Origin of the sequence: Vibrio sp. K4, from assembly GCF_051122595.1 — a bacterium.
Taxonomy (GTDB): domain Bacteria; phylum Pseudomonadota; class Gammaproteobacteria; order Enterobacterales; family Vibrionaceae; genus Vibrio; species Vibrio owensii.
In genome coordinates this window covers 2242240-2357582 of record NZ_CP178578.1, presented here as the reverse complement: position 1 = coordinate 2357582, position 115343 = coordinate 2242240, and the positions used below count along the sequence as shown (strand labels likewise).

Annotated in this window: 105 protein-coding genes (2 of these 105 only partly in view); 46 read left to right on the top strand and 59 right to left on the bottom strand. The window is 45.5% G+C overall.

All coding sequences use genetic code 11. The features are described from left to right. The 6 genes from ACLIIY_RS28035 to ACLIIY_RS28010 all read left to right on the top strand — a co-directional run. On the top strand, positions 1-5526 hold the end of the coding sequence (locus ACLIIY_RS28035; protein WP_434528975.1) for a hypothetical protein. The gene continues 5796 nt to the left of window position 1, outside the view; only the last 5526 of its 11322 coding nucleotides appear in the window; the start codon falls outside the window, past its left edge; the stop codon is at positions 5524-5526. Between the two features lie 68 nt (positions 5527-5594). Further along, positions 5595-9110 carry a hypothetical protein gene (locus tag ACLIIY_RS28030; RefSeq protein WP_434528974.1) on the top strand — a complete coding sequence of 1172 codons (3516 nt, stop codon included), beginning with the start codon at positions 5595-5597 and terminating at the stop codon, positions 9108-9110. 9 nt (positions 9111-9119) lie between these two features. After that, positions 9120-10025 carry an OmpA family protein gene (locus tag ACLIIY_RS28025; RefSeq protein WP_041053786.1) on the top strand — a complete coding sequence of 302 codons (906 nt, stop codon included), beginning with the start codon at positions 9120-9122 and terminating at the stop codon, positions 10023-10025. A gap of 97 nt (positions 10026-10122) precedes the next feature. Further along, entirely contained in the window at positions 10123-10971 is an 849-nt protein-coding gene (locus tag ACLIIY_RS28020; RefSeq protein ID WP_005441240.1) for a mechanosensitive ion channel family protein, read from the top strand. Positions 10972-11255: 284 nt separating this feature from the next. Then, positions 11256-13346 carry an EAL domain-containing protein gene (locus ACLIIY_RS28015; RefSeq protein ID WP_434528973.1) on the top strand — a complete coding sequence of 697 codons (2091 nt, stop codon included), beginning with the start codon at positions 11256-11258 and terminating at the stop codon, positions 13344-13346. Between the two features lie 337 nt (positions 13347-13683). Next, the gene (locus ACLIIY_RS28010) at positions 13684-15750 is read left to right on the top strand and encodes an EAL domain-containing protein (RefSeq protein WP_270050363.1); all 2067 of its coding nucleotides are present in this window, start codon (positions 13684-13686) and stop codon (positions 15748-15750) included. Between the two features lie 81 nt (positions 15751-15831). On the opposite strand, the gene azu is transcribed toward ACLIIY_RS28010, so the two are convergent. After that, positions 15832-16284, bottom strand: a complete 453-nt coding sequence (gene azu, locus ACLIIY_RS28005; RefSeq protein WP_434528972.1) for an azurin — start codon at positions 16282-16284, stop codon at positions 15832-15834. A gap of 611 nt (positions 16285-16895) precedes the next feature. Here azu and ACLIIY_RS28000 point away from each other — a divergent pair. The 3 genes from ACLIIY_RS28000 (at position 16896) to ACLIIY_RS27990 (ending at position 23371) form a co-directional block, all read left to right on the top strand. Further along, positions 16896-20519 (top strand): Ig-like domain-containing protein, encoded by a 3624-nt coding sequence (locus ACLIIY_RS28000; protein ID WP_434528971.1) that lies wholly within the window; start codon positions 16896-16898, stop codon positions 20517-20519. 231 nt (positions 20520-20750) lie between these two features. After that, entirely contained in the window at positions 20751-21980 is a 1230-nt protein-coding gene (locus ACLIIY_RS27995) for an NAD(P)/FAD-dependent oxidoreductase (RefSeq protein ID WP_045417292.1), read from the top strand. A gap of 83 nt (positions 21981-22063) precedes the next feature. After that, complete coding sequence (locus ACLIIY_RS27990; RefSeq protein WP_045417289.1) at positions 22064-23371, top strand: dicarboxylate/amino acid:cation symporter; 1308 nt, start codon at positions 22064-22066, stop codon at positions 23369-23371. Positions 23372-23422: 51 nt separating this feature from the next. Here the strand turns inward: ACLIIY_RS27990 and ACLIIY_RS27985 are convergent, their stop codons facing one another. The 3 genes from ACLIIY_RS27985 to norR all read right to left on the bottom strand — a co-directional run bounded on the left by ACLIIY_RS27985 (position 23423) and on the right by norR (position 26390). Continuing rightward, a complete protein-coding gene (locus ACLIIY_RS27985; RefSeq protein WP_005441227.1) occupies positions 23423-23956 on the bottom strand; it encodes a cytochrome b in 534 nt (177 codons plus the stop codon). A 156-nt stretch (positions 23957-24112) separates the two neighbouring features. After that, on the bottom strand, positions 24113-24760 hold the full coding sequence (locus ACLIIY_RS27980) for an HAD family hydrolase (RefSeq protein WP_199482263.1): 648 nt from the start codon (positions 24758-24760) through the stop codon (positions 24113-24115). A 97-nt stretch (positions 24761-24857) separates the two neighbouring features. Next, positions 24858-26390, bottom strand: coding sequence for a nitric oxide reductase transcriptional regulator NorR (gene norR, locus ACLIIY_RS27975; protein WP_434528970.1), 1533 nt, complete (start codon positions 26388-26390; stop codon positions 24858-24860). Between the two features lie 190 nt (positions 26391-26580). Between norR and norV the strand changes: the two genes are divergently transcribed. The 6 genes from norV to ACLIIY_RS27945 all read left to right on the top strand — a co-directional run bounded on the left by norV (position 26581) and on the right by ACLIIY_RS27945 (position 32542). Next, a complete protein-coding gene (gene norV, locus ACLIIY_RS27970; RefSeq protein ID WP_434528969.1) occupies positions 26581-28080 on the top strand; it encodes an anaerobic nitric oxide reductase flavorubredoxin in 1500 nt (499 codons plus the stop codon). Between the two features lie 10 nt (positions 28081-28090). Continuing rightward, positions 28091-29239: an NADH:flavorubredoxin reductase NorW gene (gene norW, locus ACLIIY_RS27965; protein WP_434528968.1), complete on the top strand. Its 1149-nt coding sequence runs from the start codon at positions 28091-28093 to the stop codon at positions 29237-29239. A 42-nt stretch (positions 29240-29281) separates the two neighbouring features. Next, complete coding sequence (locus ACLIIY_RS27960) at positions 29282-29620, top strand: DUF1971 domain-containing protein (protein ID WP_434528967.1); 339 nt, start codon at positions 29282-29284, stop codon at positions 29618-29620. A gap of 320 nt (positions 29621-29940) precedes the next feature. Beyond that, positions 29941-30798, top strand: coding sequence for a DUF2608 domain-containing protein (locus ACLIIY_RS27955; RefSeq protein ID WP_005441218.1), 858 nt, complete (start codon positions 29941-29943; stop codon positions 30796-30798). A 425-nt stretch (positions 30799-31223) separates the two neighbouring features. After that, entirely contained in the window at positions 31224-31547 is a 324-nt protein-coding gene (locus ACLIIY_RS27950; protein WP_020194030.1) for a DUF3302 domain-containing protein, read from the top strand. Further along, positions 31547-32542: an HlyD family secretion protein gene (locus ACLIIY_RS27945; RefSeq protein WP_434528966.1), complete on the top strand. Its 996-nt coding sequence runs from the start codon at positions 31547-31549 to the stop codon at positions 32540-32542. The genes ACLIIY_RS27950 and ACLIIY_RS27945 overlap by 1 nt, the downstream gene beginning before the upstream one ends. A gap of 65 nt (positions 32543-32607) precedes the next feature. Here ACLIIY_RS27945 and ACLIIY_RS27940 read toward each other — a convergent pair whose 3' ends face one another. The 4 genes from ACLIIY_RS27940 to ACLIIY_RS27925 form a co-directional block, all read right to left on the bottom strand. Further along, positions 32608-33513, bottom strand: a complete 906-nt coding sequence (locus tag ACLIIY_RS27940; RefSeq protein ID WP_434528965.1) for a LysR family transcriptional regulator — start codon at positions 33511-33513, stop codon at positions 32608-32610. 144 nt (positions 33514-33657) lie between these two features. Continuing rightward, entirely contained in the window at positions 33658-34593 is a 936-nt protein-coding gene (locus ACLIIY_RS27935; protein WP_434528964.1) for an ADP-ribosylglycohydrolase family protein, read from the bottom strand. Positions 34594-34794: 201 nt separating this feature from the next. After that, on the bottom strand, positions 34795-36027 hold the full coding sequence (gene manA, locus ACLIIY_RS27930) for a mannose-6-phosphate isomerase, class I (protein ID WP_434528963.1): 1233 nt from the start codon (positions 36025-36027) through the stop codon (positions 34795-34797). A gap of 77 nt (positions 36028-36104) precedes the next feature. Beyond that, positions 36105-38012, bottom strand: coding sequence for a PTS fructose transporter subunit IIABC (locus ACLIIY_RS27925; protein ID WP_039975052.1), 1908 nt, complete (start codon positions 38010-38012; stop codon positions 36105-36107). 382 nt (positions 38013-38394) lie between these two features. On the opposite strand from ACLIIY_RS27925, the gene ACLIIY_RS27920 reads away from it, so the two are divergent. After that, positions 38395-39237, top strand: a complete 843-nt coding sequence (locus tag ACLIIY_RS27920) for a helix-turn-helix transcriptional regulator (protein ID WP_005451367.1) — start codon at positions 38395-38397, stop codon at positions 39235-39237. A 12-nt stretch (positions 39238-39249) separates the two neighbouring features. Here ACLIIY_RS27920 and ACLIIY_RS27915 read toward each other — a convergent pair whose 3' ends face one another. Together ACLIIY_RS27915 and ACLIIY_RS27910 are read right to left on the bottom strand one after the other, a co-directional pair. After that, positions 39250-40026 carry a PTS sugar transporter subunit IIA gene (locus ACLIIY_RS27915; RefSeq protein WP_005432062.1) on the bottom strand — a complete coding sequence of 259 codons (777 nt, stop codon included), beginning with the start codon at positions 40024-40026 and terminating at the stop codon, positions 39250-39252. A 12-nt stretch (positions 40027-40038) separates the two neighbouring features. Further along, positions 40039-40338, bottom strand: a complete 300-nt coding sequence (locus ACLIIY_RS27910; RefSeq protein ID WP_005441202.1) for a PTS fructose transporter subunit IIB — start codon at positions 40336-40338, stop codon at positions 40039-40041. Positions 40339-40570: 232 nt separating this feature from the next. Between ACLIIY_RS27910 and ACLIIY_RS27905 the strand changes: the two genes are divergently transcribed. Next, the gene (locus tag ACLIIY_RS27905; protein WP_038870415.1) at positions 40571-42442 is read left to right on the top strand and encodes a fructose-specific PTS transporter subunit EIIC; all 1872 of its coding nucleotides are present in this window, start codon (positions 40571-40573) and stop codon (positions 42440-42442) included. A 63-nt stretch (positions 42443-42505) separates the two neighbouring features. On the opposite strand, the gene ACLIIY_RS27900 is transcribed toward ACLIIY_RS27905, so the two are convergent. Further along, the gene (locus ACLIIY_RS27900; protein WP_434528962.1) at positions 42506-43393 is read right to left on the bottom strand and encodes a LysR family transcriptional regulator; all 888 of its coding nucleotides are present in this window, start codon (positions 43391-43393) and stop codon (positions 42506-42508) included. Between the two features lie 101 nt (positions 43394-43494). Between ACLIIY_RS27900 and ACLIIY_RS27895 the strand changes: the two genes are divergently transcribed. After that, the gene (locus ACLIIY_RS27895) at positions 43495-43863 is read left to right on the top strand and encodes a DoxX family protein (RefSeq protein WP_434529533.1); all 369 of its coding nucleotides are present in this window, start codon (positions 43495-43497) and stop codon (positions 43861-43863) included. A 116-nt stretch (positions 43864-43979) separates the two neighbouring features. Then, entirely contained in the window at positions 43980-44858 is an 879-nt protein-coding gene (locus ACLIIY_RS27890; protein ID WP_152164123.1) for an NAD(P)-dependent oxidoreductase, read from the top strand. Between the two features lie 195 nt (positions 44859-45053). On the opposite strand, the gene ACLIIY_RS27885 is transcribed toward ACLIIY_RS27890, so the two are convergent. The 18 genes from ACLIIY_RS27885 to malK form a co-directional block, all read right to left on the bottom strand. Beyond that, complete coding sequence (locus ACLIIY_RS27885; RefSeq protein ID WP_009704876.1) at positions 45054-46490, bottom strand: catalase; 1437 nt, start codon at positions 46488-46490, stop codon at positions 45054-45056. A gap of 294 nt (positions 46491-46784) precedes the next feature. Next, on the bottom strand, positions 46785-47402 hold the full coding sequence (locus ACLIIY_RS27880) for a glutathione S-transferase family protein (RefSeq protein ID WP_038893477.1): 618 nt from the start codon (positions 47400-47402) through the stop codon (positions 46785-46787). A gap of 14 nt (positions 47403-47416) precedes the next feature. Continuing rightward, positions 47417-48448: an NADP-dependent oxidoreductase gene (locus ACLIIY_RS27875; RefSeq protein ID WP_434528961.1), complete on the bottom strand. Its 1032-nt coding sequence runs from the start codon at positions 48446-48448 to the stop codon at positions 47417-47419. A 102-nt stretch (positions 48449-48550) separates the two neighbouring features. Then, positions 48551-49138: a TetR/AcrR family transcriptional regulator gene (locus ACLIIY_RS27870; RefSeq protein ID WP_434528960.1), complete on the bottom strand. Its 588-nt coding sequence runs from the start codon at positions 49136-49138 to the stop codon at positions 48551-48553. 50 nt (positions 49139-49188) lie between these two features. Further along, positions 49189-49509, bottom strand: coding sequence for a N(4)-acetylcytidine aminohydrolase (yqfB, locus tag ACLIIY_RS27865; RefSeq protein WP_005432046.1), 321 nt, complete (start codon positions 49507-49509; stop codon positions 49189-49191). Positions 49510-49607: 98 nt separating this feature from the next. Continuing rightward, a complete protein-coding gene (locus tag ACLIIY_RS27860) occupies positions 49608-51008 on the bottom strand; it encodes a serine hydrolase domain-containing protein (protein WP_434528959.1) in 1401 nt (466 codons plus the stop codon). Positions 51009-51106: 98 nt separating this feature from the next. After that, positions 51107-51496: a VanZ family protein gene (locus ACLIIY_RS27855; RefSeq protein ID WP_434528958.1), complete on the bottom strand. Its 390-nt coding sequence runs from the start codon at positions 51494-51496 to the stop codon at positions 51107-51109. A 2-nt stretch (positions 51497-51498) separates the two neighbouring features. Then, entirely contained in the window at positions 51499-52806 is a 1308-nt protein-coding gene (locus ACLIIY_RS27850) for an oligosaccharide flippase family protein (protein ID WP_434528957.1), read from the bottom strand. 8 nt (positions 52807-52814) lie between these two features. After that, positions 52815-53846: a glycosyltransferase gene (locus tag ACLIIY_RS27845; protein WP_434528956.1), complete on the bottom strand. Its 1032-nt coding sequence runs from the start codon at positions 53844-53846 to the stop codon at positions 52815-52817. Further along, the gene (locus ACLIIY_RS27840) at positions 53843-54676 is read right to left on the bottom strand and encodes a putative capsular polysaccharide synthesis family protein (RefSeq protein ID WP_009704868.1); all 834 of its coding nucleotides are present in this window, start codon (positions 54674-54676) and stop codon (positions 53843-53845) included. The genes ACLIIY_RS27845 and ACLIIY_RS27840 overlap by 4 nt, the downstream gene beginning before the upstream one ends. Before the next feature lie 43 nt (positions 54677-54719). Further along, positions 54720-55982 (bottom strand): O-antigen ligase family protein, encoded by a 1263-nt coding sequence (locus ACLIIY_RS27835; RefSeq protein WP_434528955.1) that lies wholly within the window; start codon positions 55980-55982, stop codon positions 54720-54722. Next, a complete protein-coding gene (locus tag ACLIIY_RS27830; RefSeq protein ID WP_434528954.1) occupies positions 55948-57000 on the bottom strand; it encodes a glycosyltransferase in 1053 nt (350 codons plus the stop codon). The genes ACLIIY_RS27835 and ACLIIY_RS27830 overlap by 35 nt, the downstream gene beginning before the upstream one ends. Beyond that, positions 56997-57812 (bottom strand): putative capsular polysaccharide synthesis family protein, encoded by an 816-nt coding sequence (locus ACLIIY_RS27825; RefSeq protein ID WP_434528953.1) that lies wholly within the window; start codon positions 57810-57812, stop codon positions 56997-56999. Before ACLIIY_RS27825 ends, ACLIIY_RS27830 begins: the two co-directional genes overlap by 4 nt. Next, a complete protein-coding gene (locus ACLIIY_RS27820; protein WP_434528952.1) occupies positions 57790-59985 on the bottom strand; it encodes a GumC family protein in 2196 nt (731 codons plus the stop codon). The genes ACLIIY_RS27825 and ACLIIY_RS27820 overlap by 23 nt, the downstream gene beginning before the upstream one ends. Next, entirely contained in the window at positions 59985-60518 is a 534-nt protein-coding gene (locus ACLIIY_RS27815) for a polysaccharide biosynthesis/export family protein (protein WP_005441171.1), read from the bottom strand. Before ACLIIY_RS27815 ends, ACLIIY_RS27820 begins: the two co-directional genes overlap by 1 nt. 12 nt (positions 60519-60530) lie before the next feature. Continuing rightward, entirely contained in the window at positions 60531-61757 is a 1227-nt protein-coding gene (locus ACLIIY_RS27810) for an outer membrane beta-barrel protein (protein WP_434528951.1), read from the bottom strand. Further along, positions 61747-63147 carry an undecaprenyl-phosphate glucose phosphotransferase gene (locus ACLIIY_RS27805; RefSeq protein ID WP_434528950.1) on the bottom strand — a complete coding sequence of 467 codons (1401 nt, stop codon included), beginning with the start codon at positions 63145-63147 and terminating at the stop codon, positions 61747-61749. Before ACLIIY_RS27805 ends, ACLIIY_RS27810 begins: the two co-directional genes overlap by 11 nt. Before the next feature lie 410 nt (positions 63148-63557). Continuing rightward, positions 63558-64676 carry a maltose/maltodextrin ABC transporter ATP-binding protein MalK gene (gene malK / locus ACLIIY_RS27800; RefSeq protein WP_005441167.1) on the bottom strand — a complete coding sequence of 373 codons (1119 nt, stop codon included), beginning with the start codon at positions 64674-64676 and terminating at the stop codon, positions 63558-63560. A gap of 669 nt (positions 64677-65345) precedes the next feature. Here malK and malE point away from each other — a divergent pair. The 3 genes from malE to malG all read left to right on the top strand — a co-directional run bounded on the left by malE (position 65346) and on the right by malG (position 69081). Further along, on the top strand, positions 65346-66524 hold the full coding sequence (malE, locus tag ACLIIY_RS27795; RefSeq protein ID WP_009704861.1) for a maltose/maltodextrin ABC transporter substrate-binding protein MalE: 1179 nt from the start codon (positions 65346-65348) through the stop codon (positions 66522-66524). A gap of 79 nt (positions 66525-66603) precedes the next feature. Beyond that, on the top strand, positions 66604-68178 hold the full coding sequence (gene malF, locus ACLIIY_RS27790) for a maltose ABC transporter permease MalF (RefSeq protein WP_009704860.1): 1575 nt from the start codon (positions 66604-66606) through the stop codon (positions 68176-68178). Positions 68179-68190: 12 nt separating this feature from the next. Continuing rightward, positions 68191-69081, top strand: coding sequence for a maltose ABC transporter permease MalG (gene malG, locus ACLIIY_RS27785; RefSeq protein WP_005441164.1), 891 nt, complete (start codon positions 68191-68193; stop codon positions 69079-69081). 371 nt (positions 69082-69452) lie between these two features. On the opposite strand, the gene ACLIIY_RS27780 is transcribed toward malG, so the two are convergent. From ACLIIY_RS27780 to ACLIIY_RS27770, 3 genes are all read right to left on the bottom strand, one after another. Beyond that, positions 69453-69698 carry a hypothetical protein gene (locus ACLIIY_RS27780; protein ID WP_027726536.1) on the bottom strand — a complete coding sequence of 82 codons (246 nt, stop codon included), beginning with the start codon at positions 69696-69698 and terminating at the stop codon, positions 69453-69455. A gap of 181 nt (positions 69699-69879) precedes the next feature. Then, positions 69880-70365 (bottom strand): acyl-CoA thioesterase, encoded by a 486-nt coding sequence (locus ACLIIY_RS27775; protein ID WP_005441158.1) that lies wholly within the window; start codon positions 70363-70365, stop codon positions 69880-69882. A 160-nt stretch (positions 70366-70525) separates the two neighbouring features. Then, the gene (locus ACLIIY_RS27770) at positions 70526-71431 is read right to left on the bottom strand and encodes a DMT family transporter (RefSeq protein ID WP_038893498.1); all 906 of its coding nucleotides are present in this window, start codon (positions 71429-71431) and stop codon (positions 70526-70528) included. Between the two features lie 98 nt (positions 71432-71529). Here ACLIIY_RS27770 and ACLIIY_RS27765 point away from each other — a divergent pair, with 98 nt between their 5' ends. After that, positions 71530-72318 carry an AraC family transcriptional regulator gene (locus ACLIIY_RS27765; RefSeq protein ID WP_038893499.1) on the top strand — a complete coding sequence of 263 codons (789 nt, stop codon included), beginning with the start codon at positions 71530-71532 and terminating at the stop codon, positions 72316-72318. Here ACLIIY_RS27765 and ACLIIY_RS27760 read toward each other — a convergent pair. After that, positions 72313-73230 (bottom strand): M14 family metallopeptidase, encoded by a 918-nt coding sequence (locus ACLIIY_RS27760; RefSeq protein ID WP_434528949.1) that lies wholly within the window; start codon positions 73228-73230, stop codon positions 72313-72315. The two genes, ACLIIY_RS27765 and ACLIIY_RS27760, sit on opposite strands and share 6 nt — an antisense overlap. 173 nt (positions 73231-73403) lie before the next feature. On the opposite strand from ACLIIY_RS27760, the gene ACLIIY_RS27755 reads away from it, so the two are divergent. Further along, complete coding sequence (locus tag ACLIIY_RS27755) at positions 73404-74312, top strand: DUF808 domain-containing protein (protein WP_434528948.1); 909 nt, start codon at positions 73404-73406, stop codon at positions 74310-74312. Positions 74313-74416: 104 nt separating this feature from the next. Here the strand turns inward: ACLIIY_RS27755 and pyrC are convergent, their stop codons facing one another. Both pyrC and ACLIIY_RS27745 read right to left on the bottom strand, forming a co-directional pair. Continuing rightward, a complete protein-coding gene (pyrC, locus tag ACLIIY_RS27750) occupies positions 74417-75445 on the bottom strand; it encodes a dihydroorotase (protein WP_434528947.1) in 1029 nt (342 codons plus the stop codon). Between the two features lie 154 nt (positions 75446-75599). Continuing rightward, positions 75600-75764: a YqaE/Pmp3 family membrane protein gene (locus tag ACLIIY_RS27745; protein WP_005453437.1), complete on the bottom strand. Its 165-nt coding sequence runs from the start codon at positions 75762-75764 to the stop codon at positions 75600-75602. A 273-nt stretch (positions 75765-76037) separates the two neighbouring features. On the opposite strand from ACLIIY_RS27745, the gene ACLIIY_RS27740 reads away from it, so the two are divergent. Next, on the top strand, positions 76038-77855 hold the full coding sequence (locus tag ACLIIY_RS27740) for an MOSC N-terminal beta barrel domain-containing protein (protein ID WP_434528946.1): 1818 nt from the start codon (positions 76038-76040) through the stop codon (positions 77853-77855). A gap of 110 nt (positions 77856-77965) precedes the next feature. On the opposite strand, the gene nadE is transcribed toward ACLIIY_RS27740, so the two are convergent. Further along, positions 77966-78796, bottom strand: coding sequence for an ammonia-dependent NAD(+) synthetase (nadE, locus tag ACLIIY_RS27735; protein WP_020194062.1), 831 nt, complete (start codon positions 78794-78796; stop codon positions 77966-77968). A 210-nt stretch (positions 78797-79006) separates the two neighbouring features. Between nadE and ACLIIY_RS27730 the strand changes: the two genes are divergently transcribed. Together ACLIIY_RS27730 and ACLIIY_RS27725 are read left to right on the top strand one after the other, a co-directional pair. After that, positions 79007-79528, top strand: a complete 522-nt coding sequence (locus tag ACLIIY_RS27730) for a nicotinate-nicotinamide nucleotide adenylyltransferase (RefSeq protein ID WP_061008317.1) — start codon at positions 79007-79009, stop codon at positions 79526-79528. Between the two features lie 26 nt (positions 79529-79554). After that, on the top strand, positions 79555-80037 hold the full coding sequence (locus tag ACLIIY_RS27725) for a hypothetical protein (RefSeq protein WP_005441137.1): 483 nt from the start codon (positions 79555-79557) through the stop codon (positions 80035-80037). A 64-nt stretch (positions 80038-80101) separates the two neighbouring features. On the opposite strand, the gene ACLIIY_RS27720 is transcribed toward ACLIIY_RS27725, so the two are convergent. Next, positions 80102-80710, bottom strand: a complete 609-nt coding sequence (locus ACLIIY_RS27720; protein ID WP_041053687.1) for a hypothetical protein — start codon at positions 80708-80710, stop codon at positions 80102-80104. Between the two features lie 192 nt (positions 80711-80902). Here ACLIIY_RS27720 and ACLIIY_RS27715 point away from each other — a divergent pair, with 192 nt between their 5' ends. After that, complete coding sequence (locus tag ACLIIY_RS27715) at positions 80903-82009, top strand: 1-acyl-sn-glycerol-3-phosphate acyltransferase (protein WP_005441135.1); 1107 nt, start codon at positions 80903-80905, stop codon at positions 82007-82009. Between the two features lie 76 nt (positions 82010-82085). On the opposite strand, the gene ACLIIY_RS27710 is transcribed toward ACLIIY_RS27715, so the two are convergent. Continuing rightward, the gene (locus ACLIIY_RS27710; protein ID WP_041053686.1) at positions 82086-82685 is read right to left on the bottom strand and encodes a hypothetical protein; all 600 of its coding nucleotides are present in this window, start codon (positions 82683-82685) and stop codon (positions 82086-82088) included. Between the two features lie 147 nt (positions 82686-82832). Between ACLIIY_RS27710 and ACLIIY_RS27705 the strand changes: the two genes are divergently transcribed. After that, the gene (locus ACLIIY_RS27705) at positions 82833-83105 is read left to right on the top strand and encodes a YnjH family protein (protein ID WP_032802124.1); all 273 of its coding nucleotides are present in this window, start codon (positions 82833-82835) and stop codon (positions 83103-83105) included. A gap of 71 nt (positions 83106-83176) precedes the next feature. Here ACLIIY_RS27705 and ACLIIY_RS27700 read toward each other — a convergent pair whose 3' ends face one another. Continuing rightward, positions 83177-83476: a YfcZ/YiiS family protein gene (locus ACLIIY_RS27700; protein ID WP_434528945.1), complete on the bottom strand. Its 300-nt coding sequence runs from the start codon at positions 83474-83476 to the stop codon at positions 83177-83179. Positions 83477-84003: 527 nt separating this feature from the next. Here ACLIIY_RS27700 and ACLIIY_RS27695 point away from each other — a divergent pair. Next, positions 84004-84465, top strand: coding sequence for a TetR/AcrR family transcriptional regulator (locus ACLIIY_RS27695; protein ID WP_005441131.1), 462 nt, complete (start codon positions 84004-84006; stop codon positions 84463-84465). 87 nt (positions 84466-84552) lie between these two features. On the opposite strand, the gene ACLIIY_RS27690 is transcribed toward ACLIIY_RS27695, so the two are convergent. The 6 genes from ACLIIY_RS27690 to ACLIIY_RS27665 are packed head-to-tail and all read right to left on the bottom strand — an operon-like array spanning position 84553 to position 89132. Next, a complete protein-coding gene (locus tag ACLIIY_RS27690) occupies positions 84553-85335 on the bottom strand; it encodes a heme ABC transporter ATP-binding protein (protein WP_078609034.1) in 783 nt (260 codons plus the stop codon). After that, entirely contained in the window at positions 85335-86372 is a 1038-nt protein-coding gene (locus ACLIIY_RS27685) for a FecCD family ABC transporter permease (protein ID WP_418105345.1), read from the bottom strand. Before ACLIIY_RS27685 ends, ACLIIY_RS27690 begins: the two co-directional genes overlap by 1 nt. Before the next feature lie 9 nt (positions 86373-86381). Next, complete coding sequence (locus tag ACLIIY_RS27680) at positions 86382-87251, bottom strand: heme/hemin ABC transporter substrate-binding protein (RefSeq protein ID WP_038893512.1); 870 nt, start codon at positions 87249-87251, stop codon at positions 86382-86384. A 26-nt stretch (positions 87252-87277) separates the two neighbouring features. Continuing rightward, a complete protein-coding gene (locus ACLIIY_RS27675; protein ID WP_005441127.1) occupies positions 87278-87691 on the bottom strand; it encodes an ExbD/TolR family protein in 414 nt (137 codons plus the stop codon). Further along, positions 87688-88386: a MotA/TolQ/ExbB proton channel family protein gene (locus ACLIIY_RS27670; protein WP_005441125.1), complete on the bottom strand. Its 699-nt coding sequence runs from the start codon at positions 88384-88386 to the stop codon at positions 87688-87690. Before ACLIIY_RS27670 ends, ACLIIY_RS27675 begins: the two co-directional genes overlap by 4 nt. Then, positions 88386-89132, bottom strand: a complete 747-nt coding sequence (locus ACLIIY_RS27665) for an energy transducer TonB (protein ID WP_434528944.1) — start codon at positions 89130-89132, stop codon at positions 88386-88388. The genes ACLIIY_RS27670 and ACLIIY_RS27665 overlap by 1 nt, the downstream gene beginning before the upstream one ends. Before the next feature lie 167 nt (positions 89133-89299). On the opposite strand from ACLIIY_RS27665, the gene hutW reads away from it, so the two are divergent. From hutW to ACLIIY_RS27640, 5 genes are all read left to right on the top strand, one after another. Continuing rightward, positions 89300-90670: a heme anaerobic degradation radical SAM methyltransferase ChuW/HutW gene (gene hutW / locus ACLIIY_RS27660; RefSeq protein ID WP_418092208.1), complete on the top strand. Its 1371-nt coding sequence runs from the start codon at positions 89300-89302 to the stop codon at positions 90668-90670. Positions 90671-90692: 22 nt separating this feature from the next. After that, positions 90693-91196 carry a heme utilization cystosolic carrier protein HutX gene (hutX, locus tag ACLIIY_RS27655; RefSeq protein ID WP_020194073.1) on the top strand — a complete coding sequence of 168 codons (504 nt, stop codon included), beginning with the start codon at positions 90693-90695 and terminating at the stop codon, positions 91194-91196. A 107-nt stretch (positions 91197-91303) separates the two neighbouring features. Then, positions 91304-91834: a heme utilization protein HutZ gene (hutZ, locus tag ACLIIY_RS27650; RefSeq protein WP_005441121.1), complete on the top strand. Its 531-nt coding sequence runs from the start codon at positions 91304-91306 to the stop codon at positions 91832-91834. 104 nt (positions 91835-91938) lie between these two features. Beyond that, positions 91939-92475: an ATP:cob(I)alamin adenosyltransferase gene (locus tag ACLIIY_RS27645; RefSeq protein WP_009704839.1), complete on the top strand. Its 537-nt coding sequence runs from the start codon at positions 91939-91941 to the stop codon at positions 92473-92475. Between the two features lie 140 nt (positions 92476-92615). Further along, positions 92616-93026, top strand: coding sequence for a hypothetical protein (locus ACLIIY_RS27640; protein WP_434528943.1), 411 nt, complete (start codon positions 92616-92618; stop codon positions 93024-93026). A gap of 6 nt (positions 93027-93032) precedes the next feature. Here the strand turns inward: ACLIIY_RS27640 and ACLIIY_RS27635 are convergent, their stop codons facing one another. After that, the gene (locus tag ACLIIY_RS27635) at positions 93033-93947 is read right to left on the bottom strand and encodes a chemotaxis protein (RefSeq protein ID WP_038867269.1); all 915 of its coding nucleotides are present in this window, start codon (positions 93945-93947) and stop codon (positions 93033-93035) included. Positions 93948-94215: 268 nt separating this feature from the next. Between ACLIIY_RS27635 and ppiC the strand changes: the two genes are divergently transcribed. Next, positions 94216-94494, top strand: coding sequence for a peptidylprolyl isomerase PpiC (gene ppiC / locus ACLIIY_RS27630; protein ID WP_005433507.1), 279 nt, complete (start codon positions 94216-94218; stop codon positions 94492-94494). Between the two features lie 487 nt (positions 94495-94981). After that, the gene (locus ACLIIY_RS27625) at positions 94982-96331 is read left to right on the top strand and encodes an alpha-amylase family protein (RefSeq protein WP_434528942.1); all 1350 of its coding nucleotides are present in this window, start codon (positions 94982-94984) and stop codon (positions 96329-96331) included. Positions 96332-96397: 66 nt separating this feature from the next. Here the strand turns inward: ACLIIY_RS27625 and ACLIIY_RS27620 are convergent, their stop codons facing one another. Continuing rightward, positions 96398-97387, bottom strand: coding sequence for a zinc-binding dehydrogenase (locus ACLIIY_RS27620; protein ID WP_171371174.1), 990 nt, complete (start codon positions 97385-97387; stop codon positions 96398-96400). Positions 97388-97461: 74 nt separating this feature from the next. Beyond that, positions 97462-97965 (bottom strand): lactoylglutathione lyase family protein, encoded by a 504-nt coding sequence (locus ACLIIY_RS27615; RefSeq protein WP_005441115.1) that lies wholly within the window; start codon positions 97963-97965, stop codon positions 97462-97464. Positions 97966-98200: 235 nt separating this feature from the next. Between ACLIIY_RS27615 and ACLIIY_RS27610 the strand changes: the two genes are divergently transcribed. Together ACLIIY_RS27610 and ACLIIY_RS27605 are read left to right on the top strand one after the other, a co-directional pair. Then, positions 98201-98980 carry an SDR family NAD(P)-dependent oxidoreductase gene (locus ACLIIY_RS27610; protein WP_285336610.1) on the top strand — a complete coding sequence of 260 codons (780 nt, stop codon included), beginning with the start codon at positions 98201-98203 and terminating at the stop codon, positions 98978-98980. A 9-nt stretch (positions 98981-98989) separates the two neighbouring features. After that, positions 98990-99988 carry an AraC family transcriptional regulator gene (locus tag ACLIIY_RS27605; protein ID WP_270050326.1) on the top strand — a complete coding sequence of 333 codons (999 nt, stop codon included), beginning with the start codon at positions 98990-98992 and terminating at the stop codon, positions 99986-99988. 102 nt (positions 99989-100090) lie between these two features. Here ACLIIY_RS27605 and ACLIIY_RS27600 read toward each other — a convergent pair whose 3' ends face one another. Then, a complete protein-coding gene (locus ACLIIY_RS27600; protein ID WP_171371171.1) occupies positions 100091-101206 on the bottom strand; it encodes a linear amide C-N hydrolase in 1116 nt (371 codons plus the stop codon). 85 nt (positions 101207-101291) lie between these two features. Between ACLIIY_RS27600 and ACLIIY_RS27595 the strand changes: the two genes are divergently transcribed. Next, positions 101292-102185, top strand: coding sequence for a LysR family transcriptional regulator (locus ACLIIY_RS27595; RefSeq protein ID WP_041053657.1), 894 nt, complete (start codon positions 101292-101294; stop codon positions 102183-102185). Between the two features lie 34 nt (positions 102186-102219). Here ACLIIY_RS27595 and ACLIIY_RS27590 read toward each other — a convergent pair whose 3' ends face one another. From ACLIIY_RS27590 to ACLIIY_RS27580, 3 genes are all read right to left on the bottom strand, one after another. Further along, entirely contained in the window at positions 102220-102663 is a 444-nt protein-coding gene (locus ACLIIY_RS27590; RefSeq protein ID WP_171371170.1) for a GNAT family N-acetyltransferase, read from the bottom strand. 175 nt (positions 102664-102838) lie between these two features. Continuing rightward, positions 102839-103399 (bottom strand): RNA polymerase sigma factor SigZ, encoded by a 561-nt coding sequence (gene sigZ / locus ACLIIY_RS27585; protein WP_005442530.1) that lies wholly within the window; start codon positions 103397-103399, stop codon positions 102839-102841. Next, positions 103386-103679: an ArsR/SmtB family transcription factor gene (locus ACLIIY_RS27580; protein ID WP_005433559.1), complete on the bottom strand. Its 294-nt coding sequence runs from the start codon at positions 103677-103679 to the stop codon at positions 103386-103388. The genes sigZ and ACLIIY_RS27580 overlap by 14 nt, the downstream gene beginning before the upstream one ends. Positions 103680-103930: 251 nt before the next feature. Here ACLIIY_RS27580 and ACLIIY_RS27575 point away from each other — a divergent pair, with 251 nt between their 5' ends. Further along, positions 103931-105067: a permease gene (locus ACLIIY_RS27575; RefSeq protein ID WP_009704827.1), complete on the top strand. Its 1137-nt coding sequence runs from the start codon at positions 103931-103933 to the stop codon at positions 105065-105067. A gap of 76 nt (positions 105068-105143) precedes the next feature. On the opposite strand, the gene ACLIIY_RS27570 is transcribed toward ACLIIY_RS27575, so the two are convergent. Beyond that, positions 105144-105515, bottom strand: a complete 372-nt coding sequence (locus ACLIIY_RS27570; protein ID WP_434528941.1) for a YybH family protein — start codon at positions 105513-105515, stop codon at positions 105144-105146. 117 nt (positions 105516-105632) lie between these two features. On the opposite strand from ACLIIY_RS27570, the gene ACLIIY_RS27565 reads away from it, so the two are divergent. Together ACLIIY_RS27565 and ACLIIY_RS27560 are read left to right on the top strand one after the other, a co-directional pair. Continuing rightward, entirely contained in the window at positions 105633-106499 is an 867-nt protein-coding gene (locus tag ACLIIY_RS27565; protein WP_434528940.1) for a LysR family transcriptional regulator, read from the top strand. A 152-nt stretch (positions 106500-106651) separates the two neighbouring features. Then, positions 106652-106945, top strand: coding sequence for a hypothetical protein (locus ACLIIY_RS27560; protein ID WP_005442525.1), 294 nt, complete (start codon positions 106652-106654; stop codon positions 106943-106945). Positions 106946-106996: 51 nt separating this feature from the next. Here ACLIIY_RS27560 and ACLIIY_RS27555 read toward each other — a convergent pair whose 3' ends face one another. Together ACLIIY_RS27555 and ACLIIY_RS27550 are read right to left on the bottom strand one after the other, a co-directional pair. Continuing rightward, on the bottom strand, positions 106997-108955 hold the full coding sequence (locus tag ACLIIY_RS27555) for a monovalent cation:proton antiporter-2 (CPA2) family protein (protein WP_009704824.1): 1959 nt from the start codon (positions 108953-108955) through the stop codon (positions 106997-106999). Next, a complete protein-coding gene (locus tag ACLIIY_RS27550) occupies positions 108952-109569 on the bottom strand; it encodes an NAD(P)H-dependent oxidoreductase (protein WP_009704823.1) in 618 nt (205 codons plus the stop codon). The genes ACLIIY_RS27555 and ACLIIY_RS27550 overlap by 4 nt, the downstream gene beginning before the upstream one ends. 662 nt (positions 109570-110231) lie before the next feature. On the opposite strand from ACLIIY_RS27550, the gene ACLIIY_RS27545 reads away from it, so the two are divergent. The 3 genes from ACLIIY_RS27545 (at position 110232) to ACLIIY_RS27535 (ending at position 113032) form a co-directional block, all read left to right on the top strand. Then, entirely contained in the window at positions 110232-111173 is a 942-nt protein-coding gene (locus tag ACLIIY_RS27545; RefSeq protein ID WP_434528939.1) for a LysR family transcriptional regulator, read from the top strand. 179 nt (positions 111174-111352) lie between these two features. Next, positions 111353-112294, top strand: a complete 942-nt coding sequence (locus ACLIIY_RS27540) for a hypothetical protein (protein ID WP_434528938.1) — start codon at positions 111353-111355, stop codon at positions 112292-112294. Between the two features lie 87 nt (positions 112295-112381). Continuing rightward, entirely contained in the window at positions 112382-113032 is a 651-nt protein-coding gene (locus ACLIIY_RS27535) for a hypothetical protein (protein ID WP_020194085.1), read from the top strand. A 113-nt stretch (positions 113033-113145) separates the two neighbouring features. Here ACLIIY_RS27535 and ACLIIY_RS27530 read toward each other — a convergent pair whose 3' ends face one another. The 4 genes from ACLIIY_RS27530 to ACLIIY_RS27515 all read right to left on the bottom strand — a co-directional run. After that, the gene (locus ACLIIY_RS27530) at positions 113146-113577 is read right to left on the bottom strand and encodes a YccF domain-containing protein (RefSeq protein WP_009704819.1); all 432 of its coding nucleotides are present in this window, start codon (positions 113575-113577) and stop codon (positions 113146-113148) included. 193 nt (positions 113578-113770) lie between these two features. After that, positions 113771-114985 (bottom strand): MFS transporter, encoded by a 1215-nt coding sequence (locus tag ACLIIY_RS27525; protein WP_434528937.1) that lies wholly within the window; start codon positions 114983-114985, stop codon positions 113771-113773. 12 nt (positions 114986-114997) lie between these two features. Beyond that, positions 114998-115150 carry a hypothetical protein gene (locus tag ACLIIY_RS27520; protein ID WP_005535284.1) on the bottom strand — a complete coding sequence of 51 codons (153 nt, stop codon included), beginning with the start codon at positions 115148-115150 and terminating at the stop codon, positions 114998-115000. A gap of 172 nt (positions 115151-115322) precedes the next feature. Next, positions 115323-115343, bottom strand: the 3' portion of a protein-coding gene (locus ACLIIY_RS27515; protein ID WP_434528936.1) for a hypothetical protein. The gene runs 702 nt beyond the window's last position; the window shows 21 of its 723 coding nt (coding positions 703-723); the start codon falls outside the window, past its right edge; its stop codon occupies positions 115323-115325.

Genomic DNA, 115343 nt, shown 5'->3' with positions numbered 1-115343 from the left:
GGCAACACGGGTAAAGCTGGCAATCAAAGTGATACAACAGATGTAATTCCACCAGTTGTGCCCGTACTGAACTTCGAGAAGTCAGTGCTGAGTACAACCGCAGACAGCGGCACATGTACTTTCCCATCAACGACGGGTACAGATTGTCACTACAACCCGAACGGCCAAGTTCAGTATCAAGTTAGTGTGACCAACGTGGGCGACAGTATTACCAATGGCGCGACTATCGTTGATGAGCTAAACACCATTAATACATCAGATGGTAAGGCTGCATTCCAAGACTACAGTGTTGCAATCGTAAGTGCGCCCGATCCAGACCGATTCTCTATTACGGGTAACTACCAAGGAACCGTGCCACTGAATGCAGCGTTCGACTTGATGCCGGGTGATACGGTTGTGTTTGAGATTGACGGCACGGTAGCGGCGGATGCGTCTGGCACAATCACAAATATTGCAAAAGTGAATGATGTTGATAGTAATGCGATTGTGTTGGATCCGGGTACTTCAAGCTTAACGGCAGAGAAGTCAACCAGCACACCAACTTACACACCGGGTTCCGAGGTTCGTTATGAAATGCGTATTCGAAATGAAACGCTACTTAACGAAGAAATTGATGTTCGAGATTTGATCTCGACGTACAAGGTTGAAGTTGCTGATGGCTCTGAACAGACAGCACTAAAAGATTGGACAGTAACAGCAAGTGTAGTGAGCGACGGTAACGCTTCTGGCTTCCGTGACATTACACCGCTTCAATCTATCGCAGCCAATACTGACATCGATGTTACCGTGAAAATGAATGGTAAAGTTGATGGCGGTGCAGAAAGTGAAATCCTAATCGAAGTCGTTGGTCATGTTCGTGATGATGCCGTTGGTGAGTTTACAAACCAACTACAAGGCAAACTGAATTCAGGAACCAAGTACTTCACCTACAACCTCAAAGAAAAAGTTATCGTCCCAGAGCCGGGAAGCCTTGCTGTGACTAAAGTCACCTCAATCACCCCAGCGATTTACCATCCGGGCGATACCATTGGTTACGACATTGAGGTGAAAAATACCGGTACAGGTTATGCGACCGATGTGTTGATTTCAGACCTTTGGAAGACGATACGCGCAGAGAAAGCAGGCGCAACATTACCTGTGCGTGCGTTTGATTCTTGGTCAGCAACATCTGTGAGTGTTGATGGTACGGATCCAACGCTGACTCAACCAGTTGCTGGCTCTGAGGTGACTGGCGACAATGGTTATCAGATTCGTTACAACATTCACCCAGATCACACAGTGAAACTTCATGTTGAAGGTGTTGTAAAAGCGGACCTTGTTGGTGATATCACCAACGTAGTGGAAGTGAGCGATTCAAGCGGCTCGCAAACTGCGGATGCGACTTACGTGGCGGCAACGGCTGATCTCACGGTCGATAAAACGGTTGATAAGAGCCAATACGAATCAGGTGACAAGCTGACTTATACCATCAAGATCGAAAACACCACAGCCAACTGGGCGAGTGATGTGGCGATCAAAGATCTGGTCAACGACATCACTTCAACCAGTATTACGGGCGCGACAGTAAAAGCGTTTGAATCTGGCACCATCTTCTTCAATGCATCTTCACAGACGGGTGATACTAAGTTCCCATCGTCCACTGGTGAGTTTTTAGATGGCAGCTTGGACATCGGTCCAAATGATGTGGTGACGATTACTGCGGAAGGGGAACTTGACCCAGAAGTGGTGGGCGATGTCACCAACCAAGTTGAAGTGACCTACAACGGTTCGACTAAAACTGCAGAAGCGACCAGCACAGCGAAGATCCCAGATTTAACCTTCACCAAAGAGCCAATGGTAGAGTTTTATAGCCCTAACCAAGCGGCAGGTTACATCCTGAAAATCGTCAACGAAGGCAACAGCTACGCGAATGACATCAACCTAAAAGATGAAATTGGTGCGCTAACCGTTAACACCATTGATGGCTCAGCGAACCAAGCCTTCCTACAATGGGCGGTTCAGTATGTTACGGGCAGCTCACTGACCACAGTCGATGCTAACTCACTCGTTGTCGATAAGGATATTGACTACAACATCGACCTCGCACCGAACGACACCATCACCCTTTACGTTATTGGTCTAGTCAATACAGAAGCGACGGGCGACATTGTTAACACCGCAACGTTGAATCACAACAGTAAAGACGTGACGGCAACGGCAACGTTGAAACCGCGTCCGGGCGATATCATTCTAGAGAAAACCACCGATGAGCGTTACTACCAGCCGGGAGAGTTCTCTACATTCCGCGTCAAAGTGACCAACAACGGTTCTGGCTTTGCGGCCGATGTAAAAGTCGAGGACATCATTTCTTCACTCGAAGTGGAAACCTCGGGTGGAGCAATGGAGCCTGCATTGAATGATTGGACCATCGTGACCACTAAAGGCGACCCACGCACCAATATCGAAACGGTACCAGGACCAAACGGTGACATTTCTACCAACCTTGATATCGCGCCTGGCGACACGGTTGAATTTGCCATCACAGGTACAGTCAACAGCAGTGCGGTGGCTAACATCGTTAACACCGCGACAGCTGAGTTCGGTGGTGCGACCACCGATGCAACAGCAACGTTAGAAACCTTACCTGAAGAAGTTTGGATTGAGAAAACAGCAGAATCACCAATTTACATTCCGGGTGAGGAAGCGGTTTTCCATGTTCGTGTTTACAACGGTACCGATGGTTTCGATAACGACATTAAATTGGATGACATTCTATCGGGTATCAAAGCGACCAACATCTACGGGGTTAATGAGCGAGCGTTTGAAAGCTGGACGATTGAAACAACCAACAGTGACAGCCGCACTACGATCACGCCAATGCCTATCGATAACCAAGACATTCGTTCAGTGATCGATATCGCGCCGCATGACATTGTTGAGTTCACCATTACTGCGAAAACCAACCCATTAGCGGCGAGTGAAATTACCAACACGGCCACCGCTGATTTGAATGGCACCACACAACAATCGAGCGCGACTATTCAGCCTCAATCGCAAGGTATCTCTATCGAGAAAACCGCTGACACTGAATTCTACATTCCGGGCAAAGAAGCGACGTTCCGAGTCAAAGTGAAGAATGAAGGTACGGTGCCAGCAACAGACGTCGAGGTGAAAGATGCCATTAGTGAGCTTGAAGTGGTTCGCTTAGATGGCACGACAGTCAAAGCGTTCGATTCGTGGCGTATCGAAGTTAACAAGGGCAGTTCCGATACTGACATTACCAATATTCCAAGCGTAAATACGGACATCGATTCAACGCTGACCATTGCAGCGAATGATGAGGTGGAGTTCGTCATTACTGGCTTGGTAAATCAATACGCAACGGGCGAGATTGAGAACACGGCAAGTGCGTTGTTCCGTGGTGAAACACAAGAAGCAACAGCGATGCTATTGGCGATGCCAGAATCGGTCAAGCTAGAGAAAACTGTCGATGATGAGTATTACCGTCCGGGTGAAAACGTCACTTACCACGTGGTGTTAAGTAATGAATCTGGATCGTTTACCGAAGAGATAGTGCTTAAGGACCTTATCTCAGAGTTGAAGGTGAATACGATTCACGACACCGAAGCGCCAGCGTTTACTAGTTGGAGTATGACAAGTTCATACAGTGACGAACGCACCATCGTGTTACCACAGATTCAAGGTGACAATTTGGATGTGAATAGCCGTGTGATTATTGCGCCAAACGATAAATTGGACATTGAAATCACAGGTGTTGTCAACGCGGATGCGATGGGAGAAATCACCAATCACGCGTATGCCTACGACAAGTCAGAAAGCGATGTTCTGGCGGATGACTTCGCAACTATCAAACCATTGCCGATCATTTTGTCGGTGACCAAGGTGGCAGATAAAGCGGAATACACCAACGACGACGATGAAATTACCTTCACGATGACGGCGACCAACCGAGGCTCTGCGGATGCAGAAAGCGTCAACCTGTTGGATGAAATCGATAAGCTCATTGGTAACAACGGCAATCCATTGTTCACCACATGGAAAGCGACCATCACTGAGCTTAAGTCTGGAGTGGTGGTTTCTGTCGATTCAGATAGCAACGTCGATTCAAACCACACTATGAAGGCGTACCAAGGTAATGAATACGAAATCGTAGTAACGGGTGAAATCAACCAAGGCATTGATGACAACTTCACGAACGTCTTTACCGCGAAAGCATCGACAGGTGAAGTCGCGTCCGCCAACGTCACGATTAAGGTTAAGAAGCAAGCTTACAACGAAGGCATGCTGAAAGTGACCAAGGTAGCGAGCAAGTCAGAGGCGAGCGTCGGTGAAGTTGTCGAGTACGAAGTCGTGATTACCAATGAAAACGACAACCCATTCACTGGTGTACGTTTGGTTGACCGCTATCCGGGCGGCTTTGCTTACATCCCAGACTCGACAGAGATGGTCAACAGTGGTCCTGATGGCGTATTTGATACCTCAGATGACATCCAAATCACCGTAGAACCAACGAAGACCAATCAATTGTTCTTCGAAGTCGGCGACATGAATATTTACGGCAAGGGCGATTCGAAAACCGCTGATGCTGTTCGTATCCGTTACCTAATGCGTGTAAGCGTCGGTGCTACCTTTGGCGTTTACACCAACACAGCATGGGCCGAAGCGCCACCGGCAGAAAGCTTCTCGGCACAAAACACCACGACCAATTACGTTGTGAAGTCGAACCTCGCCAGTGCAACGGTCGAAGTCATGCCAGATAAGGTATTCGACACCGCTTCGATCATCGGCAAGGTGTTTGAAGATCACAACGGTGACGGCTTCCAAGCGGACGCAACGGCAGATGACATTTACATCGATGTCGACCTTGCCGCGGGCGACTACGTACCGGGGTCGACCTTCATTACTCAAGATGGTGTTGAAACCCAACTGAAAGATGTGAAGGTGAAGCACAAAGGCCAAGAAGTCGTGATGTCGAGTGTAGATAAAGGTTATGAAGTCGATGAGCTGTTCGGTCTATCTCGTAACCGTACCCTCGAACACAGCAACAAAGTGGTGTTCCAGTTTAATACACGAACTCGCCAAGGTTTCCCGTTCAAGGTGACAACGGATAACGGCACGCACATCGAGTTCGATAAGCAAGGTAACGCGATTACCAAGCACAAAGGAGATAAGAAAAAAGGTCTGTCGGCAGAGAACATCGACGTGGTGAGAAACCTCTACCGAGATGGTGATATGTACTTATGGGAAATCATCGTAGAGAACAAAGGACTTTACGAAGACGGTATCCCGGGTGTTCGACTATTAACGGTCGAAGGCATCATCATCGAGACAGACCAATATGGTCGATACCACGTTCCAGATCAGTGGGTGTTGAATAAAAAAGGTAAGCAGTTCTTGGTCAAAGTCGACACAGACTCGCTACCGACAGGCATGAGGGTGGTCAGTGAGAACCCGAAAGTACGCCGGATCACACCAAACAAACTGACGAAATTTAACTTCAGTATTCAAAGCAGTGGGGATGATTAACCGTTCGCAGTACAGACGCAGGCTGGGTCAGTCCCAGCCAACCACTCAAGCGGTTAAGCAGGATTATTATGATTAGATTTAGACAATCAAAACTGACAATGTGTATCGCGGCTGCGTTGCCAATACTTTCGTACGCGAAAGACACCAGCCAATTGGAGAAACTTGACAGTGACTCACTGGGTATTGAAGTAAAAGCTCACGAACAAACGGATAACTCACGTATCTACCTAGACCAAGGTGCGATTTGGGTAAGCCGCGACATCATGCGATTTGACCCGGTACTTGACCTGAGTATTAGCAGCGATGTTGAAGTGAAAGATGGCAAGCCATTGCAAGAAATGAGCTTCGCTATCACAACCAACTTCAGCTACTACGTCGACCATTACCAATTGGAAGTCTTCCGTGGTGGTGACCGTGGCTTGGTTGACCCTTTAGCAGTGGTAGAAGGCCAGCAATTTGCGAACGATTTCAACATTGTTTGGGATGGCGTGACCGACCAAGAGTATCAATTTGAATCCAACACGCAGCTGTTGTTCCGTTTAAAGGCCTTTGATAAAGACGGCAATATGGATGTGACGACGGTTGGTGTGATTGACCTTGTCGAGCCAGATTCTGAAGTCGATATCGACAAGAACGACGGTGAAGAAGAGCAAAGCCGCAAGCTTGGTAAAGCTCAGTTGATGCGTCACAACATTCCAACCTCTGCGGGTCTGGCAAGATTCATGGGTACGGGACTAAAAGGCGTCGATAAAGTCGTGATTGGCGAAGACGAGTTTGATGTGGAAGAGGGCGAACTATACGCAGAACAATACTTGCCAGCAGATGCCTATCTGTTCCCAACTCGCGTGGTATTCGACAGTGGTGAAGAGCGTCGTTACCAACTGTACGTGCGTATTCCTGATGAGTATTGGGTACAAGCGGGTCTTGCGGATTTCTACATCGGTAAAAACAAAGTGACGGGCAACTCCGCCGCATTAGCCGTCGACGAGCAATACCAAGATGACATCTACAACCAAGGACGCTTGGCGTACTTTGGTCAGGGTAAGTTTGGCGACAAACTCAGAGTTACCACTCACTTTGATACTAAAGAGAGTGACGTTCGAGACATGTTTAAGAACCCGTTTGCTTCTGATTCCTCCAGCGTATTCGACATTCTCGAAGACGACGATGAGATGTATTACGGCAACTATGGTGACAGCTCCAACATCTACAAAGTGGTGAACACCAAAGGTAAGGTTTACCTTAACGTTGAGTACGACAAATCCAATGTTTTGTGGGGTAACTACAACACCGGCATTACTGGCACCGACAACAACGATTACAACCGTAGTTTATACGGCTTCAAAGGGGATTACCGTACGCGATCAACCACTAAGTTTGGTGAGGATCGCCTAAACATTGTTGGCTTTGCGGCTGAATCTGATTCACTCTTCGCTCACGATGAATTCCTAGGTACTGGTGGTTCGTTGTACTTCTTGCGTCATGGTGAAGTGGTACCGGGCAGTGACAAAGTAATGGTGAAAGTTGTCGACCCAGACAGCAGCATCACTGTGCAAGAAATGCCGCTGCAATCGGGGCGTGACTATGAAATCGATCCGTACCAAGGGCGCATTATTCTGACCAGACCGCTGAACAACATCATTTCGGATAACTTTGGTGATGTGATAAACGACCAACCGAGTTCAGGATATAAAAACTATCTTGCGGTGGACTATGAATACGTCCCTCAAGGCAGTGACGCGCTTGACGCAATGACTGCTGGTGGTCGTGTGAAAGGTTGGGTGAATGACTACATCGGTGTGGGGGCAAACTACCAAACCGAAGAAAAAGACAACCAAGACTACGAAGCGTACGGCACGGACTTAACCTTGCGTGCATCAGAAGGTACGTACTTGAAAGCCGAATTCGGACACAGTAAAGGTCGTCAAACCGATTCCAACTACGTATCTTTCGATGGCGGCTTAACCTTTACTCCGATTGGCAGCAATGCGGAAGATCGTGAAGGTGATATCTACCAAGTAAAAGGGGTGATGAACCTTTACGACTTAGCTCCTAACGTATTCTCTGCGGTAGGTAACGACGTCAAAGCTTGGTACAAATCCAAAGACGCAGGTTACAGTTTTGCTAGCCAAGATGATGACTTAGAGCAAGAGTCTTACGGTACCGAAATTCGTTTCCAAGCCACTGACCGAGTTGCCGTGAAGACGCGCTTTACCTCGGTTGAAGAGCGTGAATCCGATGGTGATTTGCGAACCGATACCCAGCAAGCGGAATTGGAAACCCAAGTTAAAGTTACCAAACACATTAAGATCTCGGCAGCGGGTAAACAAGTTGAAGAGCTAAACAACCAAGATGAAAAAGGCAAAGGGACGTTAGCGGGTCTACGTGCTGATTACATTTGGGACAGCGACAACAACGTGTACATCAAAGGTCAGAAAACCGTAGGTCAAACCGACGAATACGACGAGAACGACAGCGTCACGCTAGGTGGTGAAACCCGCATTCTAGAAGACTTTGTGGTTGGCGCGGAATACACCACAGGCGATCGCGGTGATGCCGCAGAAGCGAGCGTGACGTATGACGTAACTGAAGATTACAGCACGTACTTAACCTACGTAGACGACACTTACGAAGGCAAAAACAACGTGATTGTCGGTCAACGTGCAGACCTGACTTCAACGGTCGATTTCTACCAAGAAAACCAATTTGTTGATGAGAACAACGGCAAAGGTCGTATTGACTCGTTTGGTTTTGGTTACGATATGAATGATGACATCGACATGGGTATTGGCTACCAAAAAGGTGAAATCGAAGACGACCAGAAGATTACCACCGAGCGCCAAGCCGTGAGTGTGAGCACGTCGATTGATGTGGATGACGTATTGTTCAAGAACAAAGTCGAATACCGTGTCGACAAGACTGATGATTCTGCAGACCCAGATAAAAAACGTGTCGACCAGTGGGTGACGACTAACCGTTACACGCATCATCTAACGGAAGAGTACACCTTGTTTGGCAAGTTCAACTACTCACGCTCAGAGAGTAAATCGAGCGATAAAGTGTTGGCTCGCTTTATTGAGTCGACCGCAGGTTTGGCATATCGCCCAATCTACAACGACCGTTTGAACGTACTCTCTCGCTACACCTATTTGGTGGACTTCGACCAACTTAACCGCGATGTGGATTACAAAGATGAAGAAAGCCACATCATCGAAATCGAAGGTATCTACTCGTTGGATGCAAACTGGGATTTAGGCGCGAAATACGCTTATAAAGACAAGCATGAGATCTTCACTCGTCAGTCAGGCGAAGACATTCCAGTCGACAGTAAAATTTCTCTCTACGGTTTGAGTGCCTCTTACCGTGTTATGAAAGACTGGGACGTGACTGGTGAGTACCACTGGAAGACGGACAGCACCTATGACGAACTAGAGCAGGGCGCATTGGTCTCGGTTAACAAACATTTGAGCGACAACTTCAAAGTCGGTGTGGGTTACAACTTCTCAGGCTTTGATGGCAACCTAGCGAATGATGACGATTACGACGCATCAGGCGTGTTCATTAACCTAGTTGGTAAGTTATAAGAGGGCGATATGAAAACGACGATTCGTTTGTTAAGCGGCATGATCGCAGGGGCAATATTGGCAGGGTGCTCGGCGGACGCGTATGTAAGCCAAGAGAACCGAGAAAAGTTTGCCGATGTCAATGTCTCCAAGTTTCTGATCAGTGAATGTTTAGCGCCGCAACGCGAAATCCATATTGCGGTTGCCGAGCATTTCGACTTCGATAAATCCATCATTCGTGAAGCCGATGCGGCAAGCCTAGATGCGTTCATCCGTGATATTCAAGGCTTGAGCGGACGCATCACGATTGTTGGTCACACTGATTTTAAAGGCTCTGACGAATATAACGAGAAGCTGTCTATGCGCCGCGCTGAATCGGTAGAAGCGTATCTCCAGCAACAACTCGATCCAGAGCAATACGATTGGGAAGTGAAGCACTTTGGTGAGTCGCAGCCGCTAGCGTTGGGTAAATCGGATCAAGCGCGTGCTGAAAACCGTCGTGCTTACGTGATGTTTGAAGAGGCGAAGAAGTACGAAGAGATGCCTTTCTGTGAGCCGCCAAAACCAGAACGTAAGATCTACATGGCGATGACACCGCACTTTGATTTCGATAAGTCGGAATTAAAACCGGAAGACCTTTCACAATTAGATGATTTCATCGCAAAACTGCAAGGTTTAGAAGGTAGCATTATGGTGGCTGGTCATACCGACCAAGTGGGCTCGCTCTCTTATAATGAACAATTGGCGGAGCGAAGAGCGCAAACCGTAGTGGCATATCTCAAGACGAAACTCGATCCATCGCAGTTTGTGTGGGAAGTAAAAGCCTTTGGTGAGCTTCAACCTGTGATCAACGAAGAATCTCCAGAAGCCAATGCTTTAAACCGCCGTGCGTTTATCGTATTTAAAGAGAGTGAACTGGGGCAACCGACTGAATAATTTGGTAAGGTTGTCCTCTCGCAAGCTAGCTATCTGTTTTCTGAGCGATATTTAGCATGAAAGGTCAACCTATCTAAACCAAACAGGGAGTCGGGTAATGGAGAAAGTGCAGTTAGTCGTCGATTTTCTTCTCACTCACAAAATTTTATTTTCCGCATTAATCCTGCTGTTTATCATTGTTCTACGTCGTTTGATTCTGTCTCGAATTCGTGGCGACGATGCCTTCATTACGGAAGAACAACGCAGTTGGATGTCGAGAACCAAAAACGGCACATTTGCTCTCACTTTGATTCTATTGTTCATCTTATGGCAATCTGAAATCAGTGAGTTCGCCCTAAGCGTTACGGCGATTGCAGTGGCGATCGTGGTCGCATCCAAAGAGATTATTCTTTGTTTTACCGGCTCGATTCAACGCGCTAGTTCGCGTTCATTCCGCATTGGTGACTGGATTGAAGTCGGCAAGCTGTGTGGGGAGGTTATTGAGCACAACATGATGGCGACAGTGATTCAAGAAATCGACCTGCATCATGGGCAATACCACTTCACGGGGAAAACCGCGACGTTGCCCAACAGCATGTTCTTCACCTACCCAGTGAAGAACCTCAACTTCATGAAGCGTTACGTCTACCATGACTTTTCTGTCGTGGTGAAAGACTTCGTCAATCTCTACCCACTTTTGCCGTTACTGACCGATAAGATTGACGAGCATTGCAGTTACTTTGCCGATGTTGCTCACCGCTACAACGCGATGATCGAGAAGCACGCTGGTGTCGATCTACCGGGTGCAGAGCCGCACATCCATATCTCAAGCAACATCAATGGTGAGCAAATCCTGCACATCATGATTTTCTGCCCGACTGACAAGGCAAACCATTTAGAGCATCTGATTCGTAAAGACTTTATGGAGCTTTATGAGCAACGATTTCCAATGAATACTGAGCATTAAGTTCTCACTCAATAATCATCTGGCAAATGATAACCCTCGCTTTTCACAGCGAGGGTTATTTTTATGCGTTCACTTATCGTCACGACAAATAATCTTAATGGATCGAGGCGCATATAATCGCTAAATTACGCCTCGCAACCTATCCGCACAACTTACGCTTGCTGCTAAGAACTAAAAATTACTACTAACTAAGACTACATAGATGGTCACGCCTAAAAAGGCACAGGTTGCAATTACGGCTGTTCGTTTAACAGCTCACTCCCCCATTTATAATAAGATGCTCCATGCAAACTGGCTTTACACTCAAATTTGCACCTGCCCAACGTTTATTGGCAGTGGTGAGTCAATGGCGAGCGAGCTCCAAGTCCTATTTAACGGATTTGGCGTCTATTGCTTTGCTGTTACTTCCACTGACTTTGTCTAATGCGTTGGCCATATTTCTCGGACACGTTTTCAGGCTTACTGGTTTGGCTGATTTGTCGCAGTTGTTATTCCACGTCTCCGACATTTTGATCAACCTCTATCCAAGTGCGTTTTGTGTCGTGGCAGGGTACTACCTTTCCCACAAAACCAATGTTTCGAGCGCGCTGTTCATCATCTACTCGCTGATCATGTTTTATTTGGTCTCGATAGAAAACAGCAGCTTGTCTGCGACTTATATGCTGCCAAACAATCCGTTACTCGCTTTATTGAGCGCGACCATGACGTACGTGTATTGCAGCCTGTTCAAGATACGTTTGCTAGAGCCGCAAGCCCTAGATTTCTCGTCCCGCTTGCTCAAACACGTAGTGCACTTCTTCTTGTTTGTGCTGGTGGCCTTGGTCATGTCCCACTTCACCGCGATTTTTATGGCGTTGTTTGGTGGCATGGTCCAGGATCTGGGTGTCGACCCACTTACGCTCACTGGCGGATTGATGTATCAAACCGTGCTGGGTTTACTTGGCTCGATTGGTATCAACGGACACAACTTGCTGTTTGCGATTAAGCAGCAGATCTTTGCTGCTACCGAAGCCAATATGATGGCTTGGCAAGCAGGGGATGCGCCACTCAACGTTATCAGCCAAGGCTTTTATGATGCATTCATGTCGATGGGCGGCTCTGGCAACTCGATTAGCTTGCTGCTCTGCGTGCTAATGTTCGCGAGAGAGCGTAACCACTTGATGCTTGCTCTGGCCGCAATGCCACTGGTGATTTTCAACATCAACGAAGTGTTGCTGTTTGGCTTGCCGATCATCTTTAACCCGATCCTGATCGTCCCTTTCGTTCTGGTGCCTTTGGTGAGTTTTGTTATCACCTATTCGTGTATCTCGTTTGGTTTAGTGCCACCAGTAGAGAACATCGTAAACTGGATGACGCCACCCATTTTCAGTGGCTACATGGCTATGGGAAATCAAATCGAAGGTTCGATTCTGCAAGCGTTGATCATTGTGTTGGGTGTTTTCATTTACCGACCATTTTACTTGGCATACGCAGGGAAGTTTTCGGCGCAGTTTCGTGCGAACACCGCCTATACCGGTATTGAGAGCTCGATATTCAAATCATTGTTGAACAATGTAAGAGACTCCAATAACTCCAGCATTAGCAAATCAACAGCACAAAAGCGTTTAACGACGATACTGCGAGAAGGTGAGTTGGTGATGTTTTATCAAAAACTTCAGTCGACTAAGAAGGTTAACGTGTTCTCTTATGAGGCGTTACTTCGTTATATCGATAAAGACGGAAACCTTTGCCCACCGACGTTTGTGAGTGACTTCCAAATGCTCAACTCAATGCCGCTGTTGGATAAGTTAGTCATTGAAAGAGTCTTGGCAGATATGCAGCAAATGACGCTGTCGAAAGATCGCCGTATTGCCATCAACATCGCAGTAGCAACGATTGAGCAAGAAGAGTTTGTGCCGCACCTACTATCGCGCTTAGCCCACTACGGCATCTCGCCAGAGTGGTTGGAAATTGAAATTACCGAAGAAGCGATTCTTAGCAATAAGGTGTTTTTGATTAAAACTATGGAAGCGCTGCAAGCTCAAGGCATTCGTATCGCGATGGATGACTTTGGTACGGGTTATGCGTCGTTCCCGCATTTGCTGAAATACCCGTTTGATAAGATCAAGCTCGACCGTTCTCTCTTGCTCGATGCCAACGAGCAAAAGGGCAGAGACCTCTATGAGTTGGTCGCAAAGTTGGGCCACATTGCTCATTGCGAAGTGGTTGCAGAAGGGGTGGAAACCCAACAAGAGTACGATTTTGTGAAAGGCTGTGGGGTCGATAAAGTGCAAGGTTATTTCTTTGCTCGCCCGTCACCACTGGTGGACATCCTTTATGAGCAACAAGACAAGCCACTTTTATCGTCACAATCACAAAGTCGAGTGGAAATATAGACTTGCTAACGCTAATGTGCGCCTCCTTGCTTAAATAGCAGGCGAAATAACAAACGACGTTGACCCAAGAAACAACGCGTTTAACCAGACTAAAAGAGTACGAGGGTCCTAGCTTGTGCTCTTTTTGTTTGGATGATAACAACAAGTTGGCTATGGCTACCTTTGTTGAGTGACTATTCGCAACGTTGAACGATCAACGCTTTGTTACTCGAATGATACCGTCCTCGACGAGCATGTCGAAACTCTCCCTCATTGCGAAACAAACTAAACGGATTTAATTGCGGCGAACTTCCTGAACGGCTCTTTGAGTCGTACTTTGATGGATTTACTTAGCCAAATGAATAATCGATACATTAATCGGCTTTTTACTTTAATTTCTTCCAATTCATACATTAACGGTTTGTGTAATGTCCTCGTGATGTTATTGCCCGTGTCGCTTATTTCAGCATTTAGTACTTTGCTGAGTAACCTATTTATGATTGCTGGCTATGAGCAACTTGGCATCACGATAGGCACGGCAAGCGCGATCATTTGGAAGCTTTTCCCGATCTTACTGTTAGTGTATTTCTCGCAGTTTCTTTCTTCTTTGCTGAAAGTCTCTCGCGTAAATGTCATCACGCCATCGCTGATGGTTTACTTTATCGTGTGTAACGAGTGGGGCTTGCTGCAAGAAGGCACTGTCGTCCCGAGTAACTATCCATTAGCGATTCTTGTACCAACAGTGATCGCTTGGTCTGTGCGTGTGATGCAAAACCGAAAATGGTTCATGCGTTCAGAGTTGCCAAATGTGGTGGATCAGTCATACAACCTTGTGATGGCTACCGTTGTATTGGTGGTTGGATATTCTGCTCTTGGCTACGTGCTAGGCAAGGCGGTTTGCGCAGCGGATATCGCGAGTTTTCTGCTGCCAGAACTTGATCCGAACTCTTTGCTTGATGGCATTATCTATGAGTTTGTACGTAACCTGTTTTGGTCTATTGGCATCAATGGCCACATCATCTTTGCTCCTTACAAAGCAGAGCTGTATGAGACAACGCGTGTCGCGATAGAGAACCACGAAGCACTCGGCACACCATTGCCAATTTTAACCACCAACTTCTATGACTTTTATGCGGGAATGGGTGGGGCAGGAAACACCATTTCTCTGGTGCTGTGTATGCTGTTTCTGACCAAGAATCGCAGTTACAAAGCACTGGCGGCGACGGCCTTAGTACTCAGTTTGTTCAACATCAACGAACCGATCATTTATGGCTTACCAATCATGTTCAACCCAGTCATGATTGTGCCGTTTCTGATTGCGCCGATTATCGGTCTTATCATTGCGTACATTGCTACAGTGATGGGTTTAGTTGCGCCGATAACAGAAATCATGAGCTGGATGACACCGCCATTAGCCAGTGGTTACATCGGTACAGGTTACACTTGGACGGGCGCGATATTACAGCTGATCATTATTCTGGTCGGTATCGTGATTTACTATCCGTTCTTTAAGCAGATGGACAAAATTGGCAGCTCAAACGCTTTGTTTGCGAAGTCAGTCTCTGATGATTTCTTCAACTATGAGGGCTTAGACAACGGCAAAGTCGCGGGGGCGTTCTTCCCAGAGATCACCAATAAGTTTGCTGCTCAGAAACGCATCAGCGATTTGAAGAAACACGGTGAGTTCGTCCTGTTCTACCAACCGCAGGTAAACGCTCGCACTGGTGAGATTCGTTCGCTTGAGGTGTTGATTCGTCATCGCTCTGAAACGGGTGAGATCACGCCTCCAACGTTTCTAGAAGATTTCGCCAAAGTCGGTTTGATGAGTGAGTTGGACTTGTGGGTAGTAGAAACGACGCTGCGAGAAGTTGCACCGTTAGCGAACCGTCCAAGCTTTAAGGTGTCGATCAACCTGTCTCCAGAAACGTGTTTGGTGCCAGATTTCACAGAGAAAGTGTTGATGATGATTCACCAAAGCGCACTTTCTTACTCGCAAGTTGAGTTTGAAATTACCGAAGACATGTTGATTCAAGATGAGCATCGTACCCACCGTGTGTTGAGTGAGTTACGAGAAGCAGGGGTGAAGATCGCGCTTGATGATTTTGGCTCCGGCTATTCGTCGATCGGCTACTTGTCGAAATACGATTTTGATAAGGTGAAAATCGACCGTTCTTTAGTGCTCAACCTAGATAACAAGAACGGAAGAGAGTTGTTCAGACTAACAGCTAAACTGGTGAAAATCACTGGAGCTGAAACCGTTGCGGAAGGTATCGAAACGGAGCGTGAGTTAGAGTTTATGGCAGAGCAGGGGATTGATTTGATTCAGGGCTTCTATTTCTATAAACCCATGCCGTTTGATGACATTGCGAAACTCGAATACACCCAATCAGACGACAGTTCAGAGTACGATCATTTCGCGTTTTAACTCTTGAACTACAGATACAATTAAGGGAAGCCATCGTGCTTCCCTTTTCTTTTTCAGAGGCTTAAGTCCGAGCGTGAACGCTTATTTGAACTCAAACTTGCCCTGCATGATTGCCCAGTGACCAGGGAAAGAACAGAAGAACGAGTAATCGCCCCCTGGAGTCATTTTCTCTGTGCTGAACGTGATGGATGTGCTCTCGCCGCCGCCGATCACTTTAGTGAAGGCATAAACGCGATCATCGTTAGGTTTCACGTAGTTGTTATCAAGACCTGCTGACATGCCTTCTGTACCGACTGCTTGTAGGTTAGCCGTGTCTGCAATGACTACGTTGTGACCCATTGACTGCGCTGGCATCTTACCTGTGTGGTTCAGCGTCAGTTTTACTTCTTTACACGTTGCCGGAACACTTAAAGTTTTGGTCGAAAACTGCATCATATCGTTTGCATCGATAGACACTTCACACTCTTCGCTCGCTTGTGCGCCAAAGCTCATTCCTATTAGTGCAAAGGTTGCTGCTACTAAACGTAAAGACATATAACACTCTCCATATTTTATTTTGGGCTGACTTGGATTCAAACCGATCCAATGCATCTCATTATCATCGAATATTCAATCTGAAACCGTGCTTCAATCCGGATATTGACGTTTTGTTGCAAAGTTATACTTATCGTTTTCACTGGATGATCATTCATATACCTTATTTTTAGCGCTTCAATTAAGAAGTGTGAAGACGATCTTGATAACCGCTTTAGGTGCTTCATTTATGTCTTAAGAACGGCCAAGTTTTGGTGCTTTTTTCGCTAACATGTAACTAAGTATTTCAAGTGTATTTATTCTGTAACTTATTGATTTTCTGATGCATAAAGGTGCGAAAAACACAAATTCCACTATTTGTAGAAACGGATAAATTGATTTGTTTAATCTTGCGCACACTTTCAGAAAATTGAACTAGAGTCCCAGATTTATGTTTGCTTATCGATTGCGTGCGAAATGTCGTCAAATTGACGTAAAAAGACGCTTTATTTTTGGCACTTTTACATCTGTAAGTTGAGTTACATTTAGTTACATCTGTCCGCTGCGGCGCGAAAAAAGTCCCCCTCTATAATGCTGTTCCTTTTTATTGTTGTTTGTATAAGTCCTTAATTATGAGAAAGAATACGCTAGCGATCATGCCAAGTGTTTTAGCACTGGCGATCGGTATGGGGTTGCCTGCTGCACACGCAGGAGTGATCACAGACGCAACTATCGTCGGCTCAGAAAGCCAGTGGTGGAACACTTACAAAGTGATCCTAACGAACGACAGTTCAAAGCCAGTTGAACTGCGTGATGCGAAAGTGACGTTTGATTCAAACCTATCAATGTCGACACCATCTTGGTCTGCGACTGGCATCAGCTACCCGGGAATGAAGTTCACCAGCGACGCGCAAGGTAACGTGTTCAAGAACACACTTGCGCTCGCTTTTGATAGCGGTAGCTGGGTGAAATCCCAACTTCCGGCAGGTGAACGCATTGAGCTAACGCTCGGTGTGAGCGGCGTATTGGATCTGACTCTTCTTCAAAATACCATTCGTCTGATTGCTGACGATGAAGGTGAAGTTGGCGAACCAGAAATTTCTCTTCAATTGGCATCGCCAGTGAACGGCGCTGAGTTTGAAGAAGGTCAAGCGGTTGCCATGCTAGCAAACGTAACGGCGACAAATACCAGCGTTAAAGCGGTGACTTTCTTTGTCGACAACAAACAAGTAGCTCGCGTAACACAAGCTCCATTCCAAGCGAGTTGGACTTCTGTTGGCGCAGGCGCTCACACGATCAAAGCCGTAGTGGAAGACACCTCAGGTCTTACACAGCAACAAACGGTCAGCATTTCAGTAAAAGAGAAGCCAGTTGAGCCACCTGTGGAGCCAGAAGTGCATGAGCTGACGTTCGTCGCGCCTACACAAGGTCAAACATTGATGGTGGGTCAGGCTACGACGATCAAAGCACGCGTTGATGGTGAATTGATCTCGAAACTGGAGTTCTGGGCAAATGACCGCAAGCTAGGTCAACGTAACATCGCTGCAGGTCAAACGACGTATTCTCAATCTTGGACGCCAAATGAAGTGGGCAATGCGACACTTAAAGTGGTGGTTCTCGATCAGAACAACCAAATGGTTGAACAACGCAGTATCGCTGTTGCTATTGAAGCAGCTCCAAGCTTTGTTAAGCCAGAAGTGAGCTTCTCTTCGCCTTCGAACGGTTCTAAGTTTGAAAAAGGTGAAGCGGTATCGATTTCCGTTCGTGCAACGGATGCTGATGATGATTTGTCTCGCGTTATCGTGAAAGCAAACAACAAGCAAATCTGTGACTTCAACGCAGCAACCACAAACCAGTTCTCTTGTAACTGGACGGCGTCAGAAGTTGGTGCAGTTAAGCTAGAAGCGATTGCGACGGATGCTGAGAACCTAACGGCGACAACACGTGTAAACATCACAGTTGAAAAAGTAGAAACACCGACACCTCCGCCAACAGGTGGACTGTGTGCTGACTTTAATGTGTACCCAGACTGGACTCGTGGTGATCACGCAACAGGCGGCGACATTATGGTTCATAAAAACATTGCTTACTCAGCTGTGTACTGGACTCAATCTGTTCCTGGCAGCGATAGCTCATGGTCATTGCATCTAAACTGTGATGGTACTGAGCCGGGTACAGCGCCAGCGCTATCATTGCGTAACCCAATGGACCCAGTGCGTCTAGAGGTGGCAGGTTGGCCAAATACATTCGTAGTGGCGAGCCCATCCACTCAAGCGCCAAGCACGCTAACTATTGCAGCAAGCAGCAGTGATGCGCTCGCAGACCTAGAGCAACTGACACGTTCGTTTGTGTCGGCTATCGAACAAGCAGAGAGCGCGGGTACAGCATCTATCGTGATTCAATCGGATGTTCTGGATCTCGCTACGCAAGACAAAGGTGCATCGTTTGGTGCCGTTGCGGTTAAACAAGCACTGACGAATGCCATTGATATCACGGGTAGCCGTATTGATATTGATGCGATCAACGCACTGAGTGATGATGTGAAAGGCTGGGCGCATGCTTACAACTTGATCTTCACCACCCTTGCGCCACAAGCGACATTTGGTTGGTCACTAAGCATTGGTGAGTTTGCATACGATACCCACTCTGGTCGTCAGTCTGTATGGGATGAAGCGTCCGTTTTCACAGCCGATCTACTTGATAGCTTCGAGCTTTACAAAGCAGATGCTGCGAACAAAGCTGATTTTGTAGCGTTTACTAAATCAAACGCTACCGCTGCCCTAACAAGTGAGCAGTGGCATCATGCACTGGAGTACGTAAAACAGGTGACAGATTACGTTGATGCGCCTGCAATGCTAGCGAACATGCCGACAGAGCAAACTGCAAACTACTTCATGGGCAACACGCAAACCGATCAGCAAATCCGTAAAGCGGCGTACAGCAACGTGTTTGCATTGATGTTTGATCAAGACTCTCAAGCCCTAACCAGCAAAATTGAACTTTACCAAACGGCGAAAGTGCCACTGTACTACGTAGGTGAAGAGTTAGAGAAAGGTTCATTGACTCGTATTGAAGCGCTAAACCAAGAGTTAGCAAATGCTGAAAGCGTGATGGATAACGAAGCCTTCCTATACGAAACACCACAATCTCAGTGGGTTCCGTCAACGGTTTACAAATGGAACGACTTCCTAGATGGCTTGAACGCAATGCACAACATTGGTGTAGCGGGCAACAAGTTCTGGTTGATGAACGATGAAGTTGATGACGCAACCAACATCAAATACGCGAAAGTCGCGATTGCTGCGTTCCTTGCGCAAAGTATGCAAGAGACCATCCGTTACAACGCGTGTGATGAAAACAACTGGTCTGAAGTGAAATACGGCGCGCCTGCGGATTACCCAATGACAGCAAGCTGTGGTCAATTGGGTCAGAAATACGCAGATTACGGTGTAAACCCTGTTTCTGGTTTGGACCACGCTTACTCTTGTCCTCGTGATGACAAAATGGAAGTCAGCGCTCTTACTCATGCGAAATGGTATGGCGCTCCAGCTCCAGTCTTTGCAGCTCCTGATGCAGTGCTTGAAGAGCGTGGCCTATTGGTGAACGGTGCAGCAGGTCGTTGGACAAACAACGGTCACTGTAACGATGTTCCAGAAAGCGTAGATACGTCTAAGCAAGTGTGGGAACGCGACGAGTGTAAGACTTACGTTGGTCAGAAAGCAGGTAAGTTCATTTGGGACGGCAGCAGCCAAGAAAGCGTTGAAGGCTGTGGCTGGTGGGGTCGTGGTGTTATCCAAACCACAGGTCGTCAAAACTTCGGTACGCTTAACCACTACCTAGGTCGTTCGCACGTTGATCCATCAACCATTGGTAAGACAATTGATGGCGTAACGGTAGAAGCACCACCGGCGAACCCACTTTATGCTGAGCTAGACTTCTGTTCTAACCCAGGTCTGATTTGTAGCTCGGAAGAGAACAAAGAGATCAAGTGGATCGCAGGTCTGTTCTATTGGGTAACGTCAGTTCAGGCATACAACGATGAAGGCGGTCAGTACGCGGATTGGAACTACCACAACGAACTGAAGAAGTATGTGGATAGTGGTCTGCAAGGTTCACAATTTATCGATGACGTTTCAGGCATCGTTAACCGTGGCTGTCCGGATCTGACGTGTTCGACAGGTGATGTTCACAACGTGAAAGAGCGCCGTGAGAACTTCAAACTGGTACTACAAAAGCTAGGTCTTGATCCTCGCTAATTAAGACAAAGCAACATCGATGAAGCAAAGCCATCACTGAAAAGTGGTGGCTTTTTTGTTTTTAGCATTTGGCTCAGATGCTTAGTTTTCATTATTACAAATTCGTAATAGTTATTTTCTTTTTCTGCTTATTATCATTTATTTGCAACTCAATATAATGCCCGCCATTCCAAACGTATTTGCTGCGTTTTTGATTTTTATCTTTCGATGGATGGTTTCCGGGAGGGGAGTATGTCGAATTTTGTTGTTGTCGGTGGTGGTGCTGCGGGTCTAGAAATGGTCACGCGTTTAGCGAGCAGTTTTGCAGGCAAATCTGACCATACCGTTACTTTGGTTGAGCCATCTTCTCATCACTTATGGAAACCAAGACTGCATGAGATTGCGGCGGGCACGTTTGATAATGAGCTCGATTCGGTTGCGTTTCGTCTTCATGCTGCTTGCCACGGTTACCAATATGTTCAAGCTCGTATGTCAGGTTTAGACCGAGCAAATAAAACCATTACGGTGAGCGCTGAGTTCTCTCCAGAGCAAACATTGAAATACGATTACCTCGTGATTGCCGTTGGCGCGATCAGTAACGATTTCAAAATTCCGGGCGTAAGCGATCATTGCTTGTTCTTAGATTCGGCTTCTCAAGCAGAAAAAGCGTGGGAGCAGATGAAGCAAATGCTGGCGAACGGTGGCTCACATCGTGTTTCTATCGTGGGTGCAGGTGCGACTGGTGTTGAGCTGGCGGCCGAATGGGCGAAAGTCAGCAAGCAATTAAACCGCTATCAAGATGATACTCAGCTTTCGATTACACTTATCGAAGCGGCGGATCGTGTGTTACCGGCAAGTGCTGAGTGCATGTCTACAAAAGTGTTGAAGAAGCTACAAAAGCAGGGTGTTAATGTTCGCTTAAACACCAAGGTTCAGCGTGCAGAAGCAGACCGTATCGTGACGGAAAATGAAGTCATTCCTGCCGATCTGCAAATTTGGGCGGCGGGGATACGATGCCCAGATTGGTTAGCGAATCTTGATGGTCTAGAAAGCAACCGCATTAACCAGCTTAAAGTGTTGCCAACGTTGCAAACCACTCTTGATGAGAGCGTTTTTGTCATCGGTGATAGTGCAGAATGTCCACAAGAGGATGGACGTGTTGTACCACCACGAGCGCAAGCCGCCAACCAAGCCGCTGCACATTTGGCGAAGCAACTTAAACGCTTGGTGAAAGGCAAAGAGTTAAAACCGTTTGTATTCAAAGACGGCGGAATGGTCGTTGCTCTTGGACATGACTACGCGGTTGGCGCATTGATGAATGATAAAGTCGTATTGCGTGGACGCTACGTTCGCCGCTTGTACGACACGATCTTTAGGCTGCATCAGCGCGTTATTTTCGGTTGGTTCCGAGTGTCGGCTTTAGTAGTGCTTAAACGCGTAAAAGTTTTATTGAACCCATATTACAAAGGCTCTTGGTCTTAATCCAAGCCGTGACTCTTCACTTCCATTTTTTCATTTTTATCGAGCGCCCAAATCATCAGGATTTGTGGCGCTAGGTGTTTTTTATGCGTCATTTGCAACTCTCTCTGCCCGTTCAACTTCTTATTTCTGCCCTACTTGCGTGGGGTGGGGCTCAAGCCATCCTTCTTTTAGTCGACCATGGGTTGGCAGACAAATCGCTTTTACTATCGAGTGATTACTACCAAATTTTAATGTTGGGCAAAACGGTCTATCTCGGCTTACTGAAAATGGTGGTGGGCCTGATGGTGCTGTTTTCTCTTGTCGAAGGCATCACCAATATTGGTTCAACCGTTCGCCTTAAAGCGCTAGGTGGGCGAACACTGCTCTTCTACAGTTTCACCACCTTAATTGCCATTAGTTTAGGACTTGGGGCGTCGCTAGCCTTACCTGCATGGGAGCCACTTAGCCAAAGCGTTTCTGTGGGTAGTGATGTCCATTTGATTGACGAGCAAGGCGCTGGTGGTGCCGCCATACTCACTAATCTTGTTAAGATGGCGATGGTGAATCCGTTTGCTGCACTGGCGAATGGTAACTTACTGGCGATCGTGGTTTTCTCCTTTATGGCAGGCGTTGCGATTTTGCTGTCTGTTCCATCAGGTCATCCGTTGCTAGCGGTGATTTCGGGGCTGAACAAAAGCGTCAACACCATGATTCGAGGCATCGTTAAACTGTCTCCGATTGCCATTTTTGCGATCGTGTTTGATATCACGCTGACTTCAAGTGGGAATCTGATTCAGCAACTCGCCTTGTTTGCGTTACTGGTGTTTGCACTCACAATGGTGCACGGGTTAGTCGTGTTACCAACCATCGCCAAGGTAATGACGGGGATTTCTCCTGTTGCGCTGTTTAAAGCGATTTCAGCACCTCTAGCGATGGCGTTTGCAACGTCATCAAGTGCGGCAGCGCTGCCTTTAGCAAAGCAAAGTGCGGAAGACAATTTAGATGTTGCACCAGAAGTCAGCAGCATGGTGTTGCCACTCGGCTCTGTAATGAACATGGATGGCACCGCGCTATTTGAAGGTGTCGCTGCTATTTTCCTAGCACAGTTGTTTGGTGTGGATTTGAGTACCACTGGATTGGTGATGATCTTTATTATGGCAATGGTTTCTTCCGTTGGTGCGCCGGGCATGCCTTCGGGCTCCATGTCGGGGATGCAGTTAGTGCTGCTGGCTGCGGGTATTCCGCTGGAAGCGATTGCGATTCTGTTGGTGATAGAAAGACCGCTAGATACCTTCCGCACCGCTGTTAATGTGGAAGGGGATTTGATCGCGACGCTTGTGATCGACCGTTGGCAGAAGAAGCAGACGGCAGAACCTCAACCGCTCGATTCTTCTGAGATGTTGATGAGCTAAAAGTGAAACGCACTCCCAATCGAGAGTGCGTTTTTTGTATCTATATGGACTCTATGAGCGACCAAGCATTCGAGAAATGGTGCCATCTTTGTCGACCACTTGGTGTTTGATGGCGCCAGCAACGTGGAGAACAAACACGGCAATCAGAATTTCAACTGCAGAGTGATGAATGGTTGAGCCGAGTTCTTGAAGCCAAGGGGTTTCTGGACCTTCAGCGATAATAACCCAACCGAAGATATCGACCGCTCGGCCGCCACCTGCGCTCATTGCGATACCAGAAATAGGCATTGCCAAAGTAGCAAGCAGAAGGATACCGTGTACTGCTTTGGCCGCTTTATCTTGCCATGCAGGCATTTCTGAAGCGGGTGGCAGAGCGCCTTCTTTTAAGCGCCACACTAGACGGATAAGAGCGACAACTAAAATGATAGCGCCTAGTGATTTGTGGATGCCATACCACTCAAACTTTTCTGGGCTACGTGGCAAATCAACCATGTATAGACCAAGCGCGAATACACCGATAAAGGCAAGCCCTGTTATCCAGTGCAATGTAATGGTTTGCCAAGTTAATGGCTTCTTGTTGAGCATGAATTAATCCTCGTTTTATTTGTGGTTATACGAGCGATTATCCATCAATGTTGTGAATAGAACTACACATCTCAGTGTAAAGTTGGGTAAATATTATCCACAAAAAACGCCCCAAAAGATGGAGCGTTTTTAGTCAGTTAGATGAGAGGAAACGGGTTATGCCTGTTTTAACTCAGCTAATGCGTGATGCAAGGAAGGAACAATCGCATGGCCAAAGGCACGAACTTCCTCGCAAGGTTCTACAAGGTCTGGGATTTGGAAAGTGACCATATTCGCCGCTACTGCAGAACGTACGCCATTGTTGGAATCTTCAAACGCGATACATTTGGTTGGATCTACGTTTAGACGACTTGCTGCAAGCAGGTAGATCTCTGGATCTGGTTTGCCGTGGGACACTTCACAGCCTGTCGTTAAGTTGTCGAAATACTTGCTTAGTCCCGCCAATTCCAACTTCTTCTGTGCCACTTCTTTTGCAGTTGAAGTAGCAACCGCAATAGGTAAGCCTTGTTCTTTCAACCATTCAAGCAGTTCAACCACACCGTCTTTTACCGGAATCGCTTGATGCTTCACGACCGCATCGTAGCGAGTACGCCATTCATTGTGCAGACGGTCTAAGTCATCACCGTAGGTCTTACGAAAAATCGCTTCAACGCCAGCGGCATTGCGGCCAATGATGGTTAAGTAAACCTCTTCGAAGAAAGGAAGATTTTGTGCTTCGCATGCCTCTTTGAAGATACGCATACAAACGCGTTCTGTGTCGAGGAGTAACCCATCCATGTCGAAAATAGCTGCTTGATAATTCATTACTTTATGACTTGTCGATTGAGATGGCGCATTTTGACACAAGCAACATCGATTTTCTTGCTGAATTCCACCATCTCACACGCTTTTTACTCAATCCCTATTTTATCCCTAAGCGCTTCGCTAATCGGTGTAAGTTGCCGTTGTCCAGTTCCAACTGACGTGCCGTTGCAGCCCAGTTGCCTTGGTTTTCTTCCAGTGCTCGAACAATCATCGCTTTTTGGAAGGCATCTGTGGCAAGCTTTAATCCACCTTCTGGTAGCTCAAGCCGAGAGTTTTGCTCCGTTTCTTCAACATTCTTGATGTTCTGATTCGGCGTTCGAATATCAAAATCTTGCTCAACCAACTCAATGTCTATGGCGTGAGTACGTGCTTTTGCCAAAACACCAGCACGTTTAATGACATGTTCAAGTTCCCGAACATTGCCGGGCCATGAATAGTCTTTGAGTGCTTGCACTAACGTGGGGGACAAACGAATGCTGTTTAATCCCAATTTGCTTCTTAAGCGTTCGGCAAAAAAGCCTGCGAGTAACACCACATCGTCTTCACGTTCACGAAGAGGTGGAACATGAAGCGGGAAGACACTTAGGCGGTGATATAAGTCGGCTCGGAAGCGACCAGCAGTCACTTCTTCATGCAATATACGGTTGGTGGCGGCGACAATGCGTGTGTTGACTCGAATATGGCGATCATCACCCACACGTTGAATGTCGCCGTATTGTAGAGCTCGAAGTAACTTAGCTTGCAGTTCTAACGACAGTTCGCCGACTTCATCTAAAAACAGTGTGCCGCCATCGGCTTGTTCAAACTTACCCTTACGATTGCTGATTGCGCCTGTGAATGCGCCTTTGATATGGCCGAACAACTCGCTTTCCGCGACTGATTCTGGCAGCGCCGCACAGTTGAGGTAAACCAAAGTATTGCTAGAGCGGCTAGAACGATGGTGAATAGCGCTGGCAACCAACTCTTTACCTACGCCCGTTTCTCCCATGACCAACACAGACAATTCAGTATCGGCGACTGCATCAATCTGCTCTTGAAGATTCTTCATTCCCGGAGAGTTACCAATGATTTCATTACTTAAGGTGCGTTTCTCGGCGTAAGAGTCGCGTGGCAGGCTCGCTTGTGTCTCTAGTTGTTCTAGTAGGAGTGCAGTGTGTAGGCCACCTGCTGCCAACGCGCTGACAAAACGTAACTCTTGGTTGCGTAGCCCATCAAATTGGTTGGGGTCGAAGGCGTCAATCGTAATGGCACCAATCAGTTGATCGTCGATCAGCAAAGGCAAACCAATGCAGGAATGGACATGCAGTTTGTCATCGTGGTTTGGAATCAAGCCATCGTATGGATCAGGTAAGTCGCTGTCGGAGGGAAAGCGCACGATATCGCCTGCTCGGGCAATGGCTTCTAATCTTGGGTGTTGCTCAATAGAGAAACGGCGTCCAAGGACCTCTTTCGCCAATCCATTGATCGCTAAAGGTTTAAAGTGCTGATCTTCATACAAAAGAAGGGCAGAAGAGTCACACTTCAATACCTCTCGAATCGTGGTTAATAACGTATCGAAGCGAGCCTGTTGAGTGAGCGCCGAGTTAAGGTCTTGCGTGATGTGTAGCCATTGCGCGATTAAAGAAGTCATAGCCAATACCAATTGTGTCAATATGACTATTGTAGTGTCTAAATGACAATTTTCAACTGTGTCTAAATGACAGTTATTAAAGTTGGTTTTTAATTAAGATATTGAAATACATAGCAATTAAAAGTTGGCACGCCCAGTGCAATACAAGAAGAAATTATTTTTGTTTATCTCGTCATTCAAGGTAGTAATTATGACAATTCACGTAAAAAACAACATCCACTGGGTAGGTCAACGCGATTGGGAAGTTCAAGACTTCCACGGTACAGAATACAAAATGACAAAAGGTACCAGCTACAACAGTTATCTAATTCGTGAAGAGAAAACCGTATTGATTGATACGGTCGATCATCGATTCAGTCAACAATTCGTCCAAAATTTAGAGATGGAAATCGACCTTAAGTCTATCGATTTTATCGTGGTAAACCATGCAGAAGAAGATCACTCAGGTGCATTGTCGGCTTTGATGGAGAAGATTCCGAACACGCCAATTTACTGTACAGAAGCGGCAATTGATTCGATTGTGGGTCATCACCACCATCCTGAGTGGAACTTCAAAACCGTAAAAACGGGCGACAGCATCGATATTGGTAACGGTAAGCAATTGGTCTTCGTGGAAGCGCCGATGCTGCATTGGCCGGACAGCATGATGACTTACCTAACTGGCGATGCAGTGTTATTCAGTAACGACGCATGTGGTCAGCACTACTGCGATGAACGCTTATTCAATGATGAAGTGGATCAAAATGAGTTGATGGAACAGTGTTTGCGTTACTACTCAAACATCCTAACGCCATTTAGCAGCTTGGTAACCGCAAAAATCAAAGAAGTGCTGAGCTTCAACTTGCCTGTCGACATGATCGCAACGTCACACGGTATTGTATGGCGCGATAATCCGGTTCAAATCATCGAGCAATACTTGGCGTGGGCAGACAATTATCAAGAAGATCGCATTACGATTTTCTACGATTCTATGTCAAACAACACCCGAATGATGGCCGATGCAATCGCGCAAGGCATTCACGATGTCGACCCTAGCGTGGCGGTCAAAGTCTTTAATGTCTCTAAGCATGATAAGAATGAAATTCTCGCCAACGTATTCCGCTCAAAAGGCATCTTGGTTGGTTCGTCTACCATGAATAACGTCATGATGCCGAAGATCGCAGGCATGCTAGAAGAAATTACTGGTTTGCGCTTTAAAGCGAAGAAGGCCGCTGCATTCGGTAGTTACGGTTGGAATGGTGGCGCGGTGGATCGTATCCATGCTCGATTGACCGACGCAGGCTTTGAAACCGCAGTGAGCTTGAAAACCAAATGGCGACCAGATGGTAAAGCGATGCGTGAATGTCGCGAACATGGTCAGAACATCGCGAAATTGTGGGCGAAGCATGACCTGACAAGTCCTGTTATTTCGCCGGCGATTGCTGCGTCTGCACCACAAGTTCAATCACAATCCGCTGCGCCAGCGACAACACAGGCGGTAGTAGATGCTCCTAGCAACCCTACTACCGAGGCGCATCCCGCAGATTGTCAATGCATGGTTTGTACCGTTTGTAATTGGGTATACGACCCAGCAAAAGGCGAGCCTAACCAAGGCGTTGAGCCGGGTACGGCATGGTCTGAAGTGCCAGATTACTTCTTGTGCCCAGAATGCCACTTGGGTAAAGACGTCTTTGTTGAATACAACGGGTAAGGGGGCGAATATGCAAGCACCTATTGTGATTATTGGTAGCGGCTTTGCGGCTTACCAATTGGTGAAAACAGTGCGTCGAATGGACGCACATATTCCGCTGCAAGTGTTTACTGCTGATGATGGCGCGGAATACAACAAGCCCGATTTGAGTCATGTATTCAGTAACAAGCAAACTGCCCAAGACTTGGTAGTTAAAAGTGGTGAGGCGTTTGCACAGGAACACAACATCGAACTGTTCGCCCATACAATGATTGAGCATGTCGACGTGCAAGCTCAGCAAGTGGTAGTCAATGGTCAAGCCTACCCTTACTCCAAACTGGTGTTTGCGACAGGCGCGAAAGCCTTTGTGCCGCCAATATCTGGTGATGCAGCACCTGAGGTGATAACGCTGAACTCGCTACAAGAATATCAATTAGCGGAAGAGCAAATCAGTCGGGCGAAACGAATTCTAGTAATGGGTGGTGGTTTGATCGGCGTCGAGATCGCCATGGATCTCGCAACCAGTGGTAAAGCAGTTACGGTGGTTGAGCCAAATCCCCGTTTGCTCGCTAACTTGATTCCTGAATTCGTTGCATTGCCGCTTGAAAACCAACTTAAGCTGCAAGGTATTCAACTTGCCTTGGAGACTGGAGTTGTCGCGATCAATCACTCAGATGATTCGCTGGTGGCAAGCTTGAGCAAAGGTAAAGCAATTGAAGCCGATGTAGTGATTTCAGCGGCGGGCTTACGTGCTAACACTTGGTTAGCGAAGGCTTGTGGGGTGAGCGTGAACAAAGGCATCGAGGTGGATGCTCGATTACAGACATCAGCAGCCAATGTGTTCGCATTAGGCGATTGTGCTGAAATCCAAGGTCGAATGATGCCTTATCTCCAACCGATCGTGCTAAGTGCCAATGCTTTGGGCAAACAGCTACTAGGGCAAGAAGCAGAGTTGAAACTACCGCCTATGATGGTGAAGGTCAAAACACCGAGTTATCCAATTCAATTGGCAGGCGATTTTAGTTCGGTGACGAACTGGAGCGTGCAGATTTCTCAAACTGGCATTGCCGCGAAAGCAGAAGATGAAAATAGCCGACTCATGGGCTTCGTCGTGACGGGAGAACAAGTTACGCAAGCATTTCCATTACTTCGAGAGTTGTCTCAAGCCGGTCAGGTTTAACCGATTTAAACGAAAAGAATTGTAATTAGAGAGGGTATTATTATGTCGCATCTACGAATTCCTAAAGACTGGACTGTTCAACGTTCAACGCCTTTCTTCACTAAAGACAATGTGCCACCAGCGCTACTGACTTATCACAATACCGCTGAGGGAGTGTTTGGACAGCTTTGCGTCATGGAAGGGCAAGTGACTTACTACGGCTTTGCTGATGAACACGCAACAGAAGCAGAAGTGGTGGTGGTGATTAATGCAGGCCAGTTTGCTACCAGCCCACCGCAGTACTGGCACCGTATTGAGATGAGCGATGATGCTCAGTTCAACATCAATTTCTGGTCGAATAAAGACAAGAGTGGGCAAGCGATGTTCCGCGCGAAGAAATAACGCATACAGATGTGAATACAGCGCTAATTTGTCGGGAAGAAGCGTTTTCTATCAAGCTTAATCATTAAGCGTAGGTAAAAGGGCAGGGATTCGTCTCTGCTCTTTTTTTGTTTGTCGCAAGCTGGCGCCTTGAAGCACAGAAACTTTGTGGGAGATCCGATGAGCGGAGTTCCAAAATGAAACCTTGCTCCCATTTATGTGATGTACATCAACTATATAGTCGGAACGTAACAACAAGTTACTGTGTTTTTGTTATGTTATAACGTAAATATTGTTTGACGAACTCGAGCTAGTCGAAACAATCAAACTAAGGAAATACTATGACGCTAAAAAAAGCGGTTCTATTTTGCGCTCTGTCTTTTGCTACCAATGCAATGGCGGATGTGGTTGTCAAAGATACCAACAGCTTTAACGACGTTGCGGCTAAAGTAAACCAACTCAAACAAGCAGGAAAAAGTCCCCTGATTGTGGTCGATATTGATAACACATTGCTGACTTCAACGTCCGATATCGGTGGTGATATTTGGTACCAATGGCAACGAGGCAAACTCGATGTGAAGCCAAAAGAATCTGACAAAGTAGACTGCCTGTTCCAAGACTCTATTGGCATGTTGTACGAACTGGTTCCGATGAAAACCATTGAAAGTGATGTACCTGCCATGCTTCGTGGTTGGCAAGATGAGGGCTTAACGGTTATGGCGTTAACGTCTCGCTCTCCAAACTATCGCTACGCGACCGAACGAGAGTTAATGCGTAACCAATTCGATATGACTCGTACCGCGCTTAAGGAAAAAGGGGCGGAATCTTTGCCGGTTTATATTGATAACCCTGAGCGTCCGATGAGTTACATCAACGGCGTCATGATGACCACGGGAATGAACAAGGGCACCATGCTTGAGTACATTCTGGATAAAACAGGTCAAAGTTTCAGTGACGTCGTGTTTGTCGATGACAGCAAAAAGAACGTCGTCAACATGGAAAATGCTTACAAAGACGACAAAGCGATTGATATGACGATTTTCCACTACACCAAGGTGGAGCACGACCGCATTGCTGCCAATGGCACGGTGCTAACGCAAGAGCAAGCCAACAAGATGGCAAGTGATTGGAAAGCATTAAACAAAGTCTTAGACCAGATCGCCCCAGCGCGTATTGGTGACACTTGTTTAGGTCAGTAAACAGATAAAAGTGATTTTAGGTTTGTTGCTTGTGCCGAGTTATTAATACCCGTTTAGAGAGATGGAGGGGTCCAATCGATTTTTTCGGAATATTTACTGGTCTTGCAACCTTATCCAAAGCGATATCAATATTGGTATCGCTTTTTTTCTGCCTGTAGAAAGCGAGATTCAATCCTGTTCTGCTTATTCTGAAATTATTCAGGGTTTGAATGGGTATAGAGGTCTAACTTGATGATTTTATGGACAATTAAATATCACTAAACTGTCATTTAAACAGGAATCAATAGTCCTGATGTAAGCCTCATCCTACTATTTCTTCATTGCGACGGAGCGACAAGCTTAAGGAAAGTCATCACTCAGTTACGTTTTAGCAGTGTTTAGTGCGTCTTAAACATCTAGAACGTCTTAAACTAGGAGCTTCCACAATGAATTTAACCCTGGACTACGCCTCTCTGGCGATCTTATTTGTGGTGCTGTTGATTCTGATTTTTGGATTGATTGCCCTGCACGATATTCCCTACGAAATTGCGAAAAAGCGTAACCACCCTCATGCCGATGCGATTCATGTTGCGGGTTGGGTGAGCTTGTTCTTTCTCCACGTGATTTGGCCGTTCCTTTGGATCTGGGCAACCATGTACGACGGAGAGAAGAAAAACTGGTTAGGTGCTAAGCCTTCTATATCTCAACAAGATTACGAGCAGCTGTTGGCTCGCATCAATCAACTTGAGCAAGCGAGAGGGGAAGAATAATGGAAACACTCATCATCTTAAGTTACGTAGCGCTGTGCGTTATCGTGTTTCGAGTATTTCGTGTGCCTAAAACCAAGTGGACACTCACTACTGCGTCGGTCATTGGCATGTTCATCGTTGGTTGGATTTTTCTCTACATGGCGATGTATCAACCGGTTTCTCGTATGGCGCGTTTGTATAGCGTGACGACGCCAATCACTTCTCAGGTAGAGGGCATGGTTACCCAAGTGTATGTGCAAGGAAACCAGCAAGTGAAAGCGGGTGATCCACTTTATCAAATTGACGACACGCCATTTAAAGACAAAGTGAACCGTATTCAAGGTGACATCAAACGTACGGAATCAGCGATTGATTTTTACCAATCTGAATTAGCGAGATACAAAAAGCTGGGCAGCAAAGGATATTCTTCTCAAGAGAAAATCGACAACATTGAGAACCAATTACTGGAGCAAAAAGCCAATCAAAGCAAATACCAATCCGAGCTTGAGGTTGCACAGTTTAATCTGAGCAAAACCACCGTTACCGCACCAACGGATGGGTATGTCACGCAAGTGGCGCTGCGTCCGGGTATGAAGAGTCGTATTGTGCCGTTTCAAGGCAACCTGACCTTTGTTCACAAAGAAGATAAACAGCTGTTTGCTGCATTTAAGCAAGCACCAGCGCGATATGTGAAAGTCGGTTATCCGGCGGAAGTGACCTTCAATACCATTCCCGGTCATGCATACAAGGCGCATGTGACACAAGTGAATGACATTTTTGCTCAGGGCGCGGTATCACCATCAGGGAATATGAAGTACCCAGAGCAAACTCCTGCTGGTGGCCGAATCTTAGTGAAAGTGGAATTGGATAATCCAGACTTAGTCAAAGACATGCCATTGCCATCTGGCACTGATGCACATGTCGCGGTGTACTCACCGAAATGGGAAATGTTCAGCATTGTACGTAAAGTAATTTTGAGAATGCAGAGTTGGCAAAACTGGCTATTCGAAGGCTAATGACATCAAGGGCAAAGCAGCACGCTTTGCCCTTTTTCTATGGGTGTACTGCTATTGTTCGTCTGTTACTCAATGGATTGCGAGACCGCTTGTTTAATCGCATTCCTCAGCCATTCATGTCCTTTGTCGTTCTTCTGTGATTGGTGCCAAGTCATGTAAATAGGTACCTTATTGGCTTCAAAGGGCAACGGGAAAGCGTTCAATCCGAGCTTGCTTGCCAAGTTGTCAGAGAACCAACGCGAGGTAACGCATATCCAGTCGGTTTGAGACACTAGCTGCAGCGCTGTCATACTCGAGCCTGTCGAATATGCCACTTGCCTCGGGGGAAGCGTATCTTCGATGATCAAAGAGTCTAAAGCGTTGGTGTTGAGTCGCTGCGTTCGCCAAGTTACATGAGATTCACGCATGAAGTCGTCGTACGTGAGCTCGCCCTGAATACGAGGATGATCTTGGCTTACTGTCACCATAAGTTCCTGTTCAGACAGCAATTCATTGTGATAACCATGATCCGTCAAAGGCACGGTAGCAAGAATCACATCCACGCGTCGACGTCTTAAGTCGTCTTGACGGTCTTGTTCGTTTAAGTGTTCCACATCCGCTTCAATAGACACCAATGGTGCATGCTGAGATTTGTATTTCGCCAAAGCTGGCACGAGCATTAAATCGATATCTTTATGGCTAGAGATTCGAAACGTGCGTTGGCTGGTTTCTGGCGTGAATTCTTGACGAGATTTCGAACCGTTGATCAATAGGCTCAAAGGCTCTTTGATTTCTGCGTGTAGCTCAATCGCGAAATTCGTCGGGACGATACCTCTGCCTTGACGAACAAATAGGGGATCTTGGTATTGATCTCTTAACTTGTTGAGTGCGTGACTCACGGCGGGCGCAGTGATGTTTAACGCGGTAGCGGCATCGTTGACGCTTTTTGATTTCATGACCGCATCAAACGTTTTTAACAAGTTAAGGTCCATAGGCTATCTCTTTGATTTGCTTTATCTTCAATGTAGGTGGATAGCGTAAAGATTTCGAGGATTATTTCTGTCAGGCGAGATTCAAATCATCACCAACGAAAAGACCAGAGTTTGGGTTCTGTTCTTTTCGCTGGTTGAAAAGGGTTATAAACACTGCAGTAAACGCCGAGGTAGCGCGGTTTGATCCATCCAATGATTTGGAATCGACATTGGTGTGTCGTAGTAACTTGCCCCAAGAATGGCACCGAGCGGAATAGCCCGCCCGCTTGAATCGCCGCCACAGTAAATGTTCTCACGCATGGTGGTTTCATAGCTTTCTGAGTTCATCAACAAATGACAAATCACCACAAATGAAGCGTCTAAACCGCAATGCATTCCAACGGACTCCGCAACGCTGGTGGCGCTTCTGCCGCTCATCGCTTCTGCACGTTGAATATCGCTGGAAATCTTTGGAGAAACCGTCTGAGCTGCCATTACACACGCTTTGGGCGCAGCGCCTTGCAATGCCATCTGAATCATCACTGCGACAGCTTGGGCATACATAACAGCGGTGTCGTTGTTATTGGTAACCCGCACGGCGGAATCGACCAGTTTAGCGAGTTTGTCATCATCAGAATGAAAAGCCACCAAAGGAGGAAGCTTAGATAGTGCTGGATTTTGCGTGTCGTCAGCCCCACACAAAGTTACGCGCAGTTCTTTGGCTTCCAACTCATGAATGTTGAGCAATGTTTGCTTAGTCGGTTTGTCTGTATAGCCCTGCCATTTACCACCAAAATCAAACCATTCTCGAAAGGAGCGAATGTAACGCGCCTCGTCGTAGTGTCCGGTTTGAACCAGAGCGTCTAACATGGCAACAAGCTGCGCGCCATAGTGGGTGAGGTCACCGACTTGCTTGCTACCGTGGGCAAAATAACCTTTGTCATGGTATTCAGTTCGGTTAGGTTGATGAAATTCCGGATGCGGAGAACCAAACTGCCTGATGAGTTCTTGATCGTAAAGCCAATGAAATCCGAGAGATGCTGCATCACCGACGAGTGCGCCGATAATGGCATGAAGAGAGCGAGCGTTTCTATGAGTCATCTTGCCACCTTTATCAACAGGGCTACTCAATAAGTCTTACACAGTTTCTTGGTTTTGTAGGGAAATTTTTCTGTTTTGGATCAAGACTATAGTGCTCAATTAACCATTGCTTTACTAGGGTTAAAAAGATTAGGGTTAAAAGCAAAACGCCCCGCGAGTGGTGAGGCGTTGGTTTTAGTGGCGTACTATTAATAATAACGATTAGCTGTAAGCGCGTGCGACACGACCTTCACAATCCAAAGTAACCTGTTCTGCGTAAGCCGGAATGAAAACTGATTGTCCTTTTTCAACTGCGCATGTTTCGCCGTTGGCGTGAGTTAGCACAAGTTTGGTGTCCAGAGGCATAAGGATCTCAGCGGTTTGAACTTCTAGAGTACGCTGGTGAGCTTGTTTAACGATGGCGAATTTGAAATCGTCCACAGGAATTGGGTATTCCAACATATCGTCGATTTCAGTCGGTGCAAGCAATAGGCTGTCTAATGGCTTCTCATTGAAGCGTGTGCACGCAACGAGCTCTTTCACGTCCATGTATTTTGGTGTCAGACCTGCGCGCAGTACGTTGTCTGAGTTCGCCATGATCTCTAGACCTGTACCTTTTAAGTAAGCGTGTGGCGTTTCTGCATCCAAGAACATGGCATCCCCCGGTTGTAGGGTAATCACATTAAGCATCAGTGGTGCAAACAAGCCAATATCGCCAGGGTATTGCTTCTCTAGCTCAAGAATCAGGTTGAACAGAGGTAAGTCGGTGATGCGAGCTTGAGCCAATAGCACCGTCAACGCCATCTCTTTCTGTTCGCCCTCTAGTGACAGTAGACCCGAGAAGAAGGTCGCCAAGCCAGTTGGCGTTTGGTTTGCGATAAGGTCATCCACCAAGTCTTGTAGCTCAGGAATCGCCAGTTCAGAGAAGAAGCTGATGATTTCAACTGTTGGGCGGAAGCCATTCATCGCTTGGTATTCGGTTAGCGCGTAAACCAACTCAGGTTTGTGGTTTGGATCTTTGTAGTTACGGTTTGCTGCAGTTAGGGGAATGCCTTGTTTTTCTTCAAGTGCAAAGCCTAATTCTGCTTGTTGTTTGTTTGGGTGGACCTGAATCGACAGTGCTTTCTCTGCGGCAAGCACTTTAAACAGGTATGGAAGTTCACCAAAACGGTTTGCGACTTCTTCACTCAGAAAGGCATTCATGTCTTGAGCAATCAGTGAAGAGAGTTTGGTCTCCTCACCGTTTACCATCACCAATGAGCAACCGTTTGGATGCGCGCCCATCCATACTTCTGCTTGTGGTTCGCCCGTTGGGTTTTCAATGCCAAACAGTTGGTTAACAGAAGTAGTACTGCCCCAAGCGTAGTTTTGAATCACGTTGTTCATCAGGAAAAACATCGGATGCTTAGCTTGAGTTTGAATCGTTTGTGTATCGGACATCGTTAAATCAGACATAGAGTGTCACCATGAGAGAAAATCATGGCTTGGGCGACATTGCCCAAGCCATAGGAGCCATTTGGGGGTAGGGGCGATTAAGCGGCTGCTTGCATCATTTTTGCTTTGCGAACTTTCTTCAGAGTTACACACGTTACTGCGGTAACCACTGCGCCGGCTGCCATACAAATCAGAGCAAGTACTGGGTGGTTCATCGCGCCAAGTAGAGCGACAACTGGACCGCCGTGAGCAACACTGTTAGTAATGCCGAATGAGAACGCCATTACTGCCGCCACCATTGAGCCAAGTACGTTTGCTGGAATCACTGACATTGGATCTTGCGCTGCAAACGGAATCGCACCCTCAGAGATACCAACCAGACCCATAGCGCCTGCTGCTTTACCCGCTTCGGTTTCTGATTCTTCGAACAGGTCGAACTTACGACCAAGCGCCGTTGCCAGTGCCATGCCTAGAGGTGCAACTGGGATTGCACACGCCATCGCACCCATAAATTGAGTTTGACCACTCGCAATCATGCCTACAGAGAATAGGAACGCGACCTTGTTGAATGGACCACCCATATCGAAGCCAGCCATACCACCAAGTACGATGCCTAGTAGAACGACGTTACCTGTACTCATGCTTGTTAGTAGCGCAGTCAGACCGTCCATTAGGCTTGCGATTGGCGCGCCGATAACGAAGATGAAAAGACCAGCGATGAATAGCGAACCTGTGATTGGCGCAATCATGATTGGCACCAAAGGTTGAATGAATTTGTGGTAGTTAATCGACGTAATCCACTTCACGAAGTAACCCACAAGCAGACCAGCGATGATGGCACCGATAAAGCCTGTACCTGCGTCTGCACCGTAGAAAGAACCGTTGTTTGCAATCCAACCACCGATCAAGCCAGGAGCTAGAGCAGGACGGTCAGCAATCGCGTAAGCAATGTAACCCGCTAGGATTGGGATCATCAGCGTAAAGGCAACCACACCTACGTTGAGGATTTGGTTCCACATGCTGCCTTCAGGAATAGCCATGCCCGCTTCACTTGGTTGACCACCGACTGCAAGAGCAAGTGCAATCAACAGACCACCTGTGACAACGAATGGGATCATGTGTGATACGCCGTTCATCAAGTAGCGGTAGAGGTCCGAGCGAGCCTGAGAGGCTTTGTTTGCAACAGACGCTTGTGCATTGCTGCTTGCTTCTGCTTGGTATTCTGGAGCGCTTAACGCTTCGTTAATCAGACCTTGTGCATCACGGATAGGTGCTTTTACGTTGGTTTTAACCACGCGTTTGCCCGCAAAGCGGTTCATGTCGACTTGCTTGTCACATGCCACGATGATTGCGTCTGCACGCTCGATTTCTTCTGCGGTTGGGCTGTTTTTCACACCGATTGAACCGTTCGTTTCAACCTTGATTTCGTAACCCATCGCCGCTGCACCTTTCTCTAGCGCTTCTGCCGCTAGGTAAGTGTGCGCAACGCCCGCAGGACAACCAGTAACACCAATGATGAAGCCTTGGTTTGCTGGTGCGTCTGTCACTGCTTGCGGCTCTTCTTTAGCAAGTAGGAGTGCCAGTGCGTCTTGGCTGTTTGCTGCACCTAAGAACGCATCAATGAAACCATCTTCAATCAGTTTTGAAGACAGCTCTGCAAGTACTTCGATATGGTGGTTATCGCCACCGTCTGGAGAAGCGATCATGAAGAACAGTTTTGAAGGCAAACCGTCTTCTGCGCCGTATTCGATACCTGATTTGCTTACGCCGATCACAACCGCTGGTTCAAGAACCGCTGCGCTTTTCGCGTGTGGGATAGCAACGCCATCCTCAAATCCGGTGTTACCTAATTCTTCACGTGCTTTTATATCTGCAAGAAATTGCTCTTGGTCTGAAATACGACCTTGGGCGTGTAGAACTGCAACCAGTTCTTTAAATACGTCTTCTTTTGAAGTCGCTTGAAGATCAAGCTTAATCAAGTCTTCATTTATTAGTTTGGTGATCATTGTCGAACCCCTATAAATATAATTTTTATTTCAGGGGTATTTTGAAATTAACCAAGCGGAGACAGTAGTGAAGAAAAAATGCATTTACTGGACGATTGTAACCGCCCGACTAGAGTGTGATGTAGATCGTCTACTGGATAAACTTACTGCATATCTGTGACATTATGTGGAAGTCGATGAACCATAAGTGAAATGTGTTATTGCTCCCATATATAAGGGTTTGAAGGCTTTGTTGATGATTTGCTAGACTGGATAATTGATGCGTTAACTGGATTTTTGTAACCTTAAAATGGAAGTGTGATTTTGCTCAATAGCACAAAAATCCAGTAGGGTGTATATCTATAGGTATAGCATCATGGATGCGTGTTTAAGAGTACGTAAAATGATTTTTCATGATTTGATTTCATCAGTATTAAACGAGCGAGAACCATTCCACAATATATGGTTTGCTGGTGATTTTCATACACCACCTGAATTTAGCTATCAGGTTAACTTCCCTCGATTAGAATTGGTCTTATCTGGTGAATATATTAATGAAATGGAAAGTCATGATCGCAAAGTGACGCATATCGTGGCGAAAACCGGTGATGCGATATTTATTCCACCTAACTGTTGGAATAAACCTGACTGGGATACAGACTGCTCGGTATTAAGTATTCTCTTTGGTCGCCGTCAATTGGGTTTGAGTCTCGTGTCCAAACGTAAAGGGGAAGCGAGCTTTTACGATATTCAAAAACACAGTATTCAAACTCGTTCTGGATTTGCCATTGATAATATCTTGGAAGCACTGAGTTCATTGGCTCGTGAGTGTAATAAGAAGCCAATGGATGAGTTACTGCTGCAAGCCTTGTTGCAATACGCTAAGTCGATGTTAGATGCACCTATTGAGACGCAGGCACACAGCCGAGTGCAAGATCTGTATCAGGGCATTTGTATCTACATCCAAGAGAACTTCCACCGCCCAATCACACGTGACAGTATTGCGTCGAGGTTCAGCATCTCTTCTAACCATTTGTCGCGTTTGTTCCGTCAGCAAGGTCACATGACGTTAGCCGATTACATTACGTGGGTACGGGTAGACCGCGCGAAGTTTATGCTCAAGAAATACAACTTTAAGTTGAATGAGGTATCGGTGCGCTGTGGATTCAAAGATGTGAACTACTTCTGTCGAGTCTTTAAGAACCGCACGGGCAGAACACCGACTGAATATCGCGGTTCAATTTAAAGCAAGTAAAGATTAAGCGAGCAGCCTCGACATGGCGTACATCAGAAGCGCCTGCAAGTCGACGCTGCTTTTTGTTAGCAGTAAACGTTCAGCCATTTGGTCGGTCAGCAGGTTACGAGTTAAGTTGGTTGCCGCGATGATGTGCTCGCGTGTGGGCTTCGCTGGCATTACTAATGCTATAGCAAGATGCACCTCACCCATTTTGGATGCCCAATCCATCGGAATCTCGTTCGCGATAACTGCAACAGAAATGTGGTCTACACCTTCGAACATGACATGGGGCAGGGCAATGCCTGGTGTTACTGCGGTTGAAGATCGTTCTTCGCGTTTGATAAAGGCGAGAATGAGTTCGTCTGGGTGAATCGGATGAATAAGCTGAGCTAGCCCTTTCAAGCACTCAAATTTCGTGAGCTCGGTGTGCGCTTTGGCGTAATGCCATTGGATTTCACACGGTGGGCAAATCTGGGGAAGTCGCTCTGCAAGTTGGCTTGAGAACTCGTAATTAATGTGGGAACCCACAACGGTAAAGTTTTCAGCAATGATGTCTTTGATAACGAAACAGGCAAGCTCGGCATCAATACCGATGGCAGTGATTTGGCACAGGTCGCCTTGCTGCAAGCCGACCTGTAAAACCGCGACTGACTTGGTGAGTTCAGCGATGCGGTTTTGGGTTATGTTGATGATGTGTATCGTGCTTTTGAACTTTTTGGCGACGCGATTGAGGGGCTGCGCTACGTGAGCACTGGCATTAATATCGTCGACAAAAAAGGTGATTTGGTATTCGTTCATCAGCACAGCGTATCATCGACAGTGCACGAGGAACACTTTATCGACATTGAGTAACACATCTTCAATTGGGATTTGGACTTTGTTGGTGCCTTCAAAGCGGGCTGGTTGTTCAATCTCAATATCGGACACAATTAAGACACGATCCGCCTGTGCAATGTCGTGGGGAGTGAGCTGATTCTCAATACCCATCGCACCTTGCGTCTCGACCTTAATTTGTACGTTATGCTTAGGCGCAGCTTTCATTAGAGCATCTGCCGCCATATAAGTATGAGCGATGCCTGTAGGGCACGCTGTCACCGCTACGATTTTCATGTTCTATCCATTTTATTTTTTGTGGATTTTAGCATAGTGGTCGACGAAAGGATGGATTTAAAGCAGATAATCGCAAGAGCTCTATCACAGTTTAAATCTCATGTTACATTAATCCAGTTAATGCACTTTTTATCCTGTATTGAAAACAGAAAGTGTTGGTTACTCTGTACACAGTCATAGATGGAACAAATAACTCATGACTCACGAGCGTGAACATTGCAAGGTACAAACAATGGACATATTAAACCTTATTGAGCCGGAAACCATTTGCTTGGATTTGCAGGCTCAAACCAAAGATGAAGCGCTCAAAGAGCTCGTCGAATTGTTGGACGCGGCGGGCAAGCTCACTAGCAAAAGTCAGTTCTTGGCGGACATTTGGAAACGAGAAGAGATTGGCAATACCGGCTTTGACGAGGGTATTGCCATTCCTCACGCCAAAAGTAATGCGGTCGCTAAACCCGCGGTCGCAGTAGGCATCAGCCGAAAAGGGATTGATTACGGTGCCGATGACGGCGAACTGTCTGACGTATTTTTTATGCTGGCTTCTCCGGATGGGGATGACCACCACCACATCGAAGTCTTGGCACAAATTTCCACCAAAATCATTGAAGATGGTTTCGTCAATAAGTTAAAAGCGGCGGAGTCAGTGGAGGAAGCGCGCGAGCTACTTACCGATATTCAATCGAACACGAATGACTCTGGTATCGATCCTTTAGAGTTTGCGTCTGAGCCACTCAGCCCTTGGGCGCAGAAGCTCGGAAGAATGAAAGAGCACTTGCTGTTTGGCACCTCTCATATGATTCCGTTTATTGTCGCGGGCGGCGTATTGTTGTCTTTGTCTGTGATGATTTCAGGCCATGGTGGTGTTCCGGAAGAAGGTATTTTGGCAGATATCGCTGAGATGGGTATCGCAGGTTTGACGCTGTTTACCGCGGTATTGGGTGGTTACATTGCCTATTCGATTGCGGATAAGCCGGGTCTGGCTCCGGGTATGATTGGCTCATGGATTGCGGTTAGTCACTACAACACCGGCTTCTTGGGCGCGATTGTGGTCGGATTTTTCGCCGGCTTTGTGGTTTGGCTGCTGAAGAAGATTCAATTGCCGGACAGCATGAGTTCGCTCGGCTCGATCTTTATCTACCCACTGGTTGGTACGTTTGTCACCTGTGGCGCAGTGATGTGGGTGATTGGTTCACCTATCGCCAGCGCAATGACGACCATGAACGATGTGCTCACGGGTATGGCGGGCTCTGGCAAAGTGATGTTGGGCACTGTACTGGGTGCAATGACTGCGTTTGACATGGGCGGCCCCATCAACAAAGTGGCGACCTTGTTTGCTCAGACACAGGTGAATACTCAGCCGTGGTTGATGGGTGGTGTCGGTATTGCGATCTGTACCCCGCCTCTGGGCATGGCGTTAGCGACTTTCCTATCGCCAAGTAAATTTAAACGTGATGAGCGTGAGGCCGGTAAAGCGGCGGGCATCATGGGTATGATTGGCATCAGCGAAGGGGCGATTCCGTTTGCTGCCGGAGACCCAGCTCGCGTCCTGCCTGCGATTGTCGCTGGTGGCATTGTCGGTAACGTGATTGGTTTTATGTTCCATGTCATTAACCACGCTCCGTGGGGCGGCTGGATTGTACTGCCTGTTGTGGATGGCAAGATTGGCTACATAGTTGGCACAATCGCAGGCTCGTTTACCACAGCATTGATTGTTATTGCGCTTAAGAAGACGGTCACAGAAGACGACAGTCCGGTTGGTCAATCTCAAGCTTATACGTCTGTGCAAGGTGAGGGTGAGGCAGATATTCTTGCCGTGACATCTTGTCCATCAGGTGTGGCACATACCTTCTTAGCAGCGAAGTCATTAGAGAAAGCCGCCTGTGCGTTAGGCATTAAGATCAAGGTCGAAACGCAAGGTGCGAACGGCATCATTAACCGAATCACCGACAAAGATATCGCCAAGGCGAGGTTTGTAATCTTTGCTCACGATGTGGCCATCAAAGAGCCGGAGCGATTTAGAAAAATGAAGGTGTTGGATGTCAGCACTAAAGACGCGATGCTCAATGCCGCAGCACTGTTGCAGGCGAAAAGAATCCCTTAAGTATGTAGCCCCCTAACTAAGGCTATCTGCTAGTTAGCTCCATCATTTTTGATGGAGCTTTTTTTATCCCTTAGAAAAGTGCTTAACCAAGAAATCAATGAAAGTGCGAATGCGCTGAGGTTGGTACTCACTATCTTTGTAAACCATGTACATTGGTAGCTTAACTGATTGATATTGCGTTAGTACTTGAATCAACTCACCGTTATTAAGCTCTTGTTCTACCATCCATTTTGGCATTGCAGCGATGCCTTGCCCAAGCTTTGCCATTTGCACCAGCATCTCAGGACTATCACTTCGAACCTGCTCTTTCACTTTGACTTTAATGGCTTCATCACCATCGCTAAAACGCCACAGGTTAGACGGATTGGAGAGTGAGTAGGTTAAGCAAAGATGTTTGCTCAAATCGTTGGCGGTATGGATAGGTTTGTTCTTGTCGAGGTAGCTGGGAGACGCGAAGTAAACCAATTCGTTATCCATCAACCAACGCGCTTTTAAACCCGAGTCTTTTAGATAGGCGGCACGAATCGCGATATCAACATTGCCTTCAACTAAATCGACAAACTTGTCCGAAACTGACACATCAACACTGAGCTCCGGATGTTGGTTGAGAAACTCATTCAGTGGCGCAGATAACAAGCGAACGCTAAACGCACTCGGCACTGAAAGCTTGAGCTCGCCAGAGACCGACGCTTGCTCTTGTCTAAGCTGCGATTCGAAGGAATCCATTTGTTCTGTGAGTGTCTGCGCCAATTCGAGATATTGCTTTCCACCAGAAGTTAAGCTGATAGCGCGAGCATGACGATGAAACAAGGTGATGCCGACTTCACTCTCAAGCCAAGCGATCTTCTTGCTTACCGCACTCTGAGTGGTATTGAGTTCGTTAGCCGCGGCAGTAAATGAACTTAACTGAGCGACACGAGAAAAGACTTTCAAACAATCAAATTTATCCATGACGCATTCCTGTTTGGAATGATAAGTAGCTAAATACTACTCTCCTTAAGTTTTAAGTGGAATGCTTTAATATTTCCATTATCTGTTCGGGAGTTAAAATTATGGTGTTGATTCAAGGGTTGTTAATCGCGTTTTTCTTGTTTGCCAGTTCCATCAAAATCATCGGTTGGGTGAAGCCGATTTTTGAGCCGCAGCTCGCTTTCTTTCATAAATATGGATTGAACCGTGCCGCTATGTTTTTGGTTGGACTGGTTGAGGTAACGGGTGCAATTTTGATGTTAATTGGCTTGTTATCGACGAACAACTTGTTAAGTGCGATAGGTGCAAGTTTTATTGTTTTCACCTCCGTTGGTGCGATGCTTTTCCATTTTCGTTTTGATACTTGGAAAGATGCGATTCCGTCAATGGTGACGCTTTTATTATCACTTTTGGTGGCTTCGCCTTTAATTGAGTTTGTTGCGCTTATTTAAGACGAAATTATTGCAAGTAATGTTCTGAAATCTTTAGTAACATGTTTCAAATATTAACTGTTTCAAATAGTAATAGTTTCAAAACGTCACTTATTTCGAATTCAAGGAGGCTTGCAATGGAAAAACTAAGAGTAGCATTTATTGGTCTGGGTGTGATGGGATACCCAATGGCTGGTTACCTAAGTAAAGCGGGCTTTGAAACCAAAGTATACAACCGCACAAAAGCCAAAGCCGATAAGTGGGCTGAAGAATACCAAGGTGTGGCTTGTGAAACACCACGTGAAGCGGCAGAAGGCTGTGACATCGTTTTTACCTGTGTGGGTAATGATGATGACGTTCGTAGCGTTGTTTACGGTGAAGAAGGCATTCTGGTTGGCTTGAAAGCGGATGCAGTGCTAGTGGACCACACAACGACTTCTGCAGACCTAGCGGTTGAGCTGGCTGAAGCGTGTGTTAAGTACGGCAATCACTTCATTGATGCGCCAGTTTCTGGTGGTCAAGCGGGCGCAGAAAATGGTGTTCTAACCATCATGTGTGGTGGTGAACAAAGCATTTTTGAACGTGTCTCTCCAGCGATGGATGTGTACGCGAAGCAGATGACGCTACTGGGTGAAAACGGTCAGGGTCAACGTTGTAAGATGGTAAACCAAATCTGTATTGGTGGCGTTTTACAAGGTCTGAGTGAAGCTTTGCTGCTGGCACAAAAGTCAGGCTTGGACATCGCTCAAGTTGTAGAAACGTTGAAGCACGGCGCTGCAGGTTCATGGCAGATGGAGAACCGCGCAAATACGATGGCGGAAGATAAGTTCGACTTTGGCTTCGCTATTGATTGGATGCGCAAAGACTTGGGTTTCTGTCTGCAAGAAGCAGAGCGAGTGGGTCTAGAGCTTCCACTGACTAAGAAAGTGGATGAGCAATACGCAGACCTTCAACGAGATGGTTTAGGTCGCATGGATACATCAGTACTGATCAAAGCGGTCGCTAAAAATCAGTAGTTGATGAATCAGTAATAGATAAACAGTTCTTTGGTATCAAAGAGCTTAAAGAAATCTAAGTTAATCATAATGAATCTCCTTGAGCATGGTTTGTGACTAGTGATTAAGGATTAGTGATTTGAAATCAGGAGGTGCTGTAGGGCACCTCCTTTTTTATGTCTTTTAATCACACAGTGTGATGATTACCGCGTTCGCTTACTTGTTTAAGCCTAGTGCAATCTCAAGACCTTTGCCGTACGCTTCGTCCGCTTGGTATGCGTGTTGAACGTGGCGTTGTTGGATGAACTCTGGCACACCGTCCATTGCGCGAGCTGTGTTGTCGAACAGAGTTTGACGTTGCTCTTCGCTCATCAGACGGAATAGGTCACCCGCTTGGCTGAAGTAGTCTTCGTCTACACGGTGATCGTAGTGATCAGCGTTGCCGTTGATGCGTAGAGGTGGCTCAGAGTAATCTGGTTGCTCTGCCCATTCTTGTTTGTAGTTTGGCTCGTAACCTAGTGTTGAACCAAAGTTGCCATCAACGCGCATTGCGCCATCGCGGTGGTAACTGTGAACAGGGCAACGAGGCGCGTTCACTGGGATTTGATGATGGTTCACACCTAGACGGTAACGCTGAGCATCGCCGTAAGCGAACAGACGACCTTGTAGCATCTTATCTGGAGAGAAGCCGATACCAGGTACTACTGCTGCTGGGTTGAACGCTGATTGCTCAACTTCTGCGTAGAAGTTTTCTGGGTTACGGTTCAGTTCGAACTCACCAACTGGGATCAGTGGGTAGTCTTTTTGAGACCATACACGTGTTAGGTCGAATGGGTTGAAGTTGACTTCATCCGCTTCTAACTCAGGCATGATCTGTACGTACATCTTCCATTTAGGGAAGTCTTGACGCTCAATCGCTTCGTAAAGGTCACGGTGATGGCTTTCGCGGTCTTTACCTACGATTGCTTCTGCTTCTTGGTCAGTTAGGTTTTTGATGCCTTGCTGAGTTTTGAAGTGGAATTTCACCCAGTAACGCTCGTTTTCTGCGTTGATGAAGCTGAATGTGTGGCTACCAAAACCATGCATATGACGGTAAGAAGCTGGAATACCACGGTCACTCATTACGATAGTCACTTGGTGGAATGCTTCTGGTAGTGATGTCCAGAAATCCCAGTTGTTGGTAGAGCTACGCATGTTAGTGCGAGGGTCGCGTTTTACTGCGTGGTTTAGGTCTGGGAATTTTAGTGGGTCACGTAGGAAGAATACTGGTGTGTTGTTACCAACCAAATCCCAGTTACCTTCTTCAGTGTAGAATTTTAGTGCGAAACCACGGATGTCGCGTTCTGCGTCTGCTGCACCGCGCTCACCAGCTACAGTAGTGAAGCGAGCGAATAGTTCTGTTTTTTTGCCAATGTCAGAGAAGATTTTAGCGCGAGTGTATTTTGTGATGTCGTGCGTTACTGTGAACGTACCGTAAGCACCAGAACCTTTTGCGTGCATACGACGCTCAGGGATCACTTCGCGGTCAAAGTGTGCCAATTTTTCAAGGAACCAAACGTCTTGTAATAGTTGAGGGCCACGAGGACCTGCAGTCATAACGTTTTGGTTATGTGCGACAGGGCAACCTGCTGCTGTAGTCAATTTCTTGCTCATTTGAATTTCCTTGCAATAGTGATAATAAATCTTGTCTTTTGGATGAATCCGAAAGTTATGCGAGGAGAATAACGCTGCAATTGAGAAGAAAAAAACTGTTATTAGCAATCAGTGTGATAGGTATCACCTATGCTTTAAGTGCTTGTTAATTAATGGCTTTATGTCAATTAGCATTATTTGTCGTGTGGATTATAAATGGTATTCAGGCATGCTTGTTGTGAATGATTTCTGTCTATTTCAAAAATTCCCGAAATAGACAGAAATTCTCAACGGTTTGAGAAGGTTTCAACTCGATTAACTGAATTTCACTTCAAGTTCTTCTGCTTTAGTAAACGCAGGATGAGTCGCGAGCTGTGCACCATAACGTTGGATGTTTGGGAAGCGCTCAATGACGCCAAACTTGTTTAGGACATCGACGACAAAAGACATCATGAAATCCGCGCCTGTTAGTCGCTCTTCTACAAAGTAGGTTTTCCCTTCTAGGCTTTGATCAACGTAGCCCATGACTTTCATGGTTTCCGCATCGGCGTAATCCGCAAGGAAATTGGTCTGTGCGCCATCTTTAGCAACAAACATCTTGAGCAGCAGGGGAACCATGGCTGAGCTCTCTGCAAAATGCAGCCATTGAATGTACTGCGTGTAAGCTTTGCTGCCACGCTCTGGTGCAAAACGTCCATCTGCATACTTTTCAATTAAGTATTCAGTGATAGCACCAGACTCTGTAACGATCTCGTCGCCATCTTCCAATACAGGTGACTTGCCGAGTGGGTGAATGCTCTTGAGCTCAGGTGGTGCAAGGAAGGTGACGCTGTCACGAAGGTAAGGCACGATCTCGTAGTCCACTCCCAATTCTTCTAACAACCAAATGATGCGTTTTGAGCGAGACTGATTTAAATGATGCAGTTTAATCATGGAAGAATCCTTTCTTATACAGGTTGATTGGTTTGAATAACAAGCTTGCCGAAGTTTTTGCCTTCCAGTAGACCGATGAATGCCTCTGGCGCGTTTTCTAAACCTTCTACTAGATGTTCGCGATAGTGGATTTTGCCTTCTGCTAGCCATTGGCTAACATCTTTGACGAAGTTTGTGTAGCTTTGCTCGTAGTGGTCAAAAATGATGAAGCCTTGCATCTTGATGCGTTTAACCAGAATGTTACCCATCAGCATCGACATACGATCTGGACCTTCAGGTAACGCTGTCGCGTTGTATTGAGAAATCAAACCACAAAGTGGCACGCGAGCGCCGACATTTAGCAGAGGTAATACCGCGTCAAAGACCTTACCGCCTACGTTTTCAAAGTAGACATCGATACCTTTGTCGCATGTTGCTGCTAGTTGCTCTGCAAAGTCATCTGCGGTGTGATCAAGACATTCATCAAAGCCTAGGGTCTCTTTTGCGTACTGACACTTCTCTGCACCGCCTGCGACACCGATTACACGACAACCTTTTAGCTTACCGATTTGACCAACCATAGAGCCCACCGCACCAGTTGCAGCTGCGACAACTAAGGTATCGCCAGCTTTAGGCTGACCAATTTCCAATAAACCCACATAAGCGGTAAAGCCAGGCATACCAAGCACACCAAGGGCATAAGAAGGATGCGTCGGCTCACTGCCTAATTTAAACAGACCTTCGCCGTTAGATAGCGCGTAATCTTGCCAGCCAGTGTAAGCTACCACCCATTCGCCAGTTTGGAAGTCAGAGTTTTTCGATTCCAACACCTGACAAACGGTCCCGCCAACCATCACATCGTTTAGCTCTACAGGATCAGCGTAGGATTTGCCTTCATTCATACGGCCGCGCATATATGGGTCAAGAGACAGATACACGCTGCGCAAAAGCACTTCACCTTCACTCGGAGTAGGGATGGCAGTTTGTTCTAAACGGAAGTTCTCTGGGACTGGCGAACCTTTTGGACGGTTAGCCAATACGATTTGACGGTTGAGCGTTTGGGTCATGGTAAGTTCCTATATTAATTATTAGACCAGTCGTCTAGTTTTGATTCCTAAAAAATCCGCCGTACTTTTTGGGTAAAGATAAGGCGGATTAAGTGTGGTTCGTTATTTGCCTTTTAGCATACTTTGAGTGCTCTCAAAGCTACGCATTAAACCGGAACGATCTTGATACAGTTTGTTGAGTAAGCTTGCGCCAATCCATTGATGGTAAATCAAATGGGCGGTTTGTTCTGCTGACTCAACTTGGATAGAGCTGTCTTCAATGCCCGCTTGGACACAATCTTTGATGGCTTTCACTACTTGAGTGGCACCCAAAGCCAGTTTTACGCGCATTGCTTCTGAAAGATCAGAGACTTCAGCACTCAACTTCACGACCAAGCATTTGTTGGCGTTACATTGGCCATTTTCAATCGCCATCCAGCGTTCGAAATAGCTCAAAAGGCGGTCGCAACCAGAGCCTTCACTTTCAGTAAAGTGGGCTGTGATCATCTTAAGGTAGCGAGAGAAGTAATCTTCAATCAATGCCTCACCAAATTGCTCTTTCGACTTAAAGTAATGGTAGAAAGAGCCTTTCGGCACATCCGCTGCCTTTAAAAGTTCTGAGAGCCCAACGCTCGTAAAACCTTTGGTCACTACCAATTGGTAGCCGACATCGAGAATGTGTTGGCGTGTATCGTTCGTTTTTGCGTTCATGAGCAATACTATAAAAGCGATTAGACCAGTCGTCTAGTGAATTGTGGTTCTTACTTGATCAGTTCGTATTCAATCACATACAGTTCATCGATATTCGGATAGATCTCGCGAATAAGCTCTTTCAGTTTTGGCAGTTCAATCGCTTCTTGTTCTGCGTGGAACTCATTGATGTCATCAAATTTCAGTGGTGCAACTGATAGGATTTTGATGTCACACACCTTGCGGTCTGTTTCTAGGGTGAACACTTCCACTTCAGTGTTTGGCACGTAGTGGCTTTCTGATTCATCACGAATCGTGATCGTCTTTTTACCCGCAGTGATAAGTGGTGTTAGGAATTCAAAGAAAGTGATTTTAGTTGGATGTGAAGACATAACCGATGCTCATATTAATGTAATAGGGCGAGAGTATATCTCGCCCTTTAAGAAAAATATCCAAAAAAGTGCTAACCGAGGAAACCTGCGCTGAGTCGCTATTTCGAGGAGCGCAGTCGGTAGTAGGTCTCGGTATGATTGCCACTTTTCGCTTTAACGTTATTGGTCTTTCCCTGTTCATTTTTTACGGGGCTGAAGGTTAAAATGATGCCGAAAGCTTTGTTCTCGAACTCGTTTTCCGTCATTGGAATGAAAGTAAATGAAGGTTGACCTACCATCTGAGCTTTTAATGCCCCATCATCAATAAACACCTCTACTACCTTTTTGCCATCCAAGGCTTTGTATGTTCCAGTGAAGGCCTTAAGTTGCCCTTCATTCATTGTCATGTTTGGGCGGTCATAATCTGGCAATTCAACCTTCTCGCCAAAGTATAAACCGATAATATTTCTCACAATATCGTCATAGGTTTCATGAAGTCCGTTGATTGAGATGACAATCGCAACATCTTGTTTGGGGAAGTACAACATTGACGAGCGATAACCTTCCAAGAGACCATCGTGTCCATAGCGTTCCAGTTGCGAGTATTCAGGGCTGTAAATACCAAAATACTCCATCGTCATCATTTGCACTGCCTCTTTCGGGAGCAACTCACCTTGGAACAGTGCTCGAATGAATCGAGAAACATCGAGTGTTGTTGACGTAATGCTCGCCGCTGCACCTGTTACGGTTGGCGACCAGTGTGGTGTGATTGCCACCCATGCGTTGTTCCAGTAATAGAACGAAGTAATGTGAATATCGCACGCCTTGAGATCAAGACAATACTGAGTGTGCGTTAAGTTCAATGGTTGCGTGATTTGAGCGCGGAGTATCTCGTCAAAGCTCTTTCCCGTGACTTTTTCAATGATATAGCCTAGCAAAAGGTAATTTGCGTTTGAGTATTCATATTGACTGCCTGGTGGAAAGTTAGAGGGCAGCGCTGCCAATCTCGCAATCATTTGTGCTTGCGTTTGAGGCTTTGTGTAGTAACTCAGAAAGTCGGGTTCATCAATAAAGTTCACCAACCCAGAGCGGTGTTGGAGCAAATCTCTGATGCTGATGTTCTCAGCGTTGCTAATCTCAGGAAAGAAGTCGTTCAGTTTGGTGTTCAAACTAAGCTTATTTGCTTCAATTAACTGCATCACCATGGTAGCCGTCATGGTTTTGGAGATAGATGCCACTTTGTATGGGCTTGAGCTGTCTGCGGGAACATAACCTCGGCTGGCTAATAAACCAACTTTACGGTTTGAGTAACCGGTTTGTTTGTCCAACACCACGTTACCTTTATCCAAAATAGTGAAGCTGCCCATGGCTTTGTTGTATGTGAAGAGATCGTCGATATAACTGTTGATGACGGTGAGTTTGTCTTCCTGTGCTTGTACTTGTGTTATGCACGAGAGCGTAGCAACTAAGGCAATAGCGGATTTGAATGCAATTCGAGAAAGTGTTCTTTTTAAAATCAAGGCGCTGTACAGAATGGAGAAAGGATAGAGAGAGTATAACGCCTGTGGAGGACAGGCGTGTAGTTTGTCGATTTAGAGTGGCGTGTACGCCGGAAAAATCACTGACTAGCAAAGAGTTTTATAAGTTTTGCACAGAAATAGCCCAAAATGATACCTATCCAGTTGGTGCTTAAGTCATCAAAACTGAATGAGCGAGTTTCGATAAACAGCTGACTAAACTCTTCAAGAGAAACGATACACAGCAGAATAATCAGCAGGCGAATGCCAAACATATCTGCTTTTGTTGCCCTCACCCATTTCGGGAAATTAAACACCGCAAGAAACCCTATCAATAGGCTAAAGGTGAAGTGTAACGTGCTCGAACCACCGACGTAGTTCTCCATGCTTTGATACATGTTATGGTCGATGTCTGAGCTCTTCCAAAGAGATAGAGACACGGTCAGTAGCAATACGCCAATAAAACTAACTCTTGCAATCGTATTTGTCATGTTTACCCCACAGGAAAGAAGCCTAAGTAACGTTTCACAAAATACAGCGCGGCTAGATTTTGAATTGCTAAGCCAATCGCAATGGCCCAAGCTGCGCCTAGAACACCATAGAATTGAGATAGAGCAATTAGCAGCAAGATAGAAACAACACCAGACACGATAGTGATGTATTTCATCGTTTTTTCGTGCCCGCTCATGAGTAATAGGAAACCAACCGAGCCTGTTGCCACGTTGATTAATTGCCCTAAAGATAGTGCGATAAGGAGTGGGGCAGCAGCGACAAATTCTTTGCCAAATAACTGCATCACAAACTCGGGTAACAAGACACAAACAATCACCGGAATCGTTGCGGCTGCGATATTCGCACGGCACGCAAGGCGGCTCAGATTACGTAATCGATCCATCTTGCCCTCTTTGTAGAGTGAGGCAAACATTGGCGCGACAACAAAGTTGATGGTGATGAGGACAAAGCCAATGAGCAATGATGTCCTCTGTGCTGCGGCAAGTAAGCCAAGCTCAGAAGTTGAGATGAAGAAACCCGCAATGACTAAGCTTCCCCACTGGACTAAATTGGTGAAGATACTGCCAATCCAGACTTGTTTGGCTGAATAGGAGAGTTCACTGTTTGCACTCGTTTTTCCATGCTGATATTCGCCAGAACGAACCCATTGAAGCGTCGACTGTAACGCAACAATCGCTGCTGCAATTAAGAGTAAGGTCATCAATGTATCTGTGGTGATCAACAATGATGGCCTTGCAGCAACAATCAACAGCACCATAAGAAAGCTGACGCCCAATTGCAGTGCGATAAGAGATGAAATCATTCTCTTGCTTGCTTGTAGTACTCGACTGTTGGTTTGACCGATCACGAGGAGAGGAATAGCCGCAAGCGCGAATATAAGGGAGAAATCAGATACGTTAGTGGTGTTGAGTTGGCTTGGGAAGGTGATAAACGCCAAGTAAATAAGAGCACAGGCGAGGAAACTGAACAAAAGGCTGCGTACCAAAGCAATCCGATAATTATTACTTTGCTCATTCCTGTTCTGGTTTTTAAACGCGATGGCATTGAACTTAACTAGAGAAATATTGAAGCCCAATTGAGCAATAATGGCGACTAAGGAAACAAGGTTAAACAGATAAAAAAACTGACCCGCAGTGTTGGCGTCAGAGTATCTTGATACTACTAGGGTGAGTAAGAAAGCGAAGAAAGCGGCGAGGGCTTTTACTATCCCGGTCGCGGCACCGAGTGAGAAGAACTGCTTCTTTTCACTCGGTAAGTTTTGGAGCTTTTGACTAATGGATTGAAGCATAGAAAACCTTAGTTATAGATGCTGTTTAACGCCAAACGTTGCTTCTCTTCACTGAAAGCTTCGTTGAGCCCAATCGTGTATGGATGAAAGTCAATTTCATGGTAATGATTGATGCAATGAGTCAACTGCTTCGCCATGTCATGAGGACTTTGTGCTAAGAACGGATAATTCAGGTCTTTCGTTGCGCCGATAGAACGAATCACCATAGGTAAATGCATTTTTGCTGCTTCAAGGATGGTGAGTGGCATTCCTTCCCAAGCGGCGGTGTGCAAATACAAATCTGAGTTTTTCAGTAAGCTCACGACTTCATTACGTGGAATCATCCCTGTTACTGTTATCCCATGACTACGCAACTGATCTTCGAGTTCAGTATCACCTCCGCCAATCCAAGTGATATCGAACTCGCGTGTTAGGTCGGATTGCTTGATATGACTTAACGTGTCGAGCAGGAATTGCGGATCTTTTTGTGGGGCGACTCGGCCAAGCACTACAAGTTTTAAGCTGGATAGCGTTTCGCTTTTTGGTCGTTCGTTACTCTCATAGGTCACGTAGTTATTGAGCAACTCTGCTCGTTTTGCACCAATGCTGACAGCCAAATCGCACTCACGCTGACTGCAACCTGCGACAACATCAATCTTGTTCATTTGGACTTTTTCTAACGTCTTATATACGTAGCGAGCAAAACCGGAGATATCTTCACGCTCAAACGCATAACAATGTGGTGTGTAGATCAAACGGGCATGGCCGATCTTTAGAAAGCGCCCTAAAAAGCCAGCTTTACTAGAATGCAAATGAACGATATCTGGCTTTAATTCACTGATAAATGCATTCGCATCTTTCATAAATTGCAATAAGCCACCTTCGACCCATTTCGTATTTTGGAAGACATGATTACTGGATTCGTTCGTCATGTCATTTGAGCGTGCACGGGCGAGCAATGAGTGCTCAAAAGGTTCGGAGCGTGATGAATGGACGTAGCTATAAAGTGCAGTTTGAACCCCGCCCCCAAAGGCTTCGGTAATGTGTAATACTTTTTTCATGCTGACTTCGTCCCTGGTGTTTGCTTCCACTTATTTTTGAAAGCTTCACGCTCTTGTTCTGAGTAAACATGGCGATAAAGAGGGAGGTCATACATGTAAAAAAGCTTGGAAAAGTCGTAGTGTTCTTTGAAGTACTGGTGGATGTTGGAATACCACTTGTTCTTTGCTTCATTACTGTTTTTAAGAATGAAGTCATCAAGTTGAAGAAACTCACCAATCTCTTGATCGAGTGAGCTCAGTTGCTCACATTTGATCAGAATAACGCTCGCTTGATCGTTGTTAAACGTATAGAAAGGTTGTGTGTTATCCAGTTCTTGGCGTAACACATCAATGTTGAAGTTGCGCTTAAGTTCGTTATCAAACCAGTTAGCGAAGTAATTCAGGTTGATGTAGTTATCGAAGCAATGCTCCAGGTGTTTGTAGGTCACATCCATATCGCGATGAATCGCGTCATTTTTCTTACCTTCAATAAACTGAAGATGTAAGTCTTGGAAAAAGCGAGAGAAAACGGTCGCGATAGGATCACGAACGAGTGTAACGATTTTAATGTGTTCGCGTTTTTGTAAGATGCGTTTACGTTTGTTTAAGACTAAGCGATACATGGCGCGATTTTTAAAATCAAAGAACTTACTTACATCCTTTTTATTGTGATACATGTGAAATTCTTCATGATCATCAAAGGTATGGATGTGGTAACTCGGTATTTTTCTTTCACCTAACGTGTGCTCAATAGACGAAGAGCCGACTTTGCCCATTTGATAAACCAATACGAAATTGTCGGCTTGAAGTTCTCGGTTTTTTTCAAATTGTCGAGAGATTGAATATTTCATTTATCCTATCCTTGATAACTATAAATTCGTTGTTCCGCGGCGTTTATTGATTGTTTGTTATTGGCGGAATCGGTAATTCAGAACGATGGTTATGTTCAGTTTGTTTTTGCTGTTCTGTCTGAAGACTATGATGCCGTTTTTTACTCATCATGACGGGTAGTAAAAGTATTAAAATGATGGTGGTGTTAACGGCAACGAAAAACACCATAATCAGTGCATAGATGGAAAGTAATAGGCTTTTTCTATTGTCTTTCAATGTGTTGAAACAAAACTTCATAAATAAGAAATAACCACCAAACAGCAAAGCGATACCAAGCAAGCCGTATTCGATTGAAGTGTCGAGAATGAAGTTGTGGGTGTAAATCGCGAGCTCATCGTAATTGAAGTAGTTGATCATATAGTTAGGTAGCATCTTTGCCCCAACGCCTAAAATAGGGTGTTGAAGTAAGATGTCTAAGCCATTTGCTAGCAGCAATTTACGGTGTAAATTGGAGACCCAACGAGCTTCACTTTGATTCGCAAACAGGATGTCTTCTTGGGTGATTTCAAGCTTGTCTGCAAATTGATCAAAGCCAAAATAAAGGGTGGTAGAGACGGTTGCCAAGACAATTAAAGCGCTCGCGATTAACACTGTCCATGTATAAGTCTCACTAATAGTCTGGCGTATCAGCCGTTTAATAACCAATTGATCAACAAAGACTAATAAACAGAAACCGAGTAGTGCTTTTCTCTCTTGTGAGAGTAGAAGAAGTGCAAAAGCAAACAGCATTAAGAAAGGGTATGCTCTAATTCGGTCACGATACAAATAGAGCAGGGAACAGAGCACACCGAAAGCATACTTACTTACGCCAAGTAGCTTAAAACCACTGTGGTAACCTTGCACAAAGTGCCATGCTGCCACTAGAGAGCAAATCAGCACAAGACAATAAGTGAGGTATACCATTACCCGCTCATCATCAAATACTCCATAGGCGAACAACACACCTAATAAACTGAGGATCGCTATCCACTGTACCGTCTCGGTAATCAACGGTAGTAGGGGGACACGGTTGAGAAGGCCATTGATAAATACGTAGCTGGTAAACAACAGCAAGAAGCCGATACAAGGGTGAAACAGCTTATGCGCCTTACCTTCAATCACCACAAGCGCCGCTAATCCTAATGACAGCAAACTCGCAATATCAGACGGTGCTAATGCGACTCCGCCAGCTCTAACTTTTACTGGAACAAAGAAAAGAGCCAGAGTTATCGCCGCCAGTAGAGCGATACGGTTACTTGCTGGCGCAAAGTTGTTGGTAAATGCCATAGTATCCATCTCGGAACTTGTCGATAGTGTAGAGCTTGGCGCGATTCACTGAATATTCGCTCGCTTGTTGGTAAAGCTCTGCGGTGTTACATAGCTGCGTGAGCTTCTCGGCTAGTTGGTCTGGTTGGCCGACTTTGAACAGGTAAGTATCGCTACCCATGACTTCATCTAGCCCAGGCACATCAGAAGAGAGAACAGGTAAACCGGCTGCCATGGCTTCAACCGCTGCTAAACCGAAGCCTTCCACATGTGAAGACTGAACGTATACGTCCATATCAGACAAGAAGGCAGGAATGTCCGAGACAACACCATGGAAGTGAATACGCTGAGTAATATTGAGTTCTTGGCTTAGAGATTCGAGTTCACTCCGCTTAGCGCCATCCCCTGCTAAGTGGAGATGATAGTGTGAGGGGAGTTGGGCTGTGGCGCGAATCAGCGTTTCATGGTCTTTGTGTTCATGCAGACGACCCACCATTCCGATGTTGATTGTCGATTTGCCCACAAGTTGACTGCCTGATTTTACCGTAAGAGGAAAGCGAGCTAAATCCACACCGTTATGCACGACACGGTATTTATGTTCAAAATGCGGCATAAACTTAACCAGCTCTTCTTGAACTTTTTCACTGATGCTTACTGTAAGGTTATGACCGCGATACAGCAGGAATTCCATAAACTTAAATAATGGGTAGTCACGACGGCGATTATATGAGCAATGCTCGGTCTGAATTCGCTTTTTACCCACAGCGAGTAATGCAAGGTAGATTGATGGGTATAAATGCCCATGCACGAGATCTGGCCAGCGCAATAGCGTCCATTTCTCTTTGAGGGAGAGGGTTTGCCAGTTAAAGCATTCAATGTTCTTGGAAGAGAGTTGCTCTAAATAGTCGTTGTCATCACAGAGTACGAGAACTTTGATCTCATACTCAGATGTGTGCTCCATAACCAAATCAACGAGAAACTTTTGAGCGCCGCCGTTCTTAGATAAATCATTGATAATGTGAAGTATTTTAGTTTTCATGACTTGGCCGCTAGATACTTTTGTTTGAACTTTTCAATTTCAGGCGCGGTAAAGAAATGCCTAGTCAGCGTTGACGAAAGCATTTCTTCAACAAACTCGGATTTTGGCTGGTATGAGCTTTTAAACTCTTTAATCAATGGCGAATACCATTTGTTGTCGGCTTGGTTTTCGTGAACGACGGTGACCTCTTGTTGCAGGAATTCACTAATGGCTTGTTGTGATTGATCGAGCTTATCGATACGAATCACCATGAGTGAGAAGTTACGATTTTGATAGGTCTGATAACCAAGCTCTTGATCGAAAGGCTGTGCAAAAACATCGATGCCTGTCAGTGCTTTGATTTCATTATCAAACCACTGGAGCGGATATTGGTGGTTTACGTGCTCTTCAAACGCTTCATGAAGCAATTGAGGACGCTCGGAACGCACTGCACTGTCGTCTTTCAGGTATTTATCCGCCATCCAAAACGGCAGTGATTGAAAGAACATAGAGATGTTTCGGCCCACTGGTTCTCTCACTAGGGAGATAATACGTACTTGTTGTTTACGCTTAAGCAAATTGACCATGATGGTTCGTTTCAAAATGCGTTTCACATGGTTAGTGATGGGTTTATGCAGTTGAGCTCGAACGGGTGAAATCTGTTTGCCAGCTTCAATCGACATCAAATCGTGCAGGTGAAGTGAATTTGGGATCGACTTTTCCAGTGCGCTAGAGCCCACTTTGCCCATTTGATAAATGAGTACAGGTTCTGCTTGGCTTTTGAGAAGCTGATACCACTGCATACTTTGATTAGTAGGCGTATTTTTGGACATAAAGCGCTTCTCCTTCCTTAGATTTTGCTTGAGTGATCAGAACGCCAAGTGATGGTATTGAATGTTGAATTTGTTTGGATAACGCTACGTTAACCAGTGATGCTTTGGTGGATTCAGATCGAATGACCGTAATCAGCCCGTTGGCTTTTTGGCCAAGGATTAACGCATCGCTCACCGAGAGCAGTGGCGGGGTGTCGATGATGATGCGGTCGTATTTACTCTTGAGGTATTCAAGAAGTTTTTCGAACCGTTCGGAAGCTAATAACTCTTGCGGGTTTGGCGGAATAATGCCTGCTGGCAATACATCCAAGTTCGCTTCGTCACTACGAACAATACACTCACTCAAAGGCGTATCCATGGTGAGGATATTAGTCAGCCCCGGGTTTGATTCAGGAAGATTGAATCGCTTAGCCAATGATGGTCTGCGTAAGTCGCAATCAATAAGTAGCACCTTCTCCATCGTTGAGAAAGAAACGGCCATATTGATGCTGGTGGATGTTTTTCCTTCTTCCGGTATAGCAGAGGTGAAGGGCAACACTTTTTGTTTCGTGTTGGTTAATCTCAGCAATAGTGAGGTTCGAACCGAGCGACAAGCTTCACTAAAGAGCTTTTCATCCTGATCTAAGTATGCCGAATAGGTCACTCCGCCTTGTTTTAAGCTGCGTTTTTTCACCTTTGGAATAGTGCCAAGACAAGTGACGCCAAGTTTGTCTTGTACATCCGATGAGGTGCGAATCACTTCTCGTAATGTTTCCAAGATGATCACAAGCGCGCACGCGATAGCGAAGCCAAAGAGGGTCGCTATCAGGACTAACTTCATGCGTTGAGGAGCGATAGGGAAGAGTGGCACGATTGCAGGATCGGTAAATCGCGCCGTAACGTTTTTGTAATCGCTGGTCGCGTTCGTCTCTTTTTCGCGGTTTAAGAATGCTTCGTACAAGTCTTTGTTTGATTCCACTTCGCGCTTGAGTTGCTCGTAGCGCGCTTTTTGTGAGCCCAACATTTGGAAATCAGACTTTTTACTGTCTAGTTCTGCTCGTAATAGATCTTCTTGTGACTTAGCAGCGAGTAAGTCTTGTTGTTTACTAAAGGAAATTTCGCGAATCAGTCGTTGCGTTCTTGCTTGAATCGAAGTTAACTGTGCTTTCGCTTGGATCATACGATCGTGTTTTGGACCGTATCGTTGAGAGAGTTCAGAGACGTTTTTGGCCGCTTGTGCTTCTGAAAGCTTTAAATCACGGATCTGTGCTTGGTTGGCAAATTCGTCGATCGACAATAGGCTATCTAAGTCTTGAGATGACTTACGTTTTAGCAATTCGATCAGCGTTTGGGCTTCGATACGTTTATTGACTGCGGCGTTCAATTTACGGTTGAGTTCTTCGAGTTCATTGGCGTAAATATCATCAATGCCATTAATATCGATGAGTCCTTCCTGCATCAAGAAGTCTTGTAAAGCTTGTTCAGAAGCTCTTAATCGTTCTTCAAGCTTCTGTGAGTTATTGGTTAACCAAGTCGCTGCATTTTGTGTCACAACGAGCTTTGCTTCGAAGTTAGCGTCGATATAAGCCTGACCAACGGCGTTTGCGATGGTTGTCGCTAATTGAGGGTCAGTCGAGCGGAAACGAATTCTCACCAACTGAGTATTGCGTACAGGCTCAATCTCAAGTTTTCTCTTGAAGGTCTGGAGTGCTTGATAATAAGGTTTAGTGTGTTGCGAGGTTTCCTTTGGATTCGGTGCAACATGAAGTAAGTCCTGTACAAATGGGATGGCTTTTACTTCATCTATTTTCTGCTTTAAGCCGCTAGCACTGGTGAACTCGGGATGCTTGGTTAAGTTCAGCTGTGTGATCACTTTGTCTGCGATATGGTTTGATTTCAGGATCGCAATTTGAGTTTGGAAGTACTCTTTTTTGGTCGTATCTACACCGTAAACTTCTTCTATCGAAAGGGCGCTTTTTTGCTCTTCTTGGATAAGAAGGGTTGCCGTGGCTTGGTATACCGACTTCTTAGAGTAGATATACCAAGTACAGGTCAAAGAAAAAATGATGGTGAAAGCGAGGATGCTCAACCAGTTTTTTTTGAGTGTTCTAAAGTGATGCCCAAAACGAATCAACTCGACGTGATTCGAAGAAGGATTAGTAGAATGAGTTCCGTTCATTGAATTGCCTGTCATTAGAAGAAGCTCTGATCGATAAATACAATGTCGCCAGGTTCTACAGAGCGCTGCATGCTGACGCTTTCCACGGTTTTACCCGTGTTGTGTTGGGTTAGGTTAATGCTTTTGCGAGAGGCTCTATCGGTTAAGCCACCCGCAAGCGCGATAGCTTTCTCTATGGTTAAACCGGGTTGATATTCAAATCCGCCAGGTTTTCTCACCTCGCCATTAACGTAGAAAAGTCGAAAGCTATTTATGGTTACCATTACCTTTGGGTTAATCAGGTAGTCGCCTTTTAATCCCGTTTCTATTTCGTATTTAAGTTGTTTAGGGGTTTTGTTGATGGCCTTGATGCGTCCAAGGTATGGGTAATCAAAATAGCCGTCTGAAGTGATCAGGATGTTCTTTATGGAAAGATCTTCTTCACCGTAGACTTGAACCGAGATGGTGTCACCAGTGTCGAGTAAGTAATCTTGCTCATTGGCACTGGCAAAAGAAGGTGTGCTCAGAAGCACAAGTACCAAGCCAAATAACGTTGCTAGTAAGTTCATTCACATTCCTTGTTACAAAGAGAATCGAGCACTAAGGGACCAAACGTTTTGGTCAAAGCTGTAGCCTTGCCAGTTGGAGGTCTTATCTTGGTAGCGCCAATCTGCTTGAAGTAAAACCCATCGTTTGATTTGGTAATCGAGCCCTGCAGAGAGGGCATAGCGGTCTTCTTTACGAGTGATACCGGTGTAGTCATCCTCTTGATAAAGCGCACCTAAGCGTGTCGTGAGATAGCTATTCCAATCGTGCTTGAGGTTTAACTGATAGCGAGTTTGTAAGTCGTAATCACCATCTTGATCTGGGCTCACTGCGGCTTGAGTGGTTTTGAGCGTAATCAACGAGTGCTCTTGAGGTAGCCACTCTAAACCGATGTCCCAACTGAAGCCGTTAAAGGTCTCGCGTTGATGGCTGTCAAAGTCTTTAATTTGATAACCTAAACGGGCGATACCTTTGGTTTTCCCTGTGACTTCCCACTGTGCGCCGGTGTAGTAGAAACCAGAATAACTGTCTTTTGATGGCACTGAAGGATTGTCTGAAAGGTAATCGGTGCTCATTTGTTGAGTACCAACCAACCAATATGTTCTTGGTGTTGCTCGAAGATAAAACTCTAGGTGCGCGTTTGGGGCGCGAAAGTCGTTGTATTTGGTCTTGGCGTCAGGTTTTCCCGGCAAGCCATCACGGTAGTTTTGGTAAGTTTTGTCTCGATAGCCAACACCCAATTCCAGCCTACCTTTTGAGCCTTCAGAGCCAAATACATAGTTTGTTCTCACGTCGTTGCGATGAAACTCAACGGGTTCGTTTAATAAGCTGCCTTGCCCTTCGGTAAAGTCTTCCCCTTTTTCTTCATGCTGCGCGCGAAACTGATAGTCAACCACTAGACTATTGCGGTGGTTGAACTCGAAAAAGTTGGTAAATTGAAAGGTGTGGTCATCGTAATCATTCTGGTCATCGGAAGAGAAACCAGCACTCAGCTTGTACAAGATATTTGCTCGATATTGATTACGTTGAATTTTAGCCAGTAGGGCAGGCTCTACTCCCCAAATGTTTACCGATTCGATGTTCTCTCCACGATCGGCTTTGTTGATGTTGTCATCACCTTCGTAGAACACGCCTAAGGTCGGGATGAACTCAATCCCAGAATCCGTTTTATACGCCATTGGGTCAGCGTTCGCAGAAAGCGAAGCCAAAGCAATCGACACAAAACCGGCCGCTTTTGTCATGTTGATGAACTTAGTACGCATTGGAACCAGTAAACCCTTTGAAAATCGTAAGGAAGATGATCTTGATGTCCATCCAAACTGACCAGTGGTGGATGTAATCCAAGTCGAACTCGACGCGTTTTTCCATCTTGTCGAGTGTGTCTGTTTCACCACGATAGCCATTGATTTGCGCCCAGCCAGTGATGCCCGGTTTTACTTTGTGGCGAAGCATGTATCGGTCGACTATCTGACGATACTCTTCGTTGTGCGAAACCGCATGAGGACGTGGGCCTACGATGGACATTGTGCCTTGAAGAACGTTGATAAATTGCGGTAACTCATCAAGAGAAGTTCGGCGAAGAAACCCACCAAAAGGGGTGATGCGTGGGTCATTCTTGGTGGCTTGTTTAACGTCGCTGCCTTGCTCCATGGTGGTCATTGAGCGAAATTTCCAGACCTCGATTTTTCTTCCATCCAAACCGTAGCGGAATTGTTTGAAGATAACCGGACCTTTAGAGGTCGCTTTTATGCCGATAGAAATGGCGAGCAAAATCGGGGAGATAAGTAGCAAGATGATGCTGGATAAGACGATGTCTTCTAATCTTTTTACCCATGATGAGATACCTGCAAATGGAGTATCAAATACACTCAAGGTTTGAACTTGGCCGATTTGATCCCAACGTGAATGCAGTAAGTTGTAAGTGAAGAAATCAGGGATGAGATAGGTATTAGCAGTGGTATCCGAGAACTGATTCAGAAACAGTGCAATACGTTCATTAGCGTGCATTGGCATCGCGATGTAAACGTAATCGACTTCGCCACGCTTTGCTCTTTCAAGTGCTAGCCCGACGTTGCCTTTGATTGGGTACTCCGACTCAGGTAAACGCTCTTTAGATCGCTCGTCATAGAAACCATCAAACAACACTCCATGCTCAGCATGATTCTTTAATTCGTTGGCAAGGGTGAGGCCATGAGGTGTTTGACCTATGATGATGGCGGTACGTGTGTTGTATCCAAGCTTTCTCATGTAAGCCAGCGCGACTCGAAATAGTGTGCGCCATGAGAGGAGAAGTACAGGCGTAATCAATAGCCAAGTCGCAAGAATATAACGTTCAAATAGAGTATGGACGTGCGAGAAATAGAGAACCATAAATAAGAATGCGCAAGTCACAAGCCATGAGACACAAACGATGAAGACTTGGTCTTTGAATGAGCTGGTTCGCCAAGAACGGTAGAGCTTGCCACTTTCAGCAATGATGAAGAAAGTCACGCTGCTGACGAAAGACAAAATAACGTAGTCCTTTTCAATCGACGTGTTGGCGTCATTCAGAATTAAAAACAGCATGAATGAGACGATGACTGCAAGGTCGGTGAGGCGATAGAGAAATGCAAATTCCACCTCATGAGAACGAATAAGTCCTTTATGTTTCATATCCTAATTTCCTTTTCGGTACGTTACCTTTCCTCAGCGACCGAACTCAATAGTGTTGATTTAGTGTTTGAATAGACAGAGAAGTACTCAGACGACTTGCTTCCGACGTTATAAACTCAGGCTCTTATAATTTTCGAGATAAGTTTAAAAACTCACGTTATTTCGGTAAGTGGAAATAAGAATGAAATTTAGAGGATGGGCTGACTTTGGAGGTTTAAGACAAAGTTGGTACTTAGGCTGTAGGAATGAGAAAAAGTATTATATGGATGGATTTCCCATAAAAATTTAGGCTTATGTGGAGGCTTATCGAATGTATTATTTCTCTTCAATAAAAATAATACGTTAGTGGCGGGATAAAAAAATCCCTCTCGAATGAGAGGGATTGGTAGCAAGCAAAGGTGAAAGAGTTTTTACTCGAAATCTACGCCGTTTTCTTTGTGTAGTCGGCGGCATGCACGGCCATCGCTGTGGAATAGATGACAACGGTACGCAGGGATACCAATTTCAAGTTTGTCACCAGTTTCAACTGGTAGTGTGTCTGGTTGACGGTAGATAACGTCAGCGTCTGCGCCTTCTAGGTTTAGGTAAACCTGAGTTTCGTTACCTAGTTTTTCAACGATCATCACTTCACCGTGAATCGTCGCGTCAGCTTCAACCGCTTGAACTAAGTGCTCAGGGCGAATACCTAGTGACATACGGTCACCACGGTTAACTGTTGTGCCATCGACTGGAATCCAGAACGACACACCGTTAGAAAGTTGTACTTTTACGCGCTCTGCTTCGACTTCTTCAATGAATACACTCATGAAGTTCATTTTTGGAGAACCGATGAAACCAGCTACGAAACGGTTTTGTGGGTAGTGGTAAAGCTCAAGAGGCTTACCAACTTGCGAAACGTAACCGCCGTCTAGAACAACGATTTTGTCTGCCATGGTCATTGCTTCAACCTGATCGTGCGTTACGTAGATCATGGTACAACCAAGTTGGCGCTGAAGTTTCGTGATTTGAGCACGCATGTTTACACGCAGTGCTGCATCCAAGTTTGATAGTGGTTCATCAAGAAGGAATACGTCTGGCTGAGACACTAGCGTACGACCGATAGCAACACGTTGACGCTGACCGCCAGAAAGTGCTTTTGGTTGACGGTCCAGCAGGTGACCAAGCTGTAGGATTTCAGCAGCGTGTTCTACGCGCTTGTCCATTTCCGCTTTATCTGCTTTTGCCAGTTTCAGACCAAATGACATGTTGTCATATAGGTTTAGGTGTGGGTAAAGAGCGTAAGACTGGAATACCATACCAACACCACGTTTGGATGGTTCTACGTCGTTCATGCGCTGGTCACCAATATACAAATCACCTGAAGTAATGTCTTCAAGACCGGCAATACAACGTAGCAGGGTAGATTTACCACAACCTGATGGACCTACGAAAACCACGAATTCACCTTCGTGGATTTCCAGATCTACGTTCTTAGAAATCAGTACGTCGCCATACGCTTTACAAACATTTTTTAACGTGACACTCGCCATGTAGCTCGTCCTCGATCAATTTTTATTATTCACCGCTCATCATTATATGAATTATCTAGCGAGCAGTAACAGTAGGAATCGGTAAGTTATTGTGATTGGTAAGAAAAACAGGGTAGTACTCCAAATGTCCTGAACTGGAGCACTACCCACCATAGCCAAATACGAGTTTCTCTCCCCCACATTATTCGTGTTGTCTCCCCCGTGAAATAATTACCACAAACAACACCAATAATGACATTCCACTCGTATGGCAATGAAAAACCAGCAAATCTTTTTTACCTATAGGGTAGGTACTGCTGGGAAAGGGTTCTTACCATCCACTCTTGGATGACTGCAGTTTCTAAGATTGTGTTCACTGCTACATCCTCCTAATCGAAATAATTGTAGGGGGAGTAGGCAGGGAGGAGGCAAAAAGTAGTAGTAGAGGTGGAGTTGGGCGGAAGTCACATTATTGCGCGACCTAAAGTTGAATTCGATCACAGGAAGTATTCATTTTGTGATTTGAGTCTCTAACCCTTGGCGATTCAGATCACGAAAATACGTCATAATTGCAAGGGCGTAGGGATTAGGAGGATGAGACATATGGGATTATTTCAGATGATATATGTCGAAATACGGCTGAACCTCAATGGACTAGCCCTACATCAAAAATATAAAAAGGATACGAACATGAAAAAATTAAGCGCTGCAGCACTAGGTACTCTTGTTGCTCTGGGCTCTTTCGGTGCAAACGCTGCCATCGAAGAAGGACAACTTACTATCTGGATCAACGGTGATAAAGGCTACAACGGTCTTGCAGAGGTTGGTAAGAAGTTTGAAGAAGACACTGGTATCAAAGTAACAGTGGCTCACCCAGACGGCCTACAAGATAAGTTCCCTCAAACTGCAGCGACAGGTGATGGTCCTGATATCGTATTCTGGGCACACGACCGTTTCGGTGGTTATGCAGAAGCTGGTCTACTTGCTGAAGTCAAACCTTCTAAAGAGGTTCAAGAAGGTATCGTTGATTTCGCTTGGGATGCAGTACGTTACGACGGCAAATTGATCGGCTACCCTGTAGCGGTTGAGTCTCTATCTCTTATCTACAACAAAGATCTAGTTCCAAACCCACCTAAGACTTGGGAAGAAGTTGCTGCGCTAGACGCAAAACTTAAGAAAGACGGTAAGTCTGCAATTATGTGGAATCTAAAAGAACCGTACTTCACATGGCCACTAATGGCTGCTGATGGTGGTTACGCATTCAAGTACACTTCAGCTGGTTACGATGTTAAAGATGCTGGTATCGCGAACGAAGGCGTGAAAGACGCAATGAACTTCGTGAAAGGCCTTGTAGACAAAGGGGTTATCTCTGCAGATATGGACTACTCAGTATCTGAGTCTGCGTTCAACCAAGGCACTACGGCGATGACTATCAATGGCCCATGGTCATGGGGCAACATCGAGAAGTCTGGTGTTAACTACGGCGTAACAACGCTACCTAAGTTCCAAGGCCAATCTTCTAAGCCATTCGTTGGTGTTCTAACTGCTGGTATCAGCACTGCATCACCTAACAAAGACCTAGCAGTAGAGTTCATCGAGAACTACCTACTAACTAACGACGGTCTACGTATGGTTAACAATGATAAGCCACTTGGCGCGGTTGCTCTAAACTCATTCCAAAAAGAGCTAGATTCAGATACTCGTATTGCTGCAACAATGGACAATGCGATGAACGGTGAAATCATGCCAAACATCCCACAAATGAACGCATTCTGGGGTGCTGCTAAGAACGCTATCATCAACGTTGTTGACGGTCGTCAAACTGTAGATGCTGCACTAGCAGATGCAGAAAAACAAATGACTAAATAATTCAGTAATACCCTTTTAAGGAGGGGGCAACTCCTCCTTACTTTTCTATTTTTATCCTATATTCGCTAGCAGGTTCCCTATGCAGTCAGTTCAAGGTACAAATGCTATGACAGCACCAGACGCCAGCCTTCCGAGCAGCAAAAAAGTGTTTATCAAGTGGGCACTATTGGGCACAGTCGGCATTATCAATGGCTACGCAACAATCCTTATGTATTCTCGTGGTGAGATTGCGTTTGCACTCCTTACGCTCATTCTTACCGCTTTAGCGCTATTTATTTTTGGTAGTAAAAAGACCTACGCTCATCGCTATATCTACCCAGGTATTGCGGGGATGATCTTATTCATCCTTTTCCCTTTGGCTTATACCATAGGTCTTGCATTCACTAACTACAGCGCAAAAAACCAACTCTCTTTTGACCGTGCGCAGACCGTTTTGATGGACAGAACGTACCAAAGTGGCGACAGCTACCCGTTCACTCTGTACAAAACTGAGCAGGGTCACCAAATTGTAGTGAAGAAAGGTGAAGCGCTTTTAGCAACACCAACCTTTGAATTGCAAGGTTTCTCTGCAACGGATTTAGACTTAACACCAATCACAGAAGCGACAGGCGATAAAGAACCGATTAAAACGATCGTTAAAAACCGCAGTGCTCTGAGTGGCGTTGATTTACACATGCCGAACGGCGATGACATCCGTATGAGTGGTCTTCGTAAGTTTGCGGCAGTTGTTCCTCTTTACACGCTGCAAGACGATGGTGAGACGCTATACAACAATCGTACTCAAGAGACACTACGTCCTAATATGGATGTGGGCTACTACCAACCAGTAGACGAAAATGGTCAGTTTGTTGGTAACACGGTTTCTCCAGGTTTCGTGGTAAACATCGGTACGCACAACTTTGAACGTGTTTGGAAGGATGATGGCATTAAAGAACCGTTCATCAGCATCTTTATCTGGACGATTGTTTTCTCTGCGTTGACCGTTGTTTGTACACTGGTTATCGGTTTGGTACTTGCAAGTGTCGTTCAGTGGGAAGCCTTGAAAGGCCGCTCTGTTTACCGATTACTGCTTATTCTTCCGTATGCGGTACCAGCGTTTATCTCTATCTTGATCTTTAAAGGTCTCTTCAACCAGAGCTTTGGTGAGATCAACATGTTGTTGGAGGGGCTGTTTGGTATTAGCCCTGCGTGGTTCTCAGACCCATTCATGGCGAAAACCATGATCCTAGTGGTTAACACTTGGTTGGGTTTCCCTTACATGATGATTCTTTGTATGGGGTTACTGAAAGCTATTCCTGAAGATCTGTACGAAGCATCGGCTATTGATGGCGCAAACTTCATCACTAACTTCACTCGCATTACATTGCCGATGATGCTGAAACCATTAACGCCACTGTTGATTGCTAGCTTCGCGTTTAACTTCAACAACTTTGTACTTATCCAGCTATTGACGGGTGGTGGTCCAAACATGATTGGCACATCAGAGCCAGCAGGTTACACGGACTTACTTGTAAGCTACACGTACCGCATCGCATTTGAAGGTGCTGGTGGTCAAGACTTCGGTCTAGCAAGTGCAGTTGCAACGCTTATCTTCCTATTGGTTGGCGCACTAGCACTATTGAACCTACGTGTTACTAAAGTAGCTCAGGATTAAGGAGACAGAACAATGGCAATGGTACAAGGCAAGTCATTAAAATACCGCGTTTGGGCTACACATATCGCAATGTGGGCGTTCCTAGCACTGATTATCTTCCCACTGTTGATGATCATTGCGATCTCATTCCGTGAAGGTAACTTTGCAACGGGTAGCCTTATCCCAGACAACCCAACGCTAGACCACTGGAAACTGGCGCTTGGTATATCAGTAACAAACGCAGATGGTTCAATTACACCACCTCCATTCCCAGTCATGACTTGGTTATGGAACTCAGTAAAAGTTGGCGGAATCTCAGCTATCTTGATTGTGGCGCTATCGACAACATCAGCTTATGCGTTTGCTCGTATGAAGTTCAAAGGCAAGAACACTATCCTGAAAGCGATGATGATCTTCCAAATGTTCCCTGCAGTATTGGCATTGGTTGCCCTATACGCATTGTTTGACAAGCTAGGTCAGTACATTCCGTTCCTAGGTTTGAACACCCACGGTGGTTTGATCTTCGCTTACTTAGGCGGTATTGCGCTTCACGTATGGACAATCAAAGGCTACTTTGAAAGTATCGACTCTTCATTAGAAGAAGCAGCAGCGCTTGATGGTGCAACGCCTTGGCAAGCATTCCGTCTGGTACTACTTCCACTGTCAGTGCCAATTTTAGCGGTAGTGTTTATCTTGTCATTTATCATGGTGATAGGCGAAGTTCCGGTAGCATCACTACTGCTATCTGATGTAAACTCGTACACTCTTGCGGTTGGTATGCAGCAGTACTTGTACCCTCAGAACTACTTGTGGGGCGACTTTGCGGCAGCAGCAGTGCTTTCAGCTGTACCAATCACAGCAGTATTCTTACTGGCGCAACGCTGGCTTGTTGGTGGTCTAACGGCTGGTGGTGTGAAAGGTTAATCTTGGTTGGTCACTAAGATACAAAAGAATAACTAGAAAAGGGCGACCATTAGGTCGCCCTTATATTTAGCATCGATATTACACTTTTGGTTTGGCCGCCGATCAGTAATATCTCGCTTTTATTGGCGTTACGCATAGCTGGCTGTTAGCTTAGTTCCTTACGCTTTAATCACTAACAGTTTCTTGTAACCATAACCTGAGTTTAGACTCAGGTTTTTTTATGCCTATAGATTCACTTTGTCTTTATAACAGACACAGACTAACCAGTTTGCAATGCATTACACAGTGGCATCCGAATGCCGTGCGTATCACTTCACATAATTAGTGTAGGGGGATTCGAAAGGGAACGGTGATGTAATCGGGGGAGGGTTTTAAAACTCGCGGCTAGAAGGCGCACAGCCTACATATTGCAGCAGTGTGTACAAACTCTCTTGTTGCAACGCGACACGACGGAAAAGATCGGCAAATGTGGTATCGCCACCAAAGCAAGTCTGGATGTAGTGGTTAATTTCGTCTTCGTTATAACCTTCCACATACATGGTGCGCACCCATTGGTACTCGACCGCCTTTAAATTGGTCAATGTCTTTTCACTTAATGTGGTCTCTTTTAATCTCAAGATCCAAACTCTATCCAACACTAAAATTGTGCGTGGATTTAATCAAATCAAAGTGAAAGATTTATGACAATTTGAATCTAGTGTGAAGTGAATGACAGAACCATGACATTACTTCACACATATGGGGAGCAAACGATTACTTGATAATCAGTTTGGGGCTTTTGGGGGCAAGTTATTTGAGCTATTTGAGATATTTGACGTGCGCTTCCATCTCTTCGCCAATTTGCTTACGCATGTTCATCAAGCGAATCGCCGATTGCTCTAGGGCTTTGTCTTCATCCGACTCAGGAATCCACTTCGGTACATCGGTTGGCTTTCCGTCTTCATCGACGGCAACCATGATAACGATACAATGCGTCGTTAGGCGGTTTTTTAACTCTTTTGGATCGCTCGCTTGTACATCAATCGCGATATGCATTGAGCTACGACCTGTGTAAATGACCTTCGCGCTGACTTCGACTAAGTTACCGACATGAATCGGCGCAACAAAGCGAATACCACCCGCATACGCTGTGATGCAGTACTTGCCACTCCAAGCCGCGCTGCACGCGTAAGCGGCCAAGTCGATCCATTTCATCACGGCGCCACCGTGCACTTTACCACCGAAGTTTACGTCTCCCGGTTCAGCAAGAAAACGAAGGGTAATATCTCTTTGACCACTGCTCATCTGTCATTCCTTTGTGCGTTGTTACTCACTTCAATGTATCAATAAGGAATCGATACTGGAATAGCTAATGCAACAAAATATTAACTTTTCTATCAACGTTTCAGATAAAGCCGTCAGATACAAAAAAGCCACGCTAATGACCGTGGCTTGTGAGATTGAATTACGATGTCGCTGGTGGTAAATCTGGGCTTGGCGATTGTATCTTCTTGCGAATCTTAATTTGCGACAAGATAACGCCAGAGATAACCAGCATACCGCCAATGATGTGGTAAACATGCACTTCTTCGCCGAGCATGGTTGAAGCGAGGGCTACCGAAACCACAGGCATCAGGTTCATGAACATGGCACTTGAGTCTGCACCAATCAAGTCAATCGCTTTTACCCACATCAATGGAGCAAAGATAGACGCGGCAATACCAGCGTAAGCAATTAAAGGTAATGCGCTTTGGCTTGGTAGAAGTTGATCGCTGCTTAGCCACAATGGCGCAAGCATAACCAATGAGAAAAAGCCCTGCATGTAAACCAGAGTCATGCTGTTGAATGGCATCTTCCAACGCTTAAGTAACACGCAGTAAATCGCGTAACAAAGTGCAGCAAGAAGCATCAAGCTGTCACCTTGTGTCATATCTTGATGCAGGAAGTAGGTAATATCGCCATGACCAAGCATAAACGCTAAGCCACCAAGTGAAATCACGCCGCCCGCCACGCTCAACATCGAAATTGACTTACCTAGCAAGGGTACGCTCAGAAAAACACTGATAAGAGGAACAAGAGAAGTGATCAGTGCCATATTCGATGCTGTCGTCGTCAAACCTGCGTAGTAGCCCAACGATTGGTTTAGCACCATACCAAGCAGCGCAAGGCACGCGAGTTTTGGCAGGTAAGGGCGAATGACATGACGTTGACGGATTACGGCAGGTAAGCAAAATGGCGTCAGAAGCACCATAGCGACAAACCAACGGTAGAAACTCATTGCACTCGGTTCGATGGCACTTGCTGCCATTTTATTTACGATGGAATTCCCACCCCAAATCATGACAGTAAAAAACGGAAGCAAATAAACCATGAGAACCTCATCGCACAATAATTAATGGCGCTAGTCTGACAGGTCTTTATAATGAAAAGTATCTCTGGAAAGACATCGTAAGCGATAGGAAGACAATTTTGAAAAAGAGCACGAGGAATCTTCATCCCTCATTATCAATTGAGCAAGCACCATCAGATGTGTTTATGAATTTTGAAGCCTTTCTGTCGAATACTGAAACTCGGATTCATAGTCACCCTTGGGGACAAGTGCAGTTGATAAGTGGCGGCATTCTAGAAATGGATGCAGAAGACACACGCTTTTTAGCACCACCACATCTGGCTATTTGGGTGCCGGCCGGAATTCGTCATACCAGCTATAACCGTAAGCCATTGGAATACTGCTCTTTAAATATCGCACCAGAGCTAACGCAGCACTTCCCGTCTAAAACCAGTCTGATCAAAGTAACGCCAATAGTGTCTGCGATTGTAGAAGATTTCCGTCAGCGCGACATTAACGTGGCAAAGAGTGAAGAAGACAAACGCATCGTACAGGTACTGCTTGATCAGTTAGCGAAGCAAGAGGTTGAGCATCATTTCTTGCCAACCACAGACAACAAATATCTAGAACCCATCCTAAAAGCCGTCGAAGAAGCGCCAACGGATGAGATTAGTTTGGGAGAGTGGGCGGAAAAGGTGCATACCACCGAACGTACGTTAGCTCGCCATTGCCAAAGTGAGTTAGGGATGAGTTTTACTGAATGGCGATTGCGAGTTCGTTATCTGCATTCAATGGAGCTGTTAAGAAAAGGACAAACCGTGAAAGAGGTGGCGTTGACGTTGGGCTATAACCAAGCCAGTCCTTTCATTGCTATGTTCAAGAAATACTCCGGCATTACACCGGAGCAATATAAGAACCGTTTGTTATAGCTGATTGAGCACGTAGTCTAAGCCGCCTACAACTGCTGCAACTTGAGCGTCGTTACACTCTTCATCAGTTACTTTCGGGCTGTCTGGGTAAACTTCTGTAGTGGTGCCGTAAGTGCAGTTGGTTACGCCGCCACACAAACCCAGTTCCACCATTGGGTAATTAATCACACCAAATTGCACCACTGGCGAGCCAATGATTTCGCCTTTATCGTCAGCAGGTGCAATATGCGTTACCTTCGCTACTGACTCGATGACTGCTTTTTGGAACTCAGGCTGCGGGTTTTCTGTATCACCCACCGTGTAGAAACCGTCTGGGATCATGCCTTCGATGTATTCAAGGCCATCACGTGCCGCAAGTGCAGGGCGGAATTCAGTTTCATCAGAATCGGTGGTTTCGTGCAGGTCGATGTGCATTAGAACATCACCCAAGGTCGCAACCAGCTTAATCAAGTTTGCTGACTCTTCCGCAGGGCTATCTGCATAGAAAGAGCGGTTTGGGTCGATTGCATTTGGGTTCCAGCGGTTAATCACTTCGTAACCCCAAGGGCTAACACATGGCGCAACGACAATGTTGAACTGCTCTGCATAACGTTCAGCTTGTGTATCAACAAACTTCAGTGCGCCGTGCACACCACTTGTCTCGTAGCCGTGTACGCCGCCAGTGACCAAAACAACAGGTTTTGCTGCATCCCAGTTACGAGTCTTGATACAAAACAGAGGGAAGCGTGCCTCGTCGTAAGAAAGTGCGCCGTATTGCTCAACATCAAAACGCTCGCGAAGGGCATCAATTTTGGTCACGACTTCTTCTTGGTAGCTACGTTTTACGTCACGTTGCTCACACCAAGCTTTGCGTTCTGCTTCGCCCCATGGCTGACCTGGGGTACCGATTGGGTAAGTGTATCCGCTTTTCATCTATACTTTTCTTTTGTGTGCTTGAAAGGTAAGACAAGACTAGTCCTGTCTCAAAGCCACATCAACACAAAACACAATTTGTGACCTTATTCTTTGCAGAATCATAACTTTGCTGAGTGATTTAATGGTGTTACATTTTGTTACCTATTCAATTCCATAAAAGAGATAAATAAATGGCTGGAGCAAGTTTACTAACACTGTTGGATGACATTGCAGCTGTATTGGATGACGTCGCATTGATGTCAAAGGTAGCGGCGAAAAAGACCGCTGGTGTATTGGGCGACGATTTGGCGCTAAACGCGCAGCAAGTATCGGGTGTTGCTGCCGAACGAGAAATTCCAGTGGTATGGGCGGTCGCGAAAGGTTCATTTAAAAACAAGTTGATACTGGTGCCTGCGGCGTTGCTCATTAGTGCGTTTGTTCCTTGGTTGATCATGCCATTACTCTTGATTGGCGGTTTGTTTCTCTGCTTTGAAGGCGCAGAGAAGATCCTAGAGAAACTATTCCCTCACGCTCATCAGCATGAAGGTAACGCGGAAGAGTCCTCTGATACGGGTGAATCCGTGGAAGAGTATGAGAAGAGAAAAGTGGCGGGTGCAATCCGTACTGACTTTATTTTGTCAGCTGAAATCATCGTGATTGCGTTAGGCACCGTCACAGGAACAAGTATCGTGACGCAGATTTTGGTAGTAAGCCTGATTGCGATCTTGATGACCATTGGTGTCTATGGTTTAGTGGCTGGCATTGTTAAGCTCGATGATTTGGGCTTCTATCTAGAGCGTAAATCCAATGGCGAAGGTCTGAAAGCCAAACTTGGTGGTGCGTTAGTGGCGTTCGCACCGAAATTGATGAAGATGCTTGCGATTGTTGGTACTGCAGCAATGTTCTTGGTTGGCGGCGGTATTGTTGTTCATAACGTCCCTGCGATTCATCACCTGATTGAACCTATCATTATGGATTTCCGTGGTCACACCATTGCTACTGCGATCGTACCGACACTGCTTAACGGCGTGATTGGTGTCATTGCTGGCTTGATTGTGGTTGCTGCTTGGACTGTGGTTGAAAAGGTTCGCGGTAAATAAGCGCGAGTTCAGTTTGTTGAGGCTGTATTAAAGCCAAAAGAAAAGGGTCATGCCTTTCCATATCGAATATGGTGGCATGACCCTTTTTCATTTCTTGAGGGTGATTACTTCACTTCCCACTCAATTTTTTCATTTGCACGGATTGGCACAACGATGTCGCTGCCAAATGGCATCGTTTCTGGTACATCCCACGCTGCTTTTTCTAGCGTGACGGTATCTGTGTTACGAGCTATGCCGTAAAAATCAGGGCCATTCAAGCTTGCGAATGCTTCTAGGTTTTCTAGCTTGCCTTCGTTCTCAAACACTTCAGCGTAAAGCTCTAGCGCTGCGTGTGCAGTGTAAGATCCAGCACAACCACAAGCCGACTCTTTTGCGCCTTTTGCGTGTGGTGCTGAATCCGTACCTAGGAAGAATTTCTTGCTGCCGCTTGTTGCTGCTTCGATAAGCGCTTGTTGGTGGGTATTGCGCTTAAGAATTGGTAGGCAGTAGAAGTGTGGCTTAATGCCGCCGACTAGCATGTGGTTACGGTTGAACAGCAGGTGGTGAGCGGTGATAGTAGCTGCAACGTTGTCAGAAGCCTTGTTGACGAAATTAGCCGCATCCGCAGTCGTGATGTGCTCAAGAACGATTTTTAGGTTAGGGAAGTCGTTGACGATAGGAGCAAGAACCGTGTCTAGGAATTCCTTCTCACGGTCAAAAATATCAACGTGGTTGTGAGTGACTTCACCATGAACCAACAGCAGCATGCCAACTTCTTCCATCGCTTCAAAAACGTGGTAGATGTTCTTTGCGTCGGTTACACCTGAATCAGAGTTGGTGGTTGCGCCTGCTGGGTAAAGCTTTGCTGCAACGATTTTTCCTGTCGCTTTCGCTTTGCGGATTTCGTCTGGCGTGGTGTTGTCTGTTAGGTAAAGCGCCATAAGAGGTTCGAATTGCTCACCGTGTTGTTCAGCAAGGATGCGATCACGGTAGGCTAGCGCCATTTCAGTATTAGTCACTGGTGGGACGGTGTTTGGCATGATCAGTGCGCGGCCGTTATAACGGCTAATATCGCGAACGGTATCTTTTAGAACTTCACCATCGCGTAAATGAACGTGCCAATCGTCAGGACGAGTAATAGTCAGTGTTGTCATTAATTGCTCCCACCATTTAAAAGTTATGTTTGGAGCCTAAACGCTGCATTTACCTCAAGAGCAAACGCTTGCGCTTAGGCGACAGGATGATAGTGGAATTGCACTTTCATTTCATCCCATTTTTCACATTTCTTTTCGGCAGGAGCTCAGTTGGTTACTTCATCGTCAACCAAAGCGCGTGAATTGTGCCTGGTAGGAAGAAGAAGAACGTTAGGATCAGGTTGATGAAGAAGTCTTTCTCTAGACCTTTTTCCATGTAAACCGCCACTGGTGGAAGGAAGATACAAAGTAGAATTAGAATCAGTTTATTAGTATCCATGGTCTATGCTCCGGATAGGTTATGTATAGTGTCAAAAAGTTGGCGAATTATGTGTGCGATGTCACGTTTTGGCAATCCTTATTTCGTCAATACTGTGCAAATTTATGGAACTCTGTTCATAAAGTGAGACAAAAAAGAACGCTTATGAAAGGACAACGCCAATCGCCTTGGGAAGATACCTTATAAAAATTGAGTTTTTATAGGCACTTGGGTCATTACTCTTAAGAGGATATGATAGTCCAATAATGAGAAAGTACCTGTAGGAAGAAGGCTATGTCGCAATCAGTTTTGTCCCAAATTAATGTTTTTCCAGTCAAATCCGTCGGAGGTGTTGCTTTATCTTCCGCTTGGGTAGAAAAACAAGGATTGAGTTTTGATCGTCGATTTATGATTGCGACATCAGATGGCTCAATGGTGACCGCTCGAAAATTCCCTCAAATGGTGACCATCAAGTCCGCGCTGTTGCCAGACGGAGTAGTGTTTACTAGTCTTGGCGAAGAGCCACTAAGGATCCGTTATCAAGATTTCAAAATGCAGGAAGCACCTGCAACGGTTTGGAAAGACAGTTTTACGGCATACACCACCACTGACGAAGCGGATGATTGGTTTAGTAAAGTGTTAGGCCTTCGCGTTGAGTTACTTTTTACTGGTGAGCAATCCAATCGTGTAAGAGAGAAGTTGGGGCACAACGTTAGCTTTGCCGATGGTTATCCGGTGCTTGTTATCAGTGAAGCGTCACTGGAAGAGTTAAATCGCAGAAGCTCTGAACAGCACTCAATGGATCAATTCCGAACCAACCTAGTGGTATCTGATACCAAGCCATTTGAAGAAGACTCATGGAAGCGTATTCGTATTGGCGAAGTGGAATTTGAATCAGTAAAACCTTGTGAGCGTTGCATTTTAACCACAGTTAACACTCAGCGCGGTACATTCCGAGAAAGCAAAGAACCACTTAAAACACTGCAAGAATTCCGTGCGAACGAGCGTGGTGGAGTGTTCTTTGGTCAAAACCTTGTTGCTCTGAATGAAGGCATTATTCGTTCTGGTGACAAAGTTGAAGTACTGGAATACAAAGAGCCAGAGTTTTATCCAGACAATTCTCCTAATCGAATGACGCTAACTTGTGTCGAACGAGAAGAGATTGCGCGCGACTTCGTCACTTTATGGCTTGAGCCGAGCAAAGGTCAGTTACCAACGTACTTACCGGGTCAGCATTTACCTATTGAAGTGGATATAGAAGGTAAGAAAGTAGGGCGTCGCTACACCTTGTCATCGAGCCCATCTCGCCCGGGTCGCTACGCGATTTCGGTTAAGCGCGTTTCTGGTGGGCGTGTGTCTAATTCACTGCTTGATAATCTGCAAGTAGGGGATGTTCTGGAAGCAGAAACGCCAGATGGTCAATTTCATTTAAAAGAGCATTCTGTTCAGCCTCTGCTTTTACTGTCTGCAGGCAGTGGTGTAACCCCAATGCTGTCAATGGTTCGTTACTTAGCTGATCACAACCAACTTGATGATGTGGTGTTCTACCATCAGTGCAGCAGCGAGATTGATATCCCATGTAAAGATGAGCTCGATGAACTGAGACGTCAGCATCCGGGACTAGATGTGAAGATTTGCTTAACCCAACCTGCGGTGGATTGGTTTGGTTTGAAAGGAAGAATCAGTCTGTCTCATATCAAGCAGATCAAAGATGTTGAGAAGCGCCAAGTGTTCGTTTGTGGCCCTGATGGTTTTATGCAAAAGGCGAAAAACCTTCTACTCAAAAAAGGGCTACCGGAAGATAACTATCATCAAGAAGCATTCGGCGTTGCGGCTACCACAGCGAAGCCAGAGAAAAGTGTTGAGATTGAATTCAACGGCTTTAAGTTGATGGGCAACAACCAACAAACGCTACTTGAGCAAGTAGAGAATGCAGGCAAAAACATTAGCAACAGCTGTCGAGCGGGCTTGTGTGGTGCTTGTAAGGTTCAATTGGAATCAGGGCTAGTCGATCACCCAGATGTACCTGCTATCAGCGCAGAGGAACGTGCGATGGGTAAAGTGTTGGCATGTTGTGCAATCCCACAAACGGACGTGACACTCGCGGACTGAACGCGTTAAAAATAAACCGTAACAAACAAAAACGCCGCTAATTTAGCGGCGTTTTTCTATTTATCTCAGAGCGGTTTAAGCAACAAATTGCTCAGGAGTAAAATCGTAAATTAGTCGTAGATTGTTGGGATCGGCTGACGTTTGTGTTGAGTCATTTTGTAGATAGCTACAAGACGATCACTCACTTCTTGCGATACAGGCTTGCCTTCTAGGAAGTCATCGATCTGCTCGTAAGTCAGGCTCAAAGCATCTTCATCTGCTTTTTGTGGCGCCAGTTCTTCTAGGTCTGCAGTCGGGACTTTCTTCACTAGTTGCTCAGGTGCACCTAATGTTGCAGCCACTTCACGAACTTGACGTTTGCTCAAACCAAACAGTGGTGCCATATCGCACGCACCATCACCGAACTTGGTGTAAAAACCGGTGATGTTTTCCGCTGAGTGGTCAGTACCAAGCACTAGGCCGCCAACGTAACCAGCGATCTCGTATTGAGCAACCATGCGAGCACGCGCTTTTACGTTACCTTTCACGAAATCTACTTTTGCTGCTTCCGTTGGAAGAAGACCAGTACCTTCTAATGCAACGTGAGAAGCAGCGTGAAGACCATCAACGCCTGCTTTGATGTTTACCGATACCGAGTGCGTTGGTTGGATAAAAGCAAGAGCAAGTTGTGCTTCGTCTTCATCCTTTTGCTCACCGTAAGGCAAACGAACGGCGATAAACTGGTAACTATTGTCGCCAGCTTCTTCGTTCAGTTCGTCTACAGCCAATTGAGCCAAACGACCACATGTCGTTGAGTCAACGCCACCGCTGATGCCAAGAACAAGAGACTTACAGCCTGCTTCTTGCAATTTACGCTTGATAAAAGCGACACGGCGTTCAATTTCGAAATGCGGGTCGATAGAAGGGAGTACTCGCATTTCATCGCGGATGGATTGTTCCATTTAGGGTTCCTTTTCCTGCAAATATGTACGACACCAAATGAGTGTGAATAAATTCATACTGCGGCAGGCGTTTATAGTTCACAAATGGTGAGAAACCATGCAGTTGATGTTCATAAACGTCGCTTTAGTGTCAAAAAGCTCTAAAGATTAGTAGTATCATACCGAAATCATCGGATTAGAAAACTCTCTTCAACCAGGTAATCACCGGATATGAAAAAAATCGCCGTTTTTGGCAGCGCATTTAACCCGCCAAGCTTAGGTCACAAGAGCGTGATCGAGTCACTGAGCCACTTTGATCTCGTGCTACTTGAGCCAAGCATTGCACACGCTTGGGGCAAAAATATGTTGGATTACCCAATTCGGTGCAAACTGGTTGATGCCTTCATTAAGGACATAGGGCTTTCTAATGTTCAACGCTCTGACCTTGAGCAAGCTTTGTACCAGCCTGGACAAAGTGTGACGACTTTTGCGTTATTAGAAAAAATTCAAGAAATCCACACGCAAGCCGATATAACTTTTGTCATAGGTCCTGATAATTTTTTCAAATTTGCTAAATTTTACAGAGCAGAAGAAATCACCGAACGTTGGACTGTGATGGCGTGTCCTGAAAAAGTCAAAATAAGAAGCACGGACATTCGTAATGCACTGTTAGAGGGTGAAGACATCAGTGCATTCACGACACCAACGGTCAATGAATTATTATTAAGCGAAGGCTTATACAAACAATCGTAATCTGAAAACGAAGAGGTCAGATTTTCATGGTCAGAGTTGTGGTACTTAGTGCATGCGCGCTGCTTGTGGCAACACAGGCTAGCTCTGCTTGTAACTATTTATCTGATCGTTCCGTCGTGTTTGCTGATAACACCATGCCTATCTGTGAAGATATTTTTGATAGTGTGGGTGTGTTAAGTATGGACACGATCAATTGGTACATTGCTGAAAAGTCGATTGAAGGGCCTACAGAGAGCTATTGGGATCAGTGGGCAATCAAATCGGAAGACACGCCGATTCTTACTCAGAATCTAGAAAGTAATTACTTTGGTCTTGGGCTTTGGATGCCGGAAGAACTGAGGGATGAAGAGGCGAAGATGAGCACAGAGGAGTGGCTAAAAAGCCATGGTCTGATGTTCAGTGTCGGTTTTGGTGATAAGAGCGGTGATGAACCAAGAATGCGTTTTGATTACCGCTGGCACGAATACTACGACGCCGATTGGATGATGCAGATAGAAGTGCCGTTTTAACCGAATTCAAAACAAAAAGGACGTACTCAGTACGTCCTTTTTTCATTCTTGCCTTCGTTAGTTTTTATAGTGCTTCCCCAAACACTAAAAAACACAACTGTTCGTATTCTTCGTCGTTGTCGTTGAACAATTTCGCGACGATGTCCGCTTGCTTTTTGCCTGACAACTTCATCTTACGTGCTTCTCTTAAGGTCAAGACAAGACAAAGCTCTATCGAAATTGAAGAATCACAACCCGGCTTCCACTTATTAATCGAGTCTGTCAGTGGAGAGCTGGTCAACATCGGCTTTAGCGTCAGAACTTCATGTCTAACAACCGCCAGTAAATCCATCTGGTGTTCGCTACGTGCTTTTGTTGTCACCAACTTTTCAATCAACGCTGACAATAGAGCAGATGGCTTCACGTAACCTGCTTGTTGAGCAAATGCGTCAGTTAAGCGCACAGAAAAGTCACAGCGAGTTACTCGCGTGTTAGGCAAAAAGGTGAGGGAGCTCAAACATCCCTGAGGAATCCAGAAATACTGACCCGGTTCAATGGCATACTCATGTTTACCCAATTTAATGATCGCCAAACCTTCTACTACTGATAGTAAGCTGTGTTTTAGCGCTTTTTTACGCGCAGCAACATTAAGAAAAGGGTAATTAGCGTCGTGAAATTCAATTGCGTAGTTCATTGTGAATACCAGAGTTTTTGGGGCGCTAAGGGTAACGCTAAACCCCTAAATTGCCAACCGGATAACAGATTTTTTTGCGAATAGAAATTGTAATGGTACTGGTATGACCATGTTAAAAGTATGGTCTGAATTGCTGCGGGTTGGCAAAACAATGCGTAAAATGTGCCAGCTCTTTTTGAAATGAATTGAATAATGACTGCCAATACCGATCCTTATATTGAAATTCGTCCATACAACGACGAAGAAATCCCAGCTGCGCTGGACCGCCTGATCAAAGACGATGAGTTTATCAGCGCGATTTTAAACCACCGTTTTGCAAACAAAGCGGCGTGGTTCAAAACTCTCATGAGTCCGATTATCCGTGTCTACTTAAAAGCGAAGTGGAGCAAATTGGATTCTGTGGAGGCAATTCAGCTGGAAGTGAAGAAGTACCTTCAAGATACGCTTAATCGCACCACTGACGGCGTGACGTTTTCAGGCCTTGACCAACTGGACAAGAATACGTCTTACTTATTTGTTTCTAACCACCGTGATATCGCGATGGATCCTGCTCTCGTAAACTACGGTTTGCACCAAACGGATCATCGTACAGTGCGTATTGCAATTGGCGACAACCTGCTTAAGAAGCCTTGCGCGACTGAGCTAATGAGACTGAATAAAAGCTTTATCGTTAAACGCTCGGCGAAAGCGCCGCGTGAAATGATGAAAGCGTTAGGCTTGCTATCAAGCTACATCAAGCACTCTCTTGATACTGGCAACTCGATTTGGATTGCGCAAAAAGAAGGTCGTGCCAAAGATGGTAATGACTTTACAGATCCAGCCATCTTAAAGATGTTTCATGTTGAAGGGCGTAAGCAGAAAGTAAGCTTTGGTGAATACACGCGTTCATTGAAGATTGTGCCTGTTTCGATCTCTTACCAGAATGACCCTTGTGACATTGCAAAAGCCAAAGAACTGTATGAGAAAGCAGAGAATGGTAGTTACGAGAAAGGTGAATTCGAAGATATCGAAAGCATCATCCAAGGTATCGTTGGTTACAAAGGTAAAGTGCACGTTGCATTTGGTGATGTGATTGACCAAGAGTTTGAGACTCCGGATGAGCTCGCGAATGAAATCGATCGTCAGATTCATAATAACTACCGTGTGTTCCCAATCAACCTGCTTGCTGCGGGTCGTGAAGATGAATCGATTACGGAGTCGGTGAAATCTCAGTTACAAGAGAAGTTGGAGCAACTGCCTAACGGTGCTCACAGTTACTTGGTGGCAAGTTACGCTAACCCAGTAAACAACCAAGAATGATTTAAACTTCGCTCAGTGCTTTGCAATAAAGCACTGAGCGCTTGGTTTTAGGAAGGAGCTCTCATCTAAGCCTTTCCTATGGTGCTACTGCACCACCTAGGGTCAAATTCGTTGGCCATTTCGTAACTCGATTTCCCCCCAAAAAGATATTGCCTTTCACTGTCATGGTGTCTGGAAATTTTGTCAGTTTAGAGCCACCTATGTACAGGTTACCATCCACGATTAAACCTTCCGGCAGTTCGGTAAGTGGTGTGCGAATGACGCTTAGATCGCCTTTCACTCTTAATCTTGCGGGCAAACTGGTTAACGGGTTATCGGTTAAGTTTAAATAGCCGCCTAATTTGACACCGCGTGGCCAACGCTCAATCTTACTACCGAGTAAGTTCGCGTAACCCTTAATTTTTACCCCTGGTCTTATCGTTTTTAATGCGCTGTTGGTGGCTTCTAGGCTTCCTTGAACATCCAACCCTCTCGGTAATTTGGTAATTGGTGTTTGTGAAATGTTTAGGTTGCCTTTAACAACCAACCCATCAGGTATTGTGGTGTAGGGCTTATTACGAAGGTCAATGTTGCCATAGTTATCGGTATGGCCAAATTTGGCATAGTAATCGAGCTCATAAGCAATGGATGAGCTGGAAAAAGCCGTCAGAGCGAGTAAAAGAAGTAAAGCGCGCATAACCGATACAGTATTGAGGATAAGTGGAAAAGGATAACGTAAAGCATTGTAGGCCGCTACAATCCAATGTCTCAAGAATATGAGATGCTGCCAAGAACGTGAAACGTTTCTTTGTTAACTTATGTGGTCTTCATTGAGGGGATATTCATGAACTTAAGAACGATTTCTATGCTGGTTGCGAGTACTGCTATGGCCTTCTCAGGCGTTGTGTTAGCAAAATCTTACAGTACACCAGATACAAAGGCTCTAGTAGTGGCAGACGGGAAGCTAGGACAGCGGGTTTGTTACTACGACGATAAGGCATACACCACTGGGGCGGTGCTAAACATAGATGGCGTATTGCTCGTGTGTACCGATGAGAATGACTTTGAAACCAACGGTTCACTGAAGTGGGTTGTGTTTCAAAAAGACAACCAGTAACAAGCCAATCAAGCATTAAAAAAGCGAGCTAAGAGCTCGCTTTTATCTATATGTCGATTATGTATCGATGATTAACGCGCTAGAGAGCGAGTCTTTAGTTCAAAGATAAGTTTTTCAGCACTTACTTCAAACTTGAATCGAGCCGTTAGCTCTTTAGATTCTTCTGTCAGTTCTGAAACGTTGTATTCAACGTCAGCACAAACTTGTGTTGCTAGTTCGATGTATTTCGCCAACTCAGCTTCTAGTGCTGCTTTAGTCTCTGCGAAAATCGTTACGTCGGCAACATCGTCACCTTCTTTGATGATAAAACCCATTTCACCAGTGCAACCGCAAGCTTCACATACTTGGTTTTCTTCTAATTCGACACTCATAACGAATCCTCTTGTAAATACTGTGGGTATTCTATCAGGTATTTGATCTCTATCTACAAAAATGAATGATTTTGGATAAAAAAGGCACGGTATGTTATGTTGTTAACAGTGAGTTAATTAATTTTATTAGAACTTCCTTAAGGAAATTAATGTGATATGTATCAATATTTAAAATCAATTAACCTAGATATTCGTGAGATTTTTGTCAGGTTAGTTGAACTGGGGTTCAATTTATAAGACTATTTCCGGATTAATTATTTTTACATAATTATCATTCTTAGCCTGAGAATAGTTTCGATGAATGATTTGGTGCAAGGTTTTGATGGAGTGGACTTTTCGCCATATTTTGAGTCACATGTATTGACAGAAATATCACTGTAAATTGCACGTTACGCAGTGCACTTTAGTTATGATTGGTCCTCTGATTTGTTGTTAGAGGCATACAGTACATAATGCTGAGGATGATTTTCATTCTGGCCTCATTTAATTGTGAGTTAGATGGATTTACAAAGAGAAGAGCTTAAAATATGCCAAAGCGTAGTAAAGAAGATACCGAAATCACTATCCAGAAAATCATGGATGCCGTTGTTGATCAGCTTCTAAGACTTGGTTATGACAAAATGTCTTACACCACGTTAAGTCAACAAACAGGTGTATCGCGTACAGGTATTAGCCACCATTTCCCTAAGAAAACGGACTTTACCGCCGCGTTAGACGGTCGTATCTTCAAAATGTTCGTAGAACATCTAGAATTTGATAAAGGTCTGGATGCGTTCTCTAAGAGCTGGATTAAGGCTCTAGAAGATACTGAATTCTTAGCGATCTTGCGTCTATTGTTCCACCATATTGTTACTTCAGAAAGCGCACATGAGTTTGCTGCAAATGGCATCGACCGTTTGTACAAGATGGCAGAAAGCCAATTTGGTGCAGGTAGCGACAAAGAGCTAGAGTGGTTGATTGGTCGTTCGTTGATTCAAATGAGCAAATAACCCCAAAACAAAAAGCCCCGCAACGTTGCGGGGCTTTTTTGTATGCCTATCATTTGGAATGACAAACAAGGGCTTAAAACGCGCTGATTAAGCCGCTGCGTGCACTTGAGGAAAATCCAAGGTTGGGTGCTTAGTCACGATTGAGCGGTAGCCATAGACTTGCTCAATGCGTTCTGGAGTCAGTGCATTCCAAGGCGTGTCATCACATACTAACTTACCATCATGCAGCAGGACTAAGCGGTCTGCATATTGAGAAGCTAAGTTCAAATCATGCAACACAACTACGACGGCAGCATTATTCTCTTTGGCTGCTGCACGAGCAATTTTTAAGGTGTTGTGCTGGTGAGCCAAATCCAAAGCGGAGGTTGGCTCATCTAACATCAAGATTTTCTTATCGCCAGACTGATGAAGCTGTGTGAGAACACGCGCTAAATGCAAACGCTGCTTTTCGCCACCAGATAGAGCAGGGTAGAGGCTATCAGCTAAATGCAAAACATCAGTTTGTTGCATGTAATGTAACGCGAGTTCACTGGTTTCCTTATTGGAGATAGAAAGAGGGATTGCTCCGAGCTCGACCACTTCTCTCGCTAAGAAAGGAAACGTCAATGTGCTGTGTTGCGGCAACATAGCGACGTGTTTTGCACTCTCTGCAGGTTCCCAATCATTCTTTTGGGTACCAAAGAATTCGATATCATTTTGAGATGGGATTTCACCACACAGCAGCTTTAATAACGTACTCTTGCCGGCTCCGTTTGGACCAAGTAACGCTGTGACTTCTCCAGCTCTAATCTCAATACTGATGTCGTCCAGAACGACACGGCTTCCGTATCGCATCGAAATATTTCTGCCCGACAAAACGGTGTTATTCATTACAGGATTTTCCCTTTTTGTTGGAACAGTAAATAGATAAAGAATGGGGCACCAATCAGTGCAGTAACGATACCTACTGGTAATTCTGCTGGTGCAACTGCGACACGTGCAAACATATCTGCTGCCGTAAGAAGTAATGCCCCCATCAACGCAGAAATAGGAAGCAGAGTTCGATGGTCAGGCCCTGCGAGCATACGACCTAAGTGAGGAATAACAAGGCCGATAAAGCCAATAGCGCCACAGATACTCACGGTAATACCCACACCTACTGCAGATAACAAAATGAGCTGTCGTTTTAGCTTTTGAACGGGAACGCCTAAATGCCTTGCTTCAGACTCACCCAATAGGAGAGCGTTTAGCGACATCGCTTTTTTCTGGAACCAGAACATCAGCAATACCAATGTCACGGTCGCTAAGCCAATACCAGACCAATTCGCACCGGCTAGTGATCCCATAGACCACAGCGTTAAGTCACGCAGCATTTGATCGTCTGCGATGAAGTTCATGAAGCCAATTGCTGCCCCTGATAGTGCGCTGATAGCAACACCGGCGAGAAGCATGATGGTAACGGATGTACCAAACTTGCTTGTACCTAGCCAGTAAACTAAGACAGTAGTGATTGCGCCGCCCAAGAAAGCAAAGAAAGGCAGTGCTGCTAGGTTCATTAATGTTGGATAGTTTTGGCTGAAATCAGCAAAAACGACGATAGCAAATGCACCACCTAGCGCCGCACCAGCAGAGACACCGATGATGCCCGGCTCGGCGAGCGGGTTCCGGAACAAGCCCTGCATGACGACACCACAGATCGCTAAAATGGCACCGATAAACATGCAAAGAACAGTGCGAGGAAGTCGTATTTCGTTGATAACGAGTTGGATGTGAGGAGCAAGATCAGAGCTTGCTCCTGTTAAGCTTCGCAGGCTGTCTGCGAAGCTGATATTCATTGGACCTACAGTAATTGAAGCAACTGCGATAAAGGCTAAGATGCCGGATAAAGCAAGCAGAATAGTAGGTAAAGGAGTACGTCTTAATAGCATTGAATCTCTCTACGGGTATAGCAGCTCATTCAGGCGCTTCGCTTCAGAAAGGCTCTTTAGTCCCAAACCACCTACGAGTGCGTGGCCATCAATCGTCACGATGTTTTTGTTCATCCCAGCTGGCGTAGCAGCAAGTAGAGGCATCGCTTTCAAAATGGCATCTGCACCACCCATTGTTTGGTAACTGCGGCCACTTACTAGGATCACATCCGGCTGCATTTCAACCATGGCCTCTGTAGATAGAGGTTTGTATGACGACAGCTGACCTGCCGCTGGGTTTTCACCACCCGCAAGCTGAATGATGGCATCTGGCGTGGTTTCTGAACCTGCGACGTTTGCAGGACGGCCTTCATGAATAAGAAGGAAGAGAACTTTCTTTTTGTCAGCTTTTGCAGGTTGGTTGCTCTCAAGCGCTTTTACTTGCGTTTCAACTTCTGTTTTTAGGGCAGTTGCTTGAGTTTCACGATGCATGATGTTGGCGATCTGGTCTATGCGATCCACAAGACCTTCAACATTTGCCTCGGTGTTTACGATCTCAACATCTACACCAGCAGACTTTAGTTGCTCAAGTGTTGTGCTCGGGCCCATTTCATCAGAACCAATCACTTTCGTTGGACTAAGTGCTAGCAAACCTTCAGCAGACAGACGACGGTGGTAACCCACTTTTGGCAATTCCATTTCTTTTGGCAGTTGGCTGGTGACATCAACAGCAACAAGGCTGTCTTTTGCATCAAGCGCGATAAGCAATTCGGTGACAGCGCTACCCGCGCTAACAACACGTTCAGAAGATGGGGCTTCATTGGCAAAAAGACTCGCACTTGCCAGCATAGTGACAGCTGCTGTTAAGGCGGTGCGAACTGGAGATAGTGTTTTATTCATTAGGATGTTCTCAATCTTATGTTCTTTTATTGCGACTCTTCAGTGAGCAATTGAGTCGCTTGAATTCCGTTTTCTTGTAAAAAGCCAAGAAGCTTAACCAGTGACTGAATATCGGCGGTTTTTTCCGCGCCAATCACAATCGGTTTATCTGTTGATTTACTTTCTTCTAGCAGAGCAATCGTAAAGTTTTCCCAATCGATGTAAGACTTGCCATTGATTGCCCAGTGCGGCTCGTCTTTAAGGATGTTGACCGTAATTGATTGTTTATCAACTTCGGCAACGGCTTGGGAATCAGTGCTTGGAAGGTTGACATCCAAAGAGTCGAGCTTCACCGCTGCAGTCAACATCAAGAACACCATTACAATAAAGATAATATCCAGTAACGGGGTTAGGTCCGGTGTTAAACCATGGCTGCTATTGTCCTGAGGTGCTTTAATCATGAGCTTCTCGCTTCAACATGATCAGCAACCGTTGCGATTTCTTTGTTGTTTTCTGGAGAAACGTGTTGCAAAGAAATGCCCTCTAGCCAGAGGTTTACGTAGTTCAGTGTGTGCTCAAGCTTGGCGATAACGCGGTCAGCCCAAAGGCCAATCAACTGTGCGCCAGAAATTGCGGGCAATGCAATGATCAAACCAGCTGCAGTCGTGCGCATCGCAAGACCTAGACCATCGGCTAAATCGTTTGGCGTGATGTTACCTGTGGAAGACGCTATGCCTTTAAACATATCGATCAGGCCAAGTACCGTACCTAATAAACCGATAAGCGGGCTGATCACGCCAATCAGAGTCAATAAACGAAGACCTGAGTGCAATTGATGGCGCTTTTCTTGTAGCCAAATCCCCGCCGCATCTTCACGTAAAGATTTAGAGAACGAGTGATGCGCTAGCAACATTGCAACACCACGATAAAGAAGAGGGCGTTTGCCAGAAAGTTCATCCGCTAGCGCTTCGATATCTTTGTTGTTGGTCGGATCAAGGTTATTCAGCTTTTGACGAATTGCGCGCTTACCTACGCCTAGACTGATGAATACTTGAAAGAGTCTTTCCGCAATGATCATGACTGTAAGTGCAGAGCAAATAACTAAAGGCCAAGTCATAAGACCAAATTGGGTTTGTAAATGTTGTAGCTGTTCCATTATCCATCCAACTTAAAACGAACTGGGATTTGAACTCGGTGAGCAACTTTTTGCCCGCCAGAAATATGTGGTGAGAATTGCCATTGTTTGATGGCACGCAGTGCTGAAACGTCGAGCATTTCTGCACCGGAAGATTCGATAAGTACTTGTTTTACTTGGTTGCCATTTTCATCCAACCAAACCTCATAAAGTGCCACGCCTTCGATACCACGCTTACGAGCTGAACGAGGGTAACGAGGCTGAACAGGCTGGGAAACAAAAGCAGGCTGATCAATCATCACAGGCTGAGACGTTGCACCTTTTGATTGTTCCGTTGGCGCTGCTTTTTGCTGCGGTACAGGCTCTTTTGCCACTTTCTTTTCCACTTTTTCTTTTGGCTGTGGATCTTTCTTGGCAACAGGCTTAGATGTTTGTGGCTTCTTAACTGGCTTCGGTTTTTTCTCGACAGGTTTCTTTTTGATCGCTTCTTTCTTCACGATTGGCTTTTCTACCGTCTTTTTAACCGGTTTGGGCTCTGGCTTTGGTTGAGGCTTTTTTTGTGGCTCTGGTTGCTTCTCTTCTACCGTTTCTTGTGGTGTCGGTTCAGCTTGGACTGGTTTGGGAGCCGAGACTAAATTGAGGCTAACCGAGCTAGTAGGATTCCCTGCAGGCATTGCAAACACCTTCGTCTCTTGAGAGACAAAAAGTAGTGCAGCGTGCACCACTAAAGAGGCGCCTCCGGCAATGACATATCTTTTTACGTTCACGGGTAAATCTCGGTATTGCTAATCATTATCAACTTGGACTGATTATCACTTACAAAAGAAATAAGATCAATTATCAATTGCATTATCATTACGGCCAAATTATGATCTTTGCAGTTTTTTTGAAATGAGCCTCAATCCTTTGTGTGGTGGGCTTTAAGTGAGTATATATGACCGTCGATATTTATAAATTTGACGAATCAATCCTTGGGAGTGATAGCCCCGATCCGTTACGCTTTGCTTTTGTGAAAAAACACTCTGCGCATGCGGGTGGCAGTAGCATGCCAGTGCCACCGCCACAACAAGGTGACATCCTATCGAGAATCACCTCGGAAACGACGACTAAGAACAACAAGCGCTGCTTATATATTCATGTTCCATTCTGTCGTGTGCGCTGTACTTTCTGTAACTTCTTCCAAAATGCTGCCAGCCGTAAGTTGGTCGATGAATACTTTGATGCTCTGATGAAAGAGCTAAAAGAGAAAGCAGCGATGCCGTGGACGCAAAGTGGCATCTTCCATGCGGTTTACATCGGCGGTGGCACACCAACGGATCTGGCACCAGAACAAGTTCGCATTCTTGGTCAGGCCATTCACGACTATTTCCCTCTAGCAGCTGACTGCGAAATTACACTTGAAGGTCGTATCAACCGATTCTCTGACGAGTTATATCAAGGTGCGCTAGACGGTGGATTCAACCGTTTCTCATTTGGTGTGCAGAGCTTTAATACCAAAGTTCGTCGCAGTGCTAAGCGTTTGGATGATCGCGAAGACGTATTGAATCGCGTGAGTGAATTGGCAAAAGAAGACAAGATCCCTGTCATCATTGATTTACTTTACGGCCTGCCTTACCAAACAAAAGACGTTTTAGAGCAAGATCTTAAGGACTTCATGTCTACAGGCGCTCATGGTTTGGACCTTTATCAGTTAGTGGTTGGCGGTACAGCGCCAATGCTCAATTTGGTTGAAAAAGGAAAAATGCCGCCACCTGCAACAACACCGGAAAAAGCGGGTATGTACGAGCTTGGCGCTAAGTTTATGGCAGAGCACCACATGAAGCAGCTTAGTGTTAACCACTGGGCGATCGATAACCGTGAACGCAGCTTATACAACAGCTTAGCGAAGACCTATGCAGAAGTATTGCCTGTCGGTTGTGGCGCAGGCGGTAACATCGGTGGTTACGGCATGATGCAGCACCGCACGCTAGACACTTACGTAAAAGCTGTAAATGAAGGGCAGAGCACCATCGCAATGATGATGAAGCAAAGCCCACTTGAGCCGCTATTCGCAGCACTGAAGTCCGGCTTTGATCGAGGCATTGTTCAGGCGAGCAAGCTGCCAGCATTTATGGGCGAAGACACCTTCAATTTCCTGATGCCACTATTCAAAGTATGGCATGACAAGGGCTTAGTTGAGCTACAAGAGCGCAGTTTAGTTCTGACGTTAGCAGGTAGCTTCTGGGCGGTGTCTTTGGCTCAAGCATGTATTCAGGTACTAACGTCAGAAATGAACGAAAACGTACCAAAAGTATCTAACAATTAATCTGAAAGAAATGGAAAAAACAATGGAATCAATTAAGCAACAGGTCGAAGCCCTACTAGAACAAGAGCCGCAACTACTTCCAGCAGCAATGGCTGAGCGCCTTGGTGTATCAGAGTTTGAAGTGGTAGCTGCACTTCCTCAAGAGATGGTTGCAGTAGCACCCGGTGAGCAAGCACAAAGCATTTTAGAAGGTCTTGTTGGTTTTGGCCCAGTAACAACTATCGTTCATTCTTTTGGTTCTATCTTTGAAGTAAAAGCGCCGTTTCCGAAAGGTAAAGTTGCTCGTGGTTACTACAACCTTATGGGTAAAGAAGGTGAGCTTCATGGCCACCTAAAACTGGATAACGTGAAAAACATTGCGCTAGTAAGCAAGCCTTTCATGGGCCGTGAGAGCCATTACTTTGGTTTCTTCTCTGAGTGTGGCAGCAATATCTTTAAGATTTACCTAGGCCGCAACGAGAAGCGTGAGCTAATCGAAGATCAAGTAACAGCATTCCGTGCAATGCAAGCAGAGTTCAACAAGTAGTCTCGAATGAGCATGACACTGCACTAATTCGTTAGCGCAGTGTCATTTTATTAAAGAATAACCGAGTTAAAACTCGGAACAACAAACAAGTAAAGTTAGGTATCAAAATGGATCAGCAAGTTAAACAAGAGCGTTTACAAGGTCGTCTAGGACCAGAAATCAAGGAATTTCGTCAGGAGCGTCGTACCATTCAATTGGCAACCGTTGATGCGGAAGGCCGTCCAAACGTAAGTTACGCACCATACGTTCAAAACCAGGAAGGTTACTTCGTTCTTATTTCTCAGATTGCTCGTCACGCACGCAACCTACTAGAGAATCCAAATGTATCTTTGATGATGATTGAAGACGAAGATTCGTCGAAGCAGTTGTTTGCTCGTAAGCGTCTAACGTTTGATGCGGTTGCAACCGTTGTTGAGCGTGATACTGAAATGTGGCAACAAGTCGTTGGCCAAATGAAAGATCGTTTTGGTGAGATCATTGATGGTCTGAGCCAACTAGAAGACTTCGTTCTGTTCAACCTAAAAGCAGAACAAGGTCTATTCGTAAAAGGCTTTGGTCAAGCTTACCAAGTATCAGGCGATGATCTGGTTGATTTCGTTCACCTTCAAGAAGGTCACAAGAAAATCGAAAACGCATAAGCCGATTTTCTAACTTATGATCGCCTAAACGGATGTGAATGCCGAAAGGGAGTTAGGTTATACTGACTCCCTTTTTTATTAGAACAAAAGCACAGAGAAAGAGCATGAGACCAGTAAGCAAGGAACTTGGCGAGATTTGTTACCCATTCATCTATGAAGACAGCCCAGTATGTGACTTTGAAATCACTGCTGATGAGTTGTGTAGCCGAATTGGGTTGGTTCTATCGATGGAACTCGATGACTTTAGCCGTGACATACTGACTCGAATGCAGCCCAACGTATATCATGTAAATGGCTCTATCCGCGGAAAACTCGCGATTACAGAAGCAGAAGTCGATGAGCTAAAAGCCGATTACGATGCAGTTAAGGCTCGTATCGACGGTGGATTTAAAGGATTTGTGCTTCCTGGCGGCCACCCAACGTCAAGCCAGTTGCATTTGTGTCGTTGCCAAGCAAAGAAGGTGGTTCGTGCATTGGTTTCCGTTGAGCATTCAGGTAAGAAACAACCCGATCCAATTTTGTTCCGCTATTCAAACCTGCTCGCAAATGTGCTCTACAGTCTGGCGTCTTACATCAACCACATTTATCAAGTCGAAGAAACTGAGTTTGTGTCTCGCAGCTACACAATGCCAAGTAAATAGGAAAAATATCACCTAATAGTCTGAATTTAATGACTTTAAGCTAGCCGTCGCAGAGTTCTCATTCGAGTGCTTTGATTACCTTTACCCATCTTTCTGCCTTTGTTTGAATAACGATTAAAATTGATTCAGAGGAAGAAACGATGGGTTTAGTTGTTGGGGGGCCTTTATTGGTCTGGCTGTTTTGCGCGGTATTGTCTATCAGGGCGGGGTTTGTGTTGTTTGCAGGGCAGCATTTTTCGAGTGTCTTGATTGCTATAGCGTTAGCGGTGGGTGCGACAGCTTCTATTATTTTCTACAACTGGTATTCGATTGCGAAAAGGGAGGAGGTTTACTTTTTCTCCCTTGCAATGGAATTGTTGTGTCGCCCCGCATTGATTATGCCAACGGTTATCGCGATAGGACTGTATTTCTTCGGTGGAGGGCTATTGCTCAATAGTCATATCAAAATGTTCGTCTTTGTTGCAATGTTTTCATGTTCGGTAGCGAGTATCATAAGTTTGTTCACTGCCGAAAAAGTTATTGATGTATACCAGATCAAGCAAACTTATTAGATATGATTAAGAAGCTATCGCTTTTGCTTCCAGCTCTTTTGCACCGCGCAGCATCGCTTCAATCAATTCCCCAGCGTTGAATTTCTCTAATGCCTCGTGAGCGCCTACTTGGTGAGCTCGGTCAACACAAATCTCGCTTGATAGAGACGTGTGAAGAATTCGGTAAGAGTTGTTCAGCGCAGAATCATTTTGAACTTCAAACGCAAGTTCATAACCATCCAGCCCTGGCATTTCAATGTCACTCACTAAAAGGTCAATTGGGCGGTTAGCTTCTGCATCTCGCTTCATCAAGTCGAGTGCGTCTGAGCCGTTTTTACAGATTTGATACGGGATGTTGATGCGGTCTAGCGCGTCGCTCAATTGCTTGCGAGCGATAGAAGAGTCGTCCACCAAAAGGATATTTAAGGCTTTCAAACGCTCGCGCTCGATGTCTGTAAGCATTGGAATCTTGGTATTCTCGTATTGCGGGTAGATCTTTGATAGTAGAAGCTCCACATCCAACATTTGGACGATCTTCTCTTCATAGCGAGTAATACCCGTTACAAAGATATTATGACCCGCACTTGATGGCGGTGTTTCGATAGATTTCCAATCACATTCAATGATCTTCTCGATACTTCGCACCATAAATGCCACTACGGTACGTAGACAATCTGTCACAATCAAATAGCAATTCTTGTATTCTTCCTCTTGGATAGGACGGAATCCAATTGCTGCCGCCATATCAATGACTGGCACCGTCAAATCGCGAATCGTCACAGTGCCAATTACATGATGGTGCGAATAGGGAATTTTGGTGGTCGGCATATAAGGAACAATTTCACGGACTTTAAGTGTGCCAATTGCGAAGTTCTGTTGCAGGGTGAGTTTAAACACCAACATACCTTGAGATTGGTTCGCTTTACTCGCGACTTTTGCCATGAAAATAACCTTATCAATATCACTGATTTATGTAACTAATCTAATCTTATAAGGCGACCGCTTCAACCGTAGAGCGTGGAAAAGTGAGCTTTTTAGGAAATAGCGCAAATTAAAGGTGAAATTGAATCGGTTAGCGGTCAAGTTTTCATCAAATTGTTAGATAGAACCGAATATCAAAAGATGAAGATAAGGGCGGCATTAGAGAAATTATTGCGATATTGAAGCGATTCGGTAAACTTGCGCCACCCGAACAGTGAGAGACAGACACATGGCAAATACAGCAGCCGCTTTACATATTCTTGTAAAGCATAAAGAACAAGCTGAAGACATCATCCAGCAGCTTAAAAAAGGTGCTAAATTCCAGACATTGGCAAAGAAATACTCGACTTGCCCATCTGGTAAACGTGGTGGCGACCTAGGTGAGTTTCGCCGCGGTCAAATGGTGCCACAGTTCGACAAAGTTTGTTTTTCTGGTGAGGTTCTTACTCCACACCTAGTCAAAACCAAATTCGGTTGGCACGTTGTGAAGGTGTTATACCGCACTTAAAAAATAGCGCGTTTATCGCGCTATTTTTGTATCTAGCGTTCTTTATTCGCGCACCTGTCGTCATCATTTCGAGTCTTCCTCTCCTTTTCTTTCAATTTATAAACCGCACCAATTGTGACGTGAGCAGCAGTTTCGCTTTCTTAAATATTTGTTACATATCGAATTGTTGCCCCATATTCACATTCTTACTGAGAAAAGGCGTAATAGTGAGAGTAGGCGCGATCAGATTGGTTTATCTACAAAATGCTTATAAAACAGGTGTTTAAATCGGTATCCTTGCGATCTTTGTTTTGGCTTGGGCGTTTGAATACTTTTAAACGGACGTTTAAACCTTAACTGAGGATGAGCTACGCCTTGTTTTTCCACCTAGCAGAAACGCAAAAGGGGTGAGGGAGGTTCGCTAATAGTTCTTATAATTTTGGCTATTGGATTCGCTCACGAAGAATACGAGTAACAATGGGTGAGCGAACGCGACGAGGAGAGAAACATGAGTGGCTTACAGGAAACACAATCAACAGGTGCAAATGTTATCTTGCACGCTTTTGATTGGAAGTATGCTGACATTGCCCAACGCGCAGCGGAGATCAGCGAGCTAGGTTATGGCTCGGTATTGGTTTCTCCGCCGATGAAAAGCGCACAAGATGAACGCTGGTGGCAGCGTTACCAACCTCAAGATTATCGTGTTATCGACAATGCGCTCGGTAATACCACAGATTTTAAAAGCATGGTTGAAGCACTCGACCGTGTAGGTGTATTGGTTTACGCCGATGTCGTCTTTAATCACATGGCGAACGAAGCCCATCTACGCTCGGATTTACAATATCCGCGCCAAGCCGTGATGGACGATTACCAGCAAAATACAAGCAAGTATCAAGATCTGACTCTATTCGGAGACTTGTCAGAGCCGTTGTTTGATGAGAATGACTTCGTTGAAGCTTTTGGCATTAAAGATTGGAAAGACAAGTGGGAAGTTCAAAATGGTCGAATCTCGGGCGGTCCAACCGATCCTGGGTTGCCGACTTTACGTGTGTGCAAGCATGTTGTTGAGCAGCAACGTACTTACCTGAAAGCGCTTAAGGCTCTGGGCGTGAAAGGTTTCCGTATTGATGCCGCAAAGCACATGACGCTAGAACACCTAAAGTTGGTTTGGACCGAAGACATTACTCAAGACGTCCATATCTTTGGTGAAATCATCACAGATGGTGGCGCGACAGAAGAAGAATATGAGCTGTTCCTAGAACCGTATTTGAAAGAAACACGGTTAGGTGCATACGATTTTCCGTTGTTCTCAACCATCTTTAAGGCGTTCTCGAAGAAGGGCAGTTTTAAGTCTTTGATCGACCCGTACTGTTTTGGTCAGGCTTTATCTAACCGTCGAGCTATTACTTTCGCGATTACTCATGATATTCCAAACAATGATGTTTTCTTGGATTTGGTCATGGATGAAGAGAACGAATGGCTAGCGTATGCCTACATTCTGGGACGCGATGGCGGTGTTCCGCTTATCTACACGGATTTGGATACCAGTGGTATCAAGGGCGTGGACGGCAAACCAAGATGGCAGAATGCGTGGAAGGACGCGCGTATGGCAAAGATGGTGGCATTCCATAATCTTGTTCATGGCGAGCCAATGACGGTACTGGAAGGCAACGACGACATGTTGGTACTTAAGCGTGGTGAGAAGGGTATCTTGGTACTCAACAAATCTGCGCGAGCGCAATCACTGCAGCTGACAGTGAACAAGGTTCTGGTTGATATGATGACCGGAGAACAAGTGCCTAGCGGTGAAGAGATTAAAGTGGCGGCGAAATCAGCAATGCTGCTTGTAGAAAAGTAATACCCCTTAGAAGCGCAAACAGCTTTGGAGTTTGCGCTTCTTTTTTCCTCATTTGTCGCTTGGGATTTAGTCGACGAGTTTAGCGACGATCTTTCCGACCGTTCGTTGCTGACGAATAGACACTAGAGCTTGAGCGACGTCTTTTAATGCGACGACTTCCAATTTAGGCACCATGACTTCACCACGTTCTAGCATGTGGGAGAATTCCACCCCAGCGTTAACGATAGAAGCAAAACCTTTTTCACCGTGAACATGACCAGAGCCTAAGCTCAGTTGGTGGAAGGTGAGCCCTTGCAAAAAGGCTCCTGGGTATTCGGTTGCACGCGTTGTTCTTACTAGCTCTACCATTTCACCTTCAAAACCAAGCACAGAAGCACACAGAATGTCGTTGTCGCCACCAACGCAGTCCAATGATACCTCTACGCCAAAGCCTTCAGTGATAGCCATGATTTGTTCACGTACATCCTCTTGTTTGTAGTCAATGACGTGTGTTGCACCCAACGAACGTACAAACTCATGGTTTGCTGCAGAGCTTGTAGTGATGATGGTTTCTACACCGAAGAAGCGAGCGAGCTGAATGGCAAAGCTGCCCACGCCACCAGAACCACCAGCAATAAAAATGCTCTTACGTGTAGAAATGTTCAGTTTATCAACGAGCGCTCGATAGGCCGTCCAGCCCGCACAAGGTGACGCGGCTGCGACTTCTGGAGCGACATCAGGGTGTGCAACCAACGTACGTGAGTCTTGAATTGCGTATTCGGCAAAGCCACCGCTCATTCGACGCATGTTGCCATGATAGAGAACGCGATCACCTACCTGCCAACCCGATACCTTGTCACCGATGGCAACGATTTCCCCCGAAACATCGAGGCCACCAACGAAAGTATCGTTCATACCATCGACCATCTCGTGCCAAAGATTCACTTTCGCATCGACAGGGTTGAGCCCAACGGCATGAACTTTTACTAACACATCTAACCCACTCACAAGCGCTGGAGTGTCGATGTCGGTATAGGTGAAGGTATCTTGATCTTTTTGGTAAGTGATCGCTTTCATTCTTTTCCCCAAAGGGCACTTGCCCGAAAAATAAAAATCCAACGGCGCAATCACCGTTGGATAGCTTTGATGATTTATTGGTATGCGCCTGCTGAGTAAGTTAACTCGTAGCTGTGGCTGTAGATTTCTAGGATGTTGCCGAACGGGTCTTCCATGTAGATCATGCGATAAGGTTTTTCGCCTGGGTAGTAATAACGGGGTTCTTTCATGCGTTTCTTGCCACCTGCCGCAACGATCTTTTCAGCTAGACCTTCGACATCTGGATCTTGGACGCAGAAATGGAAAATCCCAGTTTTCCAGTATTCAAAATTATCTTCAGGATTTTCTTGGTTCTTGAATTGGAACAGTTCGACACCAATTCGATCCCCTGTAGATAAGTGGGCGATACGAAACCGCTCCCAGCCTGCGCCAAAGACATCAGTACACATTTCACCGATCGCACTGTCGTCTTCGACGATTTCAGTTGGCTCCATAATCAGGTACCAACCCAGAACTTCGGTATAGAATTTTACGGCTGCTTCTAAATCAGGTACGGAAATACCAATGTGAGAAAACGTTCTTGGATATGGGATAGACATAACCTTTGCCTCTTCTGTGTGTTCATCCTGTTCAAAGCATATTAGCTAGTTCAATCTTTATCCAAAAATTATCATTTGTTCTCATTGTAATAAATTTATGTAATCAACGGTCTTTAATCAGGCTGGCACGATCGGCAAGTAAGATGTCATCTTCTGCCAGTGTGTGGCGCGATTGGATTGCATAAACTTTATCCATACCAACAACGACGTTAGCTCATACTAAGAGGACAAGCACATGACAAATACAGCATTAATTACAGGCGCATCAGGTGGTATCGGTGAAGAATTAGCACGTATTCACGCCGAGAAGGGTGGAGATTTAGTGCTTGTTGCCCGTTCTAAAGACAAGCTAGAGGCACTGGCATCAGAGCTTCGCGAAAAACACAAGGTTCAGGTTGCTGTGATTGCAGAGGATTTGACTCAGGCTGATTCTGCTGCACGTGTGTTTGATCAAACTGAAGCGCAAGGCTTGCAAATTGATGTGCTGATTAACAATGCTGGCTTTGGTGGTCACGGAAAATTCCATGAACGCGAATTGGTGGCAGACCAAGCCATGATGCAACTTAATATGGTGACGTTAACCAATCTGACGCACTTGTACCTGCAAGGCATGGTGGCACGCAATCGCGGTAAAATTTTAAATGTGTCATCAACAGCGTCGTTTATGCCGGGTCCATTACAGGCGGTGTACTACGCAACCAAGGCTTATGTTACTTCGTTTACTCAAGCGATAGCGGAAGAGCTTAGAGACACCAATGTAACGGCGACAGCGTTGTGTCCGGGTGCCGTAGCGACGGGTTTTGTTGCTGCCGGCGATTTGCAAGGTGTGGAAGTGTTTAAGAATGCCAAGTCTCCTCGTTCTGTTGCAGAGTGTGGTTACAATGCGATGGAACAGGGTAAGTTGGTGGCCTTTAACGAAGGTGGTTTGAAGTTCATGCTTGAATGGATTGTGCCTTTCCTACCAAGAAAATTGGTGCTAAAAATATCGCGTCAAACCATGGAAAAAAGTGCTTAGGAATCAGATATGATCAAGCGAGCGAGTCAATTCACGGTGCCTCAGAGTTGGAAAGTGCTGCTTAACGATATGGATATTGATCCGCAACTGGTGCTGGCATACGCCAAGTTACCTGCCGACTTGTTCAATCGAGAAAAGGCAACGCTTAGCCCAAATGAGTACTTTCAGCTTTGGGTCGGAGTTGAACAAGCGTCTGGTGAGCGTGAGATGCCGTTGCTCCTTGCTGAACATATGTCGGTTGAGGGGTTTGACGCCCCAATTTTTGCCGCTATTTGCAGTCCGAACTTGAACACCGCACTCAAACGGATTCAGCAATATAAGCCGTTGATTGGACCTATGGTAATGACGTTAGACGTTTCCGAAAAAGAAACAAAACTCAGCATCAGTTGCTATGGCCAACGACAAGCGCTGCCTAAATCTTTGGCTTTGACAGAAGTGGTGTTCTTTACCCAGTTAGCTCGCTTAGCGACGAGAAAGCGGATTCAACCGCTACAAGTTACGTTGCCTGAGTTGCCCAGCAACCTTGAGAAATACCAAGCTTACTTTGGTTGCCCGCTGGTCAAAGGTGATGGCGTAGAGGTGCGTTTTAAAGCGGAAGACGCAGCGCATCCGTTCGTGACTTCAAATGCGCAAATGTGGGGCTTTTTCGAACAAGGGTTGAACCAAAAGCTAAAAGATCTTGATGCCAGCGCCTCAACAGTTGAACGTGTTCGAGCTGTCTTGATCGAGTCATTGCCTGCGGGGAACAGTGCTATTGAAATGGTGGCAGAGAAACTGGCAATGAGTAAGCGTACATTGCAGCGTAAGCTCACCGCAGAAGCTGAAAGTTATCAATCCGTGCTGCAAATGGTGAGGGCGGAGCTGGCCGATCACTATTTAGAGAAATCTCAAATGTCACTGGGTGAAATCTCCTTCCTACTGGGATTTCAAGAAGCGAACTCATTTATTCGAGCTTACAGCGCTTGGAAGGGAATATCTCCCGGGCATTATCGAGACCAGTGTCATTAAGCACAAAACGAATAGAAAGGAAAAGCGCCGAACATGTCGGCGCTTTTTTGAATGGTGCTTTGTCCACACACCTTTCAAGTTCTGTTTTTTACGTAATCTGAGTTATTTCACTAAGTGTTGACCCATTACGCCATCGCCTTTTTCTAAGCGAGATGAAATGTCACCAAACAGATCCGGTAAATCCGCTTTGATCGTGTAGTTATGTCCGTCATTCAACTTGTTAAAGTCCACTGAGTACTGCGTGTAACTGTCGTCATACTGGTAACGCACGTTCATCACTTTTTGGTCTAGGTTGTACACCAAACCATAGATGGTTGCGTAGCCACGCATTTCGCCATTCACTGGGCGGTTTGCCGCATCCAATGGGATTTTGTAGGTCACACTGTCCAGTTTCGCAATGCCATTGGTGTAGCTGCTAGGCTCTTTAAGCTGGTCCTTCATGTAGCTGTTCCAGATAAAGCGTTGAGCAGAATTAATGTTACCCGGGATAGGGAACTCACCATTCACATCACTCTTCGCTTTTGGTTGCGCTTCTTGCCAGTTTTTCAAGTGTTGCGCGTACTCTGGGCTGTTAGTCATTACGTCATATTGTTTGCCATGATGAACTTGCCAAGCGCCGTCGATGTATTCCAACACAGCAGAGTCACCACTTGCGTCTTCTAATGAGTAATGTCCCTTCATTTCGATGCCATTGTGGCTGAACTGTTGGATTTGGATTGAATCTAGATTCTTCAATGCTTCATCAACGGATGCAAAACTATCAATCAGGTAAGCGACAAAGCGCGAGTTTTCGATTTGTTGTTTGCCAGCTTGTGGTGCGCCTGGGTTTTCTTCATCCAAGAAAAGGGCATTCGCCGCAAAGCCTTTCTCGTTAAAGCCATCAATAATGCCCACGCCGTAAATACTCACACCGATAGAGGCGTATTTCGATGTCCATGTAAGCGCATCGTCTTTATCGTAGCCGCGGTAGGTTTGGCCCGCGTGACGAACATCAATGGTTGGCTGATTGGCTTCCATCCAATCCATAGTACGAGAGACAAATACACCGTGGCCTTGAGTCTCCCAAACCAAACGTGAACACGCATTTGCTGCGGTAGAGATGCTGCCAACTGCCATTGCAACAGATGCTGCTAGAAGAACTTTTTTGCTAAAACCTTTCATTGAATTGCCCTCGTAACGTTTCAATACGAGGTCATTATTACGTGTAATTCTCACCATGTAATCTCAGTTATGTTGCAAACTTTGCAACAAAAGGATATCGGTTGAGCTAAGATAAACGGGTTTATTGTTAGAGGAGCTTCCAATGCCCAGAGCCAGTTTTGACCAACTTACTGCATTTGTCGCTGTCGCAGAGCATGGATCATTTAGCCAAGCCGCAAGGGTAATCGGGAAAGACAGAGCGACGCTGCATCATCAAGTCAGCGATCTCGAAATTGATTGGGATGTGATCTTGTTTGAACGTAAAGGTAGAACACCAGTCTTGACGGAAGTAGGGGCGACGTTACTTACCCAAGCCAAGCACATTCTTTACCAAATGCAGTCTTTAGAGCTTTCTTGTGATAGCTACTCTCAAGGGGATGTTCCGGAGATAACAATTTGTCACGACATGTCGGTACCGTGTGATGCCATAGCGGACATCGACCTATCTCTGCGCAAGCAATACAAGAGTACCGCGATTCATTGGTTACATCGCAGCCGAGATGAAGCGTTAGAAATGCTCATGGCGAAACAAGCGGATTTTGCGGTGGTACTTAACAGCGGCAAAGCGTTCCCAACCGAAGGGATGTCGTTCATCAACTTGGGCTACCCAAGGTTTACCTTCTATGCACATCAGAAAAGTCCTATAGCGCAGAAACCTGTGGTGACTCTGCAGGATCTTGCGTCACATCATCAATATATTGCAGAGAATTTCAGCACCAGCGCACTTGGTAATCAACAGGTGATGTCACCAAACATTTCTCGAATCAGTAACATCGATGTGTTGATGCGATTATTGAAAAATGATGGCTTTGCCTTGCTTCCTCATCATTTAGTACAAGCCCATGATGAGAAAGGCGAATTTGTCCCGTTAAACATCGATTTCATGGCAAACGAAGGTCGTGCAGGCTATGTGTTACTAAAGCGAGGCAATACGTTAAGCCCCGTACATCAAAAGCTGGTGGCGTTGGTGACCGAATGGTTTGATAAACAGGTGTAAAAGCCAGAATTCTCCATTTTGGATTCGTACTGGATTAAGAAAGCTCTAATCGTAGTGATATGTCACCATCATCGAGGATGCCATCCTCTTGAAATCCGAACGCACGATAAAGCTTACCTGCCTGCTGATTGGAGGGTTTATGCATCGTGAATAAGGTTTTCCCTCCGAGTTGTTTCACTTCTTCAACGAGCAAGCTAAGTACTTGCTTTCCATACCCTTTGTTCTGGTTATCTTTGTCGATCATAAAGCGGAACAGCCAGTAAATGGAGTAATCAAGCGGCTCGTCTTCATGGCAAAACGCAAGCAAACCGATCACCGTCTCTTGTTCATAAATCACTTTCAATCGGTAGTCGGTTTCAAAGCGTGACTGAGCAATCGTAATCGCGTTGGAGGCAAGGTTTTCTTCTTGTTCTGGGTGAAGATTGAGACGAATACAATCTAGATAGTTTTCTTTGGTGAGCTCTCTTAGTGAGATCATAAAAATGAGTTTCCTTCTTCCTTAAAGCGGAAGAAGTAAAGCTTACTATTCAGCAAGATAGCAAATGAGAGAGCTGACGAAGAGATAAAGCTGTGATTGAGGTCATGGATAGGCGACTCGATGACGAGCCGCCAAGCTATCGGTATTCATTGTGAGGTGTGCATTCAGCGAGGGATTAACATTTATCGCAAGAAGCACCGTTTTGGTTGCAATCTGTCATACGACCTTGTTTGTCGAACGAGAAACTGCAACATTCTTCAAATAGCTTTTTCAATTCGACACGTCCTCTCTGTACGCGCGATTTGAGGGTTGAGTAGCTGATGCCTTGCTCTTCGGCCAACTTCTTCTGGCTCATACCTTCAAGCTCAATAGAAGAGAGCAGTTGCGATTGCTCGTCTGGTAATGCTTGCACAAACGGCGCAATGCACTTTGACAGTTCTTGTTTCAGGTTTGATTCTTGCTCTTCAAACCAAAGATCGTCAGCAACGAGGTCATTATCACGCTGATTTCGAGCGCGTTTACGGTAGAAATCGATGATGGCGTTATTCGCGATTTGGAAGAGCCAAGATTTGACGCTAGATACATCACGAATATCCGCAAGGTTTTGATAAGTCTTAAGTAAAATCTCTTGCTTTAAGTCGTCTACATCATCTTCATTGCTGACTTTAGAGCGCAAGAACGCATGAATAGCGTGTTCGTATTCGCTCCAAATTGATTCGAGGTTAGCAGTTTTCATTGATGCAACACTCGTCACGCAAGAAACCAATAACCGTATCTAAGCATTCATACTCAGCAACACAATACAAAGTACGACCTTCACGACGCTGACTGATTAAGCCGGCTGAGGCTAGGCTCGAAATGTGATGAGAAAGGGTAGAGGCTGGAATACCAAGTTTATCTTGTACGCCACCAACCGCGATTCCTTCATAGCCTGCTTTGACCACCTCTTTATAGATACATAAACGGGTAGGGTGTCCTAGCTCTTTGAGCGCTTTTGCTACAGCTTCGAGTTCCATACTGACCTCTTGGAATGACAGACGATAAATACATTTCGATGATAGTGAAAGTGTGGGTGAATAGCAAACAAGAAAAATTTCCTAGTTAATTAATTGATTATTAAGACTTTAAATTATATTTCGATATTTATCGAAATATAATGGTTGACGCGTCGATTTTTAATTCTATAATTCGAGAAAAATAGAAATGAAGAATTCAGCTTCATTAGGAAATTTACAGTTACTGATGTGAAATCAGTAGGAGAATCAATATGAATCCAGAAATCATGACCATGGCTAAGGAAGCGCTTGATATGTTTGCGTTTCTAGCAACCGAACTTATCATCCTATTCCTAGCGATTAGCTACATCGTTGGTGTGTTGCAAGATTTTCTAACGCCAGAAAAAATCCAATCTATCCTGAGCTCGAAAAAGGGTAAAGGTTACTTCATTGCTGCGCTATTAGGTTCGATTACGCCTTTCTGTTCGTGTTCGACCATCCCTTTCTTGAAAGGTCTATTGCGTGCAAGAGCAGGTTTTGGACCTATGATGGTGTTCTTATTTGCCAGTCCACTGCTTAACCCAGTGATCATTGGTTTGTTTGTAGTGACCTTTGGTTGGAAAGTTGCGGTATTCTACTTTGCTATCGCGATGACAGTGTCTGTGGTTGCAGGCTATGTTCTTGAAAAGCTGGGCTTTGAACGTTACGTAAAACCAGAAGCGTACGAAGCAGCAGGCACCTCTTCATGTGGTACATCTTGCGGTGATTCAAGCAAGAAAAAAGAACAAGCGAAACCAGCATCAAGCTGTGGTACTAGCACTTGTGGTGAACCTGCACCAGTTGCAGCAAAAACATCATGCTGTAGTGAGCCAGCGCCTGTGGTAGCGAAAACATCTTGTTGTGGTGATAGCGCGCCAAAAGCGGAGCCTAAAGTGGAAGTGTCTTGCTGCTCATCAGACGGCAGTGCAACAGCGACCATCGTGGAAGAAAAAGAGCCTAGCCGCTGGGTACGTATTTGGCACTCAACTTGGAAAGACTTTAAACAAGTGTTCCCTTACCTAATGATGGGTATTGCGATTGGTTCATTCATCTACGGCTTCATCCCAACGGATCTTATTGCGGAGTACGCAGGTGAAGCGAAGTGGTACGCGATTCCAGTAGCAGCAATTATTGGTATTCCATTGTACATCCGTGCAGAGGCAGTTATTCCACTAAGTGCGGCGCTAGTACAAAAAGGTATGGCACTGGGTTCGGTAATGGCACTTATCATTGGTAGCGCAGGCGCAAGTCTTACAGAAGTGATTTTGTTGAAATCAATCTTTAAGAACCAAATGATTGCAGCCTTCCTATTCGTTATCTTAACGATGGCAATGGGCGCAGGCTACCTATACACCTTCATCTTTGCTTAATTTAATTAAGTAAACTGAAAAACAAAAATCCCCAAGTTTCGGCTTGGGGATTTTTTAATTCTGAAAGACTTAAAGCTTATCGTTCGCCAAGCACTTCGAATTCATCGTAAGTTAGGCGAGACAACCCATCTTCTTGAATTTCCCATAACTCTTTGTGCACGACACCAAACGCTTTGTTCATTGTCCAATCTGAAGTAAGGATGTAGCCATTTTCGCTGTCTTTTTCCCACTTAGTGTTGGTGTAGTCCACGTTGTTAAAACCTTGGTCCATGATGTTTTGCCAGAATGCTTGGATTGCTTCACGTCCCTCAAATGTGCCAAATGGTTTTGCAATCATAACCGCATCTTCTGCGTATTGTGCTGCACAGCCCGCGGCGTTTTGATTATTGAAAGCGATTTGCCATGCTGAGATGCCTGCTTGAGCGCGTTCTAAAACTGATTGAGTCATCCTGAATATCCTGTGATTGGTGTTTGTTTATGGAGTAATCATAGGGTTAGAATTGAGATGGAAAAACAAAGTAATAAGAATTGAATGTTCTGTAAAAAAGAACAATAAGGAAGGGCGATGAATAAGCTGCGTTTAATGTCTCTGTTCGTTCATATTGTCGAGTGTGGTTCAATCTCTAAAGCTTCGGATAAGTTAGAGCTTTCTAAGTCAGTGTTGAGCTCTGCTTTGAAGCAACTAGAGCAAGAGTTGGATACTTGTTTACTCAAACGTACGACCAGAAAGCAAACTTTGACCTCGACAGGTGAGCGCTTTTACGAGCAGTGCGCGCAAATGACAAAACAAGCAGAAGCCGCGTGGTTAGAAGCCACAGAGTTAAAGCAAGTGCCAACGGGAAGGCTTACCGTCACTGCGCCTCATGCACTAATGGGTTCAATAGTGTTGCCTGCTTTAACGAGCGCTTTTGCTGATTACTCTGATGTGCAGTTAAATTTGACCAGTGATGATAAGCATGTGGATATTGTTCAGCAGGATATCGATCTTGCCGTACGAGTAGGGGCTTCTGGTGATTCAAACATTAAGCAGCGTAAAGTGGGGCAGTTTTGTGACGTCTTGTGTCGTGCTAAAGGCGCGCATTCTGATTTTGAGAGTGCGCCTTATATTGCTCAACATTGGCAGCTTGAACCTGTTATCCATGTGTTTGCTTCCAAGGAGCCAGAACATCAAATTCAATATCCAGTGAAGCACCGAGCGAATACCGTCTTTGATGTGGCCAGTCTGTTAGAAATGGGGTTAGGCGTTGGTATTTTGCCTGATTTTATGTTGGAGTCGAACTCGCTTCTTGAACCTGTACCCGGTGCGAAAGCGTCAAAGGTGAACCCAATTTATGTATTGCATCCCTACCAAGCTCATGTACCGATGGCAGTGACAATAGCAATAAAAGCGATTGAATCGCGCATTGACGAAGTCATTTTATGTAAAAACTGACGGTTATCGGGGCGAACACTCAGAGTCGGTTTGGAATTAAAATTGATGAATTTTTATTCAGGATCAATCTTCATTATTATTTCACCTCACGTTCAAAATGCCTCGTCTACACTGTTTGATGAGTTGTCAGTTGGCAGACCAAGGAGGCAGCCATGATTGCAGTTCATCGAGAGTATTGTTTATCGAATAGCCCAGATTTACACGCCCATGTTGAAGTCAATCCCGTCGGTAAATTGGAAGTTGAAATTGTCGAGCTTCATGAACACCACACTACCGAGTTTGATGATCTTTCTTTTGAAAGTAGTGGCGCTCAAACGCGTATTTGCGGGAAAGAAGACACCGTTCCGTGGCAGTTCAACCTAGCCAAGACCGATGCATTAGAACTGTCGCATTTAGTGGATGAAGCGAACGAAGAGTATGAGACATTGATGAGCGATCTCATGTAGCTCCGCTTTTTCGCAGGCAATAAAAAACCTCCCATAGGGAGGTTTTCGTGTTTATTGAGCGTCTTCTTTCGGTAGATGAAGCTCTTGGACGTTTTCTTCGTTGAAATCGTCGGCATAGCCTTTTGGTGGCGGTGTCCAACCACGTTCAGAACGGGAGAGTTTGTCGTGACGATCTTTTTGCATCTCTTCTGCCATTTTTTCTTCAAGGTGAATAAATAGCTGACGGAAGTTGTTGTCGTAACGTTCACCCTCTGAGTCATCGACCCATGCTTCATAAAGCATGTTGGATTTACGATCTTCGACTCGGCGATAAGTCGATTTTTGTTGCTCAGTGAAGAACGGATGAATACCAATGGCTTTCATCGCGTGACCACCAATTTCCAATGCAGAATGGTAAGTTTCTGATTCGATGATATCTGCGCCCGCTTGGCGTAGTAGGTAGCCATGTCCGCGGTCAAATGCACGCGCAATCACAGTCACGTTTGGATAGGTGTGTTTTACGTACTTAACCAACTCCACGCTCGATTCTTGATTATCTATCGCGACGACAAGCGCAGAGGCATGCTCAATACCTGCCGTGTGTAGCATGTCTGGTCGAGTCGCATCACCAAAGTAAGCGCGTGTACCGATCTGGCGCATATTATCAATCTGGCTTGCTTGGTGGTCGAGTACAACCGTTTCCACGCCATTAGATACCAATAAGCGGTTTACGATCTGACCAAAGCGACCAATACCTGCAATGATGACGGTGCCTTGCTCCTCAATCGTGTCACTTTCACGCTCATTCGATTCGCTTTCAAAGCGAGGAAGAATCACCTTATCAAATAGAATGAATAGACCAGGCGTTAGGAACATGGAGATCGCAACAACCAATGCCAGCGTTTGTGAAAGCTCGAATGGGATGACGTGGTTTTGTACTGAGAAGCTCAATAGTACAAAGCCGAATTCACCTGCTTGTGCCAAGCTCAAAGTAAACAACCAACGGTTACTGCCTTTGATACGGAAGATGAACGCAAGTGCGAATAGAATCGCTGCTTTCAGAATCATCACACCAAGTGTTAGACCGATGATCAAACCAAAGTCGCTGAACAGCACTGAAAAGTCGATGCCAGCACCTACCGTAATAAAGAACAAGCCAAGCAGTAAACCTTTAAACGGTTCGATGTTTGACTCCAACTCATGGCGGAACTCACTGTTCGCCAGAACCACACCTGCTAAGAACGTACCCAGAGCCGGAGACAGACCCACTAGGCTCATTAAAGCCGCAATGCCGATCACCAGCATTAATGCTGTTGCAGTAAAGATTTCACGTAGGCCAGAGCTTGCTACGTAGCGGAACAGTGGACGACTTAGGAAATGTCCGCCAACAACGACGATAGCAATAGAAGCAGTAATCACGAGCCCGTATGCCCAGCCAGGAAGTCCAGCCACTAGGCTAAGTTCTTCATGATGTTCTGCGGCTGCTTGCGCTGCCGATTGTGCTTGTTCTACCAACTCTGGCAGTGCCAATAGCGGAATAAACGCCAACATTGGAATTACGGCGATATCTTGGAAAAGCAGCACCGAGAACGCGTTCTGACCACCTTCTGTTTTGGTCAGTCCTTTCTCGCTAAAGGTTTGCAGAACAATCGCGGTGGAAGAAAGCGCGAAGATCAAACCGATCGCTAATGCTATGGTCCAAGATTGGCCAAAGTACAGGGCAATCGCCATGATCAGTGCGGCAGTACCACCAACTTGTAAGCCACCTAAGCCCATTAAGCGGTTACGCATTGCCCACAGCATCTTAGGCTCAAGTTCCAAACCAACGAGGAACAACATCATAACCACACCAAATTCAGCAAAGTGTTGAATTGTTGTGGTTTCTTCACCTACGAGGCCGATAATAGGACCAATGACCACACCCGCAATCAAGTAACCTAATACCGAGCCTAAGCCTAGACGTTTTGCTAAAGGAACGGCGACGACAGCGGCAATAAGGTAAACAAAGGCTTGTAAGAATATCCCTGTCATGATGCTTCCTTAATCAGTTGTGGTAATGCACTGTTGAGTTTGATGAGCGATGCCGCTGCTTCAAGATCAAGCGTGTCATTGACTAACGCATTGAGCAGCGTTTTGTAGCGTTCAACATGCTGTGGAATTCGATCTTCTTCTTGGGCGGTACGGGAACCAAACAACGCAAGTGGAGCGATGTAATTCATCCCGGTCAGTGCTGACATTTGCTCGATAGGAGCTAATAGCTCACGGATGGTGAAATGGTTGTAGCCTTCGGCTTTATAGGCCTCTTCTTTACCACCTGCGGATAAGACACAAAGCATGGTTTTGCCATGAAGCTCTGTACCTTCTGAGCCATAAGCAAAGCCATATTCTAAAACCAGATCTTGCCACTCTTTTAGAATGGCTGGCGTGGAATACCAGTACAGCGGGAATTGAAAAATCACCACATCGTGGTCACGTAAACGCTGTTGTTCTCGGTCAATATTGATATTGAAGTGCGGGTACTCGGCATAGAGATCGACACAAGTGACACCTTCAATCGTATTAGCTGCTTTAAAAAGGGGAGCATTCACCTCTGAGCGATGCTGGGAAGGATGCGCAAAGAGAATCAATACTTTTTTATTTATCATAGGAATCCTTGCTATGCGTCTAAACCATTTTTGGTATAAGAATGAAAGACTTTGATTGTTGTAAGAAACTGTAACCCATAAACCTTATCCTATCTACTTTAGTGATTGAACATTGGAAAGTTAAAATCACTTTCAATGAAATATAGAAAATCTTCACGGGGCACTGCTTTTTATCTTCCTTAATAAACGCTTGAGCAGCTCCTTTATTAGAGAAAGATGGATGCACTTAACGGAAGTTCTCAATCTACAAATTTGGTGTGGGTTATCTCGTTTAATGTACTAGGTTTTTTACTCTATTTTTTGAGAATCAACGCATAAAAACCAACACTGGATATCCTCACTCCTGCATCAAAGAAGTTATCTAGAAGCCTGCATCCGAGTTGATACAGGGATGAGCAAACGACTTATTTCAAAGCCATGTGAAATAATAAGCTTGATGAATGTGATAAGCGAAGAATGCTGCAGATTAACGTTTACTGAGAGCAGGGTGTTCATCGGAGCGGTGCATTTCGAATTTTATAAACGCCAACTTGATCGCGGCCATTGTTATTTTTCCGTCATAGAAGCGTAGCGAGCGCAAAGAATTCATGCGTTGAGATTGGAAAGTACGCAAATCTGTTCTTATGCTGAATAATAACCTCAAGTTATTATCGACGTGGAATATGGCCAAAGATCTCTTCTCAAACCTCGACCTGAATTTGCTCCGAACATTCATCATTTTGCACCAAGAGCGCAATATGCGCCGAGCGGCAGAGCGCTTGTTTGTTTCTCAACCCGCCGTGAGTAAAGCATTGCAGCGGCTGCGTGATCATTTTGAAGATGAGCTGTTTGTGAAAACCCATCACGGGTTGCGAGCGACGGAGTATGCGAACGATTTAGCGGAAAATCTCGCGCCGTTACTGGATGAAATCTCTATCACGCTTAATGGTTCTAAAGCATTTAACCCTTTAGAAATGAACGGAATCATCAAGATTGCGCTCGCTCCTTTTATCTTGAGTTCTTACGCCAGTGAAATCTGTCAGGCGATTCGACAGGCAGCGCCAAACGTTCAGATCCACTTGCTGAATTGGTCTCGCTCTACCATGGATGAGATCATCAAAGACGATGTTACGCTTGGTGTGAACTATGAAATCAACCACGCTCCAAAAGAGCTACTGACGAAAATGATCGTCAAAGACACCTTCTGTGCGTACGTGCGAAAAGATCATCCGTTTCTCGGTGACCGACTACAAATCTCGGATTGCAGGGATTTGGAGTTTGCGACCGTGATTGCGGCCGATTGGAACTCCAGCGTGTCGTTTTCTGAGAAGATAATGAAAATCAAAGGCGTGGAGCCAAAAATCGCGTTTCGCTCTGAATTGCCGTCGGCCATTATCGACGTGGTGGCTAACTCGGACATGGTCTTTCCCGCTTCAAAAACGGTCAACGTCGATAAGATCTCTCAATTAAGAAGATTGGATATCGAGTTCGACGGTATCGTGATTGAGCCTTGCTTGCACGCTTACTATCACCATAAGAATCGCCGTAATGAAATGGTTCATTGGCTGCGCAGCATCATCACGGATGTCATAACCAAACACCTAGAGCGCTCGCAACAGCAATAATAACCCTTGGTTATCAAGCTCTCTACCTTTGTTTATTAATAACCCGCCGTTAAGTGCGGGTTTCTTTTTAGCGATTAGAGTAATAAAACACTGCTCAATATACTTCTCTTCATCGGGCAGGGAGTCCACTTTTTTTGCAAGAGGCATCCCTGAGTTTCGACAAATTAAGAGAGTAAATCATGAAAGTTAAATTACTGAGTGCAATTATCGCGGCGACGTTTCTAGCTGGCTGTTCTTCATCGGGTTCGGATTCTGACACTGAAACGCCAAATGGGGTAGCGAGTGTGGAAGTTTTCAACGGTGAAAACTTTGACGGCATGGTTATTCAAGGCGATGAAGGTGAGTACAACACGGTTGCAATCCAAGGCGCAGAAGGGAACACGGTATTCAATGTTGGTGGTGAGCTTTACTACACCAACGGCACTGAGGTAATGAACAAAGACGGCGACGTAGTCGGTGTGATTGAAGTGGTTGATAACCAGCTTATGTTTGTTGGCCCGGCAGGTTATCTGCACCTTTCTGTTGAAGATGGTCGTCTGATTGTGAATGAGAAAGGCGCTGCGAACCCTGAGAATCCAATCGTATCTGACCCAGATTATGACGCTGGCGTGATTCCAACATATGGTGACATTGTTGACTTAGGCGGTGCCGCGATGATCGTTGGTGACAATGATAACGTGGCTATTGTAAGCAAAGACAATGATGGCAATGTGCATATTGTTATCAACGACGAAGAGAACCATTACACGGTTGAAAGCGGAACGGTAAAAGATCCTGAAGGCAACACGATTGGTTCGGTTGAGCAAGACGGCGACAACTTCGTTATCACTTTAGACAGTGGTACTCAATTTGTGGTGCGCAATGAAGATGGTCGCTTGTTTGCCGCGATTATTGAGCGTCCAGATGTATCACACCCGATTGAGGGCGTGCCGATGCTACCAATTGAAATTGGTCCCGTTCACCCAATTGAAGATGTTACGCCTGAGGGGCCGGTAACGCTTCCTAGTGGAGAGCTTACTCAAGAACAGCGCGCAGAATTGAAACAAAAGGTTCAATCCCTATCACAAGAGCAACGTCAGGAAATAAAAAGAGCGATTCGCGACCGCGTTGAACGCTCGTAAATCAAATCGCATAAGGGTAAGTAGCAAGGAGCCGCTTGATTTAAGTGGCTCCTTTTTTCTTTTCAAGTCTTTCTGATAGGTATCCCAATGAATAAATCTCTGACGCTGCTTTGCGCGCTGTTTGCCGTGCCGTGTTTTTCTGCTGACCACAAAATGCCAGAGTTTGGTTTAGACGTGTCCAATACAGATGATGAATGGATTGTGACTGCCTCAGGGTACTTACAAGCAACAGAAGAGTGGAACATTTCTGCTGAGGTCGATTCTACGGGGTATTTAGAATTGGGGACGGGATATGGCGTGATGCTCGGACAGTTCTATACAGAAGCATTTGTGAGCTATGGACGTGCAGATCTGTTCGACGTCTATGATGCGGGCGTGTTTACCGGCACCGCGTTAGGGGATGATTGGATGGTTTTCGCCAATAGTTCTCATGAGTGGAGAACCAGCTCAATTGGTAAGTCATTCCCATCATTGGAAAAGACAGAAAGAGAGTGGAAAAACACCGTTGGTGCAAGCTATACACCGATTGATTTTATCCGGCTTGGCTATTCTTATAACTACGATAAAAAACTCACTGAGGGTGGTCATCGAACCAATCACGAAGTGCGTATTACTTTAAAACCGAAATGGGTAGAGCCTTATGTGAAGTACACATTTGGTGAGCATCGAGTTTCACCGGGGTCGACTAAGATAAGTGAAGAGAACAGCGTAGAACTAGGTATTAATTTTAACTTTTAACTAAGGTGGGAGTATGAACTTTCAATCCATTATTCTTGAGTATGCAGTGGCAATTATGGGCTTACTTTTGACAGGAATAACCCTCTAAGCAGGATGCTCAGAGGGCGACAAAATTAACGGTTGATGTTGTAGCGAGCCATTGCCGCTTCTTCTGTTGTCACGACTGTTTTACCTATCGGAGCCAGAGAGATAACCGCCAGCTTCAGGTGTTGAAGTGCGAACGGAATACCAATGATGGTTACGAAGCATGCTACAGCAGAAAGTATATGACCGATTGCCAACCAAATACCTGCAAACACAAACCAAATCACGTTACCAATCACGCCAAGCGGGCTAGTACCGATGTCCATTTCATTGGTCAGTTCATCTCGTGAAACCGCTTCTTTGCCGAATGGGAAGAACGAGAAGTTACCCATCACGAAACAAGCGCGTCCCCATGGAATGCCGATGATGCTGATGAAAGCCAGTAGTCCGAAGAACCACCATAGCAAACCCATGAATACGCCACCGAATACAAACCAGATGATGTTGCCGAGTGTTCTCATTTAAAACCCTTTTTGATTTATAGCGTTGTGTTAAGTATGTCACACGAATCTTAACAGAGGATGAATGGACGCACTTTATCTTAAATAAGCAATCATTGATGAGAATGCCTATTCGATTGAGGGAAAACAGAGAACGTGTTGCGGGGAGAAAAGAGAAAAGGCTCTCAACGATAACGTTAAGAGCCTTCTTAGATTACGCGGTCGCCAAGTTCAAACGTGGTACCGGTTTGTCATTGATCGGCAGGTGTATAAGAGCCGCGATAAATGCCAACACGACTGTTGACCACCAGATTGGATCGTAAGAGCCGTAGTAATCGTAAATGCGGCCACCAACCCAAGCACCTAAGAAGCTGCCTACTTGGTGAGTGAAGAACACCAAGCCGTACAAGGTTGAAAGGTAACGAGCACCAAAAATCTGGCGTACTAAGCCGGAAGTAAGTGGTACCGTGCCTAACCAACAGAAGCCGATAGCACCACCAAAGATGGCTGCAGTGTGTTCGGTGACAGGTAACGTTACAAAAGCACCAATCACCACTGTGCGCATTAAGTACAGTGCAGACATAACGTGACGCTTGTTAAAGCGATCGGCCATCACACCCCAGAAGTAAGAGCCAAAGATGTTGAAGATGCCAACATACGCCAGTGCCATCGCTGCTGTCGAAGCCGGTAAATCTTTATCTGCCAAGTAACTTGGTAAATGAGTGGCGATAAACATGACATGGAAGCCACACACGAAGAAACCGGCGTGGATCAACCAGTAACCTTTGTGTGCGAAAGCTTCTTTTAACGCTTCTTTCAGAGTTTGCGTATCTTCTTGAGCATTTGCTGCGTTGTTGGCTTGTGGTTTTGCTGTTCTCATGAACAACGCAAATATCACCATAAAGCTACACAACATGGCAAACACCTGAAGCGCACCTTGCCAACCAAAGTCACCTAATAACGCTTGTGCGCCGGGGATCATCGCAAACATGCCGAATGAGCCCGCAGCAGTTGTCAAACCAAATGCTTTTGCTGCGTGTTGGGCAGGGACCACTTTCGCCACTGCGCCTAGCACGATCACGTAGCTTGTCGCGCTTAAGCCGAAGCCAACTAGCACACCCAGCGACAAATACATCATGGTTGGTTCAACTGCGATAGAAGTCAGGTAAAGACCCAAAGCGTAAGAAATGGCACCTAAAATGATTATACGCTTCGCGCCCCAACGGTCTGACGCCATACCAACAAACGGTTGGAACACACCAAACAACAGGTTTTGTAAGGCAATAGCAAAGCTAAAGAACTCACGGCCCGTTTGGAAGTGGTCTGAAATTGGCATCATGAAAATGCCGAACGATTGTCTGATCCCTAGACAGATAATCAAAATCCCTATTCCAAGCCAAACAAGAATTGGAAATCGGAAAATACTCATAATTTGCTCTTATTAATGGTGATGGTGGTGATGAGAGTGATCCTGGTGTTCGCCGTCGCCAGTGGTTTGATGGCAACCGCTGTTGATGGCTTGCTCTGCTAATATTTCCAATAACTTAGGTGAGTTATGGACGATGATTAACGACAGGCCCAACATGACGGACATTCTCAGCACCTGAGCGAAAATGGTTTGAGAAAAAAGCATGCATTGTGCGCTCAAGTAGAAAAAAGAGCGCGAAGTGTAGAGATAAGTCTGTGATGACACAAATGATAAAAAGTGAAGTAAGGTATGCGTTTTATGCATACCTTATTGAGTGTCTAAATTACCAACAAATGGTTTAAAAAACAGAGTCTAAAAC

Coding starts and splice junctions, on each gene's coding strand:
- ACLIIY_RS28030 (WP_434528974.1), top strand. CDS start 5,595: ATGATTAGATTTAGACAATCAAAACTGACAATGTGTATCGCGGCTGCG.
- ACLIIY_RS28025 (WP_041053786.1), top strand. CDS start 9,120: ATGAAAACGACGATTCGTTTGTTAAGCGGCATGATCGCAGGGGCAATA.
- ACLIIY_RS28020 (WP_005441240.1), top strand. CDS start 10,123: ATGGAGAAAGTGCAGTTAGTCGTCGATTTTCTTCTCACTCACAAAATT.
- ACLIIY_RS28015 (WP_434528973.1), top strand. CDS start 11,256: ATGCAAACTGGCTTTACACTCAAATTTGCACCTGCCCAACGTTTATTG.
- ACLIIY_RS28010 (WP_270050363.1), top strand. CDS start 13,684: ATGAATAATCGATACATTAATCGGCTTTTTACTTTAATTTCTTCCAAT.
- azu (WP_434528972.1), bottom strand. CDS start 16,284: ATGTCTTTACGTTTAGTAGCAGCAACCTTTGCACTAATAGGAATGAGC.
- ACLIIY_RS28000 (WP_434528971.1), top strand. CDS start 16,896: ATGAGAAAGAATACGCTAGCGATCATGCCAAGTGTTTTAGCACTGGCG.
- ACLIIY_RS27995 (WP_045417292.1), top strand. CDS start 20,751: ATGTCGAATTTTGTTGTTGTCGGTGGTGGTGCTGCGGGTCTAGAAATG.
- ACLIIY_RS27990 (WP_045417289.1), top strand. CDS start 22,064: ATGCGTCATTTGCAACTCTCTCTGCCCGTTCAACTTCTTATTTCTGCC.
- ACLIIY_RS27985 (WP_005441227.1), bottom strand. CDS start 23,956: ATGCTCAACAAGAAGCCATTAACTTGGCAAACCATTACATTGCACTGG.
- ACLIIY_RS27980 (WP_199482263.1), bottom strand. CDS start 24,760: ATGAATTATCAAGCAGCTATTTTCGACATGGATGGGTTACTCCTCGAC.
- norR (WP_434528970.1), bottom strand. CDS start 26,390: ATGACTTCTTTAATCGCGCAATGGCTACACATCACGCAAGACCTTAAC.
- norV (WP_434528969.1), top strand. CDS start 26,581: ATGACAATTCACGTAAAAAACAACATCCACTGGGTAGGTCAACGCGAT.
- norW (WP_434528968.1), top strand. CDS start 28,091: ATGCAAGCACCTATTGTGATTATTGGTAGCGGCTTTGCGGCTTACCAA.
- ACLIIY_RS27960 (WP_434528967.1), top strand. CDS start 29,282: ATGTCGCATCTACGAATTCCTAAAGACTGGACTGTTCAACGTTCAACG.
- ACLIIY_RS27955 (WP_005441218.1), top strand. CDS start 29,941: ATGACGCTAAAAAAAGCGGTTCTATTTTGCGCTCTGTCTTTTGCTACC.
- ACLIIY_RS27950 (WP_020194030.1), top strand. CDS start 31,224: ATGAATTTAACCCTGGACTACGCCTCTCTGGCGATCTTATTTGTGGTG.
- ACLIIY_RS27945 (WP_434528966.1), top strand. CDS start 31,547: ATGGAAACACTCATCATCTTAAGTTACGTAGCGCTGTGCGTTATCGTG.
- ACLIIY_RS27940 (WP_434528965.1), bottom strand. CDS start 33,513: ATGGACCTTAACTTGTTAAAAACGTTTGATGCGGTCATGAAATCAAAA.
- ACLIIY_RS27935 (WP_434528964.1), bottom strand. CDS start 34,593: ATGACTCATAGAAACGCTCGCTCTCTTCATGCCATTATCGGCGCACTC.
- manA (WP_434528963.1), bottom strand. CDS start 36,027: ATGTCTGATTTAACGATGTCCGATACACAAACGATTCAAACTCAAGCT.
- ACLIIY_RS27925 (WP_039975052.1), bottom strand. CDS start 38,012: ATGATCACCAAACTAATAAATGAAGACTTGATTAAGCTTGATCTTCAA.
- ACLIIY_RS27920 (WP_005451367.1), top strand. CDS start 38,395: ATGATTTTTCATGATTTGATTTCATCAGTATTAAACGAGCGAGAACCA.
- ACLIIY_RS27915 (WP_005432062.1), bottom strand. CDS start 40,026: ATGAACGAATACCAAATCACCTTTTTTGTCGACGATATTAATGCCAGT.
- ACLIIY_RS27910 (WP_005441202.1), bottom strand. CDS start 40,338: ATGAAAATCGTAGCGGTGACAGCGTGCCCTACAGGCATCGCTCATACT.
- ACLIIY_RS27905 (WP_038870415.1), top strand. CDS start 40,571: ATGGACATATTAAACCTTATTGAGCCGGAAACCATTTGCTTGGATTTG.
- ACLIIY_RS27900 (WP_434528962.1), bottom strand. CDS start 43,393: ATGGATAAATTTGATTGTTTGAAAGTCTTTTCTCGTGTCGCTCAGTTA.
- ACLIIY_RS27895 (WP_434529533.1), top strand. CDS start 43,495: ATGGTGTTGATTCAAGGGTTGTTAATCGCGTTTTTCTTGTTTGCCAGT.
- ACLIIY_RS27890 (WP_152164123.1), top strand. CDS start 43,980: ATGGAAAAACTAAGAGTAGCATTTATTGGTCTGGGTGTGATGGGATAC.
- ACLIIY_RS27885 (WP_009704876.1), bottom strand. CDS start 46,490: ATGAGCAAGAAATTGACTACAGCAGCAGGTTGCCCTGTCGCACATAAC.
- ACLIIY_RS27880 (WP_038893477.1), bottom strand. CDS start 47,402: ATGATTAAACTGCATCATTTAAATCAGTCTCGCTCAAAACGCATCATT.
- ACLIIY_RS27875 (WP_434528961.1), bottom strand. CDS start 48,448: ATGACCCAAACGCTCAACCGTCAAATCGTATTGGCTAACCGTCCAAAA.
- ACLIIY_RS27870 (WP_434528960.1), bottom strand. CDS start 49,138: ATGAACGCAAAAACGAACGATACACGCCAACACATTCTCGATGTCGGC.
- yqfB (WP_005432046.1), bottom strand. CDS start 49,509: ATGTCTTCACATCCAACTAAAATCACTTTCTTTGAATTCCTAACACCA.
- ACLIIY_RS27855 (WP_434528958.1), bottom strand. CDS start 51,496: ATGACAAATACGATTGCAAGAGTTAGTTTTATTGGCGTATTGCTACTG.
- ACLIIY_RS27850 (WP_434528957.1), bottom strand. CDS start 52,806: ATGCTTCAATCCATTAGTCAAAAGCTCCAAAACTTACCGAGTGAAAAG.
- ACLIIY_RS27845 (WP_434528956.1), bottom strand. CDS start 53,846: ATGAAAAAAGTATTACACATTACCGAAGCCTTTGGGGGCGGGGTTCAA.
- ACLIIY_RS27840 (WP_009704868.1), bottom strand. CDS start 54,676: ATGAAATATTCAATCTCTCGACAATTTGAAAAAAACCGAGAACTTCAA.
- ACLIIY_RS27835 (WP_434528955.1), bottom strand. CDS start 55,982: ATGGCATTTACCAACAACTTTGCGCCAGCAAGTAACCGTATCGCTCTA.
- ACLIIY_RS27830 (WP_434528954.1), bottom strand. CDS start 57,000: ATGAAAACTAAAATACTTCACATTATCAATGATTTATCTAAGAACGGC.
- ACLIIY_RS27825 (WP_434528953.1), bottom strand. CDS start 57,812: ATGTCCAAAAATACGCCTACTAATCAAAGTATGCAGTGGTATCAGCTT.
- ACLIIY_RS27820 (WP_434528952.1), bottom strand. CDS start 59,985: ATGACAGGCAATTCAATGAACGGAACTCATTCTACTAATCCTTCTTCG.
- ACLIIY_RS27815 (WP_005441171.1), bottom strand. CDS start 60,518: ATGAACTTACTAGCAACGTTATTTGGCTTGGTACTTGTGCTTCTGAGC.
- ACLIIY_RS27810 (WP_434528951.1), bottom strand. CDS start 61,757: ATGCGTACTAAGTTCATCAACATGACAAAAGCGGCCGGTTTTGTGTCG.
- ACLIIY_RS27805 (WP_434528950.1), bottom strand. CDS start 63,147: ATGAAACATAAAGGACTTATTCGTTCTCATGAGGTGGAATTTGCATTT.
- malK (WP_005441167.1), bottom strand. CDS start 64,676: ATGGCGAGTGTCACGTTAAAAAATGTTTGTAAAGCGTATGGCGACGTA.
- malE (WP_009704861.1), top strand. CDS start 65,346: ATGAAAAAATTAAGCGCTGCAGCACTAGGTACTCTTGTTGCTCTGGGC.
- malF (WP_009704860.1), top strand. CDS start 66,604: ATGCAGTCAGTTCAAGGTACAAATGCTATGACAGCACCAGACGCCAGC.
- malG (WP_005441164.1), top strand. CDS start 68,191: ATGGCAATGGTACAAGGCAAGTCATTAAAATACCGCGTTTGGGCTACA.
- ACLIIY_RS27775 (WP_005441158.1), bottom strand. CDS start 70,365: ATGAGCAGTGGTCAAAGAGATATTACCCTTCGTTTTCTTGCTGAACCG.
- ACLIIY_RS27770 (WP_038893498.1), bottom strand. CDS start 71,431: ATGGTTTATTTGCTTCCGTTTTTTACTGTCATGATTTGGGGTGGGAAT.
- ACLIIY_RS27760 (WP_434528949.1), bottom strand. CDS start 73,230: ATGAAAAGCGGATACACTTACCCAATCGGTACCCCAGGTCAGCCATGG.
- ACLIIY_RS27755 (WP_434528948.1), top strand. CDS start 73,404: ATGGCTGGAGCAAGTTTACTAACACTGTTGGATGACATTGCAGCTGTA.
- pyrC (WP_434528947.1), bottom strand. CDS start 75,445: ATGACAACACTGACTATTACTCGTCCTGACGATTGGCACGTTCATTTA.
- ACLIIY_RS27745 (WP_005453437.1), bottom strand. CDS start 75,764: ATGGATACTAATAAACTGATTCTAATTCTACTTTGTATCTTCCTTCCA.
- ACLIIY_RS27740 (WP_434528946.1), top strand. CDS start 76,038: ATGTCGCAATCAGTTTTGTCCCAAATTAATGTTTTTCCAGTCAAATCC.
- nadE (WP_020194062.1), bottom strand. CDS start 78,796: ATGGAACAATCCATCCGCGATGAAATGCGAGTACTCCCTTCTATCGAC.
- ACLIIY_RS27730 (WP_061008317.1), top strand. CDS start 79,007: ATGAAAAAAATCGCCGTTTTTGGCAGCGCATTTAACCCGCCAAGCTTA.
- ACLIIY_RS27725 (WP_005441137.1), top strand. CDS start 79,555: ATGGTCAGAGTTGTGGTACTTAGTGCATGCGCGCTGCTTGTGGCAACA.
- ACLIIY_RS27720 (WP_041053687.1), bottom strand. CDS start 80,710: ATGAACTACGCAATTGAATTTCACGACGCTAATTACCCTTTTCTTAAT.
- ACLIIY_RS27715 (WP_005441135.1), top strand. CDS start 80,903: ATGACTGCCAATACCGATCCTTATATTGAAATTCGTCCATACAACGAC.
- ACLIIY_RS27710 (WP_041053686.1), bottom strand. CDS start 82,685: ATGCGCGCTTTACTTCTTTTACTCGCTCTGACGGCTTTTTCCAGCTCA.
- ACLIIY_RS27705 (WP_032802124.1), top strand. CDS start 82,833: ATGAACTTAAGAACGATTTCTATGCTGGTTGCGAGTACTGCTATGGCC.
- ACLIIY_RS27700 (WP_434528945.1), bottom strand. CDS start 83,476: ATGAGTGTCGAATTAGAAGAAAACCAAGTATGTGAAGCTTGCGGTTGC.
- ACLIIY_RS27695 (WP_005441131.1), top strand. CDS start 84,004: ATGCCAAAGCGTAGTAAAGAAGATACCGAAATCACTATCCAGAAAATC.
- ACLIIY_RS27690 (WP_078609034.1), bottom strand. CDS start 85,335: ATGAATAACACCGTTTTGTCGGGCAGAAATATTTCGATGCGATACGGA.
- ACLIIY_RS27685 (WP_418105345.1), bottom strand. CDS start 86,372: ATGCTATTAAGACGTACTCCTTTACCTACTATTCTGCTTGCTTTATCC.
- ACLIIY_RS27680 (WP_038893512.1), bottom strand. CDS start 87,251: ATGAATAAAACACTATCTCCAGTTCGCACCGCCTTAACAGCAGCTGTC.
- ACLIIY_RS27675 (WP_005441127.1), bottom strand. CDS start 87,691: ATGATTAAAGCACCTCAGGACAATAGCAGCCATGGTTTAACACCGGAC.
- ACLIIY_RS27670 (WP_005441125.1), bottom strand. CDS start 88,386: ATGGAACAGCTACAACATTTACAAACCCAATTTGGTCTTATGACTTGG.
- hutW (WP_418092208.1), top strand. CDS start 89,300: ATGACCGTCGATATTTATAAATTTGACGAATCAATCCTTGGGAGTGAT.
- hutX (WP_020194073.1), top strand. CDS start 90,693: ATGGAATCAATTAAGCAACAGGTCGAAGCCCTACTAGAACAAGAGCCG.
- hutZ (WP_005441121.1), top strand. CDS start 91,304: ATGGATCAGCAAGTTAAACAAGAGCGTTTACAAGGTCGTCTAGGACCA.
- ACLIIY_RS27645 (WP_009704839.1), top strand. CDS start 91,939: ATGAGACCAGTAAGCAAGGAACTTGGCGAGATTTGTTACCCATTCATC.
- ACLIIY_RS27640 (WP_434528943.1), top strand. CDS start 92,616: ATGGGTTTAGTTGTTGGGGGGCCTTTATTGGTCTGGCTGTTTTGCGCG.
- ACLIIY_RS27635 (WP_038867269.1), bottom strand. CDS start 93,947: ATGGCAAAAGTCGCGAGTAAAGCGAACCAATCTCAAGGTATGTTGGTG.
- ppiC (WP_005433507.1), top strand. CDS start 94,216: ATGGCAAATACAGCAGCCGCTTTACATATTCTTGTAAAGCATAAAGAA.
- ACLIIY_RS27625 (WP_434528942.1), top strand. CDS start 94,982: ATGAGTGGCTTACAGGAAACACAATCAACAGGTGCAAATGTTATCTTG.
- ACLIIY_RS27620 (WP_171371174.1), bottom strand. CDS start 97,387: ATGAAAGCGATCACTTACCAAAAAGATCAAGATACCTTCACCTATACC.
- ACLIIY_RS27615 (WP_005441115.1), bottom strand. CDS start 97,965: ATGTCTATCCCATATCCAAGAACGTTTTCTCACATTGGTATTTCCGTA.
- ACLIIY_RS27610 (WP_285336610.1), top strand. CDS start 98,201: ATGACAAATACAGCATTAATTACAGGCGCATCAGGTGGTATCGGTGAA.
- ACLIIY_RS27605 (WP_270050326.1), top strand. CDS start 98,990: ATGATCAAGCGAGCGAGTCAATTCACGGTGCCTCAGAGTTGGAAAGTG.
- ACLIIY_RS27600 (WP_171371171.1), bottom strand. CDS start 101,206: ATGGTGAGAATTACACGTAATAATGACCTCGTATTGAAACGTTACGAG.
- ACLIIY_RS27595 (WP_041053657.1), top strand. CDS start 101,292: ATGCCCAGAGCCAGTTTTGACCAACTTACTGCATTTGTCGCTGTCGCA.
- ACLIIY_RS27590 (WP_171371170.1), bottom strand. CDS start 102,663: ATGATCTCACTAAGAGAGCTCACCAAAGAAAACTATCTAGATTGTATT.
- sigZ (WP_005442530.1), bottom strand. CDS start 103,399: ATGAAAACTGCTAACCTCGAATCAATTTGGAGCGAATACGAACACGCT.
- ACLIIY_RS27580 (WP_005433559.1), bottom strand. CDS start 103,679: ATGGAACTCGAAGCTGTAGCAAAAGCGCTCAAAGAGCTAGGACACCCT.
- ACLIIY_RS27575 (WP_009704827.1), top strand. CDS start 103,931: ATGAATCCAGAAATCATGACCATGGCTAAGGAAGCGCTTGATATGTTT.
- ACLIIY_RS27570 (WP_434528941.1), bottom strand. CDS start 105,515: ATGACTCAATCAGTTTTAGAACGCGCTCAAGCAGGCATCTCAGCATGG.
- ACLIIY_RS27565 (WP_434528940.1), top strand. CDS start 105,633: ATGAATAAGCTGCGTTTAATGTCTCTGTTCGTTCATATTGTCGAGTGT.
- ACLIIY_RS27560 (WP_005442525.1), top strand. CDS start 106,652: ATGATTGCAGTTCATCGAGAGTATTGTTTATCGAATAGCCCAGATTTA.
- ACLIIY_RS27555 (WP_009704824.1), bottom strand. CDS start 108,955: ATGACAGGGATATTCTTACAAGCCTTTGTTTACCTTATTGCCGCTGTC.
- ACLIIY_RS27550 (WP_009704823.1), bottom strand. CDS start 109,569: ATGATAAATAAAAAAGTATTGATTCTCTTTGCGCATCCTTCCCAGCAT.
- ACLIIY_RS27545 (WP_434528939.1), top strand. CDS start 110,232: ATGGCCAAAGATCTCTTCTCAAACCTCGACCTGAATTTGCTCCGAACA.
- ACLIIY_RS27540 (WP_434528938.1), top strand. CDS start 111,353: ATGAAAGTTAAATTACTGAGTGCAATTATCGCGGCGACGTTTCTAGCT.
- ACLIIY_RS27535 (WP_020194085.1), top strand. CDS start 112,382: ATGAATAAATCTCTGACGCTGCTTTGCGCGCTGTTTGCCGTGCCGTGT.
- ACLIIY_RS27530 (WP_009704819.1), bottom strand. CDS start 113,577: ATGAGAACACTCGGCAACATCATCTGGTTTGTATTCGGTGGCGTATTC.
- ACLIIY_RS27525 (WP_434528937.1), bottom strand. CDS start 114,985: ATGAGTATTTTCCGATTTCCAATTCTTGTTTGGCTTGGAATAGGGATT.
- ACLIIY_RS27520 (WP_005535284.1), bottom strand. CDS start 115,150: ATGTCCGTCATGTTGGGCCTGTCGTTAATCATCGTCCATAACTCACCT.